The organism is Vibrio sp. 1401 (assembly GCF_033340295.1).
Window position 1 is genome coordinate 114,648 of record NZ_JAWOWF010000001.1, and the last position, 115,343, is coordinate 229,990.

Genomic DNA, 115,343 nt, shown 5'->3' on the forward strand with positions numbered 1-115,343 from the left:
TCTCAATGCCGAGAGGTTTTTTTATGCGTGAGAATAGTGACTATCGGCTAAGGACGCTCACCTGCTGCTAGGCGACGTTCGATATCTGCAACCACTTCTGGGAAGTCAGCAATGGTGTCGATGAGGTAATGCGGCGAGCTCTTTAGCAATTTTGCACGCGCTTTTTCACGAGCGGCATTAAGTGTTGCTTCGTCCGCGGCTTGGTATTCTTCAAACGTTAGACCTGCTTCGTTACCAGAAAGTAATAGACCAACGGTCCACATACCAGCGTTATGACCTTCATCGATGCCCGGTGCGGCGTCATCCACTTTGATGCACGTATTAACGTCCGTTACATTCAGCTCAATCACGTTTTTCAGTGCCATAAATGGTGCTGGGCGACCACCTTGCGGCAGGTCATCCGTTGCTACTACGTAATCCGGTTTGTAGCCGTAATCCGCTGCCACTGGAATCAGTACGTCCATCACTTCGCGAGGGTAACCAGAACAAGAACCGATCTTGATGCCTTTGTCTTTCAGACCGTTCACAACTTCAATCGCATTAAGGATTGGGTCTGCATGGTCAGCCACTTTTGCTTTTTGTAGAGGCATGAATGCTGCGTAGATAGCGTCGATGTCTTCGCTGGTCATTGAGCGACCAAACTTCTCATTCCAACGCTTATCAACCGCAGGGATGCGACCCACCGCTTGGATGTGATCCCACTTACCAAGCCCCATTGGTTCGCGCGCTTCTTCAAGGTCGATTTCGAAATCAAATCCTTGCTTGAACGCTTCCACAAAGATGCTGGTTGGCGCGAAAGAGCCGAAATCGACGATAGTGCCAGCCCAGTCAAAGATCACTGCTTGAATTGGTGAGTTGCTCATGTTCAATCCTTTTTCTTGCTTGCCAGAGCGCTTGCCTACACGTTGGAACTGCGCTCAGGATAAATTGGTTTTTGTTGAGGTTAGAAGTAGTTAAAGTCTTTGCATACTTTGGCGATGGCTTCTTCGAATATCGCCAACGCTTCTGTCAGTTGTTCGCGAGTAATGATCAGCGGTGGGCTGAGTTGAATCACGTTACCTTGCGATACTTTGAAGCTCACGCCGTTGTTGAGGCATTGGTACAGCACAGCTTCCGCTTCGTCATACGCGCGTGCTTTGCTTTCGTGGTCAGTGACCAGTTCAATGCCCCACAACATGCCGATGCCACGCACATCACCAATCACTGGGTATTTGGCTTTCATCTCTAGCAGCTTTTCACGCATGAACTGGCTGTCAGCTTTGGCTTTATCTAGCAAGCCGTCTTGCTCAATGGCTTCCATGGTTGCCAGTGCCGCAGCACAACCGATAGGGCTTTTCTCATGAGTGTAATGACCCATGGAGATTTGCTCGGCGGTGTTGTACTTGTCTTTGGTGACCATGGCTGCGATAGGTACTAAGCCACCACCCAAGCCTTTACCGATGCAGAGCATATCTGGCTCGATGTTGTAGGCTTGGTAGGTAAACCATTCTCCGCTGCGACCCATGCCATTCGGGATGTCGTCGATGATCAACATGACATTGTGTTTGTCACAGATTTCTCGAATGCGTTTCCAGTAGGCTTTACTCGGCACTTGAACATCCGTGTTGCGAACCGCTTCTGCGATAAATGCGCCCACGCCGCCTTCTTTCTCAATCACGTATTCGAGGTAATCGGCGTAATGCACGTCGCTGCCGTCCTCTACTGGGAAAGCACCACGGTAAGATACGGCTGGTGGGATGCGTTCAACACCTGCCATTAATGGTCCCATGCCTTGGCGGAAACACGCTTCGCCACCCACTGAGATGGCATCCAACGATGCACCGTGGAAGGAGTCCCACAACGACACCACCTTGTAGTTGCCCGTGATGTGGCGCGCTAGTTTAAGTGCCATGCCAACCGCAGATGTGCCACCTGGAGCAAACAGCACACGATTCAATTCACCGCCACAGATTTGGGTGAGCTTTTCGGCACATTCAATCGCGGTCTCGTTGGTAAAACGACGTGGTGAAAACGGCAGTTTGGCAATTTGCTCTTGCACGCGTTTCATCACATGCGGGTGACCGTAGCCCAACTGGTGGACGTTATTGCCATGGAAATCCATGTACTTTTTGCCGGTAGCATCTTGGATGTAGATGCCTTCTGCTGCTTCCAAGGTATCTAAGCAAGGCGTTGACATGGCTTGATGAAGAAAGACCTCCGAATCACGCTTCAACAAAGCTTGCGTGCGTTCGTCGTCCATCGATGCATTCCAAGCTTGGCGCGCTGGTGTCGTGTTGACATCACCTTCGCTGCGGAAATGGGTCGGTTTGATATTCTGAGTCATAACGCTCTCTCAATCAGAAGGCTGCTTTAAGCAACTTGCCAGTACATGGCTTTTTCAATCGCACCGATTAAGCGCTCGATATCTGCTGGGTAAACTTCGCCAATGTTGCCGATACGGAAGCAATCTGCGTTCGATACCTTACCCGGATAAATCACAAAACCTTGCTCTTTTAAACGTGTGTAGAACGCTTTGAACTGGTAATCACTGTGCGTCGGAGAGTAGAAAGAAGTGATGATTGGCGAATGAAGGTCATCACTCAGTAGTGGTTCGAACCCCAGAGAACGCATTCCTGCAACCAGTGTTTTCTGGTTAGTTTGGTAACGGTGATGACGAGCCTCAATGCCGCCTTCTTGTTCCAGTTCTAGCAATGCTTGATAGAAAGCGCGAACTGTGTGCGTTGGAGACGTGAAACGCCATTTGCCGTGGTTCACTTCCATACAGTGCCACTGGTCGTAAAGATCAAGGCTCAAAGAACGCGCCTGACCTTGGCACTTTTCTAGCTCAGTTTGTTTCGCAATCACAAAGCCAAAACCCGGTACGCCTTGAATACATTTGTTTGCAGAGCTGATCATAAAATCGATGCCTAGCTCTGCGATATCGATAGGAATGCCACCAAAGCTCGACATGGCATCGAGAATCACGACTTTACCGTGTGCTTTTGCCGCAGAAGCAAATGCCTCAATTGGATTCAGCATGCCAGTGGTTGTCTCACAGTGAACAATCGCCACGTGTGTGATCGCAGGATCCGATGCCAATGCAGTTTCCACCTCGTTCAAGTGTGGCTGTGATGTTTCGCCTGGGGAAACTACATGGCATGGAATATTTAGGTAATCAGCGATCTGAGCGATACGCGCACCGTAAGCACCGTTGTCGACAACCAACAATTTTCCATCTTTGCCAATGGCACTGCCAATCGTTGCTTCGACTGATGCGGTGCCGCTACCTTGCATTAGTACGCTGGTGTAGCCGTCTTGCTCCGTCGCCAGTTTTACAAGCTTAGTGCGGATCACTTCTACAATGTCTTTGTTGTATTCATCATCCCAAGTACACCAGTCTTTTAGCATGGCTTCACGTACTGTTTCAGAAGTAGATAGAGGACCTGGAGTCAGTAGTAGGTATTCGTTTTTCATCTCGATTTCCATCAGAATAGGCTAATTGGTCTACACCAAATTTCAAGTTCACTCTAGCGAGGAAGAAAAGGGCAGTAAATAGGCGAATCTCCAATTTCATAAAACTTTAATATCCAGAAAATGGCGGATCAATTGAACGATTATTCATCGATAATTTTCGTAAAACTGCCATTTAATGGTCATGAATTCGTCACAAAGGCTCAGTAGGGTGTATATCGTCAACTGGTACAGACCAAATGAAAACTTAGCCAAATTAACTGGAGAAAATGATGAAAAACCGTTTGATGAAAGGATCGCTGGCTGCACTTGTCTCTCTGCTAGCTACGAATGCAATGGCAGCACAGGAAGTCACGGTTTACACCGCTTTCGAAACTGACATTCTTGCGAAATACAAGTCTGCGTTTGAGAAAGATAACCCAGATATCAAGATTAAGTGGGTTCGCGATTCCACCGGTATCATGACGGCGAAATTGCTGGCAGAAAAGAACAACCCTCAAGCGGAAGTGGTTTGGGGTCTTGCTGGCTCGTCAATGGCACTGCTTAAAGATGAGGGTCTTCTTAAGCCTTACACACCAAAAGGTTTGGAAGAGCTGCACGCGAACCTAAACGACCCTCAATCAAACCAAGCTTGGTTCGGTAACGATGCGTTCTTTAACGCAGTTTGTTTCAACGAAGCGGTAGCGAAACAACTTAACCTACCGAAACCAACGTCTTGGGAAGACCTAACGAAGCCGGTTTACAAAGGTCACATTGCAATGCCGAACCCAGCGTCTTCAGGCACTGGCTACATGCAGGTTTCTGCTTGGCTACAAAACATGGGTGAAGATCAGGCATGGAACTACATGCGTGACCTAGATAAGAACATTGCACACTACACGCACTCTGGCTCTAAGCCATGTGTTCAAGCGGGTATGGGTGAAGTGGCTATCGGTATTTCGATGGCAAGCCGCGGCGCGAAGTTGAAAACACAAGGCGCGCCACTAGCGGTGATCACACCAAAAGGCATCGGTTGGGAATCAGAAGCCGTTGGTCTAGTAAAAGAGTCGGATGCAGCGAAACGTGTTGTCGACTGGTCAATCTCTAAAGCGGCAAACGAGCTTTACGTAGAAATGTACCCAGTGGTTGCACATAAAGAAGTGAAAGCTACTGTGTCTAACTTCCCTAATGTTCAAGAGAACATGGCGAAGATGGACTTTGCGCAAATGGGTAGTAAGCGTGCAGAGATTCTAACGGCATGGTCTGAGAAATTTGACGCGAAATCAGAGCCAAAATCATAAGGGTTACGACAAATCCGATTGTCAAAGGAGAGCGGTTGCTCTCCTTTTTTGCATCTTGCGAAAAGTAGAGGCACATTAGTGGCCGGATACTCAGGTAGAAAAGAGGAAGTGCATGGAAATCCAACGTATTAATGCGGAGCAGACACTGCCGCTTCGACAGCAGGTTTTATGGCCAAGCAAAAGCATTGAGTTTTGCAAGGTTGATGAAGATGAAACTGGCTATCATTACGGGAGTTATGTGAACGGAGAGCTGGTGGGTGTGGCGTCAGTCTTCTTCAACAATGGCGCAGCAAGACTAAGGAAGTTTGCGGTGTCTTCAAGTCAACAAGGGAAAGGGATCGGCTCTCGAATGTTGGAGACGATGATTGATGATGCTAAGGCGTTTAACGCAGAGGTATTCTGGTGCGATGCGCGTGAGTCGGCATTGAAAATTTATCAGAAGTTTGGATTACAGAAGGAGGGCGAGCGCTTTTATAAATCAGACATTCCGTATTTCAAGATGAGTTTAGATTTAAGCGTTTAATATCGAGGGCGTTCATCTATTTGTCATCTTCTGGCTATAAATTTGTCATTGGAACGTAATATTCCAAAACTAAAGTTGGTATATACCATTTGGAGCGTGTGTTATGTCAACTAACCAACATTACCTAAATATCGAAAATGTAGTGAAGCAATTCGGACAGTTCACTGCATTAAAGAAAATCTCGCTAGCGATTGAAAAGGGCGAGTTCGTTTGTTTTCTTGGCCCTTCTGGCTGCGGTAAAACCACTCTGCTACGTGCCATTGCCGGTTTAGACTTGCCAACGTCTGGTGCGATTTTTCAAAACGGTCAAGAGACCACATTCCTACCACCAGAGAAGCGCGATTTCGGCATCGTCTTCCAATCTTACGCTTTGTTTCCGAACCTAACTGTGCAAGAGAACATTGCGGTGGGTTTGAAGAACCAAGGTATGTCGACCAAAGAAGCGCTAGAGAAAGTGGATTACTGGTTAGAAACCATTGGTCTTTCAACCTCTGGCGAGAAATTCCCTAACCAACTTTCTGGTGGTCAGCAGCAGCGTGTTGCTTTGGCTCGTGCATTGGCGTTGTCACCGGGTCTACTGTTACTTGATGAGCCGCGGTCAGCGCTAGATGCAAAAGTACGTGTTCACTTACGTGACGAGATTTGTAAGCTGCAACGTAAGCTTGGCATCACCACCATTATGGTTACGCACGATCAGGACGAAGCGCTGTCGATGGCGGATCGCATTGTGGTGATGAACCATGGCGTGATTGAGCAAGTCGGTACACCTCAAGAGATCTACCAACAACCAGCAACGCGCTTTGTCGCTGAGTTTGTCGGCAGCATGAACTTTATTGAAACCTCAGTCGCAACGGACTCCCAAGTACGCATTGCCGAAACCTTGATGCCAGCGCCAAGCTTGACCAATCGTAAGATCCAACGTGGTGACCGCTTCGACCTTGCGGTGCGGCCTGAAAGCATCAAGTTCGTTGAAAACTACACCAACTCTTTACCTGTGCGAGTTACCGCTACCGAGTTTCTGGGTGCGTTTTTCCGCATTGATTGCGTATTGCAAAACGACAGCTCAACGAAAACCATCGTAGTGGATGTGCCTGTGGAAACGGTTCAAAAACTCAACATCAAGGCGGGCGATGTACGTTACATCCAGTTTGCTGAAGAAGGGCTGCATGGTTACGCCGTGCCCTCGGTTGATAAAGCGCTAGCAGCGTAGGTGTAAACATGGATGCGAAGACAATGACGATGAATAGCCTGACCACACAAGACAAAGCAAAATCCTTACTCGGACGTGTTAGCCGCGACAACCTTGTGTTGTTTGGTTTGCTTGCTGGCTTGTCGACCATGATGGTGCTGTTCATCTTAATGCCGCTTTGGGCAATGTTGACCAAGAGTGTGCAAAATGCCAATGGCGAATTCGTTGGTTTGGCCAACTTTGCGACGTACTTTTCTTCTTCAAGCTTGTGGGTGTCGGTGGGCAACACCTTCACTTTGGGCGTGATTGTGACCTCGGTAGTGGGTGTGCTTGCGTTTGGTTATGCCTACGCGCTGACTCGTTCATGCATGCCGTTTAAAGGTTTGTTCCAAATCTTAGGTACTGCGCCAATCCTTGCGCCTTCGTTGTTGCCGGCGATCAGTTTAATCTTCCTTTTCGGTAATCAAGGCATTGCGAAAGAGATGCTGTTAGGAAACTCGATTTATGGCGTGATTGGTATCTCGATGGGTTTGATCTTCTGGACCTTTCCTCATGCATTGATGATCTTAACCACTTCGTTGCGCACTTCTGATGCTCGCTTGTATGAAGCAGCCCGCGCACTGAAAACTTCACCCATCAAAACCTTCTTTATGGTGACGTTACCTGCGGCGAAATACGGTTTGATCAGTACGCTTATCGTGGTCTTTACGCTGGTTATCACGGACTTTGGTGTGCCGAAAGTGATTGGTGGAAGCTACAACGTCCTGGCGACTGACATCTTCAAGCAAGTAGTGGGACAGCAAAACTTTGCCATGGGGGCGGTGACCAGCATTATGTTGTTATTCCCTGCGGTAATGGCATTTGGTGCAGACCGCTGGGTACAGAAAAAGCAAAAGAGCTTATTTGACACTCGCTCGGTGCCTTATCAGCCAGAACCTAATAAAGCGCGCGACAGCATCTGTTTGGTCTACTGCAGCATCATTTCTATTGCAGTGCTGGCTGTGCTTGGCATGGCGGTGTATGGCTCGTTAGTTACGTTCTGGCCTTGGAACAAAGCGTTGACGCTAAACAATTACAACTTTGCCGAAATGAGCACTTACGGTTGGAGCCCATTCTTCAACTCACTAACGCTGGCAGGTTGGACGGCAGTTATTGGTACAGCCATCATCTTTGTCGGTGCTTACTGCATTGAGAAAGGGCGTGCGTTTGGTCCAATTCGTCAGGTGATGCAAATGCTTAGCGTGGTGCCAATGGCGGTACCGGGTATGGTGCTTGGCTTGGGTTACATATTTTACTTCAACGATGCGAACAATCCTCTGAATGTGCTTTATGGCACCATGGCATTCTTGGTAATTAACACGGTAGTGCATTACTACACCGTGGGTCACATGACAGCCCTGACAGCGCTAAAGCAGTTACCATCGGAGATTGAAGCCACGGCGGCATCGGTGAAGCTCCCTCAATACAAGTTGTTCTTTAAAGTGACATTACCTGTGTGCTTACCTGCGATTTTGGACATTGCGATTTACTTGTTTGTTAATGCATTGACCACCACTTCTGCGGTAGTATTCCTTTACTCAACCGATACGATTCCGGCTTCGGTCTCGATTCTGAATATGGATGATGCCGGTCAAACTGGCGCTGCAGCGGCAATGGCTGTGATGATCATGATGGCTGCCGCAATTGCGAAGATTGTTCAGATGACTTTGGGTAAATTGTTAGAGAATCGCACACAAGCTTGGCGCAAAAGATAAGGACACTTCGTGCAATACGTAAAAATTAAAGATTCGATTGTTGAACAGATTGAAGCGGGCATGCTATCGCCGCGTCAAAAACTGCCAGCAGAGCGTAAGTTGGCGGAGTCGTTCGATACTACACGCGTCACTCTGCGTGAAGCTTTATCACTGCTAGAAGCGGAAGGTCGAATCTATCGCGAAGATCGCCGAGGTTGGTTTATCTCACCTGAGCCATTGCGTTACGACCCAACCCAAACACTGAACTTCCCGAACATGGCGAAAGCGCAAAATCGCGTGCCAAAAACGGAGTTGGTCGCAGCAAAAGGGACGTTGGCAAACAAACAAGCCGCACGCTTGCTGGACTTGCAACCTTTCTCGGACGTGTATCGAGTCGACCGTGTGCGATACCTTGAAGATAGACCAGTGGTATTCGTAACAAACTACATTCGCCCAGAGCTGTTTCCGAACCTGTTGGACTACGATTTATCAAATTCACTGACGGACATTTACCGCGATCATTATGGCGTGACGTATCAAAAGATTCGCTACCGCATTTCAACGAGCACTTTGTTGGGTGAAATGGCTCAGGCACTGCGCGCGACAGCCGGTACGCCTGCGATGGTAGTGGAGCGCATCAACTACAACCAACACGGTGAGTTAATTGATTGCGATATCGAGTATTGGCGACACGATGCCATCAGCATTGAATCTCTGGCGGAACTCAATCGTTAAGTGGATTTTCTCATTATGTAAGGCTCCATCTCGGGGCCTTTATTTTATTCAGACAGGAACATTGAAATGGATTTGTTGGCGATTGGTCTCGTCGTTTTTTCTGCTGTTCTCCATGCGGGGTGGAATATCCTTGGTAAAAGCAACTCAGGTTCTGGACTCGCGTTTACCATGGCCGCCAGCTTCTCTGCATGTTTCATTCTTACCCCTTATTTGATTTGGTATTTGGCGACCATTGGCTGGACATCATTACCGAGCGAGTTTTGGGGATTGCTGTTCATTAGCGGCATTTCACAAATGGTCTATCTAGTCGGTTTGATTGTCGCTTATAAGCATGCAGACGTGGGTGTGGTTTATCCCATTGCTCGGGCGTTGCCTGTGATGATGGTCGGCGCAATCAGTGTGGCATTAGGGCATGAATTATCCAGTCAGCAGTGGCTTGGATTCTTGCTGATAACCCTTGGTTGTATGCTGGTACCACTGACGAACTTTCGTCAGATGACGCTGAGCTCTTATTTGAATGTCGGTGTGTTCTGGGCATTAATTGCCGCAATAGGCACAACGGGTTACTCGGTAGTCGATAAGGAAGCGCTGAGTTTACTCACAGGACAAGCATCAGAGATCTTGAATGATCAGTACAGTGCGATCTTTTACTTGGGCGTGCAGTTTTGGGCAATTGGTATCCCAGCCCTTGTGTGGTGCTTAGTTACGGGCAAGCTAGATGAGATTAAGACCGCGTGGCAGATCCGCAAAACAGCCAGCATGGCAGGGGTAATGATGGCATCCACCTACGGTTTGGTACTGTTTGCGATGACCATGACCGACAACGTCAGTTTGGTCGTGGCACTAAGGCAAATTAGCATTGTGTTTGGATTGTTTATGGGGATTTGGTTTCTGTCTGAGAAATGGTATCTCACCCGAGGGCTTGGCGTTACTTCTATCGTGGCGGGGATCATTCTCGCGCTTGCGTATTGACCTATATTCACGAAAAAAGGCAGCGAATGAGCCTCTCGCTGCCTTTTGTATTAACTTGTAAGCCTTGTTTAAAAACGCAATTGCGCACCAAACATCACACCGCTAGAGTCAAAATCGCTGTTTTTTGAGTACACATATTCTGCATTCAAACCAAAGTGTTTGTAGCTCCAGCCGATACCGCCAGCCGCTTCACCTCCGACACTTGAGTGTTCGATGTTCTTGCTCTGACCGTTCACTTTATAAGTGTATTCGAGAGTGTAGAGAGTAACACCTGCCTTGCCGTACAGTTCGAAACCTGAACCCAGAGGATAGCTAGCATAGCCACTCAAGCGAGGTCCGGAGAAGCTCGTATCGGTGACTTCTGAAATCGGACTCACGAGTATCGAGCCGATACCGTCAAACGCGCCTTTATAACCTGCTTCGATACCAAAGTTATGTGTTGGCATGTAGCGGTAATATATTTCACCTAAGAACATGTCGCCTGATTCTTTGCTTGTCGGAGCATCGTAGTTCACATCGCCATAGCCAATGTTTGTACCTATGATGTGCTCACTGATTTCTGCATTGGCTGACAAAGAAAAAGCCGACAACACTAAAGCAGTAATGAATGAATAACGCATGAACGCTTCTCCTTAGCTTTTAGCTTGCTCGCCTTTTAATATTTGTTCGAAAGTGATCTTGGTGTTGTCTAGCCATTCATAACGGCGACGATACATCGAACGCTTAGAGCGCGACATGCCTTCGATATCTCGACGGGGTGCATTTACATCAATTGAGTAAAAATGACGATTGTATTCGGTGCCGCCCAATTCTTGCCAGAGTGCATCGTAATCCGTTTTGATTCGCCCTTTGCTGTAGCGCTTAGCTGCGTAAGTATGGGACTGCGTTTTCACTGCTAGAATCGTGTTCACTTCCCAAATTTGTGCGAGCAAAGTGAGCAAGCTCACCATCAAGCTTTTTGGTCTCTGTCCGTAAAGCTTACGAGTTAGCTTTTTAATTTTCGCGTTGTTTTCTTCACTGCTTCGCGGTCCTTGTAAGCCGCCAATCATAATGCTGCGTCCAGATTCGATGTGACCGAGCGTAAAAGAGAGCGTGTAGAAGTTGCCATCTTCAGCGCTGTGCAGCACTAGGCTCATATCGCCTTCTTTTTGATAACGTGCTTCGTATACTAATCTCACCGAGTACAGGATTTCGTCAATTTCAAAAGAGGCTAATGTTAGGCCTTTCGAGTCTGTGTAGATTTCTTCGATTGTTTGTTTAGAAAACAGTTCTGAAATCGTTTTATAGTGATCAACCACCAAGTTAGAACGATCGAACGCTGAGTTGTTTTTGATGATATACGGACGAAACGGCTTCTCTAAAAATCGATGCGTACGTGTACAAAGCAACTCTAACAATGACGATTCAATATTGTCTGAAAGGTGCTTAAACGCACGTTTGTAATAAAGCGCACGTAAGATGAACTTAGCTCTGTAGGTCCAAATTGGCTTGTAGACATCAGCATAATCATCTGAGTAAATCGATTTGCTATGGTAAAAAATGGATTTGTTCGCGGTCATTTTCACTCCAGATTAACTTGTGCTCAATAGCGACAATTAAGAACCGACGGACGAGCAGCGAAGAACCCGAAAAGGAGGAATGCAAAGCACGACTGAAAAGAGGTGGTTTTTGCTGTGTCCGACGTTTGTGTAAGGTTTTGAACACTGTTCTTTTGCTGAAATTCTAAGAGAAAATTGACCTTAGGTATTGTATGGTTTGGTAAGGAAGTGTCAGGTTGAAACCCATTGTTCAAAAGAAAGAAAATGCGAATGTCGGCTGAATATGACGTTGAGTTGCTAAGTTAATGTGAAATAAGCTGAACGAAAATTGAACATTATTTGAAATTGTTTTGACGTGTTTTAGGTCTTTATACGTACCTTATAAGTATCGAGCCAATTTTGGCCCGATGTAAAGGTAAGTAAGGAGAGGTTTATGAAACGCTTAACAACTTTAGCAAGTACGATTGCTCTGATTGCTGCACCTTCTATGGCTCTTGCTGGTGGTTATCAGTGGACAAACGATACCGAAACTATCCATGGCGACGTAATGGATAGCAAACAAGCGGCTTATGAAATGGGCCGAGACATGATCCAAAGCTACCAAAATAAATCATCTGGACAACTCCGTGATGAGTTTACGAGCCTTACAACGTATGTTGATCGCCAATCGTTTTCTATCACTGACTCAAAAGTCATGGTAAATGAGTTCTTGCAAAGTGACGGGCAAGTTGTTTACCAGCCTATTCTCAATGTTCAATACGAGTACCGCATGCGTGATACCGGTAAATACTAACCAGTAAGACGGACTTGAATTGTTTACCACTAATATTTTTTGCTGTTTGTTTTTGGGGAGCCACGAGCTCCTCATTTTGTTTTTGTCGAAAGCGAAAATTTTCACACTCTCAGTGCAACATTTTCTATCGCTCAGCGTTAGATTTTCTTGCTCGTTGATTGTCATCATCGTTTGTAAAGTGTTTGCGGAAATGGATGTAACGCACTAACGAGGATACCCGATGACACATCATTCATATTGGTTCAAGCAGGCAATTGAAGCTGAGCAACCAGAAACGCCACAACCGTTACAGCAGAACATTAATACTGACGTTGCGATTGTTGGTGGCGGATACACCGGACTTTGGACCGCGATTATGATTAAGCAGCAATCTCCGGAAAAACAGGTGGTTGTTATCGAAAAGGGCTTATGTGGTAGTGGTGCATCGGGCGCAAACGGCGGTTGTATGCTGACTTGGTCTACCAAGTTTCCGACATTGAAACGGTTATTCGGTGAAGAACATGCTGCTTGGTTAGTAAAAGAGTCGGAACAAGCAGTGCTAGAGATTGACGACTTTTGTCAGCAGCACAACATCGATGCGCACTTATCGTTGAAAGGGGTTTATTACACTGCAACCAATCAGGCTCAAACTGGGGGAATGCAGCCAGTTGTGGACGAGTTAAAGCGATTAGAAGTGAACAGTTGGCGTCGTTGCTCGGTGGAGGAACTGCGTGCCAATGCGGGTTCACCTCGACATATAGAAGGCTATCACTCTCCGGTTGCTGCTAACGTGCAACCCGCCTTACTCGCGCGAGGGTTACGCCGTGTTGCTATTGATCTGGGTGTAGAAGTTTATGAGAACACGCCAATGACGCGTCTAGATTATGGAAAACCTGCCACCGTCTGTACACCTAAAGGAAATATTCAAGCGCAGCAGGTGGTGTTGGCATTAAATGCATGGATGGTAGAGCAGTTTAAACAGTTCAAAAACAGTATCGTGGTGGTCTCTTCCGACATGGTGATCACCAAGCCGCTTGGTGACGCACTACCTCTATCTGGTTGGCAGGCAGGTTCTAGTGTGTTGGATTCTCGTATTTTTGTGCACTATTACCGAGATACGCCAGATGGCCGTTTGATGTTGGGGAAAGGCGGCAATCAGTTCTCTTTCAACAACCAAGTCAACGCAATGTTCAACAAGCCAACGCGCTACCAAGGTCTACTGCGTAAGTCGTTCGATAAGTTGTTTCCTCGTTTGAGAGGCGAGGAGTTTGCTTATTCATGGACGGGGGGCTCTGATCGTTCTGCTACTGGTTTCCCTTTCTTCGGCGAGCTAGACAAACAGAGCAATATCTTTTACGGATTTGGTTATTCAGGCAATGGTGTAGCGCAGACTCGAATGGGCGGAAAGATCTTATCTTCATTGATATTGGGAATCGATAACGAGTGGACGAACAGTGGTTTAGCCAAAGGACCGTTGGGGTATTTCCCTCCAGACCCGCTTCGCTGGACTGGGGCTATGATAGTGCGCAACGCGGTACGTCGAAAAGAGGAAGCAGAAGATAACGAGAAAACGCCGTTTATCTGGGATAAGTGGCTAGCAAAACTTGCAGGACCAGCAGGCAAAGCGGATAAGCTTGACTAAACTGAAGACTTTAGCCACAAACGAGACAGTTTGCAGTGAAAGTCATTGGGGCGCGATGAAGCCTTGTGTTAGCCTCTGTCTTTCAAGCTCAGATTTAAAAGGTGAGTCATAAAATGAAAGTATTCAGCAACTTCGATAGCGGCAGCATTCACGTAGTGAAAGCGGACGACAAAAACGACATCCAACTCAAAATTCCTAACGACAATATGTCGGAATTCTACCAGTGGTTCCACTTCCGTCTTGAGACAGAAGCTGAGCAATCGCACACCATCAAATTGCTTGATTTGGCTAAATCGGCTTATCCAGAAGGATGGCAAGGTTACGATGTGGTTGCGTCTTACGATCGTGAAGAATGGTTCCGAGTACCGGCAGAGTTCGATGGCGACACGCTGACTTTCACTGTAATCCCTGAGCGCAGCTCAATTTACTTCGCGTACTTTGCGCCATACACGTACGATCGTCATTTAGACTTGTTACACATGGCACAAAGCGCGCACCACTGCCAACTTGAAACACTAGGCCACACATTAGACGGCAACGACATGAGCTTGCTTACTTTCGGTGAGCCAGAAGAAGGTAAAAAGAAAATCTGGATGATTGCACGTCAGCACCCAGGTGAGACAATGGCGGAATGGTTCATGGAAGGTATGATCCAACGTCTGTTAGATGAAAACGACACGGTTGCGCGTGCATTGCTTGAAAAAGCGGTGCTTTACGTCGTACCAAACATGAACCCAGACGGTGGTATTCGCGGTCACTTGCGTACCAACTCAGTAGGCGTAAACCTAAATCGTGAATGGCAAACGCCATCAATGGAAAAGAGCCCAGAAGTCTACCTTGTGCGTCAGCGCATGCTGGAAACGGGTGTTGACATGTTTTTAGATATTCATGGCGATGAAGCGATTCCGTATAACTTCGTCGCTGGCTCAGAAGGTATTCCTTCTTACGATGAAAATCTTGCCGCTTTAGAGACATCATTTAAGCAAGCGTTACTGACTATTACGCCAGAGTTCCAAGATGAGATTGGTTACGATAAAGATGAGCCTGGTAAAGCGAATTTGACGGTCGGTTCAAATTGGGTTGCAGAGCAGTTCAAATGCTTGTCTTACACAATCGAAATGCCATTTAAAGATAACAACAATCACCCAGATCCACTTTACGGTTGGTCTCCTGAGCGTAGTGTTTTGTTTGGGCAAGATGTATTAGCTGCAACGTTAACCGTAGCGGATAAAATTTAGCTCGACGAGTTAACGCTTTTTCATTATTTCGAAAACAGCTCATTTAAATGAGCTGTTTTTTTGTGCTCTCCAGATCCACGCTCCCCTGTAAAAATTTGTTGCCATTCACAAGCTTAAATGATGATTCTTAAATTTGAGAAAGTGGCTTTTTATGGTGATTTGCGTCACAGAAAGTTGGCTTCTTTGTGATATTCTCCGCAACGAATTGACTATGGCTAAACCAACGCAACGAACTTTATTTTTCGGTTGGGTATGCGGATGAAGCTCATGAATAGATGGTCTTGAGGTTACCTTTTTCCGTTTTACGTCATTGGCGTTTGAATATCATTTTTGATTCTTTCCTACGCTATTTAGCTATTTCTATTCGAAGAAAAGAGAAAGTTACGGCTTCATATTTTACGGCAGTATGCTGCCGCGATGTGTTGCTTTGTGTACAAGAAAAAGGAAAAGAATAATGAAAAAAATCGCTATAGCAGTGGCTACTGTACTTGCTGGTGGTGTGATCTCAAACGTTGCACTTGCTGACACTTACATGGGCGGTAAAGTAGGTTACAACTCTCTAAACGATGCGTGTTACCTGAACGAACCTTGTGACGACGACAGTTTTGCAGCATCTATGCACTTAGGCTACAGCTTCAACAAGTACGTTGCGGCAGAGTATGGTGTTGATTACCTTGGTGACTTCACTGCAAACTTTAAAAAGCCTGGCCTAAACACCGTTGATGGTGATCTTTGGGCATTGACGCTTGCTCCTAAATTTAACCTACCACTAACGGATTCTTGGAATCTATTCGCGAAAGTTGGTGCTGCATACATGATGGCTGGTGACGAGAAAGATTTCGTACCAACTGGCTCTCTGGGTGCTGAATACCAAATCAACTACAACTGGAGCCTACGTGCTGAATACCAACGCTACCAAGATATGTCTGATGATGTAATTGAAGACATGGATTCAGATTTCTTCGGTATCGGTTTCAACTACAAGTTTGGTTCTGAGCCAGTCGTTCAAGAAAAAGCCGTTGAAGAGGTGGTAGAAGCACGTCCTGCAACACGCATTGTAGATCACGTTTACCCTGCTCAAACAACAGCGACAGTACAATTCGACTTAGAAAGTGCAGAAGTGAAAGACGCGTCGAACCTTTCTGGTACCGTTGATTTGATGAATACTTACCCACAAGCTCAAGTTGAGATCACGGGTTACAGCGATACGACAGGTTCTGCTGCTTACAACAAGCAACTCACAGAAAAACGTGCGAAAGCCGTTGCTGACGAGTTCCAAGCAAAAGGTATTGCGGCTGAGCGTATGACAGTGAAAGGCATGGGTGAAGCTAACCCAGTGGCAAGCAACGAGACACGTCAAGGTCGTCAAATGAACCGTCGTGTTGAAGTGGTTGTTCCTGCGTTTGAATACCAAACAACTGAAAAAGCAGAATAATTCCTGCTTAAGATAAAGTTCCAAAAGCCAGCGTGTATCACGCTGGCTTTTTTGATCCCGCTTAACAAACTCAGCACTTTCATCAATTTGTCATCACCAGTTCATACCATGGCTGCCAAGTGTTTGGGAGAGTGTTATGCAAAGTTTACCGCCGCTTAATTTGCTCCGAGCTTTTGAAGCCACGGCGCGACTACAGAGTTTTACAAAAGCCGCAGAGGAGCTAAGTGTGACTCGTGCGGCCGTAAGCCAACAGGTGAAATCGCTAGAGTCACAGCTCAATGCGACGTTATTCGTGCGCAAGGGCACTCACCTTACGCTGACCTGCTCCGCACAAGAATACTGGCCTGTGGTTAATCATGTGCTTCAAACATTATCGACCACGACGCAGCATTTATTTACTCGTCCCAAGAATACGCAAGTTAACTTACATGTCGCTCACAGCTTTTGCTCTCAGTGGTTAATGCCAAGATTGGCTGATTTTCAGCGACAATTCCCAGACATTTCCTTTAAAGTCTCGACAACTGCTAATACAGTTCCAAACGCCAGTGCGATTGCGGATATCGAAATTATTAACGGAGATGGAGATTGGCAAGAGCAAGAAGCCATACGATTAACCCAAGAAAACTGGATTGTTGTCGCAAGCCCCGGCTTTATGCATTTAAACCCGATAAATGACCTCTCGCAGTTAGCTAAAGCGCCTAAAATCTGTACTAGCGGTTATCATGAATCTTGGCAAGAGTGGCTTACGCACCAAGGTTATCAAGGGAAGGTGAGCAAAGTCGTCGCCGAGTTTGAACACTCATTGCTTGCTATTCATGCTGCGATTAATCAGCTTGGCGTGTTGCTGGTAAGAGACTTTCTTGTTGAGGATGAGCTGCAACAGGGCGTATTAGTCCAGGTTGGAAATTGGCATATGCCAAGTTCTGGTGCACATTATATGATGGTTCGAGCATCCGAAAAATCACACGTAAACACCTTTGCTCAATGGTTAATACAGAGTCTTTAATGTTCGTTCAGCGAGTGAGTAGAGCGCATGTGTGGTTTGGCTATTATTAGCAGTAGCAAGTCATCAGTCTAGGACTGAGCGACATGCTTAATGACATCTAATAACCACTGATTTACCGGAGCTTGCTGTTGAGAGCGACGGCAGCTCATCACGTAGCGAACATCAAGCTCTAGCCCAGCAGGAAGCGCGATACTTCGGCAACCCTTAGGAACATGTCCACTCATCGTTATGCCAAAATGATTCGTTTGCAGAAGCACTTTTTGAATCATCGCTGGATGTTCAATTTCCACTTTAGGTGTGGTTCTAAAACCCATATGTTTGAGCCTTTCCAACACAGGGTATCGGTAGTCGTTCCATCCCGGCGTTTTAAAAAGTATAAAAGGGTATTCTTCTAGTTCTTGGGAGTTTTGAGCGGGATGATCTTCTCGAACAAAAAATACCGCTTTTCCTCGCCCTAGCTCGGTCTGAACAATTGACTGTGGCAGATCTTCATCAAAGTAATGAATCGCAATGGCGTTTTCACCGTCAATTAATCGTTTTTTTGCTTCGCTACCCCAGCGCAAACATGAGAATTTTGCTTCTGGAGCGTGCTTTAGTAACTCCAAGTAAAACTTGTCACCGAAGTACTCCCAAAACAATGTGTTGGCATAAATAGTGATTGAGCCGTCAAAATGAGCTGGTGAAAAATGCTGTGGTTTGATGGAATCAATGCTGTTGAGTATTTGCTCAAAATGTGTAATGTTCGCTTCCACAAAAGCTGTTGGTTCAAAGCCATTTTTAGTCTGAACGAATAGCGGATCATTGAGCTGAATTTTCATCTTAGTCAGATTTTTGCTGATTGCTCCTGACGTTTTACCGAGTGATTCTGCGACTAACCGGACGTTACGTAGCTCATACATCCGTTTTAATACCAAAATATTTTGAATATCCAGATTAACGCTCATACATTCTCTCGCTTGGCTTTTGTCGACAAATCATATCGCTGAATTTCTTAAGAAAAGACAACGCTCGGTCAATTTAAGTCGCTGCCTTATCCCTGATTTATTGAAGGTAACGATAAGTTATTCTTGGTTACATCAGTTTATTAGCATGGATTTCCATTTGGTAAATAATGGCTTTCCTCGTATGAGCGCGTTTCTGTTGTTACAGTTTTTCCACCGACAGAAAGTAAGAACGATAATAGAGGTGATGTATGAAAAAACTAATCGCACTTGTTTTGATGGTTTGCTCAACAAACGTAGCATTTGCTGGCGATGGGTCATACACGGGCACGATTGATATGACGATGGCAACGAAAAATCAGGTTGACGTAGAGCGTGCAGATTCTCAATTGACGCTGAAGGGTCGCAATGAAATGGCCTATGGCGGTGTAACAATCCATTCGGATGCTGCAACTCAAAAAATTGAACTTCGTGGTCGACGTGATTAATCGAATAGTTTCTTGTTAAGAAAATGCCGCGAAGAACGCGGCATTTCTATATGTAATATCATCAGATCATAATTACCAGATAAGCGTATGGTGAGAAGCTAAGCGCAATGACCACTTGCCATTATTCGCATGGCGGTGCCATATGAATGACAGCTAAGCCCCCCAAAGAGGTTTCACGGTATTTTTTATTCATATCTTTACCAGTCTGATACATGGTTTCGATTACTTTATCTAACGAAATTAAGCATTTACTTGTGCGCTTTAATGCCATACGCGATGCATTAATCGCTTTCATTGCTCCCATGGCATTTCTTTCAATACAAGGTACTTGAACCAAGCCGCCAATCGGGTCACAAGTCATACCCAATGAATGCTCCATCGCAATTTCCGCAGCAATACAAATCTGCTCGTTACTGCCCCCTCTTAGCGCTGTTAAGCCAGCGGCAGCCATGGATGAAGAAACCCCAACTTCTCCCTGACACCCCACTTCTGCACCAGAAATTGACGCGTTAGTTTTATATAAGATGCCGATAGCGCCGGCGACTGCGAGAAAGTCTTTTAGCTGTTTAACATCGAGCTCTTTGATGAAGCGATGGTAGTACATCAATACCGCCGGAATCACCCCTGCTGCACCATTCGTTGGAGAAGTGACGACTTGCCCTCCTGCTGCATTTTCTTCACTAACCGCAAAGGCGAAGAGATTGATCCAATCCATGATCTCCATCGGATCGTTTTCAACTGCAGCGTTGGCTTCGAGCTTTTTCAAAAGGTTTGGTGCTCGACGAGTGACATTTAGACCACCTTCCAAAATCCCTTCCGTGTCGAAGCCACGTTGCATGCAGAGCGACATCACTTTCCAAATTTGCTCTGCTCTTTGGTTGATTTCTTCGTCTGAGCGAAATGCGAGTTCGTTTTGGAGGATCATGCCTCCCAAGCTGAAACCGTTCGTCTCGGCTTTTTCCAGCATCTCATCTGCGGATGTAAACGGAAATGGTACTGCGACCTCATTTTGTTGCGTGCCGTTCTCTAGTTCGTCGGCGGTGGCGATGAATCCGCCCCCAATGGAGTAATAAATTTCAAACGCTACTTGATCTCCAGCTGCGTCTAATGCCGTAATCGTCATACCATTTTCATGCAGGGGAAGGTTGTCGCTATGAAAGACGATGTCATGGTCGTAGCTAAACTCAATCTGGTGTGTACCGGCGAGCATGAGCGTATTATTGTCTATGGTATTTTGTAGCGCACTTTTGGCACTGCTCATTCTGATGGTATCAGGTTTATTTCCCATCAAACCAAGGACCGTGGCTCGGTCTGTATGGTGCCCTCGACCTGTCAGTGACAATGAGCCATAAAGGTCCACTTGCACCCGATGCACTTTCGCCATAGAGTCGCTAACTAGCTGAGTGAAATGGAATCCGGCAAGCATAGGACCATTAGTGTGGGAGCTGGATGGCCCGACACCAATTTTAAATATATCGAAAATCGACAGCATAATTGACTTCCTTTAGCAGTGAACCTTTATAAAGGTCTCTAGAACAGTGTTGTTAACTAGATGTTAAAGCTTGTGGGTCGGGAGTGAAAGAAGATTTTTGTAACACTGCCAACTAAGCGCGAGATTTTAAAATGAAGTTAGACAACATCGTCATCGTTTTAGGTAAACGCCTCGTCAATAACAGGTTGACCTCTGAGGGCATAACAAGAGTCGAAGCTTTGTCTTGTAGGACTGCATCACTACCGACAGAGCAAACGGCGATTATTTTTTGTGGCGGAGTAACGCAAGGACAAAGTGTTTCTGAAGCAGAGGCGATGTACGCGTATTTTAGAACCCTAAACGCAGACTCTGTGAATCCGTTCCCTGAACGTCATATACTCTTAGAAACGGAGTCGTTGAACACGTTTCAAAACATGCGTTATGTTTCCCAAGTTTTGTGCAAAAGTGGGTTGTTCGAGTTATGGTTGGGGCATCCGGTTGAGGTTATCTTGCTGTCTAATGACTACCACCTCGAACGAATCATTGATATCCAGAATTTGATGGATGAGCAAGGCTTATTACGAGTACTTAAATCCGATTGCGAATCCATGGGGGTGACCCTCAATATTCCACTGGATATCAGCAAACATATTAGCGTGCCATACCCACATAAAGGGCTTATGGCGGAGACATTCTTGCTACTCGATGAACTCACAACCTACCGAGTTTATTTAGAAGGGGTCAAGCATGGCGTATTTTTCCGAGATTTATCAATTGTCCGAAAAAAGCCACTTATGATCGCAAGAGATACTATTCACAAATTGCTCTCTTTACCGCTCGATAAAGAGGCTTTGCAACATATTGAAGAAATGAAAAAGGCCGTCGAAATGACGGCCTTGGATGAATCTGTAGGTGCTGCGGAAAAGGCATTAAGTATCTTCCATCCGATACTGACGGCATTGAACCGTCGCTTTGACCCAGAGTCTATTCATTAAGCTCGCGTTTTGTGCGGACGGCGCTTAATGCGATCAAACAGTAGCAAAGCAGTTCTATACCTTCTTCTGAGATATTTTTAACATCACGGATGTAATTTTCGTCCATCACTTGTTGCCAAAAACTACCCATACCATACAAACGAGAGAAGACTAATAATAGCATTACAGCACCAACTAATAGCTTCATATGTGGCACCGTTAAAATAGTCGCCATTTCGTTCATGGTACCTTTACCACCTTGGTAAGCTTTGGCGCAAGCCAGTGCGGTGACAGCAAGTGCTGGGAAAACCCAAGAGCCATGATGAATCATGTCTGTCCAATAGTCCGTTTCGCGAATAATCAGTACTGCAAAAAATCCTGCGATCAAAATAGCCGCATGCTTTAGCTGAGGCTGTTGTTTCGATAAGCTGAAAAACGACCATGATGCAATAGCAAGCATCACAAGCTGGAGCGTTTCTGTAACGGAAAGCTCGCCAAGGCTTGAACCCAACACGACATAATCAAGACGAAGACTAAGGTTAACGAGAATACTTATAGCGACAATCATCAAGGCGTTTAAACTCGATTTATAAATAATGCGCTTTGATTTTTCAGTAACAACGTTGCTTGGGGCTGACTCGGCTTCTTTTACTATTTGTGTTTTCATCTTGCTCACCTGTCCCAGAAAATGTGGAAGAAATGTGAATTAGTGTGATCTGTGTTTGGAATTTTATTGTCCAAGTGGAAAGTTATGTCAGAGGAATGTCAAGAATAGAACACTGTTCGATATAGGGTCGATGTGCGGTAAAGTCAGAGATATGTAAAAACAACGTAAGAACACTTTGATAAATCAAATAAAAAAGGAGCCCAAAGGCTCCTAAGTGATAGAGGGAAGGTGACGTATCGACAAAAATAATTAGTAGTTGTCACCCTCATTTTCTTTGTGATTCTCGCGATAGTATTCCCATTGCTCGACGCGCTCATTGTCAGACAGCACACAGTAAGTGACACGTTCGCCGTTTTCCGACACGGTATCCAGCTCACCACCTTGCTGAACACAGTATACGGCTGCGGGATTTGCAACGGAGGTATACTCAGTTGAGCGGGTCGCTCCCTCGTAAGTTGAACAACCAGCCAGTACCAATGTTGCAGCCATAGCCATCATTAAATTTGTCTTTTTCATTCTTTATCTCCGCATGGGGTGGGCGAGTATTGTATTGATTATAGGCAACTTTAAGAGATTATTGTCTTATCGATGTTAAAAGTAAGAGGGACGTATAAGAATTTAGATATTCTCATTTATTGCTGATTAGCACGTCACACTTCTGTTCTTGGCGTATTGTTGTGAAGGTCATATCAATCACTTCCTGACAAGCGCTCGAACGTACTTGGCCTACAACAATGATTTAAAGTGTAAAATTCGGTAATATGCGCACAAAACATTGACCGTGGTATTTTCGATGAGACATTTAAAATCGACCGTTCATCCAGACATAGAGCATTTGGATGACAAAATTGTTTTTCAGCGCAATGCAGCGCGAGCCATTGTACTTGATGGTGAAGATGTGCTGTTGCTCTATACAGAACGTTACCATGACTACACGCTACCAGGCGGTGGTATTGATGATGGTGAAGATGTCATTGCTGGATTAGTCCGTGAATTAGAGGAAGAAACGGGCGCCCAAAATATACATGGTATTAAGCCTTTCGGAATCTTTGAGGAGTTTCGTCCGTGGTACAAGGATGACGCTGACGTGATGCACATGGTGTCGTATTGTTATACATGTAAAATCGAACGTGAGCTAGGCGAAACGGCGTATGAAGATTACGAAGTTAAAAATGGAATGCGCCCGGTATGGATGAACATTCACGAAGCAATTGCACACAATGAAAAAACGATGGCAGAAAGCCCGAAAAAAGGCATGAGCATTGAGCGCGAAACGTTTTTGCTTCAGTTGATTTCTAAAGAATTACTATAAACAGCTAGCTTGCATCATTACGACTTAGCTTCTGTTGGCGCTATTGTTGGTAAAGATTTTAGAGCAATAAAAAAGTCCGGACTCCCCCCCGGAACCCGGACTTATTCCAGACGCGCAAGCGAAGCGTCATCTTGATATGTTAGATTTGTTTCGAACTATGAAAACAATAGCTGTTTTACATTTAGTGTGTAAATAATTATTAGGTCTGACCATTGGTTTTCATGTTTTTTGCAAACGCAATGTGACGCATATCTACCCAATTGCCAAGCGCAATTGGGGCGCTTTTTAGTAAACCACTACTCTTTCTTATCTTTGAGATACCTTACCTCAACTTTTTTGCACACGTTTGCATAGAGATCACGAGTTTTCAAATTCGCCGAACAGGATCTTGTAATTTTACGTTTCTCTGACATTGAGCTCTGTCGTAGCTTTTATCACAAATTAACTAGCGGAGGCAGTCGGCTAAAGTCGACCAGCGGTTGTGAAATCATAGGAGCGTCTGGAGCAAACAAGAGTAAAGGTTGAAATGATGAGGATTGTAACTGACCGATATCTATCAACTTTTCCAATGCATAGAAGCGGCTGACGTATTGACGAGTCTCGTTAGGCAGCGTGAGTTGTTGGAAATCTCGACTTCCTGCTCGCTGAATAGCACGTGCAACACGTCCTTCTCCGGCATTGTATGCAGCTAAAGTGAGAGCCATATTTTGATCGAATTTGTTGTATAAAAACGCCAGGTACTTGAGCGCGGCCGTTGTGCTGGCTTCTGTGTCAAAGCGATCGTCTTGTTTTGTATTTATCGTTAATCCGAATCGTTTCGCTGTGGTTGGTATCAATTGCCAAAGTCCGGCGGCGTTAGCATGAGAAACGGCTTTGGGATTGTAAGAAGACTCTAACATTGGCACTAAGGCTAGGCTATTTGGTAATGAGTGGTTTTGAAGCTGTTTGAAAATGTGGTTAATTACCGGTTTGGATGAATCGAGACGCTTGGCAATTTGTGGCTTGTATGGGGCTAATACTTGATACTGCGTTTGAATATCGACAGCATTTGGTTTTGCCTGGCATGTGAATGGAAGGTAGGACAGAAAGGCAATAAAAATAAAAAGGCCTACAGTACTCAGCCGAGATGGCGACTGAATCTGTAGGCAAGACGAACATCGTTTAGAACGATTTATCTTCATAAGTGTGTTGCACAGGTTGTTTGAGTTGACTGACCAACTCATGGAACGCCGCAGAGCTGTGGCCATTGCTCTGATTGTATTGTTGGCACTGACTTACCAACGTTTCCAATAGCGCCCATTGTTTTCTAGCTTGCATACCTATTTGGGCAGGCAAAGCATTGAAAATTCGTTTTACGCTGGCGTCATTACACGCTAACCCCAGCGCTCGCATACACTGGCTTCTGTCATTGGCGGAGCGGCTGAGTTTATTGAGTATCGGCATTTGTTTTTGAACATTGTCGTTCAGTGCCTCTCCATCAAACTTTAAGTACAATACCTTTTGCTGCTGAAGCAAAGGAAGTAGTTGTTGATAAAGCTTAATATCCTCAGATATAGAGCGAACAAATTGTTGAATTCGCTGCGATACTGCGCTTGCCATGATGTCTTCCTAGCGTTTTATTACTCGTGACCTGTATGGAACTGCATGATTGCCTTGGATAGCACTTTTGTATCTAGGCTAAGTTCACCACGCGCTAATGCGTTGCGTACTTGTTCTACTTTTTCCATATCAACATCAGGTAGTGATGCCATTTCAGCTTGAGCGCGATCTATCGCTACGGTATTCGCTTGAAATGCAGGCTCGTGTACTTTGCTCTGTTCGACGACGTCGACAGGCTGTTTGCTTGCTTGCTGTAATTTTGTTTGTGGGACATGACCGCCCGCGACTTTGTCGATTTTCATGCTGTGGTCCTCATCATCATGTTCTAAATTAAGTAGGCGGTTAGAATGTGATAAACATTAAATATTTTTTTTGTACTCGAAGTTCAGTGTTACTGACGAGAGCCAAAATTAAAAAATGTTACCCCGAGTCAAAAAATCAAAATTGAGTATGAACCTGGTTTAATCCAGTTACGACTGCTCTTATGACCTTGCCCGAACTTGGGTTTTCCACGTCAATTTGTTGCCCTTTCGCTCCATCTTCTAAGGCGACTCCTTTTGTGCTGGCACTAAATCCATTTTTGCTCGCAATGACTATGACTTCATTGCCTTTCTCGATTAGAGGTGGGGCCGACAAATTGGATGGATTAACCACTTGTCCAGCCCGCAAACGACGAGAGGTTTCTAAGCCTACTGCTTGCTCGGGGCGAGTATAAAAATCGTCTTGGCGAGAGATGGTTCGGGTTTCAAGCTTTATGTGTTTAGCCGTTACGACTTCATTTCGGCCAACCGTGGTTGTCGCGACCAAAACAGGCAGAGTCAGCGAAGACTTTATCGTAACGTTAATTCGCCATGGTGATGCGATATTGTCGCAGCTGACTGAGCGCTTGAGGTTACCGACTGGCAACGTGTTGTTGTCACGACCTGTGATAACTAAAGGAGATTCACATTCTGGCAAGTGATTGGCTGAACCGGGCACCCACATGTCGAAGTCTAGTTTGTACTCCCCCCACTGATTGGAGAGCGCTACGCGATCCACCTCTTGTTCGAAATCCGTTGCTACAACGGACCTTATCTCTTCAACGCTTAGGGTTTTGTCATTGGTGTTGGCGAATGCTTGTTCTGATGTCAAAGCGAGTAACGTCAGCATTATTGTTGAGGAAGTGGACACTTTCCTCTTGTTTTTAATGCTTTCCGAGAACCGGAAGTTTGGCTTCCATCCTTGTTTGTAAATCATTGATATATATAGCTATTTTTTATGGCACGTATCTTGTTTGTATGTTGGCGTATTCGAGCCAACTGTAAGGAAGATGCATGGCGATCACATTTGAAAATGCTTTAGGAGTACATCCAGAGGCACTTAATTTTCGCGTTCAGCGTACCAAAGTCCTCGCCAGTAACCTAGCAAATGTTGACACCCCTGGGTATTTGGCGAAAGACCTAAGTTTCACCACCGTAATGAACCAAGTAACGGCAGGTGGTGTGAACAAACCGGTGCCAAAGTTCCAGGTTCAGGCCCAATACTCGGTGCCTTACCAGAATAGCAAAAATGGCAACACCGTAGAGCTTGGTGTTGAACAAGCAAAATTCACGCAAAACAACATGGACTTTCAAACTAGCCTGACGTTTCTCAACATGAAATTTAATGGCTTAGCGAAAGCGATTGAGGGACGTTAATTATGTCATTCACTGATATTTACTCGATCACTGGTTCCGCGATGACAGCACAAACTGTGCGTCTGAATACGGTAGCCAGTAACTTAGCAAACGCAGATGCAGTATCTGCAAATCCAGAAGATGCTTATAAAGCGCTTAAGCCAGTATTTGCGACTGTGTACCAAAAAACGCAAATGACAACAGAAAATGGAGCTTATCCCAATGCAGAAGTTCGCATTGTTGACGTTGTTAAAAATGCTGGAGATGCAGAGAAGCGTTTTGAGCCGAACAACCCACTGGCTAATGATGAAGGCTATGTGTTTTACCCAGATATTGATGTAGTTGCTGAAATGGCAGACATGATGTCCGCAACACGCAGCTTCGAAACGAATGTTGAAGTATTAGCCAATGTAAAAAGTATGCAGCAAGGTCTGCTTAGATTAGGGCAGGGCAGCTAATGAGTATTGCACAATACACCCCTTTATCGTCTGACGCTCCAGTAAATACAAAAGCAAAAGACAGCAACGGTATCTCACCAAACCCTAAAGACATGAACAGCGCTTCTTCATTGGAGAATGAGTTTATTTCTTTGATGGTGGCTCAAATTCAAAACCAAGACCCACTTAATCCCCTTGATGGTACGGAATACGTTGGTCAATTGGCTCAGTTCTCGCAGGTACAAAGTACCGAGAATATGTCTAAGACAATGCAACAGAGCATGGTGTTACTGGACAACATGCAAGTGCTATCAACAGCGGGCCTTGTTGGGCAAACGGTTTACGTCAATGCGGATGAATTTCAGCTTGGTGAAGACGTACAAAACGGAAAAATCGAACTCGCTCATAGCTCAAACCAAGTCACGTTAGTTGTTAAAGATGAATTTGGTCAATCAACTAAAGTGCCACTAGGTGCTCACGGCAAAGGTGACGTCGACTTTTCAATTAATCCTGAAGAACTTGGTCTTAAACCAGGCAAATACTCAGTGGCCGTAGAAGTGCAAGAAGGGCAAGCAAGTCCAAATGTGCTGATGGCAGGCACTGTTGAGCAAGTGCGCATTCCTAATACCGGTGGCGCAGCATTAGTCAATGTCCATGGCGTTGGCAACGTTCCTTTCTATCAAATCACTCAGTTTGGTGCTTAACCAAATACGGAAATCAGAGGTCTATTTATGAGTTTTAACATCGCACTAAGTGGTCTGGACGCGACCAACACAGAGCTAAACACAATCAGTCACAACATTGCCAACGCATCAACGTATGGTTTTAAAGGTGGCCGCACAGAATTCTCCGCTGTATATAACGGCATGCAACCTGGTGGTGTGGAAGTCGCGTCAATTTCACAGAACTTCGACAAAGACGGCAGTATCACAGGAACTGGCCGTGCGATGGACCTAGCTATTAATGGCGGTGGCTTTTTTGTTACTAAAGATAATATGGGTCAAATGTTGTACACACGTTCAGGTGTGTTCTCAACGGATAAGAACAACTTTGTTACGGCTAACAGCGGTGCAAAGCTTCAAGGTTACAGTGTCGATAGCAACAACAACCTAATGACAGGTTCTGTGGGTAATATTCAGGTATCGACTTCCTCACTGAATGCTAAAGCAACAGACAGCTTAGATTTTGTTGCGAACTTCGACGCAAGCGCGTCTGTTATTGATAAAGCCGTAACGCCATTCAATCCAAAAGATCCAAGCTCATTTAACTCGTCTTACACAACAAAAGTCTACGACTCACTGGGTAACTCGCACACGGTAACTCAGTACTTTACTAAGACTGCTTCTAACTCGTGGGAAGTGAACGTTCAAGTAGATGGCGGTACGACGCCAGTAGCAACTGTGCCTGTAACGTTTGGTAAAGACGGCTCGCTTTCAGCACCAACTGCGCCGTTTAATGTTTCATTCCCTGCTGCAGGCGCGAACGCGATGAGTGTAGACATTAACCTGAAAGGCAGCACGCAATTTGGTGCAGCTTTTGGCGTAAGTACTAATAGTCCTAACGGTTACACATCAGGTGAACTTGCAGGTGTACGCGTTGAAGGTAACGGCATGGTTTACGCGACTTACACTAACGGCCAATCACAGCTACAAGGTCAGGTTGTTCTTGCTGATTTTGCAAACACACAAGGCTTAGCGAAAGTGAGTGGAACATCATGGACTCAAAGCTTTAGCTCAGGTGCTCCAATTATGGGTGTTCCGGGTTCAGGTACGATGGGTGACCTAACTCCGGGTGCATTAGAAGGTTCTAACGTTGACTTAACCAGCGAGCTTGTTGCTCTAATGACTGCACAACGCAACTACCAAGCAAACGCAAAGACAATTTCTACCAGCGACAAGCTTACTCAAGCTTTGTTTAACGCGGTGTAATGGGAGTTTTGCATGGATAGTTTGTTATTTACGGCAACGTCGGGTGCCAGCCGAGTTCTTAAAGCGCAGCACGTTCGTTCAAACAACTTATCAAATGCTGATACTGCGGGTTTTCGAGCGGATATGGAGCGTGTGCGTAGTGTAGAGATGCAAGGCCCAGGTTTTGATGGTCGCACTATGGTTGTGACCAACTCTGCCTCAACACGTTTCGACGCTGGCGATATTGTGAAAACAGGACGTCCGTTGGACGTTGCGGTTATGGGGGAGGGATATCTCTCTGTAGAAACCCCAGCGGGTAACGAAGCTTACACCCGTGCAGGCAATATTCAGGTCGATACTTTTGGCGCTCTAACAATCAATGGGTTCCCTGTCCTCGGTGACAATGGTCCTTTGGTTGTGCCGGATTATCAAAAGATTGAAATCAGCGAGCGTGGTCAAGTCTCAGTGATCCCACCAGGTGGCGGCGCAGAAATTGTGGCAGGCACTTTGAAGTTGGTTAAACCGGAAATTAATCAACTGCAAAAAGAGAGCGATAGCTTGCTGCACAGCGTAGATGGCGTGCCATTCGCGGCAGATGAAACCGTGCAACTCTCTCCTGAGCACATTGAGGGCAGTAACGTATCTGCTATTGATGAATTGGTTAGTGTGATGTCGCTGACGCGCAACTTTGAAATGCAAGTTCGCATGATGAAAACGGCGGAAACTCTAGCAAAAGCTGGTAACAAATTAATGGCGGCGAGCTAAGTCTCGCCCCGCAAGGAGTAAAAAATGCATTCAGCATTATGGGTAAGTAAGACAGGCATGGCAGCGCAAGACACGAAGATGACTGCCATTTCTAACAACCTAGCAAACGTAAACACGGTTGGCTTTAAGCGTGACCGAGTCGTATTTGAAGATCTTTTCTACAGCATTCAGCGTCAACCAGGCGCACAAGTAGACCAAGTTAACGAACTACCAAGTGGTATTCAGCTAGGTAGCGGTGTTCGCGTTGTTGGCACACAAAAAGTGTTCACGCAAGGTAATACCCAAAACACAACGCAAGAGTTGGATCTTGCTGTAATGGGTCAGGGTTTCTTCCAAATAGAAAACTCGGACGGACAGATCATGTATACACGTAATGGTCAGTTCCATCGAAACTCAGAAGGCTTAATGGTGAACAGTCAGGGCCTGCCTTTAGAGCCTCAAATCCAGATCCCAGACAATGCGGTCTCTTTCTCTGTGGGTGTTGATGGCACAGTGACTACAACAACAGCAGACGATCCAACACCTCAGCAGCTTGGTCAAATTACACTTGCAAAATTCATCAATCCAGCCGGCTTAGAGGCCATGGGTGGCAACTTATTCCGTGAAACGGAAGCCAGCGGTCCAGCTGATGAGCTGATTGCAGGAGCTGATGGCGCCGGCATTATCAAGCAAGGTGCACTGGAAGGGTCAAACGTACAAGTAGTAGAAGAGATGGTCGACATGATCACCACTCAACGTGCGTATGAGATGAATGCGAAAGTGGTCTCTGCTGCAGATGACATGCTGAAGTTTGTTTCGCAATCAATGTAAGTATGAAATTGGTGATGATGAAGGAAAAAGCAATGAAATGGCTTTCTAAGAGTTGGGCAGTAGCCGCCGTGTTGCTGGTGGGATGTGCTGGCCGTCAGGAATTTATTCCGCCTGAGCCGAATGCTGAGGAATATGCACCACCAACGCTCGATTACACGCTGCCGGAAACCCAATCTGGTAGCCTTTATCGTCACCAATACACGATGACTCTGTTCCAGGATCGTCGTGCTTACCGAGTTGGCGATGTATTAACGGTTCAATTATCAGAAGAAACCTCATCGAGTAAAAATGCGGGTACTAAGTTCGGTAAAAGTTCAGCAATTAACTTTGTGGCGCCGACCATAGGCACGAAAACTATCGATGAGTTAGGGGTTAGCGTGGATGGCAAACGTAACTTCGATGGCAGTGCATCAAGTTCACAAGGCAACAAGCTTCAAGGTGCCATTACGGTAACGGTACACGAAGTATTACCTAATGGCGTATTGCGTATCAGCGGTGAAAAATGGCTTCGTCTGAATCAAGGCGACGAGTTTATTCGTCTAACCGGTATCGTCCGTGTGGATGATATTAACCGCAGTAACCAAGTTTCTTCTCAACGAATTGCTGATGCAAGAATTACCTACGCAGGTCGCGGAGCGCTAGCTGACAGCAACGCAGCCGGGTGGCTAACTCAGTTCTTCAACAGCCCATGGGTACCTTTCTAATGAAGACAATGCAATCTTTCTTTATGTCTCTCCTATTGGTGTTGACCTTGGGACTACCAGGCACTTCACGTGCTGAAGCGGAAATTCCGATCATGGACTTGGTCGATGTTCGCGGCATTCGAGAAAACCAACTGGTTGGTTATGGTTTGGTGGTTGGCTTAGCCGGCCAAGGTGACCGAAACCAAGTGAAATTTACCTCTCAATCTATTACCAACATGCTACGTCAGTTTGGGGTTCAAATTGATGACAGTATGAACCCTAAGCTACGAAATGTGGCTTCTGTGAGTGTGACAGCGTCCGTTGATCCAATGGCAGGCCCAGGACAAACGTTGGATGTGGTTGTGTCTTCAATCGGTGATGCAAAGAGCCTTCGCGGTGGTACGTTATTGCTAACGCCTTTACGTGGTATTGATGGCGAAGTGTACGCGATTGCGCAAGGCAACGTGGTTGTGGGGGGCTTATCTGCAGAGGGGCGAAGTGGCTCCAAAGTAGAAGTAAACACACCAACGGCGGGTCGCGTTCCGAATGGTGCGACTTTAGAGAGAGAAATCAAAACCGATTTCAACCAACGTGATGAAATCACCCTAAACCTGCGCAAGCCTAGCTTCACTACAGCAAAAAATATTGCGCGTGAAATTAACAACACTTTTGGGCCTAACGTTGCAGTTGCGATCAATAAAGCGCGCATTGATATGCGTGCACCAAAAGATACACAGCAGCGTGTCGTCATGATGTCGATGCTTGAAGAAATGAGCGTCGTTGAAGGCCGTAAACCTGCTCGTATTGTCTTTAACTCTCGCACTGGCACCGTAGTGATCGGTAAGAGTGTCAAAGTGAGTGAAGCAGCAGTAAGTCACGGTAACTTGACCGTGCGAATTTCTGAATCACAACAAGTTAGTCAGCCTAATGCGTTTGCAAATGGCGATACGAAAGTCGTTAACCAAACGGACCTTGATGTGAATGAAGATCTCGCTCAGATGGTGATTTGGCCTCCAGGCACGGAACTTAACACCATAGTTAATGCGGTAAATAGTTTAGGTGCCACGCCTACAGACTTGATGTCTATCCTGCAAGCTTTGAGTGAAGCAGGTGCATTGAACGCTGAATTGGTCGTGATATAAGGAGTTAAGGATGAAGCTAGACAGTACCAATGAACAAACTCAGTTAAATTCGATGCTTTATCACGACAATAGTGCATTGGCTAACATCAAGCATAGTCGTGATCAAGAAGGCGCACTTGAAGTCGTCGCAGGTCAATTTGAGGCAATGTTCCTACAAATGGTGTTACGCCAAATGCGCAGCAGTAGTGATGCTCTTGCTGATAAAGACAGCCCGTTCGCCAGTCAGCAACAAGGGGTATTCCGTGATATGTATGACGGTCAGCTGGCGATGGAACTAGCAAAGAAACAGAGCTCAGGCATTGCCAATATGCTCATCCAGCAGCTGAGCCCGTCTATGCGTGAGGTTGCTTTCGATGCTGCGCGCAACATCTCATCCGCTAACGATGGTAAAGCTTCGAATTCTGAATCTATCTCACAAGTAGATTCTAAAGAGGTGGAGAAGAATTCAAGCCTATTTAATACCGCTTCTCAAGGCGTCGCCTCTGTTAAACAGGTATTCGGTGAGGCCGGTATGACTACCGCGTTTTCTCAGCCGTTGATCAGAAAAATGGAGCTGTAAATGAACCTAGTTAATATTGCCCTTTCAGGTTTAGGCGCGAACCGTGTGGCCCTAGACGTAACCGCGCAAAACGTGGCAAACGTGAATACCGTGGGTTACAGTCGTCAACAAGCGTTGATGGCGTCTGTCGATGATGGTAAAGCCAATCGCTTAAGTCCAGGTTTAGGGGTAGAAGTCACTAGCATTCGCCGCGTTACTGATCAATTTCTGATTAAGCAAACGTGGTCGACTAACAGTATGGCGGCATACGCATCTGGATACACCAGTAACATGAGTCAGCTGGAGAATACGCTTGGTGCCGATGGTTTCAGTATATCGGCTGGCTTGGACTCACTAAACGCCGCGCTTAACGATGCGACCGTTAAGCCAGAATCCATACCCTACCGCCAGCAGATCATTAACGAATCTGAAGCTTTGGCCCGCCGTTTTAATACGCTTACCGAGTCTTTATACAATCAACATAAAGACATGAGCGACCAACGTAATGCAGCGCTTAACCACGCGAATAGCCTTATGGAAAATATCGCGAAGGTGAACAAGCAACTGGTAGAGATGCAAGGTACAGGTGGTAACCCATCACAGTTAATGGATGAACGAGATAGGTTAATCGGTGAGTTATCTCAAACCATTGAAATCAAAACAACACAGCAGCATGACGGCAGTGTTCAGGTCACACTAACCTCTGGTCAACCGCTTGTGATGGGTACGGACCATGGCAAACTGGAAGCCATTCCTGACCCGAGTGATCCTTACTTGGCGGACTTACACGTCACGTTCTCGAATCAAAGCTTTGCGATTGGTGACTCGCTTGGTGGCAAATTAGGTGCGATTAATGACTATCAAACCGAAGTGTTGAAACCAAACCAACTGGCTCTGAATGACATGGCGAAAGCTCTCGCGGATGAATACAACGCCGTGCTTGCGACTGGCAAAGACTTAAATGGCAACCCAGGTAAACCTTTGTTCAGCTATGACCCAGCAAACCCTGCAGCCAGTTTGGATATTACCAAGCTAACTCCAGATGAGCTTGCGTTCTCAAGTGATGGAACACCTGGTAACGCAGATGCGTTGCAATCATTGATCGAGTTAAGCAACAAGCCAGTGGCGGTATCAGGTTACGGCTCAGTAAGCTTGAACGATGCCTTTAGTTCAATGGTGGGTCAAACCGCAATTAAAGCACGCCAAGCTAATGCTGATTATCAAGCGAAGTTAGCCATGAACAAGCAAGCGCACGCAGCTCGCGATAATGTTAGTTCCGTAAACAGCGATGAAGAAGCGGCTAACCTAATGATGTTTGCTAATGCGCACAATGCCAACATGAAAGTGATCAGCACAGCAAATCAACTGCTCGATTCTATTCTGCAGTTATTCTAAGAGGAAAGTTTAGATGCGAATTAGTGACAATCAATTTAGTCAAATGATGTTGCACAGCTTGCAGAGCAATAGCGCGGGATTAGGCGAAGCTCTGCAACAGATGTCTACTGGCAAGCGCTTGACCAAGCTGTCTGACGATCCAATGGCTTCGATCAAGTTGCTTAACTTAGACCGAGAAACCAGTGCGATTGCTCAGTACAAAAACAACATTGAAAACGTAAAAACGACGCTATCGAGTCAAGAAACCCATTTAGATTCGATCAAAGAAAGCTTAAAAAGCATGCGAGACATCGCGCTTTGGGGTGCGAACGGCTCTCTTACTGACGAAAGTCGTGGCGGTATGATTACAGAGCTTAAGAGTTACCGTGACTCTATTGAGTCGTCTTTTAACGCGCAGGATGAAGAAGGGCACTACCTTTTCTCTGGTACTAAAACGGATACTGCGGCTGTAAGTAAAGCGAGCGGCAGCTACGTAATTGAAGGTAATAGTGACAAGCGCGTAGTAACAATTGCTAAAGGTGTCACGATGGATTCCAATATGACTGCAAAAGAAATATTGGACCTTGGGGGAGGCCATAACGTGCTTAACCAAATTGATGCGCTGATCAAAGAGTTTGAGAGCCCTACCGCCAACTTCAGAGCTGAAGTTGAGGCGAGTATCAGCGCTATCGACGATACTTTTTCAAACGTACTAGGGACCATGACTGAGATTGGTGGTCGACACAACAACTTAGATCTTGTTGGTGGCGCGCACAGTGAAAACAAGCTGTTCGTTGACAAAGTATCTGGAGACCTCTCTGCTCTGGACTATGGTGAAGCGTCGGTACGATTGAGTAATTACATGGCCGCTTTGCAAGCAACGCAAGCAAGCTATGTGAAGATCGATGGTTTGTCGCTGTTTGACCGTTTATAAGGTTAGGAAGTTCTTTTTATGGTAATGAGTACAGTAGAGGTTAGACCCCATAGCATACGCTTAGGTGGACAAGAACAAGCCTCTATCATGCCGACCCGTTCTGCAGACTCAAGTACGGCAATTAAACCGCGCCCGGCGCAAATTCAGGCTGACACTGCGTCAGCCTACTCTGTATCTGGTATTCAGCTTACGCAGGGTCAGCAGCAAGCCACGGCGGTTCAGATCGCGTCCAAATCGCTGCAGGTGATTGGCAAAGAGCTCACGCAAATTAAACGTGGTTTGACGCAAGCTGTGAATCAAGGCGTACAAAATGTTCCTAGTTTGCAGGATACATTGGTTCGCTCTAAAGCCACCATCCAAAAAGTCGTTGAGCAAGCACGTTTCGATGGCCAGAAAGTCCTAAATAACGAACTGCACTTAAAACTGGATAAAGCGGACATTCGTCGCTTTTCTATTCCAGGTTTGAATGTTCATCGCTTAAGCGACAAGGCCGAGCAAATCCGTTTGGATTTTCCTCAAGGTCAAGCGGTGATGATTCAGTTTGATGGACAATCAGACGGTGAGCGAACGGTCAAAATGCTGGATCGCAGCTTGATTGCGTTAGGAATGCGAGCCTCATTAGCCGATGATGGCAGCATTTTATTTGAAGCCAGAGACAACGCTTATCAACAAATGCAGCAAAAGGTGATGGTAACGGGGGAAGGGCACCGATTCCCTGCGGGGCAGCCTAACGTTTTGAACTTAAAGTCTGAGCCAGATGGTATTGCGGAGCTCGGGTTTGATTTAGGCTCACGCGACGGCATCAAGCAGACGATTGCCAAAGTAAATCAGCATCTGAAACAAGTTCAAACGAGCTTGCAGGAGGCGAAAGCTTTTCATGGTGAACTGAATACTCAAATGCGTTCTATCCAAACCAAAACCGCACAGCTTTCAGTCAATGAGGTGAATGCAAAACTGGATGGATTCATGCAAAAGTCTGGCGAGTTTACTTCGACTTTTCAGGCATTGAATGCGCAAGCAAACGTGCGTCGTCATACCGTGGTCGCTTTACTGAAGTAACGAACACTCCAATGATTCCCGGCTTTACACTGTTATCGTCCCCCAATAACGAAAACAGCGCACTGTCGGGAATCTCTCTTTGACTCGTCTAGGGCTCGAGTGCTTTTGCCACCGAACGATTCAATTTCTGGAATAGCCATCCAAGTGCTATCAAAGATGCACCTAAGCCTAAGAAGCTTATTGCTCGCCAGAACCCATCCAGAGAGCTCACATCCCATAAGAATACTTTCAGTGCGACACCGGCAAGGACCACTAGACCGACACGCTGCATCATCAGCCCCTGTTGGGTCACGCCGCGCCAAGTCAGCAATCCACCTACGAGCAAGCCAGCCACTGAATAACTGAACAACTCTGCCATGCTGGTTGGCTGATACAGCATCATCGATGTGGTTTGCCAGAATTGACGGATAGACATCCCCAACCAAATGGCTGCAAGTAAAAAGCCTAGACTAGCAATCGCAAATCGATGAACTTGCAACGTATTCCAGCGTTTAAAGGTTGCGATAAGCAGGATGCAAGCTGGTAACAGCCAGCCGATACTCAGCATGTTAAAGATGGGAAGTGCTTGTGCCGAGACGTTATCAGTCACCAACGGCGATTCTGCCGTATTAAGCAAAATAATCAATATAGCGAACGCGCACCAAAGCAAGTAACTATAGATTTCGTAGATACGGCTTAAGCGTTGCGCAAATTGGCTGCGGTAGCTGTATACCAAACCCATAACTAATGCTTGATTGGCAAAGACTGCCGCACTTGTGAAGTCGATGTTCCCCAAGTAACCATATTGCCCCGTTAACCAGTAGTTAGTTTGGGTGAACAATGCCATTAAGAATACATGTAAAAACGCCCCTTCAAACCAGTTGGTCAGTTCTCGGTCCACTTGTTTTAGTGTTGAACGAGCATAAGACAAGATGAAGAGAGAAGGCAGATAACTCACCAGAACCCAAGCCCAATGCCCAGCTTCTACCGGTTGCCATTCGGGTATGAAAGGTAGCAGCGTGAGTCGGATAACCAGTATTCCCATTGCCACTTTAATCGCCCAACTCGCAGGTCGAAATAACCCGACTTGAGCCTGTAAGGCCATTATCGCAACTTGTATTGAGATTGCTGTTGTTAACCAAGTATCACTCAACCAAACAAAAGCGATACCTACGATTAAAGCATGCATAACGGCAGAGCATTCTAATGCCAACGAACGTGCACGCTGACCAAGCACAACGTAGTAAGTGGCCATCAATGCGCAGAATGCAGTCCAATACCACAGGTAGCCTTGCATAAATTCGTCAATATAAAACAACGTAATTAAGCTCATCGCGGGAGCCAGTACCAGCAGAAGCAGCCCACTGAGTTGCGAACGGTCACTAAGTGATTGGCAATATGTTCGATAGCAGATCAGCGCAATACTCACCGCCAATGCGAATAGGATGCTAGCTTCTCGCTCTAACATATACAGCGCATTAAAAGCGATGGTAAGAACAATCAGCGCGGTTGCTGAGACGAGAATGGATGGCAAAAATACACGTAATGACCAGCCTGTACGAAGTGCTGGTAGCCAGATGATCGCAACAAGCAGCGTATAACAGTACGCCATTTGTAGAGTGTTCAGATCCGGCATTCTGGTGACGGCAGAAAAGGTCAATAAAGCAGTTGCGAGAGCGGTAGCGGTCGGCGAGTTTGTCCACTTGCTTTGATAGTGACGAAAGCGAGGATTGAGCATCCAACCCATTCTCGGAACCGCGAAAATGAGATACAAAGTGATGGAGAGATAAATCGCGAGCCACGAGAACAACAGTTCTGTTGGTGTACTCTCAATCAACAGCAACATCCAAATGACATGTGGAATCGCGATACTTGGCGTAATCCATGACCTACGCACTTTTTGCATCAATAAGGTCGCCGCGAACGAAATTGCGCAGATGTATCCGGCTAACAAAAAGTAGTTGGGTTCATTACCCCCAATCCACAGTGGTGCTGTGTAGCCACCAATTAAGCCAAGCACGGCCATTAACGGCCCTTGTCGCAATGATAATGCTAAACTGAAAAATGCCGCTGAAGCCAAGATGATCAACGAGATACTCGGCGTTAGCATTTGATAAACCACAAAGGCAAAAATGACGGTGCAGTAAATGCCCGTTAATCCCGTACCGGTAACAGCAGCAGGAACATACGTAAAGCCTTGGGCTCGTGCTGCCCGTTGCGGATTCTGTTGTTCTTTACGGTGAAACCACTCGCCAACAAGCACCATAAGTAATGAGATCACAAAGGCAAAGGACACTCGCATAAATGGCGAAAACTGGATGTGACTACCAATCACCTGTACGAGATAACCTCCACCGATCAGCATGGCCAATGCGCCTACCCAAACCAACCAATTTTCTTGAATGTTGCTAAGCAGGCTCTGAACTTTACTCTGAAGGAATGACTCATTTTCTTGACTAAAAACATCCAGTTGCACTTCTCTTGTCTGGGCGTACCCTTGATTCGCAGCGCTCTGGTCCAAGTCTAGGTTGGCAGCTGGATCATGTTCCCCAGAGGATGAGACATTTTTCTGTGGTGATTCTATGTGAGGTGACGTCGCTACAGATGGTGTGTCTTTTTCGATGCTGGATTGTTGGTGCGCTTGTGGGTTTGAGCCCCCATGGACACTGGCTCGTAGTGATGTGACTTCCTCACGAAGTTTGGTTAGTTCTTTTTCTAAAAGTGCAGCTCGGTTGGCGGCTTTCACTCCGATGAGGATGGCGAGACACGCCATGAACAGTGCTAGTATTACGTACAATCCATTTCTCCTTGCGTACGTCGCGTGACCCACGATTCTTAACTTTGAGCACTTACGCTAAAGCTTAGTTCATGCTCTATGCCTTAGCCTCATATAGTGCTAGGTTCCGCGCTTTCTTCAGAAATCATTCTACATAATGAAACTCAATGCGTAATGATGAATTCGACAAAGTCGCACACTTGTGTGCCACTTTAAGACCTGATGAACAAAAATGAGTCGTTAAGTCATTGGGGGTCAACTATATTCATAGTTCTGATGCGATCGCCAAAGGACTTCAAACATGTGCGTTTCGTAGCGATGTCATCGAAGGTCAGTCGTTTGATTTGCACGTTCGGTTGTTTCTATTTGACCGTAAGGCTGAATGTATTCGGGTATAGCGCATTCACGCGAAAAAAGACAAAAACAGGTAATTATTGATGCAAGTGGGTAATGAAGCGCTGGTGCTGTCAGCGGTTGGGGTTATTGGTTTAGGTTGCCAATGGTTAGCTTGGCGATTGCGTTTGCCAGCGATTTTATTTTTGTTGTTGGCAGGGCTGATCGTCGGGCCATTTATGCAGTGGTTAAATCCTGATGAGATATTAGGTAATTTGCTCTTTCCGTTGGTCTCTTTGGCGGTGGCAGTGATTTTATTTGAAGGCAGTTTGACCTTAAATTTTAAAGAAATTCGTGGCGTGAGTGGTTCGGTATGGAGCATTGTTTCCATCGGGGCGATCATTTCGTGGGCGGCGACCAGTATCGCAACACACTATTTCCTCGGCTTTACTTGGGAGCTTGCCATGTTGTTCGGCAGCTTAACCGTAGTAACAGGGCCGACGGTCATCGTGCCACTTCTACGAACCGTAAGACCTAACAGTACGCTTGCTAACATTTTGCGATGGGAAGGGATTTTGATTGACCCGCTCGGTGCGCTTTTTGTTGTGATGGTTTACGAGTTTATCGTATCTCACAGCGCGATAAATAGCGTCGAAGTGTTTGGGACGATCATTGCTGTCGGTGTCATGCTAGGTGCGGCCTCAGGCTATGCAGTTGCGACGATCATGCGTCGCTCTTGGCTACCGGAATATTTGCAGCCATTTGCGGTTTTGATGGTGGTTCTAGGTGTATTTTCGGTCTCTAACCACATTGAGTCTGAAGCTGGGTTACTAACCGTCACCGTAATGGGTATGTGGCTCGCAAACGCTAAAGACATCAATATTCAGCAAATTCTGCACTTTAAAGAGCATTTAACCATTTTACTGATCACCGGATTGTTCATCTTCCTTGCGGCTCGAATCAGTCTGGATGATTTTGCTGCGCTAGGTAGCGGTGCGTTATTGTTGTTTGTATTTATGCAGTTAGTGTCGCGTCCGTTATCGATTTTTCTTTCAACCTTCCGCAGCAACTTGCGTCTTAAAGATAAGCTGTTTTTGTCTTGGGTTGCACCGCGCGGTATTGTTGCTGCTTCGATTTCGTCTCTTTTCGCGATCAAATTGACCGAATACGGCATTGATGAAGCGATTTTACTGGTCCCTATGACCTTCATGGTGATTATAGGAACGGTCGTGTTACAAAGTGCGACGGCACGTCCTGTAGCGCTGACGTTGGGCGTTGCAGAGCCAGCACCACGCGGCTTCTTGTTGATTGGTGCTAACCGAGTAGCAAGAGAAATAGGGCAGGCGCTGGCGCGTTATGACCGCCGCGTATTAATGACTGACTCAAACTGGGAGTACATCAGTCAGGTTCGTATGTTGGGGTTGGATTACTATTACGGCAACCCTATTTCTAGTCACGCGGACGACAACTTGAACTTGATAGGAGTTGGACAAGTGGTTGCATTAACGCCCGATCAGCATTTCAACATTATGGCTTGCATGCAATTCGTCGACGAGTTTGGGGAAGATAAAGTTCACTGCTTACAAAAAGTGAAAACCAACGGCAATGGCAGCGAGAAGCACTCCGTGGCTCAGGAGTACCATGGTAAATTGCTGATGGGCGGCAATGTAAGCTATACCCAGCTAGCCAGTATGTTAAGTCGTGGTGCAGAGGTTAAACACACGAAATTGAGCGATAACTTCACGTATCAAGATTATTTATCGCATCACAAAGGTAGTTCAGTTGTACCGCTGTTCCATGTAGAAGAAAAAGGAAAAATTCAATTCTGTGATGATCCCGAACAGTTTGAACCAACGACGACAAGCACTGTTGTGTCGCTAATTCTGTCGGACAGCGTAAAGTAAACTACAGAGCAATGTGATCCATTTTCATCATGGGTATCGTACGCTGATTATCTCAATTTGAAGAGAAACTTGCCGGCTTGTTTAAAACGGAAAGCGAGTTTCTTTTCTTATAATGTCAGGGGCAGTCGAGATTCATTACTCGTTTCGGAAAAGTAATCCGGCAAATTCACAAAATTCGCATTGACGTTACTGATAAGGATCGCAATACTGCGCGACTGTTTTACTTTAGGGTGACATTATGGCTCCGCAAACTAACCGAAAAGATTTACACCTAGATGCTGTTTTACATCATGATATGAGCATGAAGCATAAAACGGCGGGTTTTGAGTCTGTCGAGTTTGAACACTGTGCGCTGCCAGAATGTGACTTTCACGCGATCGATTTATCGACAGAGTTTCTTGGTCATCAATTAGCGCTACCGTTTTTGATTAGCTCGATGACTGGCGGAGCAAAAGACGCAGAAACGATCAATTGTCGTTTAGCTGAAGCAGCAAGTGAATTAGGTATTGCCATGGGTGTGGGCTCGCAACGGATTAGCTTAGAAGAAAGTCAGCATTCGGGCTTGGGTAAAACCATTCGTGAGTTGGCGAAAGAAGTACCGTTGTATTCCAACCTTGGAGCCGCTCAATTGCTCGATAAAGGTAAACTCGATAATGCGCAACGTGCGGTTGAGGCGATTCAAGCCGATGCCTTGTTTGTGCACGTTAATCCAATGCAGGAAGCGTTTCAGAAAAATGGCGACCACAATTGGGTTGGTGTTTTCCAGGCAATTGAGATGCTTAAATCTCGCGTGAAGGTTCCTATCATTATCAAAGAAGTCGGTTTTGGTATTAGCGGACACGTTGCGCAGCGATTAATTGATGCTGGTGTGGATGCAATTGACGTTGCGGGCGCGGGTGGCACAAGCTGGAGTGCGGTTGAAGGGTATTGCCAAGATAATCCGAAAATGCAGCGTGCAGCCGAGCTTTTCCGCGATTGGGGTGTCCCTACAGCAACATGTTTGGCTCAAATCCGCGCACTGCATCCTACATTACCCTTGATCGCCTCGGGAGGTGTTCATAACGGACTTGAAGCGGCGAAAGCCATTCATTTGGGGGCTAATCTCATTGGGCAAGCTGGTGCGGTATTAAAAGCTGCGACGATCAGCACGCAGTCTGTCGTCGATCACTTTGAACAAATGGCATTAGAGCTGCGTTTAACGTGCTTTGGTACTGGCTCTTTTAAGGTTGGTGAGCTAACAAAAGCGCGCTGCCTATAGCTTTTAGAATGGCGCGCTTTACACAGAGTCGCTCAATAATTTTTCGATGTCTTAACACGTAGACTGATAATTTCGTTATAGTTGATACAAAAGTCACTTCAGCTAGTGACGCCTTTATTCAGACACTTGAATGGGCACGTGTTGAAGAGATTGAGTTTAATTTTACTATTGTTTGCAACTGGAACCTTAAATTTATGAAAAAACTAGTCATGCTGATGTTGGCGGCTTCTGCTTTGACCGCTTGTAGTGATGAAGTGGGCACTGAAGGCTGGTGTAACGACATGCGCGATAAGCCAAAAACAGAATGGACAGCAGACAACGCGGTAGACTTTGCAAAGCATTGTGTTCTGCAAGATGGTGTCGGCAGCGAGCAATGGTGTCAAAACCTGAAAGATAAGCCGAAAGGTGACTGGACTGCAAATGAAGCGAGCAGCTTTACTAAACACTGCATTTTTTAAGCACAGCGGAAAGCGCCTTTTCTGAGGCGACATTCTGTGAGGGAAGCACCAAGCGTTATAGCTTGGTGTTTTTGTATCTAAAATAGCTCGATTTTTCACGTGTCGAGCGCACTTCCCTCTGAATGGAATGTTTTACATTTTCGTTTCATTTTTGAAAACCTGTATTGCCTGTCTTTAATTTTTCGTATTGCAGTGGCATGGTGTCGAGATAGCCATCTAATTCAATTAGATTCATAACAAAAAGGAATTCAAATGGAAGTACTAAAAGGCTCATGTCTGTGCGGCAAGGTAAAGTTGGAAGTGGCAGATGAATTTAAGTACATGGGAAATTGCCATTGCTCTGAATGCCGCAAGTTCACAGGTTCTGACTATTCATCTGCCGGTGGTATTGCGTTGGATAAACTGCTTATTATCCAAGGGAAAGAAGATATTCAAACTTATCAGAAAAGCGAAAATACCATGCTATGCTTTTGTCGCCACTGCGGATCGAGCCTGTATTCGAAAAAGAACAATGGGATCGTCAATATTCGCCTTGGTATCTTGGATGACACACCTTCTCACAAGCCTGATTTCCATATTTTTGTCGCGTCGAAAGCGCCATGGCTCGAGATATCGGATAACCTGACTCAATTTGATGCAGGGCCCAGATAGTAGAGTTGTTGTAGATAAGTATTTAGAAACAGAGCGCGTTACAATACGCTTGCGACACGCTCTGTGCTTTTACTTTGTATATTAGAACGGAGACGACTATTTGGCGTCTTGTAGTTCTTCTAAGCCACCTGCATTGTGCAGATTCGTAAAGCCTTGTGATTGTAAGTATTGATACGCTTTGCCAGAGCGGTTACCACTGCGACAGTACAACACGATAGCTTGATCTTTATCGACGTCTTGAAAATGTTTATCAAGTTCAGATAAAGGGAAGTTGACGGCATTATCCAAATGCCCTTCAGAAAACTCTTGCGGCGTGCGCACATCGACAATCATCGCGCCCTTGTCAATCAATTGCCACCCTTGTTCAGCGCGTTCAGAAGCCGACACGTTGGGTGAGAGGAAGCCCACGCACAACGTTGCAAGAAATAGAGATACGGCCTTTTTCATTGTTTGATCATCCTTTTTAAGAGTACGTAACCACTCTAGATTTGATTGAGCACATTTTCCATCATAAAGAGATGCTAAGTGGTTGTGAATGAGATAATTCGATAGAAAATTTTATTTAATTTAATAAAAAATTTTTATCAAATTCACCTCTTGAACTCTCATTTTTCGACCTTATTATTTTCATCGAAAGCGAGCTGTCGACTCGCAAATCCATCTTGATGTTTATTTTGTCTTTTATTTTTGGTTCTAAGTAGGAGGCACTTAAAAATGAAAATTCGTCCTTTAAATGACAAGCTAATTGTTGAAAGACAAGAGGTGGAAAATAAGTCTGAAGGGGGAATCGTTTTAACTTCTCAGTCGGTGAAAAAATCAAACCGCGGGAAAGTCATTGCTGTTGGTTTGGGTAAACGCCTCGAAAATGGCGAACGCGCTGCGATGGAAGTCAAAGTGGGCGACCAAATCATTTTCAATGACGGTTACGGCGTGAAAACCGAGAAAATTGACGGCGCAGAATACTTAATTCTGTCCGAATCTGATGTGTTAGCAATCGTTGAGTAATTATTTTTGTAGTAGTTTTTTGAGGAGATAACCATGGCTGCAAAAGACGTATTATTTGCTAATGACGCACGTCAAAAAATGCTGAAAGGTGTGAACTTACTGGCGGACGCAGTAAAAGTGACACTAGGCCCGAAAGGCCGCAACGTTGTGCTTGATAAATCTTACGGTGCGCCAACCATCACCAAAGATGGCGTGTCTGTAGCGAAAGAAATCGAACTGAAAGACAAGTTCGAAAACATGGGCGCACAAATGGTGAAACAAGTGGCGTCCAAAGCGAATGATGAAGCGGGTGACGGTACAACGACGGCTACTGTACTGGCGCAATCTTTCATCAATGAAGGTCTTAAAGCGGTAGCCTCTGGCATGAACCCAATGGACCTAAAACGTGGTATCGACAAAGCCACTGAAGCGGCGGTTGAGAAACTACGTGAAATGTCTAAACCATGCAGCGACAAAGAATCCATCACCCAAGTGGGTAGCATTTCTGCAAACAGCGATCGCGCGATCGGTGAAATTATTGCAGAAGCGATGGAAAAAGTGGGTCGCAATGGCGTGATTACGGTGGAAGAAGGCCAAGGTCTAGACAACGAATTGTCTGTGGTTGAAGGTATGCAATTCGACCGCGGTTACTTGTCGCCATACTTCATCACTAACCAAGAAAATGGCAGCGTAGAGCTAGACAACCCTTACATCCTATTGGTGGACAAAAAAGTCAGCAGCATCCGCGAGCTATTGCCAGTGCTAGAAGAAGTGGCAAAATCTTCTCGCTCGCTATTGATCATTGCTGAAGACATCGAAGGTGAAGCGCTAGCGACATTGGTTGTGAACAACATGCGCGGCATCGTGCGTGCGACAGCGGTGAAAGCACCTGGTTTTGGTGACAACCGTAAAGCGATGATGGAAGACATTGCGGTACTGACCGCAGGTACGGTCATCTCTGAAGAAATCGGCCTAGAGCTTGAAAAAGCAACGCTAGAGCAACTAGGTAGTGCGAAGAAAGTGACCATCACCAAAGACACAACAACCATCGTGGGTGGTGCAGCAGAAGCAAGCGCGATTGCTGATCGTGTGGCTTCGATTGAAAAACAAATCGAAACAACCACCTCTCAATACGATAAAGACAAGCTTCAACAACGTGTTGCGAAGCTATCTGGCGGCGTAGCGGTGATCAAGATCGGCGCTGCAACCGAAGTTGAGATGAAAGAGAAGAAAGATCGCGTGGACGATGCGCTACACGCTACTCGCGCAGCGGTTGAAGAAGGTATTGTTGCTGGTGGTGGTGTTGCCCTAACTAAGATCGCGAAAGAATTGGCGGATCTAAAAGGCGACAATGATGACCAAAACGTGGGTATCCGAGTTGCGCTACGTGCAATGGAAGAGCCTCTTCGTCAAATCGCAACTAACGCAGGTGACGAAGCTTCTGTTGTGGCGAACGCTGTCAAAGCTGGTGATTCCGATTACGGTTACAACGCTGCAACAGGTGAATACGGCAACATGATCGAAATGGGCATCTTGGACCCTGCGAAAGTAACACGTTCAGCGCTTCAATTCGCAGCGTCTGTTGCTGGCTTGATGATCACCACTGAAGCGATGATCACCAACCACGTTGAAGACAAAGAACTTGATATCTAACGTCATCAATCGTTAGTGATTAAGTAAGCGTTAAAATAACAATAACATTGCAAAACCTAAGCGGGCTCGCTTGAGCCCGCTAATCAGTCATTTGAGGTAAGTGTTATGACCCGTTTACCTGCGTTTTCTTTCTCAATATCTGAGCCGGGCGGTAATGAAGCTTCGTCAACGTGGCCGACTGCTATTCACTTCCCCCTCGTTCCAGCTGGGCCAGAGTTTTCGATCGAAAATGCTCTGCCTAAACGTCCGACAGTGACGATATTCACTATCGATCTGTCTCAGTTATTTAAAGGGGACGCTCGGGTCATCCATTAACTGTATCGAAACAGCCAGCGCACGTTGGCTGTTTTTTCTAATTTAAGGTATTGATAATGCAGATTTTTATTTGATTACAGCCACTTGTTCAATGATCAATTTGAATTGGGGTAATCGGACCGCAAGCGTACTACACTTTTAAGCCCAGCATCGCGCCGAAAATGATTAATCCCGCCCCACATGCTTGATTGAGTCGATGCTTAATCTTCAACAAGAAAGCTTGTAGCTGGGGTGACGTGAATAAAACAGCAACGATAGAAAACCAAATACCATGCAGCGCAATCATATAAATCCCGTAGAACAAGGCGATGTGTTGCTGACTAGAGTCGGGAGAAATCACTTGGCTAAAAATACTCAGAAAAAACAGCATCGTCTTGGGATTGAGTAAATTACACAGAAACCCCTGCATGAAAAATCGCCACATTGAATACTCGCTCTGTTGAACGGTTTCTGAGTTTGATGCAGGTTGCGAGGAGAATATTCCTTTAATCCCAAGGTAGACAAGATAAGCGGCTCCAAGATAGCGCACGAGATTAAACAACCATTCATTTTGTGAAATTAAGTAACTGATCCCCAGCATGGAGTAAGCGGTGTGGATGCTTATCGCCATGCTGATACCAATCGCACTGTATACGCCTGCTTTTCGTCCTTGATTTAAGCTATTTCTTAATACCAAAACAAAGTCTGCGCCAGGGCTAATGACAATAAGCACACCTAATAACGCAAGAGTTACAAATTCCATATCGATTTCCTGTTTGAATGATGAAGTCTGGGATGTAGCGGAATTGTAGGTGTCTTTATTACTGACTATAATCGAAAAGTATTCCCATATTGGTGAGAAAAACTCACAGATGCGTCACCTGAAATCTTTTTATGTCTTCCACGTTGCGGCGAGTTCTTCAAGCTACACTGAAGCGGCTGACAAACTGAACATTACTCACGGAGCCGTGAGTAAGCAGATCAAGCAACTTGAGCAATATCTGTCTCAACCTTTGTTCTTCAAAGAGGGCAGGAAAGTCGTGTTGACGGCGGAAGGCGAATTACTCAAGACATACACAGAAACGGCATTCCAAACGCTAGAAACAGGCGTGAATACGCTTATTCAAGAGAAGCATCAGCATCTTGAAGTGTCTTGTGAACCGACATTAACCATGCGCTGGTTGATGCCAAGGTTGGCCGCGTTTAATGATGAACACCGTGCTGATGTTCGTTTGTCGACGGCTGGTGGCCCGGTAACATTAGGATCAACTGGGCTTTCGATGGCGATTCGTCGAGACGATTTTGCGCAGCATCACGATTACGACAAAACCATTCTTGTGGAAGAGTGGGTGGGGCCGGTATTTTCTCCTGAGTATTGGCAATCCATTAAAGACAATTTGAAAGCAGCTCGATTGTTGAATAGCCAAACCAGACCGAATGCTTGGGCGGATTGGCAGCAATCAACACGTTGTGAAACTTTCAACGGCAACACTCAGCAATCATTCGCGCATTTTTATTTTTGCATACAAGCCGCAGTGGATGGCTTAGGCGTCGCAATGGGATCGTATCCTTTTGTCATGGACGATATTAAGCGTGGTAATTTGGTCGCACCATTTGGGTTTTCTCCATCAAGTTGCAATTACGTTTTATTGAGTCAAGATAAAAAGCGTACAGAACTCGAACATAAATTTATCACGTGGTTACAAACGCAAATGGCAGAGTGTGTGCCACTGTCATCACAGCAGATTACGCAAGGCGAATAGAAGGCATAGAGCGAGATTACGTCAGTCAGTTTTATGGAAAAAGGCTTAGGAAATTGGAAATGGAAAACCTCAATATTGTTGAAATCAAATCATTTGTTCCGGCGAAAGATTACGCGCTATCAAAACGCTTTTATGAGGCGATTGGCTTTGAAATGGCGTCGGACTTCGGTGATGTAGCATACTTCTCTCAAGGTAGCTGCGCGTTTCTTTTACAGAATTTTTATGAGCCAGAACACGGCAATAACTTCATGATGCACTTGCTCGTAGAAGACGCAGAAAGTTGGCATCAGCACTTATCCAAAGTGGGTCATGAGGAATTTGGTTCGCGTTTGACAGAGCTAGTCGAGCAACCTTGGGGCATACGCGAATGTTGTTTGTTTGACCCTAGTGGCGTTTTATGGCGAATTGGCCAGAACATGAATACTGACTAAAGCCAGTCTTATTTTCACCGCATCTACGCGCAGGTATTGAGATCTCGATATCTGCGCGTTTTCTTTTTTACTTAGCCTTGCCAACGTTTGTAGCGCACTCACGCCTTTTTCGAGGTGGTGTGCGATGGGCTAACGCCAAAAAACTCCTCAAGCAGCATGGCTTTGAGTTCCGCTCTGACTTCTGCGCCACCGATTAACGCCAAAAGTGCGAGTCCTCCTGGAATAAGGATGACCATTAATATCGGTCTTAAAATATACGAAAAGCAGAAGATGGTCGGGAAGAAAATCAATCCTTGGCCTAGTTTGTTTAATACGTACATGAGCGATTCCTTTTGTTTTTATATAAGATGAGCATGCTCAATTTTATAAATGAGCGCGCTCAATTTGTCAATCTCAACCACGCAAGGTATGATCCTTTCAGGCTCATTAAGCAGACACATCAATGACGAAGCGACAACAAACCAGAGATAAAATTCTAAAAGCCGCATGGGCATCTTTTGCTCAAAATGGCTATGACATGACGACCACAAGGCAGATAGCGAGAGAAGCAGGAGTAGCCGATGGCACAGTGTTTAGCCATTTCCCGACTAAACTGTCGATTTTGCGCGAAGGGATGCTGGCGCAACTGCAACAGATCAGCCAAGAAACGCTAGTCAGTGTGGAAGGTAAAACCGATATCGACATTGGTTTGGCGCTGACGGAGAAATACTATCGCTACTATTTTGCGAACGTTGAGCTGAGCCGAGCTTTGTTGAAAGAAGTGATTTGGGATTTGGATTATTATCAGTCGTTTAACCAAGCTTTGTTTCAATCTGTAAACGGAAGCTCCGTCCTTGAGGGAAAAATACCGCTGATTTTTGACTGCTATTTTATGACGTTAATCTCGCACTTGAGCCGTGCAGAACCGGATGTTGAAGCGGCACTTGAAGAGCTTCATGCTAAGTTTCAGCAAATCATTGCGACTGCATAACATGGCCCCAACGCAGGATCTGAAAGAATAAACTGCCTGTCATCTTATTTGCTGGACTCCCATTTTCTCGTTTCAGTTGGTGTCTCACCAAATAGCCGCTTGTAGCTTTGACTGAACTGCCCGAGATGGAAAAAACCAAAGTCAAAAGCGATTTCTGCAATTGTTCGATTATCTTCAGGGCTTTGTAGCACTCTACGTACTTGATTCAAGCGCATTCGATGTATGAACTGCTTTGGGGAAGTATTACAGCAATGTTCAAAGGTGTACTGTAGTGTGCGACGACTGACGTGTACTGCATCACACAGTTCACTGACGGTTATCGGTGTACGGTAGTCTAGATCCTGTAGCTGTTGTTTTATACGGTGCATCACGTGTTGACGATGAGAGATTGATATCGGATGGCTCGTGTGCAGTGAACTGAGTGAGAACAACTCCAGCACAATATCTTTTAAGATTGCTTGATGTGTGGTTTCAGACCATCTTGGCTCGGCGGAACCAAGTAACATGCCTAAGTAGTATTTAAGTTGTTGAATGTGTTTTTCCGTCAACCCCGTTAAGTGCAATGTGTTGTTTTGGATGCTCCCAAGCTCAAGTTGATTTTCTATGATGTGAACGAAGTTTTTGTCGAGCACTATTCCATAGATAGAAAACTGCTCCGGTGTCATTAACTCAAAATCAGCGCCACCTTGCCTAAGCAAAAGCTGGCTTGAATTAAACTGACTGTGATTTAGGTGTAGCGGCTTATTTTCCGCACTCAAACCCAACCAAATACCTCCCTCTTCAACCCTGCATTGCTGTCTTAGCGAGCGGTTACTGTCTTCACGAAACACATGGAAATTGGGAAATCGTCGTTCTCGAATTTGACCTAAAAATCGACCATCGCTGAGTTGGTCATATTCCTGTTGCCAGTTTATCAGACTCGCAGCTTGTTGGTTTGCATCCTTAGTGTGATGGATGCACAGCATTGGTGCAGTTTGGGGCATTTGGTTACTCATCCTTGTGATGCTCATTCCTTTTTTGTGAGTCATGTTGGAGCAGTATTTACATAACTCATTGTTTATTAATGGTTTATAAATGTTGCCAGTTTTTGATAACGCTACGGAACACATTTGGCAATACTTTCTTAAAGCTTATTGATAGTTCAGCAAAAAGCGAACCAAATAGTGAAGAGGAAGAGCAATGACGGCAACTTATCGTCGGCAACAAGGAAGTAAAGTCTATACCTTTAAGTCATTAGCTGACTTGATGGCGAAAGCGACACCGGAGCGCTCAGGCGATGCGTTAGCCGGGGTTTGTGCTCAGTCAGCGGCAGAACGTGTAGTCGCACAAATGGCGCTGTCTGAGTTACCACTTAAAACGTTTCTTAACGAGGCGGTTATTCCATACGAAAGCGACGATATCACTCGCCTAATTATCGATACGCATGACCTTGAAGCCTTTAAGCCGATTGAGCACTTGACGGTCGGAGATTTTCGAAATTGGCTGCTGAGTGAAGAAGCCGATGGTGAAACGTTGGCTAAAATTCGTCAAGGTTTAACACCAGAAATGGTGGCCGCAGTCAGTAAGATTATGCGCAACCAGGACTTGATTCTCGTTGCTAAAAAATGCCAAGTTGTCACGGCTTTTCGGAATACGATTGGTTTGCCGAGTCGCCTGTCTACTCGCTTACAGCCGAATCATCCCACTGATTCTCTCAACGGTATCGCAGCGACCATTTTTGATGGTCTGATGTACGGAAATGGCGATGCGGTTATCGGTATCAATCCGGCAACAGATAATGTACCTCAAGCTATTAAGTTAATGAACTTAATGGATGAGGTGATTCAACACTATCAAATACCGACTCAGTCTTGTGTGTTAACTCATGTCACGAACACGATCGAAGCCATTGAAATGGGTGCACCAGTCGATCTCGTTTTTCAGTCGATAGGCGGCACGCAAGGGACGAATGATACCTTCGGAATCGACTTGTCGATTTTGAAAGAGGCCCATGAAGCCGCGTTGTCTTTGAATCGAGGTAGCGTAGGAAACAATGTGATGTATTTTGAAACCGGACAAGGTACAGCGCTGTCTGCGAATGCATTTCATGGGGTCGATCAGCAGACTTGTGAAGCCCGCGCTTATGCTGTCGCGAAACAGTTCGATCCTTTGTTGGTTAATACTGTCGTTGGGTTTATTGGCCCTGAGTATCTGTTTGATGGCAAGCAAATTATTCGTGCTGGGCTTGAAGATCATTTCTGTGGGAAGTTGCTTGGTTTACCTATGGGTTGCGATATCTGTTACACCAATCATGCCTATGCCGATCAGAATGACATGGATAACTTGCTGACACTATTAGGTGTGGCCGAGTGCTCGTTCATCATGGGTATTCCAGGGTCTGATGACATCATGCTCAATTATCAAACTACCTCATTTCACGATGCCCTTTACGCAAGAAAAGTACTCGGTTTGAAGCCAGCACCAGAGTTCGAACAATGGTTAATGGAGATGCAGATTTTCGAGAGCGTGCAAGACGTTCGGTTAAGTGAGCAAATCTCTCGCTCGTTTTCGGGAGCAATTAACCAACTGAATAAGGGGTATTCTCATGGGTAAAGTAATCACCATTGCTCAGTCCCCACAAGATGAGTCTGAAGTTGTCACATACAACCCGTGGGGCAAGTTACGTGACTTCACCTCTGCTCGGATCGCTCTGGGTCGTAGCGGGAACAGTGTACCAACCAACGAGTTACTCTCATTTCAGCTGGATCATGCCCAAGCTATGGATGCAGTGCATTGCAGTTTGAATATTGAGTCTCTCGTTGCTGGTTTGTCGGACTCTTACTCGATTCTTGAAAATACCTTAGAGCCTCCAGTGGTAGTGAGCAGCCGAGTAAGTGATCGGCTTATGTACCTGCAAAGGCCCGATTTAGGAAGGCAACTCGATGAATCTTCTTGGCAAACGCTCAACTTGATAGCAAATGAGCATAACACTGACATTGATCTTGCGATTGTTATTGCTGATGGACTTTCTTCCGTCGCAATTCAAAACCATGCCGTGCCTGTTGTTACTCGATTGATTTCTCTTTTAAGCGCTGATGATGAACATCAAGGGAAATTCGCACCTATCACAATCGTAAAGCAAGGAAGAGTAGCGGTAGGGGATGATGTTGGTGAATGTTTTAACGCCAAGGCCGTGCTGGTTTTAATTGGAGAGAGACCCGGTCTAACTTCTCCGGATAGCATGGGTATGTATCTCACTTGGGGGGCTAAACGAGGCTCTAAAGATTCCCAAAGAAACTGCATTTCCAATGTGCGTCCCCAAGGGCTCAACTATGACGATGCCTGTGAACGCGCATTTTACTTGCTCAAGGAGGCTCGAAAATTACAACTGTCAGGAGTGAACCTGAAAGATCGCTCCGATATCAATGAGCCAAGTGGCGCAAATGTTGAAGATAAACACAGCGACAACTTTTTAATTTCATCAAAGTAGAAGGATTTACTATGTCTAAACATCAGGAGTACTTGGCCAAAAGGCAGCTAAAAAGAGGCACCGCAGGTTGGATTTTACTTGCTGGCTTAGGTGTCTCGTATGTTATATCTGGTGACTTTGCTGGTTGGAACTTTGGCATCGCTCAAGCAGGATGGGGAGGCTTTCTTATTGCTGCTATCGCGATGGCAGTAATGTATTTCACGCTAGTATTGTCTTTAGCTGAAATGTCTGCGGCTATTCCTGCTGCAGGTGGTGGTTACAGCTTCGCAAGACAGGCGATGGGGCCGACAGGTGGCTTTTTCACTGGCTTATCAGTTTTGATTGAATATGCGCTCGCGCCTGCTGCGATAGTGATTTTTATTGGCTCGGCAGTGAATGAATTGGTTGGTATCGATGGTCCTGTTGTTTACGCACTTTTCTACGCCGTCTTTATCGCTATTCATATGGCAGGGGTTGGCGAAGCTCTCAAAGTAATGATGGTCATCAGCGGTTTGGCTGTGCTAGCTATTCTCATTACTGCTGCTGTGCTTATTGGTCACTTTGACGTTAATAACTTATTCGATATTGCTCCGGCGACGGCTCAGGCAACAGAAATCTTGCCGTTTGGGTGGTATGGCGTATGGGCTGCGTTGCCATTTGCAATGTGGTTGTTTCTTGCGGTTGAAGGTGTGCCTTTAGCGGCAGAGGAGGCAAAAAATCCGGCAAAAGATGTTCCCAAAGGCATCATTGGTGCGATGCTGTTTTTATTGCTAACCGCAACTCTCGTAGTCGTCCTTTTGGCTGGTGCGGTTGGCTCAAAGGTCATAGGCGATAGCGCGGTGCCATTAGTTGACGCCCTAAAGCTTACGGGCAATTCAACGGTAGCAATGGCCGTGAACTTACTTGGATTGGCTGGCCTTATCGCTTCTTTCTTTTCAATCATTTATGGTTACAGTCGCTTGGTGTTTGCGCTTTCCCGCGCGGGTTATTTACCGCAAACTTTGTCATTAACCAGTGACAAAAAAGTGCCTTCTCGTGCGCTTTTGGTTCCGGGCGTTTTTGGGTTCTTGGTTTCACTTACGGGTGAGGGGGACTTAATCTTGGCGATGGCTGTTGTCGGTGCGACTGTATCGTACGCATTAATGTCCTTGAGCCATATTTTATTGCGAATTAAACAGCCGGAATTAACTCGTCCATATAAAACGCCTGGTGGGATAATTACTTCGAGTATTTCTCTGGTGCTTTCTTTGATCGCAATGACAGGTGTTTATGCTTTTGATCCCTCAGCCTTTTTCATGACAATGGGATTGTTTCTTATCGGTGGTGTTTATTATGGGTTATACAGCCGCAACAAATTGGTGGCAGCAACCGCCGAGGAAGAGTTTGCCATGCTGTCTGTGGCAGAGCTAGAGCTTGAATCAGATGTCGTACGATAGTCACTTTGATTCTTTTTATTCAGCATATTAAGGGAGCCATAGGCTCCCTTTGTCATTTCTATCAAAAGTGCATAGCGCACAAATGCATCACTTTAACTTTATAAGCGGTTAATCATGTGAAAGTCTAGTCTGGATAACGATGGCGCAGATCCATCACAGGTAAAGGTTAAGTTTTCAAGGAAAGATCATGATAAACAAGGTATTTAATACACTTTTGGGAACAGAGTTACCGATTATTCAAGCGCCAATGGCCGGTGTGCAAGACAGCCAAATGACCATCGCCGTCAGTAATGTTGGCGGGCTTGGCTCGTTACCTTGTGGAATGCTGAACAAAGACGCCATCGTAAAAGAACTTCAACTTATCAAGCAGGCAACTAACCGACCGTTTAACCTCAATTTCTTTTGCCATGAAATGCCGGAGTATGACGCCAACAAGCACGAAAAGTGGCAAAAAACGCTGCAACCGTATTTTTCCGAGGTTGATGCAACCGTTCAGGTTCAGCCAAACGCTCCGACAAGGATGCCTTTCAATCATGATATTGCTGACGCGATTGAACCATTTGCACCGCCAGTGATAAGTTTCCACTTTGGTTTGCCAGACGATTATTTGTTAGCTCGAATTAGAGGGTGGGGAGGGAAGATCCTTTCGTCAGCGACCACGGTGGACGAAGCACTTTGGCTAGAAGCAAAAGGCGTTGACGGTATTATCGCCCAAGGCTTGGAGGCTGGTGGACACCGAGGTATGTTTTTATCGGATGATTTAACTACTCAATTAAGTTTGATGGCGTTATTACCACAAATCGCCAAACGGGTGAATTTGCCCGTTATTGCTGCAGGCGGAATCGCTGATAGAAGTGGGGTGGAAGCCGCGTTGAGATTAGGAGCGAGTGCCGTTCAAGTTGGCAGCGTCTATTTGTTGTGTGATGAGGCGAAAACATCGTCTTTACATCGATATGCCATTGCCAGTGAACGCGCGCAACATACCGCTGTGACCAATGTTTTCTCGGGCCGACCAGCGAGAGGCATTGTGAATCGCGCGATGTCGGAGCTAGGCTACATCAGTGAGTTTGCGCCGAAATTCCCATACGCCTCCATTGAAATGGCTCAACTAAGAGCGCTGATGGAAAAGCAAAACCGAGATGAATTCACTCCGTTGTGGTGCGGACAAAACTCGTCGGGTTGTAAAGAAATATCGGCGGCAGAAATGACATTGTCATTAGTGGAAGGCATCGATTTAAACTGATGTGCGTCTTGCCTTTTAAAGCGATGCTGACTGAATGGTTACGAGTTATCCCTGTATTTATGTAGTAAATCTAATGGGATGTGGCAGTAATCATTCGGAAAGTTTGTGAGTCTGTCTTGGTGCTCATCATCACTTGGCACATAATTTGTGAGTGGCAGTACTTCTACGGCGATCTTGTCGGCGTCCGGTCGTGCTGCGATAAACGCTTTCGCGATGGTGAGATGCTGTTCGTTTTGGCTATAAACACCAGTACGGTACTTCTCACCAACGTCTTCACCTTGCTTGTTAACGCTGTAAGGGTCGATTATCTCAAACAAATACCCCATTAAAGTTTCAACCGAAACTTGCTCAGGGTCGAACTGGGTTTTCACGCACTCTGCGTAGCCATCGTATTCGGATTGAGTGTTATCCGTTGTGCCATTTGCTCGCCCGGCTTCTGTGTTGATTACGCCCGGAAGGTGGCGCATAAATTCTTGCACGCCCCAAAGGCAACCGCCTGCGAAGTAAATTTCTTCCATTACTTTTATCCTAGTCTTTACCGTTGTTGGGATGTAGGGAGCTAACCCCTCTTCTTCCATCCCATTTTCGTTGCCCTATTATCTGTTGATGGGAGCGATATTCGCAAGGTGCAGCTTGGCTAATCAGACCACGCGTTTTTTCCTTTTTACTTTCAAGTTCTTTTCATATGAAACATCAGGTGAGTATACTGTAAGCTCATCAATAAGGAGCGAATCTGTGAACCCAAGACAAAATGAAATCCTGCAATTAGTGAACGACCGTAAACGCGTTCAAGTCACGGAGCTTTCTGACATCATTGGCGTGTCGGGCGTGACCATCAGACAGGATTTGAACTTTCTGGAGCAACAGGGCTACCTAAAGCGCGTTCACGGCGCAGCTACCGCGTTGCAAAGTGATGACATTGATGCCCGCCTAGAAGTACGTTTCGATATTAAACAATCGCTCGCAAACCAAGCTGCGGATTTGGTCGCACCGAATGAGACAGTGCTGATTGAAGGAGGCAGTGCCAATGCGTTGTTGGCTCGGACATTGGCTGAGCGCGGCGATGTGACCATTATTACGCCATCGGCGTATATCGCCCATCTCATCCGTAACACTTCTGCCAACATTATCTTGCTTGGTGGCGTGTATCAGCACCAAGGCGAGAGCTTGGTCGGACCGCTGACTAAGTTGTGTATTGAGAACATTCATTTCAGCACGGCCTTCTTGGGTATTGACGGCTTCCATCAAGACACTGGCTTTACTAGCCGCGACATGATGCGCGCTGAGATTGCAGAAACCATCATTGCGAAAAAAAGGCGCAATATTGTTCTAACGGATTCTAGTAAATTTGGGCAAATTTATCCCTCATCAATTGGTAAGACTGACGAAATATCAGTGCTGCTGACTGACAAAGCCGCTCCGAAAAGCGACCTTGAACAAATCAAAAAGCGAGGTGTGGAAGTTATATTAGGCTGATTAAGCCACGCTTCGTTTTCTCTTCGCGAGCATTGCTGTTGGGGAGAAACCGGTGACTAGCATAGTGCCGCTAAGCACTAGAATTGTTCCTATGATGGTGTTAGAGCCGACGGGCTCATCTAGCACCAAGTAGCCCCATAAGATACCAAAAACAGGAACAAGAAAAGTGACAGTCAGTGCTGACGCTGGGCCGATATCAGAAACTAAGCGGAAATAGAGCAAATAAGCGAACCCTGTGCATACAACGCCGAGCGTGACAACAGAGCTCCATTCGAAATGACTTGGCTCTGCACGCATTGGTAAGAATGGTAGCAGCGGCAGTACCCAAATAACCGCCGCCCACATACTGCCGTGAGCATTGTCAAAAGCAGGTACTTGTGGCGCATTTTTAGTGTAGTTGGTAGCAATGCCATAGCTGAAAGAAGCCATCAAACTGGCGGCAATAGGGAGCATGGCTTCTTCACCTATGGTTGAAGTATCTAAGCCGACCAAGACTGCAACGCCTCCTATGCCTATTAGCATACCGAGAACAGATTTCGCTGTGAGTGGGCTGCGGTACCAAACAAAGCCAACTAGTGCTCCCCATATTGGGGCGGTTGAGTTCAATATTGCTAAAGTTGATGCATTCAGTGTCTGGGCTGCGTACGCAAAGAGTAAAAATGGAACTGCGCTATTGAATAAGCCAATAATAAAGAAGTGTTTAGTATGCGCAGTTAACGTGAGTTTCTTCTTCAAATATACGGCGATCAATAACAAAGCGACGGCGGCAAATGTAACTCGAAATTCGATTAAGTAAGCCGGCCCGAATGTGTTGGCGGCGACTCGCATAAACAGAAACGAGCCACCCCAAATAGCAGCGAGGCAGAGTAAGCGAAAAAAACTGACGGCAGTCATTTGACATCCTTGGTCGAGGTCTAGCGCCTCATCGATTAATTGTTGCGCTAACAGTGAATTAAACCAAGGATGAGGTCAACCAGAAATGTAATGCCAGTTCCGGATCTGGCTAGCTTGGGCTCACGTTGATGGTGTGTTGTTGATTTGTGATGACTTAATGGCTCTCTGACCATACTGCGAATTCATTTCCACTCGGTTCAGTGAAGTGGAATCGACAGCCGCCGGGGAATTCGAAAATAGGGCGGATAACTTTTCCACCATGCAGCTCTACTTTTGTCTGAGTGGCCTGAATGTCTGAGCTATAAAATACTAAAAGTGCGCCACCATTTGCGGTTTGGTTTATAAACTCAGATTTGAAGAATCCGCCATCCAACCCTTGTCCTGAAAATGCAGAATATTCTGGACCATAATCGGTAAAGCTCCAGTCAAAAGCACGCTCAAAAAATTGTTTGGTCGCACTGACATTAGTGGAACCAAATTCAACGTAATTCAATTTTTCATGTTGATGCATGGTGAAATCCTTCTCGGTTACTATCGTTTCTAGGCGAACTTTTCTACGATGATGTCGTCCGCTTTTTCGACAAATAATGCGCCATTATCTCTGAGCTCTGTCAGCACATTCTCTACATTATCAGGCAGCACCGCACGAGTTGAAGCAAGATTAACTACCACATTGTAGCCAAGTTCCAGCGCTTGCATGACGGATTTTTTCACGCAAAAGTCTAAGGCAAGGCCACCGATAACTAAGGTATCAATCCCGTTGAACTTTAGAAATTCATGCGCGCCTGTCGTTTTGGTGTCGGCAATATCATGGAAAAAAATACCGTAAGGGTGTGCGTCAGGATCCATACCTTTATTAACTTGAAAATCATAGTCCAACACGGGTGGTAAGCCATCTAGCAGCTCAGAACCTGTTGTGCCAAGCACACAGTGACGGTTCCACTTTATATCCACATTCGGTAAACCAACGGGCTCAAGCATATTGGATGGCGATTCTGCATCCCACTTTGCTTTTGGTGGGTGTAAGTCACGACTGACCAGTTTTAATCGGCCTTTGGCATGATTGTTCAAAAGTTCCGGTACGATTTCCAACGCACCTGCAACGGGCAGTTCATCTGGACATAACTCACTAAAGCCTTTCTCTGGATCAACGTCGATCACTGCTGTAGTTTGATAGTTTACTCGAACAGTCATGGCAGACTCCTTGTCTGTCTGATTGTCTGCGTTTATCCACGCAAACAGTTTTGAAAAAAGGTTACTTCGTCGCTAGTCAGCGTATATACCATTGCGGGTTTTCCACCTTTGCCTTTGTTGGTTGAAGCGACTTTATTAGTGGGTTTTAGTACGCCTGAATCTATCAAGCGGCGCTTAATCGTCATTCGGCTGATATCAATACCAAACTCTTGATAAGCAGAAATGATGTCCGCAACCAAAAACTCTTTGTCTAATGCAAACAAAAGAACCGATGTGTATTCAATGGATGCACGAAGCTTTTGCCACGCTTTTTCAATGGTTTTTTGATGATCAAATGCGAGGGTTTCTTCTCCATTGAGAATAGCCTGTAGCGAAAACCATTTAAGTTGGCATTCCGGTACACCTGCATTATTTATTTGCTCTACATTGTTACGATCGACTAAGGCGTAGTGCGTAATGTTTAAGCTCCAGTCTTCTGGATCGCGCTTTGGATCACCGTCGATAAACGCTTCGCTAAAATGGCGAGGGTAGGTATGGATTTTCTCACGGCAAATTCGGCGACGCGCCGCTTCAAAGTTTTCATCGGCCGGGCGTCCGCCTTCACTGGTTAAGTCTTTATCAAAGACAAATCCGCCCGGTAGTGCCCAGACTCCATGGTATGGCCGATTTGGATTTGAACGTTTAATCAACAACACTTCCAATCCCTTATCGGCACAGCCAGATAGCCTGAATGGAATAATGTCGACAGATACGATCATGGTTGGGTCCTAATATTGATTTGTAAGTAATCTAGCGCATAACAAGTGGTCAATCAATGGGTAAGTAACGAGTTGTTAGAAACGTTTTCGGTAGTGTTCTTAATACGGTTTGAGCATAAATTTACGGATGACTCTGACTTATTCACAATGCTTGTTCGAATTCTAGACAAAAAAACCTTATAAAAATGAGTGGTTAGTAACAAAAGTTGACAAACTATAGATGGGTGTTTATTGTTTACGCAAATTAGTTAGTAACAAAAAGTTATATACCCAGGAAGGGCATGTAGAAGGGCACCTAATGACCACCAAACTATTTTCTTCCCGCATCATTCAAAGCGCTTTGGATTTCGATGTCTACAAAGTCAATATGATGAGTGCTGTAACAGCGCTTTACCCTGATGCGATGGTGTCATATAAGTTTATCGTGCGCAGTGAGGAAGACCTTTCTGAGCTTTTGCCTGAGGTAAAAGCCGAAGTCCTTAAACTGCAAGATATTCAATTTACGCAAGAAGAAATTGAATATATTAAGCGTGTCGCGCCTTACCTGAATCCTGACTTTGTTGATGCACTGCGCCATTTCCGTTTCAACCCACAAAGCGATGTCTCTTTCCATAACAAAGCCATGGCTGATGGCTCAAGCCAGTTAAGAATTACTATTAACGGTTTGTGGCGAGATACCATCTTGTACGAAACGATCATCATGAGCATCGTGTCTGAAGTTCGTAGCCGTCAGCGTTGGTCAGATATCCCTGTTGTGCAATTTACCACTGTTTTAGAAGAGAAAGTTCGGCACCTAAAGTCGGAACTAAAACGTCGTAACATCACTAACTTTAAATTTTCTGACATGTCGACGCGTCGACGTTTTTCCTTCCAAGCTCAGCGCACTATGCTGGAATATTTGTGCCAGGAAGTGCCGGAATGTTTGACAGGAACAAGCAACTATCACTTAGCAAAAGAGCTAAACTTGACGCCTATCGGCACCGTTGCTCATGAATGGTTTATGGGACACCAAGCTCTGGTGAATGTGCGAGATTCGCAAAAAGTGGCGTTGCAACGTTGGCAAAAAATGTTTAATGGTGCACTAGGCATTGCGTTAACCGATACGATTGGTATCGATGCTTTCCTTAAAGACTTTGATGAAGAACTAAGTAACGCGTACTTCGGTGTACGTCACGATAGTGGTTGCCCTTATAGCTGGGGTGAAAAAATGATTGCACACTACCAGTCACTGAATATAGACCCATTAACAAAAACACTGGTGTTTACCGACGGACTTAACTTCGAACAAGCGTTAGATATTTGCGAGTATTTCCAAGGACGTATTCAGGTGAGTTTTGGTATCGGTACTTTTCTTGCCAATGATATGGGTGATTATGTCAATAAAGATGGTGAAGCCTACCAGCCACTTTCTATCGTGATAAAAATGGTCACGTGCAATGGTTCACCGGTCGCCAAAATCAGTGACGAACCTGAGAAAGCCATGTGTGAAGATATCTTCTTTTTGATGAATCTCAAGCGCCGCTTTGAACAACCTCTTGATTTAAATGAGTGTCGTAAAATGATCGATCGTTTAGAAACTGAAGGTCAAAATTATCTCATTGACGCGTAGGCGTTATCCTCTCTCCTTGATAAGCACCCTCTATCGTTACGACAAATTTATATAGGTAAACGTGGAGGGTGATTTCGTTATAGTAATATACAGAAGTAACCAGATACAGCGCAGGAAAGCACTCAAAAGTTGATGTGTTATCTGCCTTTGATTAGTGTAAATCGATACGTTACAGCATCGTGGACGGTGTATCTCATCCGACACTAAACTCAGTCTAATCACGTAGTTTATTCCCACGTACCATGAGCTCACTCGGGTATAGACGTCTATCTGCTTTTATGACTTTGGGCTTCACGTAGTTGCTTGAATCAGGAGTCAAAATGAACCTAGTAGTACATTTGCAAAAGAAAGCGATCCGAAAATATGGCTATGAGATGGCCACTCGCCAAGCATGGAGGTGTGGTATCAAGGCAAATCTTGTAAAGCGCGTGATTGGCCTTTTTAAAGGACAAATTGTTTGTGTGGTTGAAGGTTGCCGAGCAGAGTTTTCTTCTCCTCTTAATAACCCCCTTCACGAAGATGACAAGCAGGGGCGATATGTGTTTGTTGGCGGTGTATGCTGGGAACCAAATAACATTATAGCGCCTGGTTTCCCTGATTTTATGTTTATGCACGTGCGTAATCTAAGCCACCGTCATAAGTATTTAACGGATGACGAACTATTTTTGAGCTTGGCTTAAAAATAAATCTCATAGACTAGTCCAGCCCAATCATAATCAGTAGTGATACAGTTTTAGCTCTGTTGACACGTTGCTGAGTGTTTCTTGACGTATCTTTTATAAAACAGTGTTTCTTTACTTGTTAATGACAGAGGGTTTGTTTTCGTCTGATGTGATTTCCCTTTTGCGATTTACCATAACGCTCATTAAAGCAAACCATACTGGGATGTAAATCATGAATATGAAATCTATCGCAATTGCAATGGCAGTTGTTGCTGTACTAGCAGGCTGTAAAGACAAAACGCCACCAGCTCCAACTCAAGCAAACATTACTTTGGTTGAAGCGGTGACTGAAACGGTGAAAAAGCCGCACCAAGTATGTAAAGACGTGGTAGTAACCGAGCAAGTTGCCCCTGCGGATGACAATAAAATTATTGGTACGGTTGGTGGCGCAGCAGCTGGAGCCGCGCTGGGCAACCAAATCGGTGGTGGCTCAGGTAAAGTGATTGCAACTGCAGCTGGTACGATTGCTGGTGCACTGACAGGTCGTAAGATCCAGGAGAATGTGCAAAAAGGTGATGTAGTAACAACGACGAAAAAACAGTGTCATACAGAATATACGACATCTGATAAAGTAGTGGGTTACGACGTCACTTACGAAGTTTCAGGTGCACCAACGACGGTTCGTTTGGCGAGCAAACCAGCGACAAAAACGTTCCCAATTCAAGATGGTAACGTTGTTCTACCACAATAGTTAGCGACTTAACCGAAGCGATTAACAAGCCCTTTTATCTTTGAGATGAAAGGGCTTTTTCACATACGCGGCGTTTTCATCTGTTTTCCTATTGGAATGTGCGGCCAGAAATACCCGTTAATTTCCGCGTCCGATACAATCACTTTTCTAAAAGTACGAACGGAAAAAACATGGAAGATTTTTACCTGACCGAGCACGGTCTGGCTGGTTATTTCGAAGCTCAATGGTTCGACAAGTTCATTGAGGAGCAACAGATTGAGATGATAACCAGTCGCTCAAAACAAGTCCCACTTTCTTTTTTGTCATCACCTCACTGCTCCCAAGTTGCTGATTTTATTGCGCAGGCGGTAATCGAAAGCAGCGTTCAGCCGTATTCCCTACTTGAGGTTGGGGCGGCGCTGGGAAGAAATTATTATGAGTTAGTGCAACGCTTACCTAACCTTAAAGAAGCGACGCTTGTGGAGCCTTCAAATAGGTTAATGGATGGCTTGAAGCAACTATTAATAGAAGAACAACGCGTCGAGCTTACTTACCTTCACGATGTGAACACCTTAAACACTTTAGAGGTAGAGAATAGAGATATCGTACAGAAATGTGCTCATGTTGATTTGACGCTAATTAACCAGCCTTTTGAGCTCGATACTCTCCAATCTCGCTTTGATTTAGTCGTATGTTTAAATGTGATTGATCAATGTGAGTCGCCACTTAGCGTGATCAATGCTCTAAAAAAAACCACCAAGGTGGGTGGGCTGATCGTTGTCTCTTGCACTTATCAGTGGAACGCGAAACACATCAAAAATAAAGAAGAGGCGGTTGATGATATCAAAGAATACTTTGCTGAAGGCTGGCGTCTAGTGTCGGAAGCCGAGCATGAATATCGCATCCGGTTTAATGATCGCTTTGCAAGGCAGTTTTTATCTCACGTAGTCGCTTACGTAAAAACCGATTAGAGCCACATAAAAAAACCGAGCACTTACGGCTCGGTTTTTTAGTCTTTGGGTTAGAGCACAACTTTAAGTAACGTGCGCTTCTTGTTGCTCTTGCAACTTTTTCTTACGACGTTCTCGTTTAGAAAGCCAAACCAGAGGCACAACAATCATAATGGTTCCTATTGCCATAAATATATCTGGCACTTCTCCAAACCAAATCAATCCCACAAACACGGCACCAATTAAGCCACTGTATTCAGCGCTGGCAATTTTGTTGCTATCGATCGAGCGGTAAGCGATGACACATGTTGCTGCATAAATCATGATGAACAGACTTGAGCCAGCAGCAACAGGGAAAGCACTCCAGTCCCAAGGTTCTGCTTCGATCAGAACAAGCAAGAAGGCTACTGGAATACCTGCCAAGTTTGTCATCAATAATGTTTGCATCACAGACTGATTTTTTGGCAGTTTTCTAATGAGCAAGTTATTGATTGCTAAAGTAATTGCAACAACTAAAGCTGAAATCGCTGCCCAATCGATTTGGTCTGGACGAATGATGACCAATACACCGGCAAAGCCCATTATCGCTGCGGCGACCGATTGCTTAGACAACTGTTCTCCAAAAAAGATTGCTGCAAGCGGCAACATGATTAATGGCGCGGCGTAAAAGATCGCGTTCGCAGTTGCGAGCGGTAAAGATGAGATCGCCAAAACCATGAATATTGCACCAAGTAACCATACGTGAGCGCGAACAGCATGCCACTTAAACCCTTCAAGAAAAGGCGCATTTTTTGTTAGCAAGTAGACTGGCAGCAGGAAAAGCACCGCTGAAATTTGTCGGAAAAAGACAAATTGAAAAATAGGCACTTCATTTCCGACACTTTTAATTAAAGAGTCCGAAAGCACCGCAATGAGATTTCCAACAATTAATAGCAGCATCGCTGCTCCGACCGATGTAACTTTCACTTTTTCCTCTCCTCTTTCTTTGCCAAAGAGTAGGTGATGTCATAGGATGAAGTGAAGTGATATTTATTAGTTTAAGTATGAGATTTTTAGATAATGAAATTGCCACCACTCAGAGCGGTTCACTGTTTTGAATCTGTTGCCAGAAACTCTAGCTTTTCGCTTGCTGCTGAAGAACTCAATGTGACGCAAAGTGCCGTTAGTCACCAGATACGACTATTAGAAGATTATTTGGGTGAATCATTATTTATCCGTCAAGGCAGAAAGCTCTCTTTGTCCGATACGGGCACCCGCTATTTAGAGGATATTAGCCCAGCAATTAGCTCAATTGCGATGGCCAGCCAAAAGGTGCGAGAAGGGGACAAAGGCAGCATACGGTTGGCGATTTATAGCTCGCTTGCCGTAAAGTGGCTTATTCCTCGTTTGTCTGATTTTAAGCGCTTACATCCAGAAATCGATCTGACACTCAATATGGTCGTTGGTGATCCTGAACAGACAGACAGCGTTGGCGATTGTTTTATCACGGTAGAAAAGCCAAAGCGAAACTACATGTCGGTAAAGTTATACGCGGAGACGCTGTATCCGGTCTGCAGCCATAAAATTTGGAAAGAGTTGCAAGATCAACCGATTCCAGAAGCGCTTTGGCGATACCCTATTTTGTCGACAGACTCAATTTATCGTGAGAGAGGAAAAGACTGGGCTGAGTGGTGCAGAGCGGGCGGTTACACCTTGCCGAAAGATGTCGATGTTCAACATTTTAGTCATATGTTGTTGGCAATTGAGGCGGCGCGTTATGACCAAGGCATCGCATTTGCGAATGATTTTATGCTTAATGAAAGAGATAAAGCGCACGATTTGGTGTATATCCCTTCTCATGGATTGGAAACCGGCGACAGCTTTTATTTTATTCATAAAAAGAGTCGAGCCAAGCAAGCGGAAATCATCAAACTCACTAACTGGTTGAAGCAGCAATGCTTGTGAAATGACTAAATTGTCAAAATTAAGAAAGAAAGTGGCAAAGTTGTGTCTAAATATTTCATGTTTTATTGAGTTTTTATTCATTAACATCCACTTGGTTTTGAAACCAAGTGAAATGGATAGCATGGCATGCTTAAGGATGGGCAAAACACAACCTCAATAATTAACAGGCAGTGAAATACAATGTTTAAAAAAACATGGCTAATGACAGCCCTTCTAGCAACATGTTCTGTTGCAAACGCAGCTCCTTACGTTGGTGCATCTGTAGGTCAAGCATCGTTTGGTGATGTTAATGGCTCTATCAATGGTGGTGGTACTAACGCTAGCACTAAACTTAAACTTGAAGATGACTCAAGCCTTTCAGGCAAAGTATTCGGTGGTTACAAATTCAACGAATACATTTCTCTAGAAGCAGCCATTGGTGGCTACGATGCTTTAGACGGCAAAGTTGTTACTGTTGGTGACATGAAGTATCTATCGATTCAGCCAAAAGCGACTCTACCGATTGGCGATCGTTTCAACCTTTTTGCAAAAGCTGGTCTTTCTTACTTCAATGCTGAATTCAAAATTAGCAACTCTGTGATTGACGGTAGCGCAGGCCATACCACCATTTCTGACAGCACTGTAACAGGCATGTACGGTTTAGGCGCAGAGTTCGCTATTACTGAAAACTTTGCTCTACAAGTTGAATGGGAATACATGATGCCTGAGCTAGACATTGCGAAATTTGGCAATGAAAAAGTAACGGTTGATGCAGACATCAATGTATTCTCTGTAGGTATGAGCTACCGTTTCTAAGAATACTTATTCAAGTTACCTCTTGGCTTAGTAAACGTTTTTGACTTCTGTTGGTCGAGCTGAGTCCAAGCTTTGAATTTGTTTAGATATAGCACAGGAAGTTTAGTTGCTAAGCGTCCTGTGCTATTTTTTTGCTTTGGAATAACTCTTAGGAATCTTTGTGAACGATGTCAATCTTAGGTATCTGGATCTACTGTTAAAGCACTTTGAACCTCACCAGTATCACCTTGTTACGCTTTCTGAGCTAGAAGCGGTGATTTGCACGTCGAGGCGCAATGTTTCTATTGTGATGAAAAAGCTTGCCACTTACGATTGGGTCGATTGGCAACCTGCGATTGGCCGAAGTAACGCTAGCCGTCTCAGTATTAATATTTCCCTCCAACAAGCGATGACCGAGTTTTTGGTTGAGGAGCTTGGCAGAGGAAGAATGAACTCAATAACGAAACTTATTGATTGGTTCGGTCAAACCGCGGTTAGAGCACTAACCATCGCTTCTGAAAAAGTGAATCGATTGAATGAATCAAATAACGCTATTTTGATTTCTTCTTACCCTTGGGTATCCAAAATCGACCCTGCGAATACTTACCGTCACACTGAATTACACGTCGCGAAAAGCGTTTATGACGTATTGCTGACCCAAAATTCCAATGGTGGTATCGAGCCATCGTTAGCACATGAATGGAAAATGGAAGGCAAGGTAATGACGTTATGGTTGCGGCCAGGCATATATCGCCATGATGGCGAGCCCCTTAACATACAGGATGTGGTTTGGAGTATAGAAAGACTCAGGGAGATAAAAGGACCAGTTCACGAGCTCTGGCAATGCATTGATAGCGTGGTTGCAGAAACATCTAACTGCTTAAAAATCATATTGAAGCATCCGAACAAGTTGTTTCCATACATGCTAGCAACTCCTCATGCGTCTATTCTGTGTCGAGATGTCGTCTCTTTCGGTTCTAGTTATTCCTACCACATAGGGACTGGACCATTTAAAATCAGCGGCTGGAACCAGGAGAGTATGACTCTTGAAGCGCACAAAGAGTATTTTTCAGCACGCGCATTGTTAGATCAAATAACGCTGTCTCATGGTGATGTTAAAACCTTAAATATGTTGAGCTTTAACCAAAGCTCCGATCACGTTGAAGTGGAAAAAATTAGCGCATTTTCATATTTGACCTACCGCGAACGCGTGGAATCCCAACTCACAAAAGAGACTTGGTATCAACTCGCTGATTACATCCATGTGCAAAAGCGAATTTATGATGCGCCAAGTGCCGTTGACAGCATTCAGTTAGAGACTCACGAGCAAGATTTATCAATAACAGATGGTGTTGTGATACCTAAACTGAAAGGTAAAGTGGTATTAGCTGAACCTGTCTGGACGATTCCGAGTTTAATTCGTCATTCCGAATGGTTGCACAGTGTGATTCGTGCAACGGGATTAGAGTTAGAGATCATTGTTATTGATGACATTAGTTTTCCTGAGGTAGTGTCTCACCAAGCAGATTTGCTCTTCATTGAGGAAGTCATGGAAGCACCATTTGAATATGGCATCTTCGAATGGCTGTCGATAGCAACTGGACTGCGTTTTAGTTTTGATCAAAGCCAGATGTTAAGCCATAGAGAAAAGGTTCGCAGGGCGATGGCAGATGATCACTCGCTACAGTCTTTATTAAACCTAGAGAAAGCGCTGCGCGATCAGTACCTATATTTGCCTTTGTTTGTTGGCTACGAAGAAGTGACAAAAATACAGCAAGTGCGAGGTGTGCAGGTGAAGAATACAGGCTATAGCGATTTACATAGGTTATGGATTGCTCATTCACACTAGAGTCGGTGTTCAAGATTATGCAAATGTCCAACGCATAAAGCCATCGAAATGATGGCTTTATAAGGGCGTATCGGATTAGAAGTTGTACGACACACTTGCGCCAACAACCCATTGGTTTGCGCTATCAACGATAGAAGAGTCGCTGATACCGCTGCCTAGGCGCGTGTATTGTGTCATTTGGCTTACTTGCCAGTTGTCGTTGATTGGCATAACAAGTTTGTAGCCCACACCATAGCTTACCGTTGAATCACCTTTGTATGCTTTGCGGTTTGCGTTTGCTTCGCGTTGTTTTACACCAAAGTAGTAATCTACGTAGTCTTCACTTTGATAAGTTAGGTTAGCAAAAGGAACAAAATCAACACTACCGAATTTCATGATGTGGAAGTAAGTCGCGCCCGCTAAGTAACCTTTGTAAGCACCACTGATATCGTGCTGAAGGTACGTAGAAATGACGTTGTTTTGATCCAGTGTAAAGTCTGCGTTTAAACCTAGATCGACGGCGAAACGGCGTTTATCTGTGCCTTTCAGGCTTTTCGCTGTATCACCGTCGCGCATTACACCACTACCTACAAGGTAGGCACTCATGTTGATTAACTCATTGGTGTTACCGAAGAAGCGGTAGTTAATGCCACTTAGGTCGGCATTAAAGTCGTCACCATGGTAACCACCGTTGAGAATTGGTGCTGTATTATGCTTTTGATCTTTGAAAAGATCGCTGCCTTGAGCCACACCAGCTTCTACGTTCCAACCGCCTTCGTTGTTGTAGATGTTACCGTTACGAATGTAAGTATCGCCAGCGAAAGCTGAGCCAGCAGCTGTCAGAGTAAGTAGTGCAATTAATGTTTTTTTCATCATTTTTCCGAGTTGTTCTGTTTTGTTTTGAACACTGTACAAAATGACGTTGTAAGCATCTATCGGCAAAGCGTATGGAAATGTAATGAACAATCAGGGTAAGAAGCAGAATGTTGCTTCAGAATAGAAAGGTTGCTGGAATAGCTTTCGTTAAAACAGCGAAAAAATCCGAGCTGGGGTGGCTCGGATTTGGGGTATTTATCAGGTATTGATACTAACTTCTTACTGTTTCGTTAAGTTGTATAGTGGTGCTAGGTCACCCGTTACTTTTTCGCCATTCATGTCTAGCTTCATAAGTACGTTTTCACCAACAAAGTATTGGTTTGGTGCATCTTCATTTGTCAACGTTACGATGCTGCCATTTGCGTCCCAAGTGAATTGACCTTCAGATTTTGATTGACCGTCTTCTTTGTCTTGGTAGCTTTCTTCAAGTACGTAAGTGCCATCTTGATTTAGTGTGATGGTCATATCGATACCAGCACAATCCGCGCAAGGTAGTGTTCCTTTGTAGGTGCCGTTCCAGTCCAGAGCACTTTGTGCGTTGTGTTCAGAGTCTACAAATGTCTCTTCAGTAATTACCTGTTCTTCTTCTACTGGTAACGTGTCAATTGTCTCAGTCGTAACGTCTGCACTGGTGGTGACTTCAGTTTCCGTTGCCTGAGGTACTTCAACTGCGCTTGTTTCGGCAGGTTTCTCATCTTGACAGCCTGCAAGAATGATTACCGCGCCTGTTAGTGCCAACATTGTCTTTTTCATTTTATCCCTCTTTAAATCAAGATTTTGTATGAGAGTAATAGTAGACATTTATCGAGGATTTGCGTCATCAAAAAGCAATAGAATGATCTAACTATGTCAATAAAACCGGATATGAGCATGAAATTGTCAGGAAAATCAGAACAATGTAAATGTTGCTTTGGGTATCAAGCTTGAGCCCACAGATAAATATCTAAAAAGGGGAGTGGGAGTGGGAGTGAGTTAATTGATAACAGCCCACATTGTTGTGAGCTGTATTATCAACATCATCTAAGAAACGTTATTGAAGCTTGAGCGTGAAGTGCCTCGTTTTGTGCTTCGTTGATCAGAAAACAGCTCCGCAATAACCTGACGATTTAATTCGCCTTTCAAATGGCCGTGCTCATCGATGACGGGCAGTGAATGTTCACACGACATGACTTCAGTCAGCACTTGCTCAATGGCTAAATGTGGAGAGATGATAGGCACCTCTTCATAGATATCATCACGCCAATCTGATATATGAGTTAACTTCGCTGCGTTTAGCAATCCTTGCTGTGTTATCACGCCTTGATAGCCTGCATTGGTCTCATGGTAGGCATAATCACGTTTAACACGTTTCATTTCACTTAGTGCATCTTCAATGGTTTCAGCGCGAACACAGTACGAAGGTGGCTGCATCAGCGTTTCGACTGTCAGTGCTCGCGCTCTATTGACGTCTTTTACAAAGGCTTCAACGTACTCATCGGCAGGATGCAGTAAAATTTCGTCTGGTGAACCTTGTTGGACAAGTTCACCGTCTTTAAGAATCGCGATGCGATCGCCAAGTCGAAGCGCTTCATCTAAATCATGAGTAATGAAAATAATGGTTTTGTGCAGCTTCTGTTGCAGCTCTACCAGCTGATCTTGCATTTCGCTCCGAATCAGAGGGTCCAATGCTGAAAAAGCCTCGTCCATCAACAGTATTTCGGCGTCGGTAGCCAGTGCCCGTGCAAGGCCCACACGCTGTTGCTGTCCACCCGATAGTTGAGCAGGATACTGGTGCTTATAACCCGTCAGTCCAACGGTTTCTAACCATTCATTTGCTTTTTCTAAGCGCGCCTCTTTATTCATTCCCTGAACTTCCAAACCATATGCGATGTTGTCGATAACAGTGCGATGAGGCAGCAAACCAAAGCGCTGGAACACCATAGACATCTTGTGACGGCGAAACTGTTCAAGCTCTTTGTTCGAAAGTTGCATGACATCCACCCCTTCTACCAAAATCTGCCCCATGGTTGGATCGATTAATCGGTTGAAGTGGCGAATCATGGTGGATTTTCCAGAACCGGATAATCCCATAATGACAAAAATTTCACCCTTTTGAATTTGCAGGTTGATGTCTTTTAGTCCGACCGTGTGGCCCGTTTCCGTTAAAACCTGCTCTTTACTATGTCCCAACTTAACGCGCTCAATCACGCTATTGGGCTTGGGGCCGAAGATTTTATACAGACCGCTGATTTCGATAAGTGGACTAGTCATGTTTTGAGTCTCCTAAATGAGCTTGAGTGCGTTTCGCATACGCTTGTGAAGCACGATCAAAAAGGATTGCTAGGGCGACAATTGCTAAACCATTGAGAAGACCAAGAGTGAAATATTGATTGGTAATAGACTTTAGAACAGGCTGACCTAAACCTTTTACCCCAATCATTGATGCGATGACCACCATTGACAGTGCCATCATGATCGTTTGGTTAATTCCCGCCATGATGGTTGGCATTGCAAGCGGAAGCTGAACCCCAAAAAGCCGTTGCCGAGTGCTGGCACCAAATGCGGTTGCGGCTTCCAATACTTCTTTATCAACTAGACGAATGCCCAAATTGGTTAAACGAATAACCGGTGGAATCGCGTAGATCACTACTGCGATAAGGCCAGGAATTTTCCCGATGCCCAATAACATCACAACTGGAATGAGATACACAAATGCCGGCATGGTTTGCATGACGTCGAGTAATGGTGTTACCACCGACTGAATGCGATTAGAGCGCGCCATAGCGATGCCGATAGGGATACCAAGTGCGATGGCAAGCATAGTACATACAGTGATGATACTGAGCGTGCGCATAGTATCTTCCCACATTCCAAAATAGCCAATCAGAATCAGCGAACCAAAACATGCAGCGGCCAGTTTCCAAGAGCGGCTAGCGGCATAAACGAGAGTGGTGCAGACACCTAAAATAATGAACCAAGGTGTAGAAATCAGAAGTTTTTCAAACCAGACAAGAAACGCCAGGAGCGGATCAAACAGAGACTCAATGAGTTCACCATACTCGCGAGAGAAATCTCTGTAGGCGCCGTCGAGTGTTTTGCGAATCGCCCTGAGATCAGAGGCATCCATTTCCGGGAATTCGCTGAGCCAATTTGAGTCAGACATATGTACTTCCTTTTTCTGATATACCTAAGCGCTTTCAAGAAACTTAATTTGGCAAGAAGAGTAGGGCACCTAGGCCAAGTAATGGTCGTTCGACAGGTTCTTTATCGAACGTATTACTCTTTAAGCTCAGGCGAATATCGTCAAACTTCTCTTTTTCGTTCCTTAGGTATACATCCTTTAAAATAAAACAATCATTAGTGTTCAAACTAATGATTTGCTTGGATTATAGTTTTTCTTCTTCAATAAAATGAACACATTAGCGTGTATTTGTATGAAAAATCTGCGCAAACTAACGTTTTTATTATCCGGTTAATTAGAATTGATCTTTTTGCTCGTTTGTCATCGAAATTTCTAAATTATTAGATGTCTAATTAATGCTGATGTATTACGTATTTGTCGTGTTGATTTTTGCAAACTTAGTTTATTGGCATATGCTAAAAATGTTATTGGCATATGCCAGTTTAAGGCGTAATTTGACTCTGTGTTTTTGAGGGACAATGATGGCAAGACCAAAGATAGAAAGACGAATATGCGGACGTGCGGCTCACCATTGCTTTAAGCCCAATGGCATTCCATTTAATCAGTTGGAGCAAGTCGCCATATTACCAGAAGAGTTAGAAGCGCTACGTTTAGCCGACTTAGAGGGGCTTAGCCAGCAGCAAGCTGCGGAGCAGATGGGCGTTTCCAGACAAACTTTTGGTAACACAGTAAAAAGTGCAAGATTGAAAGTCGCAAAAAGTTTAGTTGAAGGTCATGCATTAGTTTTTCCGAATGAGGAGTCAAACTTATGATTTATGCTATTCCTAATGATGGTGAGCGGGTGGCAAACCACTTTGTAAAAGCACCATACATTGCTATTTATTCTGATACTGACGGTATGCTAAAAAACTTAGCGAACATTGCTTCTATGCCACAAGCTGGTTGTAATGCGAAGTCTCAGTTGATTCAGTCTCTACAAGGGTACAATGTGGATGCTGTTCTTGTGCGAAATATCGGTGAACGTGCATTGGCAAAGCTACTTAGCAGTGGCACGCCAGTATTTAGGCTGTCTACTCGTAGTTCATTGGAAGATGTGCTTGCGGTTCCAAGAGAGCCTTTGATTGAGCCCTCTCAAGGACGCCCATCAAACAATCATAAGAAAAGTGTTCACAAACAAAAAGGCGGCTGCGGCTCCTGTGGTTGTGGTGGCCAAAAATCAAAACCCTCCTTGTTGGCAAGACCTAAAGCGCTACTCAAAGCAACATCTAGCCCTGCTATACTTAAGCTAGAGTCGATGGCTAATAAGGCAGGTTAATATGGTTTGGTTATTTACCTTTCTTGGTTTTCTCGCAATCATTTTGTTGATGTCACTTGGCGTCATTTTTCATAACAAGCGTATTCAAGGAAGTTGCGGCGGTTTAAACAACGTCGGTGTTGATAAAGTATGCAACTGCGAAACCTCATGCGCAGAACCTGAAAGGCGTTTATATCAAATCTCAGAGCCTAACTCATCACCTGAGCGCTAAGGCTTTTGGCCCATTGCGGCAAGGTTTGCCGAAACCAGTCCAAATACTTGCTGGTCTGCGGATTCTCTCTGGAGACCAGTATGTTGACTACCTCGACAACGATCCACGCTTTTGCTAGTCCGATATCGCGCGCCAATTCTGTTGTTTCACCTTTCTCGGCGCACTTTACATACTTGCCTGCCACCTTCAAGTAATCATCAAATGTGCCCATGCCCTCGATGAGCGGCGCTAAATCTATCGCGACATGCCCTGTAGAAAAGCGCTCCCAGTCGAACAGCACCAGCTCGCCATTTTGGCGCTGTCCCCAGTTTCCTGCATTGGTGTCTCCGGAGATCAAGTTCTGCCCATCGAAAAGGTGCGCCGATCGTTGTTGTAGCTGGTGGAAGAACTGTTCTGTCTCTGAGCCCAGTTTAAGTGTTGCGAGTGCTTGTTGAGTCGCTTGTGGTGTCCACTGGTGGCGGTGATAAACACCATCTGATGTTGGTGGAAGTCGGTGCAGTTTGAAGAGTTGTTCAATGACTCGATCATCTTCAAGTAAGAATGCTTGCTCGACTGCGTGGGGAACGTATTCAATGTACAGAACGTTTTTCTGGTCGTCGAGTTGAATCAAGCGCGGTACGTGTATTCCAAGCGCGTTAAACTGCTCGGCATGGCGTTGATAAAACGCCACTTCTATTTGAGTAGGGTTACGTTTTTCTATTACTTGGACGCCATCTTTTTCGATGAGAAAAACTTTGGCACTGCCCATTTGGTTGAGTTCTTGTTGCGACACCGGACTTCCTGTCTTCATGTAGAGAGAGCTCACCTTAATCGCTGCACTCACGTTTGCCAATAGCCACGACAAAGTGCCTCAAAAATATTAAATGCAACTGTTTAAATATGATTTTGCTGTGAGTGTCTAAATTTTACACAGTCTCGCCTGTACTCCGATAAATTCGTTCTACGCTTACTATTCGTTTTAATAAAGGAGAACCAAAATGGCTGTAATGAAGCAGGATATTCCAAATCGTGTAACGGTTTACCATGACAATATCGATCAAGAACAAGAGCTGAAAAATGCGATGCTGCCAGAGAAACCGCGCTACTTTAACGGTGCTCCGACTTACAAAGCGAACAGCATCGAAGAGTTTGAAAGCAAAATCAGTCAGATAGGTTTGTCTCTCGATAAATAATTTTTCTTTTACATAAAAGCGCCCTCAAAATGAGGGCGCTTTTTTGTTTATGTGATTGATTTGAATCTTAGGGAATTAACCTTGTTGTGTACTGCCTTGGCAGACCTGTTTTTGCACTGCTGGTGGCGCAGGCTCGTAATGACTTAAGGTCATACTAAAGCTGCCTTCACCACCAGTGATAGAGCGTAATCGACGAGCGTAATCTTGCAGCTCGTTTACAGGTGACTTGGCTCTGAGTAAGGTGAAGCTGCTGTCGATTGGCTCGGAGCCTTCGATTAAGCCTCGGTTGCCAGATAAATCACCAGAAACATCGCCAACATTCGCGGTTGGGATGTGCAGTTCCATCTGGACAATGGGTTCTAGCACAATAGGATCGGCGTTGTTAATCGCATTTAAAAACGCTTTCTTACCTGCGATGACAAACGCAATTTCTTTCGAATCGACGGAGTGATATTTACCGTCATAAACGGTGACTTCCACATCCTTAATTGGGTTGCCAGAAATCGCGCCTTCCTCTAACGCTTGCAAAATACCTTTTTCTACAGCAGGAATGAGCGCGGTTGGAATTGCGCCACCCACCACTTTGTTGATGAACTTAAATCCGGCGCCACGTTCGAGTGGACGAACCTTCAATTGCACTTCACCAAACTGACCTGCACCGCCACTTTGTTTTTTGTGTCGATAATGCCCTTCGGCAGGTTTGGTGATGGTTTCAAAGTATTCGACGCTTGGTTGGCAGGTTTCGACGTCCAGTTTGTACACGTTCGCCATCTTTTCTAATGCGACTTTGAGGTGAAACTCCCCTTGGCCGCTGATGATGGTTTCGTTGGTGCGAGCGCGATGTTCGATGCGCAGAGAAGGGTCTTCACTGGCAATTTTATTCAGCACATCTCCTAATTTTTGCTCATCTCCACGCTTAAGAGGCTTCAAGCACAAAGAATACATGGAGTCAGGAAGATCCAACGTTTTGAGTTGAACTCCATCTTCTTCGTGAGAGTCATGAACGATTGAATCGAATTCGAGATCATCCACTTTGGCTAAAACGCAGAAGTCGCCCGCAAGCGCGCGAGGGATCTCGGTTCTATCTTTGCCCTGCAGTTGATATAAGTGCCCAACTTTAAATGCCTTGTTGCTTTCGCCAATATAAAGCTGGCTGCCCGCATTGATTTCCCCCTGATACACACGTAAGTAGGCAAGTTTTCCCATATATGGGTCGACGCTGACTTTGTACACGTGTGCGACGGTGTGCTCTAAGGTTTCGCAATTTACTTTGATTTTTTTGCCGTTCTTTTCCAGTTGAGGAGGGTTACCCTCGTTTGGCATGGGCATGATCTCCGCCAAGGTGCGCAGCAGCAACTCGACGCCCGCGCCGGTTTGTGCTGAGACAAAACAGACCGGAATCACATGTCCAGTTCTCAGTGCTTCTTCAAACGGATCATGCAGTTGCTCTGCGGTGAGTTCGGAGCCTTGTTCCAGATACAGTTCCATCAGTTCTTCATCGACTTCGATGACTTGGTCAATTAAGGTCTCATGAGCTTCATCTACCGTTGCAAGTAAGGTTTCTCGTCCCAATTCTGGTTCGAAATAGCAGTCAACTACAGATTCCCCGTCAGCCGAAGGTAAGTTGATCGGCAAGCAGTGGTCACCAAAATGCTCAACGATGTTCTCCATCAATCTTTCTAACTGATTACCGTGGTTATCGAGCTTATTGATGATGATCATCTGACATTTTTGCTGCTCTTTAGCAAAGGTGAATAAGCGATCGGAAGTTTGGTTAAGTGGGGTTTGAGGGTCGATGACAAGGGCAGATGTTTCAACGGCAGGAAAAACGCTGATAGTACGGCCAAGTAACTCGTTTTGTCCCGGAGTGTCGATGATATTGAGCCGGTGTTTATTCCAGCGCAGTGCGACTGGCGTTGCTTCAATACTGTGTTGATATTGGATGGATTGAGGGTCGAAGTCGGTAACGGTATCGCCTTTTTCTACGCTGCCTAAATGGTGCGTGGCATCGCAGGTGAAGAGCAGTTTTTCTATCAGCGTGGTTTTACCGGTCCCGGTTTGGCCGACAAAAGCGATATTGCGTATTTTGTTGATAGGCATAGAGCCTCCTTGCAAGATGGCGTGAAAAACCTACGAATTGCTAGGAAGTGGGTTGTTATAGAAACCCACGCACTGCATTGGAGTAGGGCGGGATTACCGCCTATTCGTTTTCCACGTCATTTTCCGGATGACTCGATGCATAAGACCACCTTCTTGGACTACTGGAATCTTAGCATGCCTCAATAACCATATAATTTATGTGACTTATTTCATGATGGGGCTGATTGTTTTTTAATCGAGATCATAAACTCAGAGGTTCTGACTTTTGGAGCAAAACCTCTGGATTGTTTAGGCTATTTGGAAAGAACGATTTCGCCGTCGCAATAAACCAAGCTTGGCGTTACATCTTGTCCGAGCAGCACCGGGCCATCAAGATCGACAACGCTTGCCTGAGCAGCAATGGGTAAGGCAGCACGCATCGCAAGCGACGTCCCCAACATACAACCGGACATGAGGCTAAAACCGAGTTTTTGGGCGTCGTCGGATAATAATAGTGCTTCAGTGAGCCCGCCAGTTTTATCTAGCTTAATGTTCACCATTTCATATTTGCCAACCAACTGATGCAATTGCTCTCTGGTGTGACAACTTTCATCGGCGCAAAGTGGAATGGGGTGCGGAATGCTGGCGAGTACGTCGTCGCAGTCTTGTGGCAACGGTTGCTCGATCATGGTGATATTAAACGGTTCGAGTTGAGCAAATACCGTCGCGAGGTCGAGGTTTTGCCACGCTTCATTCGCATCTAAGACAATTTGTGCGTGCGGCGCGGCATCGCGTACTGCTGCAACGCGCTCAATCACGTTTTCACCATCCAGTTTTACCTTAAGCAGTTTTGCGCCTTGGCTAAGGTAAGCTTGTGCCTGTTTTGCCATCGCTTGCGGCTTGTCGATAGAAACCGTCATCGCCGTCACAATCGCCTCGGGTAACGTAAAGAGGTCGTGAACCTGCTGCTTTTGGCTCAAAAGCGCGTGAAGATGCCAAAGGGCGCAATCCAATGCATTTCTTGCCGCCCCTGCGGGTAATAACGATTGAAGCTGGCTTTTGAGAGCCATCACATCAGCATCACCTTTGGCATACAAACTTTGCAGTTCATGTGCGGCGTGAGAAATCGCCTTAATCACCGATTCAACCGATTCACCATAACGAGGGTATGGCGTGCATTCACCTTGGGCGGTCATGCCTCGATGTTCAATTGTCACGCGGACTACGTGGCACTCTGTCCGACTGCCGCGAGAGATGCGAAATGGTGTCGCCATGGCAAGCGTGACAGGTTCTACATGAATTTTCATCTCACTAGTTTCCCTAAACCGCAGTTATTTTCTAAACCGTAAATGTTTCTTAAATCGTAAGGAGCCTATCTGCAACCGCATCAACGCCAAAACGTACAGGGTCGGTGACGGGCACTTGGTATTTGTCGCTCCAACCCTGGCATAACTGGGCTGCATCTTCTTCGCTGAGCGCCGAAGTGTTTAAGCAAATACTCACTAATTGAGCGTTTGGATTTGTTAGGCGAGCAGCGGCCAGATTCGCTTCTATCGTTTGTTCAATGGTTGGCAAGCTCGCATGTGGTAAGTTGCGGATGTGCGGGCGACCAATCTCATGGCACAGTATCAGAGCGTCAGCTTGTGCGCCGTGAAGTAAGCCCAAACTTACGCCAGCAAACGAAGGGTTAAACAATGAACCTTGCCCTTCGATGATGTCCCAATCGTGATCGGTGAACTCAGGGCTGATCGCTTCTACTGCGCCGGAGATAAAATCGGCAACTACGGCATCAATCGAAATGCCACTGCCTGCGATGAGAATTCCGGTTTGACCCGTTGCTTTGAACTCTGCACGACAGTTTTTACGCTTCAATGCATGCTCAATGGCAAGGGCAGAGTACATTTTGCCAACGGAGCAATCTGTCCCTACAGTAAGTACTCGCTTGCCTGCGCGAGCTTTGCCATTGCCGACCTTGAGCGGGGCATCATAATGGCGAACATCATACAGTTTGGTTAATCCGCGTTGTTCTAGATCGGCAAGAGGAGAAAATTCCGCCAAACGTTGGTGCATGCCCGATGCAATTTCAAACCCCATCTCTGCCGCTTCAAGTAAGGTTGCTTGCCAAGCTTCGGGAATGACGCCTCCTGGATTTGCTGTGCCGAGCACCAGCGTTTTTGCTCCTTGCTGCTGCGCTTGTTGTAGTGTCATGTCGGTTAAACCAAGCGATACGGTTTCTGGCGTCAGGCGGATTTGGCCAAGACAAATCTCAGGTCGCCATTGATATATGCCACGCGCGGTTTTTGCTGCGAGTGGATCGGTTACATCGCCAAGAAAGAGTAGGTAAGGTTGAGCAATTTGCATGATGGTTCCCTTCGTCATCGTTATTGCTCATTAATGTAGCCAGACTGATTTAGGAAACCGAATGCTTATTTGTTAGGCGGGTATAACTTCAGGTTATACCTTTAAACCATCTGTTGTTTTAGGGCGGTGATAAATTGCTTTGTCGCAATGGATTGAGGTGTGTGCTCTGCGAATAAAATAGAGACAGAGAAGGACATATTTGGCTCCAAAGCATGCACGGAAACGGCATTATCTTGGCGATATTGTTTTGCAGTCCAAGGGTCTACAATCGCGAATCCTGCTTCGTTTTTCACCAGTTCAGCCGCCGCGGAGTAGCTGCGGACGGTGATGGCATGTTGATAATGCTCGTCACGCGCCGATAAGGTTTGATGCAGCAATAAGCCCAGAGGGTCTCGGCTATCTAAACCGATAATGGGTAAATCGTGACTGATGAGTTCTTCTAAAGTGACGGTTTTTTCTGTGGGTATCGCTGCGCTTTTAGGGGCAATTAGCGCCAAGTTTTCTTTTAATAACATGTGTCCCATGATCGCTGGTGGCGTTTCTTCACCGAACGCAATGGCGACATCCAATTCATGTTTCAGTAAACCTGAGCACAGCTCATCGCGATTAGCCGTTGAGAGCTCAAAGGAGATGCCGTGCTCTTTCGACAGCAACGCGACAGTCGGCGCTAACAAGTGTGCGGCCAAAACAGGCGGAGCACCGACTCGTAAATGTTGAGTTCCCTGTTTGACTTTGTTGGTCAGAGAGCGAAATTGTCCGAGTTGTTGATAGACTTTTTCAGCCTCTGGCAATAAGGCTTTGGCTTCTTGAGTGGGAACGAGACGGCCCTTTACACGCTCAAATAAAGCGAAGCTCAGTTGTTGTTCTGTATGGGCGAGAACTCGAGTGACATTAGGTTGGGAAACGTGCAGTAAGCGAGCCGCGCCTGACACCGTTCCTGCTTGCATAATGGCGTAAAAGACTTCTAATTGCCTTAAGTTCACTGCGATTTCCCTCTGCTCATGTTGCTCACCTCAGAATACCCAACCTTGCTGATGAGCGATAGAGGTAAAAGTGCTGGCGTAAAAAATAGGAAGACGATGTTGGTTGCCTTCCTATCTCGCTTTTTCAATTTCTCAACTTCTCAATTTCTATGCTTCACTTTGCTGCTGCATGAAGGGGCAGGTCGTTAAACGGCTCTACGTCTCGACTGAGTAATCCCATCAAAATCACTGCTAACACCATGACAGCAGCTGCGATTGCAAAACCGTATTGTGTTAGTTCGTAATGACTCAACATTGCAATCAGGACGTAACTGAGAGATTGAATGGTGGTGGCAAACATGCTGATGCCGCCATCGACGCGACCTCGTTGATGAACCGCTACGGTGTGATGCATCCAGTTGACTCTCGCAATGCGATTTAGCGCGTTAAATACGCCAAACAGCGCCGTAAACAATAAGATGGTCAGCGGGCTCATCGCAAAACTCATCCCGATAAGCGCAAAAGAGACCATAACCATCGAAGCGAACATAATGTGGCTATGGGAGGCACGGCTTAGCACTTTGGTGACAATAAAGCCGGTTAGCAACGAGCCGAGGCCAAAACTGATGTTGAACCCTGCAAACCAATCGCCAGAGATGCCTTGTTCAGAAAACCAAATCGGCACCAGTTTGCTCAAATACGTCAATGCAGGATAAGAGAGGCAAGAGAGCAGAATAAAGCCATAAAATCGGGGTTCGAGGCGGAATATTTGTTTGCTCTCTTTGAGTTGCGCGATGAAAGCAACGGATTTTGATGCCCTTAATTGTTGGGTATAAGGCGTCAGAATATAGAACATCGCTGCTAACGCAGAGGCGCTGGCCGCAAACAAAGCAAACTCTTTCATACCCCACATTTCAAGCAAAACAATACCCAACGCGCCAGCTCCGAGGGTTGTGGATTGCATTACAATTTCTTGCTGACCCGAAATTTTCGCATACTCATGGTGCTGATAATTTTCTTGGGTGAAAGCGTTGTTGGTCGTCCATGCAAAATTACTCGAAACCCAATACACCAATTGTGCAAAAGCCAGCAACCAGTGTGACTCGAACCCTAACCAATAAGCAATGAACACCACCAAAGCCATACCCGATTGAATCCATTGATTGAGCACGAGTAGTACTTTGCGTGAATGTCGGTCAATTAAAGTGGAAAAGAAAGGCGTTGCTAGAAAAGAAATCGCGGTGCAGCTCAGAGATACTAAAGCTACGAAAGTGCCCATGTTAGGTTCGGAAAGCATGACCCATGGCAGCGCCATCATGAATAAGCCAGAGGAGATACTGTCGAAGAAGCGGCCAGCTAAGTACGGCTGAGTTTTATTTTTCATTATGTTTGCCTCTAACTCCCGATGGATTTCAAAAGGTTGATGTCCAACTGTCTTGTGGTTAACAACCAAGTCGTTCGCGCTGAATACATTATCTTGAGATCGCCGGGGTTTAGCGTTAATTAAGATGGTGCAACTTTAAAACCTCAAGTAAACTTGAGGTAAAGCATTTTTTTAACAAAATTGATACGCAGGGAGTCAAGGATGGAAATCAGCGTAGGAGAAGTGGCAAAACGTTCTGGAGTGAAAGTATCTGCCCTACATTTTTACGAGCAAAAAGGACTGATTTCGAGCTGGAGAAATCAAGGTAATCAGCGTCGCTACCATCGCAGTGTGTTGCGCCGTGTTGCGGTGATCAAAGCAGCGCAGCAAGTTGGGTTGTCGTTAGAAGAAATTAAACATGCGTTAGATGAACTGCCGAAACACCAAGCCCCTAACAAAGCGCAATGGGAAGAAATGGCAAGCCATTGGCATGAACAGTTAGAACAAAAGATTCAAAAACTTAAAGCGTTGCAAAACGATTTAGGCGGATGCATTGGCTGCGGGTGCTTGTCGTTAGAAACCTGCGCACTTCGAAACCCAGAAGATATATTAGGGAAAGACCACTCGGGGTCGAACTTAACGTTAGAAGAAGAGTAGCGATTATCTCTATTCTTTGTCGAAACTGTCGACTACGATCGCGCCCATCGAAGCAGGCATTGTGATGACGATAACGCGTTTTATCGCAACCAAAGGCTCATTCATGAGTGGCAGTTTATCAAGACAGAAAAGAACTAACGCTACCACAACGGCCGCAATGAGGTACGCGATAACCACACGAAAAATAAAGATGGATACGCGATTCTTGATGTGGCTTTGAAACACGCTTTGATACGCGAAAAAACTGAGGAAAATGACAGAAAGACTTAACAGCATGAGCAAGTTTGCCATTGGTAGGCTCTCACCCAATCGCCACGCTTCCTCCGAAAATGAGATCGGGACTGCTAGGGCAAAAGCGCCAACCAATACTTGGCTAGCGTCTTCTAGATTAAAGTGGCTGCTCATGCTGTTTATTCCATTATTCGCTTGCTAGATGTAAGAGCTTTTCAAAACGCTCATTACCGTGCAGCAATTCGAGGTCTCGTTCTTCGGCAAGTAAATCACGAATGGATGGGCTGTATTCAATTGCGCGTTCCAAGTCTTCAATAGCTTGCTCTTCGATACCAAGGCGAGAGTATGCACACGCGCGTTGATACAGTGCAGGGCCGTTGGTGTAATCGACTTCAAGTACGCGGTTACAAATGCTAAGTGCCCAATGGTATTCGTTGATTTCCATCGCTGCGTCGGCTTTGTAAGTCAACGCTTCTAAATCACCTGGACGAATTAATAAGATTTCATCATAGATTTCAATACGTTGTTCTGGAGTTTGAGAGCTTTGTGCACGTAGCCATAAGTTATGGATCTCGTTGATTTTCTCAATCTCTTTGTTGTTTTCGCTGATAATGCGAGTTTTGCGTTTTAAATCTCGCTCAAGGGCGACAAACTTTTTCTCATATTCTTGGGCGATCTTCTCCAATCGTTTATCAGCCATCTCTTTGGTGTTGTGTTTAAACTCGCGCAGAGATTGCCATCCGACAAAGGCAATCAGCGATGCGACACCAGCAATGATGTAGAAGAAGTATGTAACGGTCACGTTGGCATAGTTCAACGATTTATCTGCGACCGTTAGCTCGCGATCGGTGATCTCTGTGATCATTCGCTTTTCTAGGCTTTGATAGTCCTGACGCAGCGCTTTTAGTTCATCTAAAATATAGCGTTCCATTAATGGTCTATCTAACAGATCCGATTCTGAATACTTTTCCTCCGATGCCATTGTTGGCAAGGCAAGTATCAGCGAGAAAAAAATACCAATAAATAAGCGCATATAACGTCCTTTCACGAGAAGAGTACAGATAGACCATGCAACAATAGCAAATAGCACAAACGTTTAGCAAAGTTATTACAAAAGAAATAACTGTCGTCTTCGTAGAAGTCATATTCTTGTTGTTTTTCAGTTTGTTCCTGGTGGTTATTTGTTGTGATATCTTTTATCCTCCTTGCGAATTTATGATTAATGGAGTGAGCATGGACGCGCGAGCTAAGGATTACTTAGAACAATTCCTAGAATTATTATCACCAGAACAAAGGGAAGCTGTACCATCAGTCAGTGCTGACTATTATTGTGCCGACGAATACAACGCGAATGTATGCGCAGATTTGGTTCGTATTGGACAGAAAACTGCATCGTGCAGTTTGGAGCTTTGGTATCGAGAACATGGTGAAACCATGCCCCAAGTCGGTCATTTACAAGTAGTGACGAATTGGGATGGGGACCCGGTTTGCGTGATACGAATTACTGACGTAAGTACATGCAAATATGAGGATGTAACCGCAGAATTTGCCTTCGCAGAAGGCGAAGGTGATAGAACCTTAAACTGGTGGCGTGATGCTCATACTGCATTTTTTAAAGCTGAATGCGATGAGTTGAACATCGATTGGCATGAGAAACGTACGCTGGTTTTAGAGCGTTTTGAAGTGGTGTATCCCGTCAATTAATCTCTGATAGCAGCACTGATTTGAAGTGCTGCTTTCTTTATTGAGAGACCATTTTTAGCGCTTTCGAGCGGTCACACTAAACATATGCCAATGTTTTTGGCTTCCTACTACAGTGGTCCCGTCTTCATCTCTTTCATGCAATGAAATGAGGTCGTAACCCTCGAATAAGCTTTCCACTTCCTTTTTTGTTAATGCGGTAATGTTTGGGTGCATTTCGGAGGTAACCCAGGAGTCTTTCACTCCCAAGAAATCGCCGCAGAAGATACCGCCCGGTTGTAATGCGCTGTCTATTTTTGTCCAGACTTGTTTGAAGCCTGTGTCAGGGCAAAAGAACAAACTGGCATTTGCGATAACCAAGCTGCACTGAGGGTAATTAAATTCAGTAAAACAGCACTGCGAAACCGAAAATCGCTTATTACCTTCAAAGCGTGTTAAACAAGTTTTTACTGCATCTTCATTGCTATCACATGCGTGAACCTTAAATCCCTGTTCGAGGAGAAAGTGGCTGTCTCGACCTATTCCGCAGCCAATATCGAGAGCGACTTTGCCTTCTATCTTAAGTAGGTTCAGGGCATTTTCCACGTTTGGGCGGTGAGGTTGGCTTAAAATCTTCTGATAGTATTCATTCCATTGCGCTGGCATTGAACTTCCTTATGTTGGTTGTGCCCCCCAGCCCCAAAACTAGCGTCCATTTTGTTTCGCTTGACTGGGTAGGTTTGCAGTATTGGCAACTGTTATAGCTGATCTTCAATTGGTAATATTCCGGAGAACCAAGCACCCATTTTTCGCCATACTCCTGCTTCTGGTTCGGAGTCGTATTCTTCGCCTGTTTTTACGTCGGTCCAGACAATGTCCCCGTCGCGCAGAGTTAAGGCATAGGCGTTACTCGACAGTTGATTCGGCAGTTGTTCTAGAAACATTTGCACATATTCTGGCTGTTCTATAACAACTGCCATTTCGGTATTCAAAGCTGCCGAACGTGGGTCCCAGTTCATTGAACCAACGAAAAGTGTTTTGTTATCAATCGTCATTGCTTTAGCGTGTAAACTTGCTCTGCTACTCCCCGTGATGCTCCACTTACTTTTGAGTTTTGCGCTCGCTTTTACTTCCCAAAGCTTGATTCCAGCTTCGAGTAGATCTTTTCGATATTTTGCGTACCAACCATGCACGGCAAACACATCGTTAGACGCGAGGCTATTGGTCACAATCGTGATATCAACGCCTCGCTTGGCCGCGTTACTTAATGCTTGAGTACCTGCTTCAGTTGGAACGAAATAGGGAGAAATGAGCACAAATGAATCCTCAACACTTTTAACCAGTTCCGACAAATTATCAATAAGTTGGCTCTCTCGGGTTGCGACTTTATCGGGCAGATCAAACCATACTTTCGCTTCTCCCCAGTAGAGCTTGAGTTTGCCTTGTTTTAGATCTTGGTACATATCCAGTTGGGTGAAGTCATAGCGGCCGGTTGAAAACTTTTCCTCTAACCGGAGTTTATTGACCTGCTTTTGAATCGCTTGGTCGGTAATTTGCTGTGAATTCGGTGTAATCCATTCCATTGGTATCGCATAGGCGCTATTCCAGTAGAGGTCGAACTGATCGGCAGTTTGTTGTACCGCCTCACCATAGAGCAGAAGATCAAAATCACCAAACTCAACTTGCGATTCAAAAGAGAAGTATTCATTGCCGATATTTCTACCTCCGACAATGGCGGAAACACTGTCTGCAATCAGAGACTTATTGTGCATACGACGATTAAGGCGTTCAAAATCGCTAGCAAGAGCGAACCAACGGGAGTCGCGATACTGATGCGGGTTAAATAAGCGGATTTCTATATTAGGATGTGCATTGAGGGCAGCCATCACATCGTCGTTTCGCTTTTGCATATCGTCAAGCAACAGCCTTACTCGAACACCACGCTTTGCCGCTTCATACAAGCGCCACGTTATTAGCTGACTCGTTTCGTCACCACGGTAAATATAGTATTGAAGATCAAGACTTTTCTGGGCGGACTCGATCAAAGAGGTTCGAGCAAGAAGGGCATCGTGTCCCTGATTTAACGGTGCAAAGCCAGTTATGGACTTAGGATCTCTCCCGTAAGCTTCAAAGTACTGCGCAAGAACAGAATCCTTTTGATAACCGAGCTGAAAGCTGGTGGACTTTTCACTGGCGTCATTCAACGATACGGATGAGCATGCCGATAAAATAGTGAGCAGCGAGGGGAAGAGCAACTTGGCGAGCGTTTGTAACAAAGCACATTTCCTTGTCTTACAGAGTGTTACCTACTCCAAATTATAGACTTAAGCTGACGCCACATGCACCCAGAACCGTTTGATAACGAGCGATTAATCAATGAATTGCCATAGAGCCTGCACCAAGTTCAACTTTTAGAGCGCAGATAATCATTTATTTTAATTATCATTATGGCCGTATTGGTCATAATCACTAATATCTGGTGATTATGACCAATAGCACACTGGATAAAATAATGGTTTTTATATAACCATATGATTTTTAATAAATAAATGCTTGGCATGTCATTTGCTGTTTAGAATAAAAGTTAAGTCAGAGCAACTTGCGCAGTTGGTTAATTTTTTGTTAATTTTATTAACTTTGAATTGGCAATAACTATCTAGTTCGCTGCTTAAAAGACTAGGCAAGTGCCGCTTTGATGTTTATTCAAATTCAATTCTCTCACCACCATGCTTACCGGGAGCAATGGACTGAATAAAAGTGTGGTGTTGAAAACAACAATAAAAAAGGATTTTCGATGTTAGCAAAACCCATATTACGTTGGCTTTTACCCTTCGTCGTCGTTGGAGGCTCTTATGCAGGATATGCTGCAATTGCCGCAACTGCGCCGGAAAAAGAGTCAACCAAAGATGCAATTACAGAACCTACTGTTCAGGCTTCTTCTCTTTTTCCTACTGATCACAAAGTGGTGATTACCAGTCACGGTGAATTAGTCCCTTTTGAAAAAACACACCTTTCCGCGCAAGTCAGTGGTGAAGTGATAAGTTGGCACCCGAATTTTGTAACGGGTGGCATCGTGAAACGAGGAGAGGTTCTTTTCACAATTGAAAGTGACAACTATGAAGCGTCGGTTTTACAAGCTGAAGCCGATTTAGCTAGTGCACGCGCAAACTTGATTGAGGAACAAGCGAAAGCCGAAGTTGCAAAACGTCAGGCAAAGAGACTGAGCGATAAGCAAGTGACGGATCTGTATTTACGCAAGCCTCACGTTTTGAGCGCACAAGCCCAAGTGAAGTCGGCTCAAGCGGCACTCAAACGAGCAAAAAGAGAGTTAGAAAATTGCAAAGTCGTTGCACCTTACGATGCGCTGGTTGTTGAGCGTGATATTGGTGTTGGTCAATTTGTTACATCTGGTTCTCGAGTTGCCACGTTAAACAACATCGAAGTGGCAGAGGTGCATGTACCCATTGCCGATTTTGATAGTGCATTTTTACCCGAATCCATTGGTGAACTCACTGCGACAGTGACGCAGCAAGGTGTATTTTCTACCACTAGAGAAGGTCGAGTAGTTCGTGATTTAGGCATGATTGATAGCGCTACCCGAATGATTAACATGGTCATTCAAATCGCGGACCCATACGGTGTCGATAACCAGCAGCCTCCAATTAAATTCGGCTCCTACGTTGAAGTGAGCTTCACTGGTAAGGAACTTAAGCATATCTACCGCTTACCACAGGAATTAGTAAAAAATCGTACCGTGTGGGTAGTGAATGGCGATAATCAACTTCAACCCAGAACTGTCACGGTTTTGAGAGCAGAAGGTGAGTTTTTGCTGGTGGGCGAAGGCTTAGAGCAAAGTGATAAGTTGGTACTGACCTTACCAGAGTACCCTCAAAAAGGCATGGCGGTACAAATCGCAAAAAAGAGTGACGACTCCGAAACCGTCGTACAGTAAGTAGGAGTTTGTCATGGAAGATACTAAACAAAAGGGCTTGATTGCCTATTTTGCGAATAACCCCGTCGCTGCCAACCTTTTGATGGTGTTCATCATTATCATGGGTGTGGTGAGCTTTCTCTTTATTCAAAGGCAGATGTTTCCGAATATTGAGGTGAACTACATTGATGTTCGTGCGACTTATCCTGGCGCTTCTCCTCAAGAGATAGAAGAGAGTATTCTCGTTAAGGTCGAGGAATCGATTAAAGACGTCACCGGGATTAAAAAAGCAGTCTCAACGGCCTCTAGAGGTAGCGCGTATGTTTCCATCGAGGTAGACGTTAATGCCGATATCAAGCGTGTCTTAGATGATGTAAACCAACGTATTGATACATTGTCTAACTTACCAACGGGTATGGAACCAATCAATGTTTACCAAGTTGAATGGCGCCAAGATGTAATCGAAATGGGATTAGTTGGGGACCGACCGCTCGAGGAGCTTAAACCGATCGCTAAGCAAATCGAAGATGAATTACTTCAGTTAGAAAACGTCATGCTGGTGTACCTGAGTGCGCCAGAAGAAGAAATAGCGATTGAAGTTGACCCACTTGTTCTTCGTAAATACGACCTGACGTTGAGCGATATCAGCAGCGCGATCAGCCGTTATTCAGCTAACTTTTCTGCGGGCGAAGTAAAAACAAATTCAGGGATGATTGCAGTAAGGATTGAAAACCAATACTACCGTGGTGATGAGTTTAGAAATATTCCTGTAAAGCTTGGCGCAAATGGTGCGAAGGTTTTACTGCAAGATATCGCCACGATCAAAGATGGTTTTACGGAAGAAGAGCGCTATTTTGAATACTCAGGGCAAAATGCGATCTACATGTCTGTTGAAGCAACTCGTGATCAGAACATTATCCCTGTTGCACAGTCCGTTCGTAATTATATTGAAGCAAAAAACAAGACATTACCGCAGGATGTTAAGCTCAAAGTCTTAGTTGATACGACTTATTATTTAAATGGGCGTCTCGACATGATGTTGAAAAACTTGCTGCAAGGCGCTGCATTAGTCGCGATTATGCTGACCATTTTCCTACGTTTCCGCTTGGCTATGTGGGTAATGATCGGCTTACCAGTGTGTTTCCTTGGTGCGGTGATGATGATGCCAGCTTTGGGTATTACAGTGAACATCGTCTCGCTGTTTGCTTTCATTATGGTGCTCGGAATTGTGGTGGATGACGCCATCGTCATGGGAGAAAGTGCGTACAGTGAAATCGAAGAAAAGGGCGGCGGTGTCGAGAACGTGGTACGCGGTGTCAAACGTGTTGCTACGCCAGCGACATTTGGTGTTCTGACAACGATTGCTGTATTCGCACCATTCTTGCTTTCGAGTGGTATTGATAGCGCTTTCTTTTATGGTATCGCGGGGGTTGTGATTCTTTGTTTGATCTTCAGTTTGATTGAATCAAAGTTGATCCTACCAGCGCACTTGGCGCATACCCATTTTAAACCAGTCAAGCCTGGTGGATGGCGAGATCGTTTCAACCAACGTTTCTTCGGCTTTGTAAACGGTCCGTATCGTAACTTTGTAACAACATGCACCCATTGGCGCTGGACAGTGTTTGCGGTGTTCTGTGGTTTACTGCTGATCAGCGCGGCTTTGATCAACGCGAATTATGTTCGGGTGATCCCTAACCCTAAAGTGCCGACCGACTATCCTGCGATCACTATTGAAATGAATGATACCGTTTCAAGTGAGCAGACAATCAGTGCACTCAAGACTATTGAACGTGTCATGCAAAAGATCGAATCTGAGACCATTGCAGAACATGGTCAAGGAATGATTCGTGATGTGCTGTCGTACAACAGAAGCCGCACCGAAGGTCGTGTATTAGTGCCTCTGGTTGATGAAGAGTTACGCCCGTTCAATACATTTGAACTGGCTCGACGTTGGCGTGAAGCTATGCCTGTTATCCCAGGTATGAAGAGCATCAAAATCCGCGAGCAGAGTGCGGGTGGTGGTGACAGAGATGAGTTTGGCTACTTGTTGTTTGGTTCTAACATCAGTGAGCTCAACGAGGCTGGGCGTTACTTGATAGAGCGTTTACAGCAGGAAGAAGGGTTATATGATATTTCATCTTCTATTGATTCTGGAAGCAAAGAAGTACTCCTGTCTCTTGCGCCTGTAGCGTACGATCTCGGTCTGGATCTCACCATGATCGCAGAGCAAGTTGGTGGCAGCTTTTATGGTGGCGAAGCACAGCGCATTATTCGTGATGGTGAAGAAATTAAAGTTATGGTGCGTTACCCGCAATTGACGCGTGAAGCATTCTCATCATTGCGTTACGCTGTGATTACCACACCAGCAGGTAAGAAGGTCATGCTAGGTGATGTGGTGAAGATCAACGAGCAGCCGGGCGTGAGTAGCATTCGACGTGAAGGCGGGTATCAAACCGTTTATGTTTATGGTTCCATAGACGAAGAATTGGTTGAGCCTCAAGAAATCGTTAAGGTCATTGACGACAATATCTTACCGGACATGAAGCAAGCCTTCCCAACTGTGAAAACAGAATTGGGCGGTGATATTGAAGAGCAGGCTGCGCAGCGTAATGAACAGATTTTGTTCTTTATTGCAGGCATGATCATCGTCTACATCTTGTTAGCTGTACCGTTAAAAAGTTATACCCAACCTTTGATTGTCATGTCCGTCATTCCGTTTAGTCTGACGGGGGCGATTTGGGGCCATTTCTGGCTAGGTTTAGACATAAGTATGATGTCGACATTTGGTTTGATCGCCGCTGCTGGCGTGGTTATTAACGACTCTCTGGTTATGACAGATTACGTAAACCAAGTGAGAGAAAAGGGTATGAACATCAAACAAGCGGTTGTTGAGGCGGGTTGTGCTCGTTTTCGAGCTATCACGCTCACCTCAATAACGACGTTTGCGGGTGTATTGCCGATAATGTTTGAAACGAGTTTGCAGGCGCGTTTTGTCATACCGATGGCTGTCGCTTTGGGCTTTGCGGTGTTGTACGCAACGGTTCTGACTTTAGTGTTGGTGCCTTGTTTGTATTTAATGCTTGAAGATATTAAAAATATTTTCAGATCGATTAAGAGGTTTATCCATCGTTTGATTAATCGTTTCAGAAAGTCGCCAGTGACGTCGAGCGTTGAAGCAAGCGTATCGAGTTAACAAGCTTGATGTTAACGATTAGGAGCAGCCTTCGGGCTGCTTTTTTGTTTCCGTATTTTGATTCAAAGCGATTTTTTAGTGGGCAGTTACGTAATTATCTGATGAGAAAACTGCCTGACAAAGCATTTCTAATATGTATGTTTCTAATGTTTTAAATTTGCATGGTTAATTTGACGCTTGGTTAGCGAAATTTACCAGACGAAGATAACGTTGAATATGAGGTTTTATTTAAGTTGTTGAAAAATAACAAAATAAAAGTTGGCATCGTATGTGCAATATATAAATTGTAATTAAAATTAACTGCTAATCCTCAAGGAGCTTATTATGAAAAGCGTATTTCTATCTACTCTAAGTCTTATTGCTGTAATGTCATCACCAATCGCTGCTGCTAACACTTTAGACAAAGAGGAGTGGAGCTCAGATTTACGTCAGGACTTTTCTGAAATGAAACATGAAGCTATAGCAGATATTCAGCAAATGAACATGGATGCCATTCGTGCACGTGATGAGCGTATCGTGAAAAACATTAAAGATGAGCAAGAACAGTTAGTAAAGGTAACGTGCCACAAAGAGAAAGCAAGCAAGTCATAAACGCCGATAAAAGAGACTAACAGACGAAAATGAATCCAATACGAGTTCGGTGTTAGTTAGCAGTAAGCACTGACCTTGTTGCTCTACTTGCCAGCCTTTTAAGGCTGGCTTTTTTGTTTCTCATTTCATGGGTGGAGATCAGATCCTCAAGCTTATTATCAATAGTTGGCGTGTTTGATGAGCTATTGCTGGATGGAGCGGATGTAACTTTCAAAAGTGTAGATTTCAGTAAAGTGGAGGTGATGTTAGATATTTAAAATTTAGAAAAGATCCGATCTCCTTTTTGATCTTCATAATACCTTAGTATGTGGCTTACCTTTACTTGAATTAGAGCTCATATTGCAGGCTCTCGTTTAAAGGTATTGATGCATATTTGAAGAGTAAGAGATAGACATATGAGTTTTATTAAAATGTGTAAAGATGGTTTTAGAGGAAAGCCGGATTTCTCTGACTTATTACATAATGCGTTCCAGATAGATGACTTAGTGCTGTCATTTAAGTGTCCGAACAACATATATGAAGGACATGTATACCAGGATCTTGTTAATTTAGAACAGTTCGATGTTGAATCAAAAATAGAGAGGCATGAAAGGTTTGTAAAGTTAGCTACGGTATATTTTTTGTTTCAGAAGAAAATATTAAACCCTTTGCTTCCTATTAACAAACAAGGTGGATTATATATTAGGCTACGGGTTAAATCTACTGGAGAAGATATTGATAATATTAGTCAATTGTCCTCATTTTTAGAGAGAGAATATTATGATTTTTATCATGCCCCGGAGCAAAGTGAAGGCTCTATGAGGGGGTATCATACAGACTTGATGAAAGAATTGACTAAGCGTGCGAATAAACAATGGGGAGAAATTCCAGAAAGTGAAGACCGAAAAAGAGAAAAAGAAGAATATTTAATTAGAGGTTTCTTAAGTGGTTATCCACCAATAAAGTGTGAGATAGTTGAAGTTGGAAAAAACAAATACTCAAAATACTCAGAAGGTAATCTTAAGTATAAGAGTGAATTACGAAGAGTATACAATTTACCCATAAAAAATGAATTCTACCTGAGCATCGAGTTTTGGTATAAGTACGAATCGATGTTTGCTAAGCAGAAGTTTTTAGATTGGGTGAGAAGTGCGGATGAAACCTTTGAAAAAAAAGTATTGGAATTACTGGATTTGTCTCCGCTCATCGACTCGTATACAGCCAAAGCAGTAAAGGGATTGAACGAAAAAACTAAGGCTGAGTAACACAGCGTCAGTGTCAAGAAAAGCTAGCAAAGTATGTAGCCATGAGAGAAAAATGAATCAAATTGGATGTCTATTTACCTTTGTACGCCATGGCGCATATAAAGCCAATGGATTTAGTATAGAGCTTATCACAAATATCAATACATATTTAAATAACAAGAGATATAAATATGAATTTTATCAAAATCTTTAAAGATGGGTTTAGAGGGAAACCAGATTTTGCACACTTGTTACATAATGTATTCCAGATAGATGACTTAGTACTATCATTTGAATGTCCGAACAATATATATGAAGGTCATGTATACCAAGATTTTATTGAATTACAACGATTCAATATTGATTCAAAAGTAGAGCGGCATGAAAAGTTTATAAACTTGGCCACGATTTATTTCTCTTTTCAAAATAAAATAATAAATCCACTATTACCAATCAATAAACAAGGTAGCTTATATATTCGGTTAAGGATTAAATCTTCAGATAAATATATTACTAGTGTTAATCAACTATCTTCATTTATAGAGAAAGAGTACGTGGATTTTTATCATGCTGTAGAGTCACCTGACGGTTCTCAAAAAGGTGATCATACAGAGTTGATGAATGATGCCATTGCGTATGCAAATCATCGTTGGGGAATGGACCCGATAAACGAAGAAAAAAAGAGAGCGAAAGAAGAGTTCCTTGTAGGAGAGTTTCTTCGTGGTTACCCTCCAATCAAATGCCAAGATATCAAGATTGGTGGAAATACATTTTCAAAATATGTAGAAGGAAATTTGGAGTATAAAAAAGACTATCGAAGAGTGTACAATTTGCCTATCAAAAATGAGTTTTACTTTAGTATTGAATTTTTATATGAAATCGAGCCTATGTTTGCTCAAAAAAAGTTTTTAGATTGGGTAAGACACGCGGATGAAATCTTTGAAAAAAATGTTTTAGAGTTGCTAGCACTGTCTCCGCTTATTGATTCGCATACTACCTCCAAATCCGAAAGGTTGGCAAAAAAAAGTTGATCCAGAGCGTTCATACTTAACTTAAAGAAAAAAGCCCGCGAAGAATGCTTTCACGGGCGAAAAAAGGGCACCAAATTGGGTGTCTATTCATTTTGGAGGTGGTCGAACGTCCATATAAAACTGACAATAGGCTTGGTGAGAGGCTTACCACCAGTGCGACCAACGAGGCTAAAGTTAACATTGTTGTAATGATTGTTAAAATGTTAATTCTTCAATCAATGTTTTCATTATCGTGAGTTTAAATTGTGAATGTGTTGCCTGCGTGTATTTTTACTCTGTGAAATGCCGTTTTTGACAATAAAACATATTATAAATCTTGTGTTGGTTATTTGATTTGGTTATATAAAACTCAACATACTTAATCCTTAACTGTTCATATTTACACTTAATGAGACACAATAACCCTCTGTTTGTTAACTGATTGTGTGTTTTTTAACGCGTTGGTATTGAACAAAAAGCGACCTAAGCCGCTCTTGTTCATTTTGATAAGTTTACTTATCAGTCGTTTTAGATTTCTTCGTGCTTATGGACTAGGCCGAAGTCAGCTAAAATGGCATACGCAGCAGGGATCATAAACAACACCAGCAGAGTGGATGCGAAAATACCAAACACGATGGAGATAACCAGTGGTTGGATAACCTGTGCTTGCAGGCTGGTTTCAGTCAGTAACGGAAGCAAACCTGCTGCAGTGGTCATTGATGTCAGGAATACTGCTCTAAAGCGTTCCCGACTGGCTTTGACGACCGAGTCGTGCACATTATCCCCTTCATCGACATGATGGTGTATGTACTGAACTAACAGAATCGAGTCATTCACCACAATCCCCGCTAATGAGACGAAGCCCATCATACTTGGCATACTCAATGAGTGACCGAGTAGGATGTGTCCCCATACCACGCCAATAAAGGCGAGGGGAATCGCAAGCATGACGACGAATGGTTCCAAATAACTGCGGAATTGGTAACTCAGAATCGCAAACACGCCAAACAAACCAAGCAAGAAGCCTTTACCCATTGATGCCCCAGTTTCAGCGGTATCTTTGGCTTCGCCTTCAAAATCAAAGCGAAGACCAGGATACTTTTGCATAAGCTTTGGTGCTTCATCTTGTTGGAACTGACGAATAATGGCGGTTGAGTTGGCTTTCGTATTGTCGATATCGCCGAATACGCTCACAGTCCTCAAGCCATCAATGCGCTGGATTCTTACGTAATTACGTTGGAAATCCAAAGTCGCAATGGTTGCGAGGGGGATTTGACTGCCATCGGACAAGATAATCGGAAAGTTTGCCAATTGCTGTAAGTCACCGGCTTGTGCTTTATCGAGGCGAACTTCGATGGAAATGTTTTCTACCCCAACTTGGATCTCGTCTGCGGTTTGGCCAAAGAAAGCCGCACGCAATTGATTGGCAATGAGCTGACCGTTAATACCATAAGCTTCCGCCCCAGGACGAAGTTTAACCAAGACTTCTTCTTTACCCATGCGCATGTCATCTAATACGCCATGGACACCGTCAAACTCATTTAAGTATTGCTGAATGTCGATAGAGGCCGCTTTGAGCGCATCCAGATCATCATGTTTCGCTCGAATTTCAATCGCTCGTCCACCTGGCCCCATGGTCGGTTGTTTAAATACCAGTGAGATAGGATCGGCAAGTTCACCAATGTCTTCACGCCATGCGTCGATAAATTCATCGATGAGTGTGTTACGGCTCTCGGCGCCCAGCAAATCCAGACGTACCGTGGCAATGTGAGGGCCAGATTCATTCGCGTCGGCGTTAGCATTGAATTGACTGGTGATGTGCAGAACCAATGGATTGCCGTCTTCCACTTTTTCTGTCCATTCTTTATCTAGCTTTTGAGCGGAAGCGACGATCTTATCGACGACAGCTTCCGTTTGAGACAGAGAAGAACCCGGAGGAAGAATAATGCGCGCTTCTGCAATGTCGCCATCCAACTCCGGGAAGGGTTGGAACTTGAGTAAACCACCTACTAACGTGGCAGCGGAGATAAGAAGCAAGGCAACCACGCCACCCATAAAGGCATAGCGATACTCGACCACTTTATCTACTGCGTTGACCAAGGTGGTGTTGCGGAAGTTTTCAAAAGAAGCGAGCAGCTTTTGTTTGAACTTCGGTGTTTTTCGCTCTTGCTTTTGTTTATGTAGCGAATGAGAAAGGTGGTTAGGTAGGATCAAGAAGGCTTCCACCAAACTCAAACTCAAAACGAGGATCAGAACTTGAGGAACTGCTTTAAGTACCGCACCCATTTCACCTTGCAGGAATAACAAGCTACCAAAAATACACACCGTAGTTAGGAAGGAAGAAATTACCCCTGGCAGTACCTTTTTCACTCCTTTGATAACGGCATCATCGATCTCTTCTCCTCGGTCGAGGTGAGCGGCAATCGATTCGGCAATAACGATGGCATCATCCATCATGATACCGATGGCCATGAGTAACCCGACCAAAGACATGATGTTGATGGACAGGCCAAGTTGCGCCATCAAAAATAACCCACCTAAGAAGGCTACGGGCAAACCAGCTGCGACCCAAAAAGAGTAGCGAAAACTAAAGAACAACCACATGGTGGCGAAGACCAGAATGATACCTTGCCAACCGTTTTTGACCATCATGGTCAGGCGATCCCAAAGCACGGATGAAAGGTCATTGGTCATTTGTAGCATCACACCGTCTGGCGCGATAGCTTGTTGTTCTTCGACAAATTGAGCAACCCGTTCCTTGATACGCAGTGCGTCATCTTCTTTGTTTTTGCTGACTTTTAGTAGGGCAGAAGGGTGACCATCGAAGAGGACTTTCTGTTCGTCCAATTCAAACCGGTCGGTAATCGTCGCAATATCTCTTAGACGGATGATTGAGCCATTTGTACCAGAGCCCACGACGATAGTCTCAAGCTCTTCCGGCGTCACGCGTCGTTCGTCAAAGCGGATCAGAAAGTTCTTATCTGGCGTTTCGACATTACCACTTGGCAACTTGACGTTTTGACGACCAATCTGGTCCGCAATATCACCAACACTCAAACCAAGTTGTCGGATAGCTTGAGTGTCTAACTCTACTCGGTATTGGTGGTCAGAGAAGCCAGCAACTTCAACCAAAGAGACATCGTAATCGATTTTTAACGTGCGTTTAAGCTGTTCGGCATACGCTTTTAGCTCTGGCCATGTGGTATCTGCGGTGATCGCGACATCCACAACTGGCTCGTTCCAATCGAGCTCTTGGACCACAGGAGATTCAATCTCTTGTGGGAAGTCGTTTATCGAGTTGATCTGGGTTTGAACATCAACCAACATGCGCCCAATGTCGGCTTCTTCATTCAGTTTTAAGATAAGACGCGCAGAACCCTCAATCGCTTCACACTGAGTTTCTTTAATGTTGGCAAGGCCATCGACAGCATCTTCCATTCGGATACAGATGCTCTCTTCTACCTCTTGAGGGGAAGCGCCGGGGTAAACCACACCAGCTAGGATGTAGGGCGGATCAAACTCAGGAAAAGTTTCACGCTTAATCGTGGAAAGTGAAGAAATCCCCAATATCAGCAGCGTTAGCATCAGCAAGTTGGCTGCTGTTGGATGCTTGGCGAAGAATCGGATCATGAATCAGACTCCTCAATAGCCGTTTCTGACTGTTCAGGTGACTCTTTCAATAGCATGCCGTTAATCGCAGGCAGCAAATCGTTGATGATCAGCTTCTGACCTTGCTCTAGTTCACCATCGATCACCACTTGGTTATTGCGACGATATAACACTTCAACCGTGACGACTTGCAGACGATTGTCATCGCCCATCAGGTAAATCTTATTGCCATGAAGCGCACGCTCTGGGATGACCCAACTCGGGTTCTCTTGTCCCTCAATCAAGGCACGCACAAACATGCCGTTCACCAATGGAGGCGCAGACGTTGGGTTTAATGCACGGTAGTCTTGTTCAATTTCCAGAATCACACCGGCAGTCGCTTGGCTTGGATCAACCGTTTCACTGATGCGTGCAACTTTCGCAGGCCAGCTTGCAGAGAGGTTACCGCTGCTGAGTTCAATGTTGGCATGAATCGCATTCATATCAGGTTGTGGAATACCAGATTCATCACGGACAAACTCACCGATGCTCGCCGCCAAAGTTTGCATGTCATGAATGGATAGTTGAGCTTCCACTTCCATGACATCAATACCATGTCCTGTCACCATGGTTTGTTGGAGGTTAACCACTTGCTTTTTCTCAATTTCTACGTCAGCAATACGCAAATCGTAAGGAAGCGTGATGATAGTTTTATCAAGCGAGCGTTCGGCCTCATCCACTTTTGATGCATTAACTTTAACTAGGGCTTCCGCGACTCGTTTCTCATCCGGCATCAAACCAATTTGATTTTCAATATCCAGTACTAACTTACGTTGAGAGAGCGCGCTTTGCTCTTGCTGATCTACATCCGATTGCGAGGTTAAGCCTTTCTTACGTAGGTTTTGTTTACGGTCTAACTCTTTGTTGGCGATAACCAGACGGTTGGCTTCTATCTTGAGTGTGCTTTTGAGATTCGCTTCTTCTTGGTTCAGCTTAGCCAGAGAGGTTTGAGCAGATTTGAGATCGGCTTGAGCTTGAACCAGTTTCAACTCGTAATCGAGTGGGTCGATTCGCAAGATTTCCGTTCCTGCTTGCAGCACTTGTCCTTTTTCCAGTTGCGGATGACGGTAAACCACTTTACCGGTCACTTCGGCTATCGCTTTCCATTCAACTTTCGGTGCGATTTTACCAAAGCCAATAGCAACAGGTGCAATCGCTTTCAGCTCAAGTGGAATCGTCTCGACCAACCGTGCACGATCTCCAGCGGGTTTTACGGGCAAATCTGGTTTGAGGCTAATCGCCAAAAACAGAATGACGACCCCCACCGCAAGAGCAGGAAAGAACAGCAGCTTTTTATTTATCTTCATATTGGTCGCCCGAGTCTAAAAATCCATGTTTCATCAGTTGTATGTTGTGTTCGAATAATCGGTTCAAGAAGGCTTCAGAAAGTTCAATGCCATGAATGGCGAGCAGTGCTGGTGGTGCCATAAAAGGAAACACCATCAAGCTGATGTAAGAGACGCGACAAAGTTGAGGGTCGGCGTCTTTTCGTAAAACGCCACTGTCAATCAACTTATCAAAGATCACGCCTTGCATTGGCTTGCTGATATCTGCGAAGACTTTTTCGAGCAGTTTGCGTTGGGTTTCCGATGGGGGCATATGCATAACTTGGGCAACTAAGCGTGGGAACTGTGGTACCTTGATCATTTCGCGGTAGTAGGTACGCATTAGATCGAGAAAGTTTTGCTCGTTACTGTTGGATACCAACGTCTGCATCTGCTTTTGCATCGGTGACAGTGTTTCGCGCAACATGGTCTCGAACAAGCCTTCTTTGTTGCCAAAGTAGTAACGAATCATCGCCACGTTCACGCCTGCTTTCTGCGCGACTAGGCGAGTAGAGACCTTGTCATAAGCCATAATGGTGAAGAGTTCGCGCGCATGGAAAATCAGTTTTTCCCTTGCGTCGATATTATCTGTGGGTCTTCCCGCCCTTCGATGCGCTTCCGTCACAATCTTCTCTCAAAATATTAAACATTTGATTAATTATAAGACGCTGATTTCTCATGTGACATGTGAAAAATTAATCAGTATTTAATCAAGTGATTAATTTGTGATGAAGAGAAGTAAAAAAGAGCAGAAAGAACTGCTCTTTGAACAAATAGAAAAGTATTTACTTAGGAAGAACGGTCTTGTGAGGCTAGATCACCCCCAACTTAACACACTCCAATTCGGTCTGTTGGCGTGTTCTTTTAGTTGTGGGCATGGATTTACCAGATAAGCGTAGTTCGCGTATTCACAAAGCGGTAAATCGTTGATTGAATCGGTATAGAAATGGATTTCGGAATAACGCTCAGGCTGATTTTCTAGCCACTGTTTTAATCGCGTGACTTTGCCTTCACGATAACTCGGGATACCGTCGATTTCAGCAGTATAACGGTTGTTTTTCTCGATTAAATCAATTCCGAGTGCGGTTGGAATATTAAGACGGCGACCAACGGCTTCCACCAAAAAAGTGACGCTGGCAGAGATGATAACCATATCTATACCATCACGAGACAGTTGCTCAATCAGGGTTTTGGCTTGAGGGAACTGTTTAGGCAAAATATGGCTTTCAACACATTCTTCAACCAAGGCATTTACCTCTTCAATCGGCATGTTTTCTAGTGGCTTCATGGAGAACGCTAGATAGTCTTCCATGTCCATTTTGCCTTCAGAGTACAAGGCCATTAGACGCTGATCTTCCTTAATAAATAAAGGATCAGTCGCGATGCCTCTCTCAACCATAAACTCGTTCCAAATCATTGCGCAGTCAGCGTTTATTAGGGTTTCATCCATATCAAAAACATACAAAGGTTTGGACATGTTTAGGCTCTCACTGGTTGAATTTCGTTTAGGTTAAAGAGTAGCTCTAGTTGGCTGCCATTCGCTAGTAAGCGTTCTGAAGAGCGGTTAAGCAAGTCAACAGTGAGCTCACACTCTTCAACGTTCACTTGATAGCGAATAACATTACCTAGAAGCTGGTGGTTGGTGATCGTACCTACTTGTGGCGCTGAGATGTGGCTATCATATTGACGACCTTGCTCTTTTACATATATAGACTCTGGGCGAATCGCTACTTTCCATTCGGTATCAATGTTGAAGAGTTGCTTGGCTTTATTGGCCTCTACAAGGTTGTAGTGCCCCATGAAACCGGCCACAAACTCGTTAGCAGGATGAGTATAAATTTCTTCAGGTGTTCCTGCTTGAACAATTTCCCCTTTACTCATTAGGAAGATACGATCAGACATAATCATCGCCTCTTCTTGGTCATGAGTTACGAAGATAGTGGTGAGATTCATCTCTTTCTGAATGTCTCGGATTTGCTGACGAAGGTGTTTGCGGATTTTGGCATCAAGCGCAGAAAGTGGCTCATCAAGCAATAATATGCGAGGTTTCACCACCAACGCTCGAGCGAGTGCGACACGCTGGCGCTGACCACCAGAAAGTTGATGCGGATAGTGTTTTTCTTTACCTGCCAGATCCACCAGTTTGATGACTTTAGCCACTTCACGTCGAATATCATCATTCGCAAGCTTTTTCATTTTTAAGCCAAATGCAATGTTGCCTTCGACGGTCATATTGGGAAACAGCGCATACGATTGAAAGACCATCCCAATACCACGCTCTTGCGGGACTTGATGCGTGATATCTTCTCCGTTTACCCAAATCTCGCCTCCATCGACAGGGTTAAGCCCAGCAAGGCTGCGAAGTAGTGTCGATTTACCACAACCGCTAGGGCCCAAAAGCGTAATGAATTCACCTTGCTCGATGTTAAAGTGAATGTCCTCAAATACGGTGTTATCACCAAAACGTTTAGTTAGATTTTTCGCTGTTACGTAGCTCATTGTTTGACTCCTCGGCTGAAACGACTTGCCAACCAAGTCAGTAAAAAAATAAATAGGAAGTAGGTCATCACTAAGGCAGACGTAAAGTGGCCGCTCGTCTGACGCATGTTATACAAGTAGATTTGCAGGGTTTCATAACGTGTGCCGACTAAAATATTGGCGAACACAAACTCTCCCAATAGAAATGAAAATGAAAGGAAAAGCGATGCCATCAGTCCTTTTTTGAGGTTAGGTAAAATGACCATCAAAAACGCTTTGGTTGTGCTTGCTCCTAGCAAGTGTGCAGCGTCCATTAAATCGTTAAGGTTAATTGCTTCGAAGCTATTAGAAATCGCACGATACATGAACGGTAACGCGATGGTGAAGTAAGTACCTACTAGAATCCAAGGAGTACCGATAAGGGAGATTTCACTGTCAGCATAAAGTTGAAGCAAGCCGACGGAGGACACCACTGGTGGTACAGCGAATGGTAGCAAAATCAATACGTTCATGAGCTTATCGAGCCTTGGAAAGTAGTAAAACACCACGAATATCGCTGGCAGAACTAGAATCACACTGAGGGTTAGCGAAGCAATACAAATAAACAGCGAACGCCCAAATGCTTGCAAAAAGCGTGGGTCGGTCAGCAATTTAACGTACCAATCAAAAGTGAAACCATCTGGAAGCACCGTGGCGCCCCAGCGTGATGAAAGCGAATAGACAAAGGTCGCTAAAATCGGGATGAGCATGATCCCAACAATGGAATAAACCACCGTTTTATGGAATCGATTATTAACGTTGTGCATGACTACTTCCTACCTGCATAGCTTTTCGAAATGAGCCATTGGTTAATCACTGTGATAAAGGCAAGTAACGCCATTAGAATCACCGAAATTGCAGCGGCGAGATTAGGTTCAAGGAACAGGTCTCCCGATACCAGACTCGCAATTCGAATTGTGATGACGTTATAGTTACCGGAGGTCAACGCATAAACACTCGCATATGCGCCAATTGCGTTGGCTATTAAGATAATAAAGGTACCGAATAAGGCTGGTGAGAGCACTGGCAGAGCGATTTTCGCCCAATACTGTGATGTTTTGGCTCCCAGTAGCGCAGCAGCTGCTTGCCAATCATCGCTCAACGCGTCGAACGCAGGGTAGAGCAACAATACCGCCAGCGGGATTTGGAAGTAGATGTAAATGGCCAGCAGGCCCCATTTACCATAAAGGTCGAAATCACCGAGTAAGCCATACTGCTTGAGCAAAAGGGTAATCGCCCCATTGGTGCCCAAAATAATAATAAAAGCGAATGACAGAGGTACGCCTGCAAAGTTGCTGCTCATGTTCGTAAACGCAATCACACCGTCGCGGACTTTAGAATCGACTCTGCGCAGAGAAGAGACCAACAGAGTCGCAATGGCTAAGCCAAAAATGCTCGACCATACAGCTAACCACAAACTGTTGCCAAACGCCTGCATCATAAAGGCGGAGTCGAGCACTTCAATGTAGTTATCGAAGGCAAACTCGCCATCGTAGATAAAGCTGTTTAACAGTACCCAAATCATCGGTGCGAGTTGAAATAGATAGAAAAACAGTGCGAAAGGCGCCAACCAAATGGCTGGCTTAAAGCGCTTTAACCAAGTACTTGCCAAATTTGAACGTGATTCGCTAGAGCTTGGGGAGAGGACTGAACTGCTCATAGTGCTAACAATTCCTGAGTGTATGGCTTCGTGTGGTCAAGGTTTAGCAATTGACAAACGGTGCCACAAATATCAGTTTGCTTAATATGACAATCTTGATGGGTAAACTTATCACCAATGACAAACAGGGGAACTTCTCGCTCTTCAGGTAAAATCCCACCGTGAGAAAGATCGTTGTTCATGCCATGATCGCTGGTCACAATGATTTGATACCCATCAGCAAGCCATTGATCGATGTAGTTGGAAAGAATAATGTCTGCACCTCGCGCACAATTGCGGTATTGGCGAGAGTCTAGGCCAAACTTATGTCCTGTATCGTCGATATTCATCGGATGGATCAGTAAGAAATCAGGTTGATAGTTGCGGCGTAAATACTCTGCGTCCAGGAACAAGGCTTCATCAGGATAATGATCCCAATGGTAAAAGCAGCCGTGCTGGATATTCAGGGTTTCATCATGCGTGAAACGATCGCGAACAGGTTCAAATGGCGCGCGATTATAAAGCTCACTTACCCAGTGGTAGGCAGCCGCAGCGGTCACTTTTCCTTGGGCTTTTGCCAAACTGAAAATGGAATCGTGTTTGGATAGACGAACGATATTGTTGTTTACGATGCCGCTTTCTACAGGGCGAACGCCCGTTAAAATGCACTCATAAAGTGGGCGAGACATAGAGGGCAGCTCACACTGCACAGGATAAAGCGTTGCGCGAGTTTCTTGTTGGGAACGACTTTGTTCTAGAAGACCATTGAGGTAGCCCATGCAATCACGGGCTACCTGATAGTTCAGTCCATCTAGAACAACAAGGATGACCTTATTGCTCATAACGACTTACTCTTATTGCTGGTGGATTAAGACACTTTCTTGCCATTGACGTGGCAGCTTACGTGCGGACTTTTCCCAAGCTGAGAAGTCAGTCACTGGGTGAACATTGCTGTATTGGTCATTAGCAATTAGCTTGTCTTGCACTGCTTGAGGCAGTGTGATGTTGGTGCGGATTGGACGCGCATAACCTTCTGCTAAGTTGATTTGCCCTTGATCGCTGAAGATGTATTCACGAGCAAGCTTTGCTGCATTAGGGTTCTTCGCGTATTTATTGATTATGGTTGTATAACCAGAAATCACAGAGCCATCTTGAGGAATGCTCACTGTAAAGCGGTCGCGGTCAATTTTGTCGCGGTAGTTCAATGCATTGAAGTCCCACATGATCGCCACTTCCACTTCGCCTTTTTCTAGGTTGGCGATGTTCGGATCGGTAAATGAAAGACGACCTTGCTTCGCGAGTTCAGAAAAGAATTTGAGCGCAGGCTTGAGGTTGGATTCGTCCCCACCGTTGGCGAACGCTGCGGCGAGAACCGCGTTGTTTGCCTGTGCTGCTACGCCTACGTCACCTACGGTCACTTTGTAGTCGCCTTTTAATAGGTCATCCCACGTTTTTGGCGCGTCTTTTACGAGGTTATTGTTGGAGATAAAAGAAATAGTGCCAGTGTAAGCAAGTGCCCAATGACCATCTTCGTCTTTTGCCCAATCTGGGATGTCATTCCAAGTTGTTGGTTTATATGGCTGAGTGACGCCTTTTTTTACCGCTACACGTGCGAAGGCAAAGCCTACGTCACCAATGTCTGCGGTCGCGTTTTTCTTCTCAGCTTCGAATTTTGCGATTTCTTGAGCCGAGCTCATATCCGTGTCTTGGTGCTTAAGGTTGTAATTTGACTTTAAATCAGCCCAAGTGTCTTTCCAGTTTGCCCAACTGTCAGGCATACCCACACTGTAAACCGCCCCTTCTTTTTGTGCTGCTGCTACCAAAGATTCAATATCGGCTTCTTTCGCTACTGTTGGCGTAGCGAGCGTTACCGCAATGATTGCCGCTGGTGCGGTAATTGAACGACTTAGCAAAGTTTTCATTGTCTCCATCCTTCTGGACTAGGTCAGTAAGTTCGCTTTGTATGCTATGGATGGAATGTGACGATTTAGCGCAAGTAATTTGACAGTTTTGCTGATTTTATATGGCACTTATATTTCATACGTTCAGTATGTGTTCTGTTGATTAATGTCATATTTTTGTTACGTAAACGCCTTATGTTATTCGTCAAATTATCCTTGGACTAGATCAGAATGAGAGCGACAGGCACCGGACAATTTGGTACCCAATTAGGAAAAATTAGAAGCAGCTTAAAACAGCAGATTCTTTCCGGCATCATGTCGGAAGGACAAAAACTGCCGTCAGAGAGAGAGCTCAGTGAGCTGTTTTCTACAACTCGAATCACTATCAAAGATGCGTTGGTATCTTTAGAAACTGAAGGTCTTATTTATCGAGAAGAGCGCCGGGGTTGGTATGTATCTCCTGAGCGTATCTGTTACAACCCGTTGTCTCGTTCTCACTTCCATCAGATGATTCGAGAGCAGCATCGTATTGCAGAAACTAAGTTACTCAACGTGCGAAGTGAAATGGCCGCAGGTGAGTATGCCAAATCGTTAGAGGTGGAGCGAATTACCCCAATTTATGTAATTGAACGGTTACGTTTTATTGATGGGCGAGCGGTATTGTTTGTTGAGAACGTGCTCAAAGCGGCACTGTTTGAGGGTATATTGTTTGAGAACCTCACCATGTCCCTGACGGGCATTTATCGTGAGAAGTATGGTTACGAGACAAAGCGCTCTCGTTTTGATGTGATTCCCACGTCAGCGCCTGCTCATGTCGCTAAGGCGTTGAACCTAGCTGAAGGACAACCCGTTCTGAAAATTCGGCGGGTAAACTACAAACAAGATGGGCATTTAATGGACTGCGAATTCGAGTATTGGCGTCCAGACGCCGTGATGATTCGCATTGATAGCGTAGGATAAAGCGCAGAATTAAAAAGAGCCCAATGAAGGGCTCTTTTTCGCATATTGGTTAGAGAGGCGGTTTAAACGAGGCCTTGCTCTTTTGCCATTCTGCTTGCAATGCCGGGTGCTTTCCAAATGCTTGGCAGCAAAATGAAAGACACAGGCACGGCAGTAATTACAATGAAAGACTGCAATGCAGAAATACCACCAGAGCCCATTGAGATAAGCGCAATAGCGACAATACCCATAATCAGACCCCAGAACGAGCGAATCACTGCGTTTGGTTCTGTTGAGCCCGTCATCACTACACTGATTGTGTAAGTCATCGAGTCACCCGTCGTCACGATAAATGTTGTCGTTAAGATCAGGAAAAGAACCGAAATGATCATTGGGTAAGGTAATTCACCAGTAATCGCTAGCAGTGCTGCAGGCAAGTTAAAGCCTTCAAACGCAGATGAAATCAAACCAGGGTTATCAAGTTCAAACGCAAGGCCACTGCCACCAACGATACTAAACCAGAAGCAAGTAATCAGCGGTGCCGCGATGCTAATAGACATGATTAATTGGCGAATTGTACGACCACGAGAGATACGAGCAATAAAGATCGCCATCATTGGGCCATAACCGATAAACCAACCCCAGAAGAATACTGTCCACCAACTTAGCCAGCCTGTATCACCACGGTAAAGTGCCATAGGGAAGAAGTTATCCACCATACGACCAACGCCTTGCACGTAGCCATCAACGATAAAGCTTGTCGGCCCGAAGAACAGGATGTAACCAATTAATAGTACAGACAAAATGATGTTGTAACGACTGACGATTTGAATACCCTTGCTCAAACCGCTCAGTGCGGAAAGGGTATACATCAGGATCGCCGCCATAATAACCATACTTTGCGTTACGAACGTATCTGGCAGGCCAAACAATGAGTTTAGCGCGTAGCTAATTTGTAAACCTAAGAAGCCGATAGGACCGATGGTTCCTGCTGCTACTGCAATGATGCTACATGCGTCAGCAACATCACCAATCCAGCCTTTAATGGCTTTATCACCAAACACAGGGTAAAGCAGAGTACGCGGCTTAAGAGGCAGGCCTTTATCGTAATGCAAGTGCATTAAGACAATGGAAGATAGACCACCAAGGATCGCCCAAGCTAAGAAGCCCCAGTGCATAAAAGACTGAGATAGGGCATTGATTGCGGCAGTTTTCGGTGAGGCTTCCCCGTATAGAGGCGGAGCAGTCACAAAGTGCGCGATAGGCTCAGCTGCGGCCCAGAACACACCACCACCTGCAAGTAGAGTACAGAGTACGATTGACAACCACTTAAAGTTATCAATATCAGGTTTCGCTAGACCACCTAGGCGCACATAACCAGTGCGACCAAACGCAAGAGCCAAACCAATTAGGAAATTCAGAAGAAGCAGTACTTGCCAGTAAGCTCCGAAATATTTAGTAGCAAAGCCGAAGCCGGTGTTAACCATTGCGGTTAGAGAGTCGGTATTCGTTAGAGCAAGTAAAACGAATAGAGTGAGGAAGCTACCACTTAACCAAAAGACAGGATTGGTGAGTTCGAGGCGCTTGAGTAAAGATGGGGGATGAATAGCAGAATAGTCAGCATCCTGAATAGGCGCTGTGTGGGAGGCGGCATTCGTCATATTTGACATAATTACTTCGCTTTTTAGGGCTATGAAGCCGTGCATTTCCCCTCACATCGTTTCAACGAAAAGTGTGAGGATGTTCAAAAAGCCGATGATGTTAACATGTCGAAGTTGCAAATATAACCTTAGATTTCGATTAATTTTTAACAGGTTAGCCAAGTTGCTGATTTTTGGGTAGAGATCAAAAGAAAGAGTTTTTACGTGAAATGCACCGCATTTCGTATGTAATTAACATTTCCCTTGTTTTTGCATGGGTTTATCAGGATTACATTGAGAAAACATGTTTTTCCCAAGCTAAGGTTTAACTCGATGGCTCACTTCGAACTAAATGGGCAGTGGATGCTTACCTCGCCACAGCGCCCCAATCTTGAAATTCCAATGTTTATTCCGGGCGATAATGTGTCGGCGCTTTTACAAGCAGAGCAGATTCCAGATCCTTATTTTGCCGATAATGAAAACAAAGTTCGATGGATTGAAGAGTGTGAGTGGCATATCTCACGTGAGTTTGACGTCGACGCGTTTACGTTGTCTGCCAAGCAAATTTGGATGACGCTAACTCGTGTAGATACCTTGGCAACCTTCTATGTTAATGGTGAGTTAGCACTAACTTGCAGCAACATGTTTACCCAGCAACGTGTGGATATTAAACCGCATTTAAAGCAAGGTACTAACACGATTCGGGTTGAGTTTGCTCGGGTGGATTTAGAAGGTATCGCAAGAGCAAAAAAATTGCCATTTCCTATTCCATCGGCAATGGGCAACAACCAAATTCCACACATGAACTTGATCCGCAAAACACAATGCCATTCCGGATGGGACTGGGGCATTTGTTTGATGGTGTCGGGTATTTACGACCCCATTCAAATCGACATTGTGAATGAGCTTTGGCTCAAAGGTTTCTCGACAGAGCAGCAATGGCAAGTCGATGGGAGTGTGTTTCTTGATGTAGTAGTTGAAGTGGAAACGGACAGTCAACGCCATGAAATGATGATTGAATTTAATGGTGAGCGTCAACGTATTCAAACAAAAGGAAGTGGTCACTATCATTGCCAGTTCCACATTTTGGAGCCTCAACGCTGGTGGCCATCGGGTTATGGCGAAGCGTATCTCTATCCCATTACCATTTCTTGCAGAGAGCAAAAGTTAACGCACAACATTGGTTTGCGTCAGTTAACCCTAAATAACCAAGCTGATGAGCACGGCTCTGCAATGGAATTTATCGTCAATGGCGTACCGATTAATGCTAAAGGTGCCAACTGGATCCCTATTGACGCAATGCCGGGGCGAGAGTACGAAACACGTTATCGCAACCTTTTGCAAAGTGCGGTTGACGCCAACATGAACATGATTCGCGTATGGGGCGGTGGTCAGTACGAGAGTGAAACCTTTTATAACCTTTGTGATGAACTTGGCTTGTTGGTGTGGCAAGACATGATGTTCGCCTGCTCGTTGTACCCATCAAACGACGAGTTTTTAAAAGACGTAGAAGAAGAACTTAGATTCCAAATCCCGAGGCTTAAGAAGCACCCATCAATCGCACTTTGGTGTGGTGATAATGAAGTGATTGGAGCTATTGGTTGGTATGACGAATCTAAGCGCAGTAAAGTCAAATACACGGTTAACTACGATCGCCTCAATCGCATGATTGAGAAGGAGATTACCGAGCAAGATAGCACTCGCCGTTTCTGGCCAAGTTCCCCGTGTAATGGTGAATTGGATTTCGGTGATGCGTGGCATGATGATAGTAAAGGCGATATGCACTTTTGGGACGTTTGGCATTCAGGAAAATCATTCAATGCCTACCTTGACGTGAATCCTCGTTTTTGCTCTGAGTTTGGTTTTCAATCTTGGCCATCTTTTGCTGAAGTTAAGCGGTTTGTCCCTGAGCAAGACTGGAATATTACATCCCCAACTTTCGAACAACATCAGAAGAACCCTCGAGGTAATAGTATTATCACAGAGATGTTCACGCGCTATTTTCGTTTTCCCTCTGGATTCGAGAGCATGCTGTATTTAAGTCAAGTTCAGCAGGCAATCGCGATCAAAACTGCATGCGATCATTGGCGTGCCATTTCTCCAGTTTGTCGCGGCATGCTGTACTGGCAACTCAACGACAATTGGCCTGTCAGTTCTTGGTCTAGTTTGGAATACAGTGGTCGATGGAAGCAGTTGCACTACCATGCGAAGCGATTTTTTGCGCCACAGTATTTGGTATTTTCCGAGCATACAGGCAAGTTGAGCCTACATTTGCTCAATGATGCCAAAGAGTCCGCAAGCGTCAACGCACTGCTTAAGTGGGTAGATTGGCAAGGGGAAGAAAAGCAATGTTGGAGCTTAGAACAAACAGTCATAGCAGACAGCAATACGATTTTGTGGCAATTGGATGAATCGATCGAGAAGGACGAACTTACGCCAGGCTTCTTCTATGTTGAAGCGCAAATCGGTCAAGACAAAATAAGCAACAAATGGTTTAGTACTCACGAGCTAAAAACCTTGCCGATAGCGAAAGCCAATATTGGTGTCTCTATTGAAGGGAGGCAAATTACATTGATTGCGGATAAGCCTGCGTTTTTTGTTCATTTGGAAAGTGATGTTGATGGAAGGTTCAGTGACTCCAGTTTTACTCTACTGACCAACGTTCCAATGACGGTTGAGTATTTAGGTGATGATGTTTCAGGTATGCAGCAGTCGTTGAGGGTATACCACCTTAATGATTAAAGCGGGTATAGAACATCTATATGCTGATAACTAAAAAGGGAGCAGTTGCTCCCTTTTTAGTTATTAAGTATCCGTTATTAAGCTCAGGTTGAGACAGAAGTTTATTTAAGTTTCTGATGGACCCGATAGCTAACGACAAAGCCAATGTAGAATAGTGCAGCAAGAGTAATCACTGCCGTCGCGTACGCCAGCAGGCTGTTTAACCCTAAACCAAAAGCCAAAGTGAAGGCGATACCATGAATGGCTTCCGCAGGGATTCGGTACCAAGCAGCGTGGACGGAAGATCCGAATAGGATAAAGGTACTAAGTAAGACAATCGTGCCGCCTATAAAGCCGACCCATCTGCTGTTGTTCATGTTGCAGTCTCAGGGGTTACCGAGGTAACGTAACAAAATATTTCAGAATCGTATTATACAACCGATCATCGCGAAAAGCGCTAGAGAAATTTCGCGGATAAAACAGAGTGTTTTAATTCGAACAAAAGAATACGACATAGCCAACTTAATACAGGAATAACAAAACATGTTGAGATTTATACAACGTCGCCGCATTAAGAAAGTGATTAAACTAATGAGTACCAGATTGGTGGTGGGATACGGCAGTCGTGACTACTTTTCGGTTGGTCAGGTAAAGACGAGCACCAGCGAGTTAAGCGCGTGCCAACAAAAAATTGCGTTGGCATTATATGCGGATCCGCAAGATCTTGATTTGGAAAACCAACCAGAGTTGCAAGCAATACGCTCAGACGTGGCGCATGACTTCTTCGCTGGTGTCGATTATACCGCTCAAGATGTGCTTAATTTACTCGGTTCTGGTGGCTGGAAAGGTGGCCGAATGGAAGATGGAATGTCTCATCATTTTGGTATGCACAGTCGCTATTAAAAACATGCGTTAATTTTATAAATTCGATAAATATTTTTGCTGTTAAAGATTAATTAAATTTTCTTTCAATTGGGTAACAATTACCTAATTATGCACCCGAATCCCAGCGCGTCGCTGGACTGGTTGGATTGCATACCATGAAATTAATCATCAAAGGATTGGGGCTGAGTGCTCTTGTGCTCAGCATGTTTGCTCATGCAGATAGCAAAACGTTGAACGTTTATGCATGGGGTGGCTATTTGCCGGAAGCATCGTTAAAAGCGTTTGAAAAACAAGAAGGTATTACGATTAATTATTCGACTTTTGAGAATAATGAATCAATGTACACCAAGCTAAAATTGCTAAAAGGTTCTGGCTACGATGTGGTTTTTGCTTCTGCGTACTTCATTGAAAAAATGGGGCGAGAAGGGCTGCTTTCGAAAATAGATCACGCTCAAGTGCCAAACATGCAAGACACAATGGACGGTTTACTTGGCCAAGCGCACGATCCTAAAAATGATTACTCGCTGCCTTATATTTGGGGCATTACCGGGATCAGCTACAACGAATCCATGGTTGAGCAACCAGTGACCAAATGGGCAGACTTATGGGAGTCTCAATACGAACAACAAGTCATGCTGATTGATGACGTTCGCGATGTGTTCGGTATGGCGCTGAAGAAAAATGGCCATAGCGTGAATACAAAAGACGAAGCTGAAATCGAGCAGGCTTTTGATTCTCTAGTAGCGCTGAAAAACAACGTATTACTGTACAACTCAGATGCGCCGCAAGTCCCTTACGTGTCCGGTGAAACATCGGTCGGCATGCAATGGAACGGCAACGCATTCCAAGGACAGGTTGAAATGCCTGAGCTGAAGTTCGTGATGCCGGAAGAGGGCGCGGTATTGTGGATGGACAACTTCACTATTCCGTCTGGCAGTAAAAACAAAGCATTGGCGCATAAATTTATTAACTTCATGTACCAATCAGAGAACCAAGCGGAAATCGTGACCAGTTTGGGTTATGCCTCGGCAACGAACGCTGGGCGTGACAAATTGCCAGAAGAGTTGAAAAATAACCGTACTATTTTCCCTTCATCAGAAGACATGAAAAAAGGCGAGTTTATTAATGATGTTGGCGCAGAAACGTTAGCGATTTACGAAAAGTACTGGCAACGTTTAAGAACGCAATAAGCAACGTCTTTGCCTATTGTTAGGCTTAAAATCGTTCAAATTTGGATTCCCCTCATCACGAAAGTGGTGAGGGGAATTTTTTATAGGCTTTGTACTGCGAGTGTTGCTACGCGGCACGCTTTACGAGGCAGAAGTGCTTTTTACCGCGTTGCAGTAACCAATATTGATCAAACAGTGGGAAGCTTAAACTCGGGTTATCAGCCGCCACTTTTTCACCGTTTACACTGATGGCGTTGTTGCTGATGTGTTCGCGTGCAACACGCTTCGAACTTGCTAAGCCCGACTCAATCAACAGCTCAACCAAATCTTGTTGTGTGCTCTCAATGCTTGGTAAACCATCCAACTCCAACTGTTTTAATTCACCCAAACTCAGTTGTTGCACATTACCGCTGAATAAAGCTTGAGTGATACGCTCGGCACTGGCTAGGCCTTCTTCGCCATGAACAAATCGCGTCATTTCTTCAGCGAGAATACGTTGTGCTTGTGGCTTACCTTGGCTTGCTTGGTCTTGCGCTTCAATGCTGGCAATTTCTTCGCAGCTCAAGAATGTGTAGTAACGCAAGAAGTGGTAAACGTCGGCGTCTTCTGCGCCAAGCCAGAACTGGTAGAACGCGTAAGGAGAGGTCTTGCTAGGATCTAGCCACACTGCGCCGCCTTCGGTTTTGCCAAATTTGGTACCATCGGATTTGGTGATCAGCGGCAGAGTTAAGCCAAATACTTGCTCACCATTTTGACGGCGAGTTAAATCGATCCCGCTGACGATGTTTCCCCATTGGTCATTGCCACCGATTTGCAAACGGCAACCGTATCGACGGTTTAGCTCGGCAAAATCGTACGATTGCAGTAGGGCGTAGCTAAATTCGGTGAAGGAGATACCTTGGTCAGGTCGTTGCAGGCGTTGTTTTACCGATTCTCGGTTGACCATAGTATTGATTGAGAAGTGCTTACCCACATCGCGGAAGAAGTCGATCACATTGATCGCTTTCATCCAGTCAGCGTTGTTTACCATGATCATCGGCTTGGCCAGTTGGTGATTCATCAACTGCTGAATTTGATTAGAAAGATCGTTAACCCAGCCTGAGACGATTTCCTCTGAGTTCAGACTGCGCTCAGTCGCTTTAAAGCTTGGGTCGCCAATCATGCCCGTTGCACCGCCAATCAAGGCAACAGCTTGGTGTCCGGCATCTTGAAAGCGCTTAAGCATAATCAAAGGCACGAGGTGGCCGATATGTAAGCTGCCAGCTGTAGGATCGAAGCCGCAGTAAACGGTTTGTGGCTGTGAGAGAAGTGTCTGAATTTCTTCCAAATCGCTGGCTTGTGCAATCAAGCCGCGATCTTGTAAATCTTGCAGTAATGGTGTCGTCATTCTTTTTGTCTGCTTTAGTGGTTGTTACATTCAGACTAAAACGCGACACCTTTTCTCGATATATCCCTTAAGGGACAGTTTTTTATCTTGAATGGAGAATGAGGTGATTGAGGAAAAGCTGGAATAACTCACTCAATGAAGACACATTTAATTGCGAGTAAATTCGCTTTCGATGATTTTTGACCGTGCCTTGAACTAAGTGTAACCGCGCGGCAATTTCTTTGGTGTCAAACCCTTGAGCGAGAAGCGAAGCCACCTCTTGTTCGCGACGGGTGAGTGATTCTACGCCAAACGTTGCTAAAGCTTGCTCAATGGCTAATCGCATACTGCCAGAATAAGCACTCTGTGCAAAAACAGGCTCAGAAAAGGTAAATTCCGTTTGTTTCCAATGCTGCTGACAAAGCGACTGAATTATCGGGAAATAGGGCTTTAGCTTATTGATTTGTGGCTGAGAAAAGTATTTTCCATCAGTCATATATCCGAAGTACAGCATGACCCAACGGCCAGATTCAACTTCGACTAGCATGCTAAGCTCGTCTTTCCACCCTGTTTGATGATAGAACTGCTCGCAGTATGAGGTGAAGTCAACGCCTTTACGCGCCACGTCTTTGAGCGTAAATACGCCTTGTTGCTTTGTCTCGTTTAGTTTGAGAAAAAAAGGGTCATTTTGAAATGAGTCAGTAAGGTAGCGTTGAAAAAGTAACTCTCGCTCGTTCTCAATTGAGTCGTAGAGATAAATAGGATGTTTACCTTCTCGGTAACCTAAAATAACTGCGCAATCAAAATGAAAAAGAGTGCGAATGACACGCATAAGTTTAGGAGTAAAGTTAGGCGTGTTAAGAGCAGAAATTGCTTCTGCTAGCAGATTATTAAAGTTATTGTCAGGCATGGGATACCGAATTGCAGGTGGTTTTGCGCAAGCATAAC

General features: G+C 45.0%; 114 protein-coding genes. 63 read left to right on the forward strand and 51 right to left on the reverse strand.

What is annotated here, in order from left to right:
* Positions 1-47 precede the first annotated feature (47 nt).
* The 3 genes from phnX to phnW form a co-directional block, all read right to left on the reverse strand.
* Complete coding sequence (phnX, locus tag R7Z77_RS00530; RefSeq protein WP_213967473.1) at positions 48-863, reverse strand: phosphonoacetaldehyde hydrolase; 816 nt, start codon at positions 861-863, stop codon at positions 48-50.
* 80 nt (positions 864-943) lie between these two features.
* Positions 944-2,323 (reverse strand): aspartate aminotransferase family protein, encoded by a 1,380-nt coding sequence (locus R7Z77_RS00535; protein WP_213895815.1) that lies wholly within the window; start codon positions 2,321-2,323, stop codon positions 944-946.
* Positions 2,324-2,349: 26 nt separating this feature from the next.
* Positions 2,350-3,453 (reverse strand): 2-aminoethylphosphonate--pyruvate transaminase, encoded by a 1,104-nt coding sequence (gene phnW, locus R7Z77_RS00540; protein ID WP_045457715.1) that lies wholly within the window; start codon positions 3,451-3,453, stop codon positions 2,350-2,352.
* 266 nt (positions 3,454-3,719) lie between these two features.
* Between phnW and R7Z77_RS00545 the strand changes: the two genes are divergently transcribed.
* The 6 genes from R7Z77_RS00545 to R7Z77_RS00570 all read left to right on the forward strand — a co-directional run bounded on the left by R7Z77_RS00545 (position 3,720) and on the right by R7Z77_RS00570 (position 9,882).
* Positions 3,720-4,730 (forward strand): putative 2-aminoethylphosphonate ABC transporter substrate-binding protein, encoded by a 1,011-nt coding sequence (locus R7Z77_RS00545; RefSeq protein WP_171342663.1) that lies wholly within the window; start codon positions 3,720-3,722, stop codon positions 4,728-4,730.
* A gap of 112 nt (positions 4,731-4,842) precedes the next feature.
* On the forward strand, positions 4,843-5,253 hold the full coding sequence (locus R7Z77_RS00550) for a GNAT family N-acetyltransferase (protein WP_025499398.1): 411 nt from the start codon (positions 4,843-4,845) through the stop codon (positions 5,251-5,253).
* Positions 5,254-5,356: 103 nt separating this feature from the next.
* Positions 5,357-6,463 (forward strand): putative 2-aminoethylphosphonate ABC transporter ATP-binding protein, encoded by a 1,107-nt coding sequence (locus R7Z77_RS00555; protein ID WP_318136578.1) that lies wholly within the window; start codon positions 5,357-5,359, stop codon positions 6,461-6,463.
* 8 nt (positions 6,464-6,471) lie between these two features.
* The gene (locus R7Z77_RS00560) at positions 6,472-8,196 is read left to right on the forward strand and encodes a putative 2-aminoethylphosphonate ABC transporter permease subunit (protein ID WP_213967471.1); all 1,725 of its coding nucleotides are present in this window, start codon (positions 6,472-6,474) and stop codon (positions 8,194-8,196) included.
* A gap of 9 nt (positions 8,197-8,205) precedes the next feature.
* The gene (phnR, locus tag R7Z77_RS00565; RefSeq protein ID WP_005442366.1) at positions 8,206-8,910 is read left to right on the forward strand and encodes a phosphonate utilization transcriptional regulator PhnR; all 705 of its coding nucleotides are present in this window, start codon (positions 8,206-8,208) and stop codon (positions 8,908-8,910) included.
* A 66-nt stretch (positions 8,911-8,976) separates the two neighbouring features.
* Positions 8,977-9,882: an EamA family transporter gene (locus tag R7Z77_RS00570; RefSeq protein ID WP_213967470.1), complete on the forward strand. Its 906-nt coding sequence runs from the start codon at positions 8,977-8,979 to the stop codon at positions 9,880-9,882.
* A gap of 68 nt (positions 9,883-9,950) precedes the next feature.
* On the opposite strand, the gene R7Z77_RS00575 is transcribed toward R7Z77_RS00570, so the two are convergent.
* Together R7Z77_RS00575 and R7Z77_RS00580 are read right to left on the reverse strand one after the other, a co-directional pair.
* Positions 9,951-10,502, reverse strand: a complete 552-nt coding sequence (locus tag R7Z77_RS00575) for an outer membrane beta-barrel protein (protein WP_213967469.1) — start codon at positions 10,500-10,502, stop codon at positions 9,951-9,953.
* A 12-nt stretch (positions 10,503-10,514) separates the two neighbouring features.
* Positions 10,515-11,441: a VirK/YbjX family protein gene (locus R7Z77_RS00580; RefSeq protein WP_005384371.1), complete on the reverse strand. Its 927-nt coding sequence runs from the start codon at positions 11,439-11,441 to the stop codon at positions 10,515-10,517.
* Between the two features lie 412 nt (positions 11,442-11,853).
* Here R7Z77_RS00580 and R7Z77_RS00585 point away from each other — a divergent pair, with 412 nt between their 5' ends.
* The 5 genes from R7Z77_RS00585 (at position 11,854) to R7Z77_RS00605 (ending at position 17,513) form a co-directional block, all read left to right on the forward strand.
* On the forward strand, positions 11,854-12,213 hold the full coding sequence (locus R7Z77_RS00585) for a DUF3316 domain-containing protein (RefSeq protein ID WP_017819758.1): 360 nt from the start codon (positions 11,854-11,856) through the stop codon (positions 12,211-12,213).
* A 220-nt stretch (positions 12,214-12,433) separates the two neighbouring features.
* A complete protein-coding gene (locus R7Z77_RS00590) occupies positions 12,434-13,834 on the forward strand; it encodes an FAD-dependent oxidoreductase (RefSeq protein WP_064354504.1) in 1,401 nt (466 codons plus the stop codon).
* 113 nt (positions 13,835-13,947) lie between these two features.
* A complete protein-coding gene (locus R7Z77_RS00595) occupies positions 13,948-15,072 on the forward strand; it encodes a M14-type cytosolic carboxypeptidase (protein ID WP_213967468.1) in 1,125 nt (374 codons plus the stop codon).
* Between the two features lie 454 nt (positions 15,073-15,526).
* A complete protein-coding gene (locus tag R7Z77_RS00600; RefSeq protein WP_005374035.1) occupies positions 15,527-16,507 on the forward strand; it encodes an OmpA family protein in 981 nt (326 codons plus the stop codon).
* A gap of 136 nt (positions 16,508-16,643) precedes the next feature.
* Complete coding sequence (locus tag R7Z77_RS00605; protein ID WP_213967467.1) at positions 16,644-17,513, forward strand: LysR substrate-binding domain-containing protein; 870 nt, start codon at positions 16,644-16,646, stop codon at positions 17,511-17,513.
* A 68-nt stretch (positions 17,514-17,581) separates the two neighbouring features.
* Here R7Z77_RS00605 and R7Z77_RS00610 read toward each other — a convergent pair whose 3' ends face one another.
* Positions 17,582-18,457 (reverse strand): LysR family transcriptional regulator, encoded by an 876-nt coding sequence (locus tag R7Z77_RS00610; protein ID WP_064354506.1) that lies wholly within the window; start codon positions 18,455-18,457, stop codon positions 17,582-17,584.
* A 248-nt stretch (positions 18,458-18,705) separates the two neighbouring features.
* Here R7Z77_RS00610 and R7Z77_RS00615 point away from each other — a divergent pair, with 248 nt between their 5' ends.
* On the forward strand, positions 18,706-18,942 hold the full coding sequence (locus R7Z77_RS00615; RefSeq protein WP_005374030.1) for a hypothetical protein: 237 nt from the start codon (positions 18,706-18,708) through the stop codon (positions 18,940-18,942).
* 121 nt (positions 18,943-19,063) lie between these two features.
* Here R7Z77_RS00615 and R7Z77_RS00620 read toward each other — a convergent pair whose 3' ends face one another.
* On the reverse strand, positions 19,064-20,434 hold the full coding sequence (locus R7Z77_RS00620; protein WP_053349354.1) for an L-serine ammonia-lyase: 1,371 nt from the start codon (positions 20,432-20,434) through the stop codon (positions 19,064-19,066).
* 131 nt (positions 20,435-20,565) lie between these two features.
* Here R7Z77_RS00620 and R7Z77_RS00625 point away from each other — a divergent pair, with 131 nt between their 5' ends.
* The gene (locus R7Z77_RS00625) at positions 20,566-21,408 is read left to right on the forward strand and encodes a YdcF family protein (RefSeq protein WP_064354507.1); all 843 of its coding nucleotides are present in this window, start codon (positions 20,566-20,568) and stop codon (positions 21,406-21,408) included.
* Here the strand turns inward: R7Z77_RS00625 and R7Z77_RS00630 are convergent.
* Together R7Z77_RS00630 and R7Z77_RS00635 are read right to left on the reverse strand one after the other, a co-directional pair.
* Positions 21,398-22,054: a hypothetical protein gene (locus tag R7Z77_RS00630; protein WP_005374025.1), complete on the reverse strand. Its 657-nt coding sequence runs from the start codon at positions 22,052-22,054 to the stop codon at positions 21,398-21,400. The two genes, R7Z77_RS00625 and R7Z77_RS00630, sit on opposite strands and share 11 nt — an antisense overlap.
* Positions 22,055-22,303: 249 nt before the next feature.
* Positions 22,304-22,570, reverse strand: a complete 267-nt coding sequence (locus tag R7Z77_RS00635; RefSeq protein ID WP_005374023.1) for a DUF333 domain-containing protein — start codon at positions 22,568-22,570, stop codon at positions 22,304-22,306.
* 277 nt (positions 22,571-22,847) lie between these two features.
* Here R7Z77_RS00635 and R7Z77_RS00640 point away from each other — a divergent pair, with 277 nt between their 5' ends.
* A complete protein-coding gene (locus R7Z77_RS00640; RefSeq protein ID WP_005374021.1) occupies positions 22,848-23,366 on the forward strand; it encodes an NUDIX hydrolase in 519 nt (172 codons plus the stop codon).
* 434 nt (positions 23,367-23,800) lie between these two features.
* Here the strand turns inward: R7Z77_RS00640 and R7Z77_RS00645 are convergent, their stop codons facing one another.
* The 4 genes from R7Z77_RS00645 to flgA form a co-directional block, all read right to left on the reverse strand.
* Positions 23,801-24,547 carry a lytic transglycosylase domain-containing protein gene (locus R7Z77_RS00645; protein WP_054579235.1) on the reverse strand — a complete coding sequence of 249 codons (747 nt, stop codon included), beginning with the start codon at positions 24,545-24,547 and terminating at the stop codon, positions 23,801-23,803.
* Positions 24,528-24,965: a flagellar export chaperone FlgN gene (gene flgN, locus R7Z77_RS00650; RefSeq protein ID WP_005374018.1), complete on the reverse strand. Its 438-nt coding sequence runs from the start codon at positions 24,963-24,965 to the stop codon at positions 24,528-24,530. Before flgN ends, R7Z77_RS00645 begins: the two co-directional genes overlap by 20 nt.
* 20 nt (positions 24,966-24,985) lie before the next feature.
* Positions 24,986-25,267: a flagellar biosynthesis anti-sigma factor FlgM gene (gene flgM, locus R7Z77_RS00655; protein ID WP_005374016.1), complete on the reverse strand. Its 282-nt coding sequence runs from the start codon at positions 25,265-25,267 to the stop codon at positions 24,986-24,988.
* 136 nt (positions 25,268-25,403) lie between these two features.
* Entirely contained in the window at positions 25,404-26,201 is a 798-nt protein-coding gene (flgA, locus tag R7Z77_RS00660; protein WP_047102793.1) for a flagellar basal body P-ring formation chaperone FlgA, read from the reverse strand.
* 77 nt (positions 26,202-26,278) lie between these two features.
* Here flgA and flgB point away from each other — a divergent pair, with 77 nt between their 5' ends.
* Genes flgB through R7Z77_RS00720 form a run of 12 tightly spaced genes read left to right on the forward strand, consistent with a single transcriptional unit; the run spans position 26,279 to position 36,269 of the window.
* Positions 26,279-26,641, forward strand: a complete 363-nt coding sequence (flgB, locus tag R7Z77_RS00665) for a flagellar basal body rod protein FlgB (RefSeq protein ID WP_005374013.1) — start codon at positions 26,279-26,281, stop codon at positions 26,639-26,641.
* Positions 26,642-26,643: 2 nt separating this feature from the next.
* Positions 26,644-27,078, forward strand: coding sequence for a flagellar basal body rod protein FlgC (gene flgC, locus R7Z77_RS00670; RefSeq protein WP_005374012.1), 435 nt, complete (start codon positions 26,644-26,646; stop codon positions 27,076-27,078).
* The gene (gene flgD / locus R7Z77_RS00675) at positions 27,078-27,761 is read left to right on the forward strand and encodes a flagellar hook assembly protein FlgD (RefSeq protein ID WP_005384410.1); all 684 of its coding nucleotides are present in this window, start codon (positions 27,078-27,080) and stop codon (positions 27,759-27,761) included. The genes flgC and flgD overlap by 1 nt, the downstream gene beginning before the upstream one ends.
* A 27-nt stretch (positions 27,762-27,788) precedes the next feature.
* Positions 27,789-28,985, forward strand: coding sequence for a flagellar hook protein FlgE (gene flgE / locus R7Z77_RS00680; RefSeq protein WP_005374010.1), 1,197 nt, complete (start codon positions 27,789-27,791; stop codon positions 28,983-28,985).
* Positions 28,986-28,997: 12 nt separating this feature from the next.
* Positions 28,998-29,729 carry a flagellar basal-body rod protein FlgF gene (gene flgF, locus R7Z77_RS00685; protein WP_005374009.1) on the forward strand — a complete coding sequence of 244 codons (732 nt, stop codon included), beginning with the start codon at positions 28,998-29,000 and terminating at the stop codon, positions 29,727-29,729.
* A gap of 24 nt (positions 29,730-29,753) precedes the next feature.
* Positions 29,754-30,539, forward strand: a complete 786-nt coding sequence (gene flgG, locus R7Z77_RS00690) for a flagellar basal-body rod protein FlgG (RefSeq protein WP_005374008.1) — start codon at positions 29,754-29,756, stop codon at positions 30,537-30,539.
* Positions 30,540-30,571: 32 nt separating this feature from the next.
* Complete coding sequence (gene flgH, locus R7Z77_RS00695) at positions 30,572-31,243, forward strand: flagellar basal body L-ring protein FlgH (protein WP_017635111.1); 672 nt, start codon at positions 30,572-30,574, stop codon at positions 31,241-31,243.
* The gene (locus R7Z77_RS00700; RefSeq protein WP_086026720.1) at positions 31,228-32,364 is read left to right on the forward strand and encodes a flagellar basal body P-ring protein FlgI; all 1,137 of its coding nucleotides are present in this window, start codon (positions 31,228-31,230) and stop codon (positions 32,362-32,364) included. The genes flgH and R7Z77_RS00700 overlap by 16 nt, the downstream gene beginning before the upstream one ends.
* Before the next feature lie 10 nt (positions 32,365-32,374).
* Positions 32,375-32,923: a rod-binding protein gene (locus tag R7Z77_RS00705; protein ID WP_064354508.1), complete on the forward strand. Its 549-nt coding sequence runs from the start codon at positions 32,375-32,377 to the stop codon at positions 32,921-32,923.
* Entirely contained in the window at positions 32,924-34,297 is a 1,374-nt protein-coding gene (gene flgK / locus R7Z77_RS00710; RefSeq protein WP_005374000.1) for a flagellar hook-associated protein FlgK, read from the forward strand.
* A gap of 13 nt (positions 34,298-34,310) precedes the next feature.
* On the forward strand, positions 34,311-35,210 hold the full coding sequence (gene flgL / locus R7Z77_RS00715; protein ID WP_005373998.1) for a flagellar hook-associated protein FlgL: 900 nt from the start codon (positions 34,311-34,313) through the stop codon (positions 35,208-35,210).
* Between the two features lie 18 nt (positions 35,211-35,228).
* A complete protein-coding gene (locus R7Z77_RS00720) occupies positions 35,229-36,269 on the forward strand; it encodes a flagellin (protein ID WP_042523339.1) in 1,041 nt (346 codons plus the stop codon).
* 88 nt (positions 36,270-36,357) lie between these two features.
* On the opposite strand, the gene R7Z77_RS00725 is transcribed toward R7Z77_RS00720, so the two are convergent.
* Positions 36,358-39,021 carry a DUF2339 domain-containing protein gene (locus tag R7Z77_RS00725; RefSeq protein WP_054576171.1) on the reverse strand — a complete coding sequence of 888 codons (2,664 nt, stop codon included), beginning with the start codon at positions 39,019-39,021 and terminating at the stop codon, positions 36,358-36,360.
* A 440-nt stretch (positions 39,022-39,461) separates the two neighbouring features.
* Between R7Z77_RS00725 and R7Z77_RS00730 the strand changes: the two genes are divergently transcribed.
* From R7Z77_RS00730 to R7Z77_RS00745, 4 genes are all read left to right on the forward strand, one after another.
* A complete protein-coding gene (locus R7Z77_RS00730) occupies positions 39,462-41,261 on the forward strand; it encodes a cation:proton antiporter (protein ID WP_213967465.1) in 1,800 nt (599 codons plus the stop codon).
* A gap of 238 nt (positions 41,262-41,499) precedes the next feature.
* Entirely contained in the window at positions 41,500-42,519 is a 1,020-nt protein-coding gene (fni, locus tag R7Z77_RS00735; protein ID WP_005373993.1) for a type 2 isopentenyl-diphosphate Delta-isomerase, read from the forward strand.
* 194 nt (positions 42,520-42,713) lie between these two features.
* Positions 42,714-42,977 (forward strand): DUF3012 domain-containing protein, encoded by a 264-nt coding sequence (locus R7Z77_RS00740; RefSeq protein WP_213967464.1) that lies wholly within the window; start codon positions 42,714-42,716, stop codon positions 42,975-42,977.
* Between the two features lie 252 nt (positions 42,978-43,229).
* A complete protein-coding gene (locus R7Z77_RS00745) occupies positions 43,230-43,628 on the forward strand; it encodes a GFA family protein (protein WP_213967463.1) in 399 nt (132 codons plus the stop codon).
* A gap of 96 nt (positions 43,629-43,724) precedes the next feature.
* Here the strand turns inward: R7Z77_RS00745 and R7Z77_RS00750 are convergent, their stop codons facing one another.
* A complete protein-coding gene (locus R7Z77_RS00750) occupies positions 43,725-44,075 on the reverse strand; it encodes a rhodanese-like domain-containing protein (RefSeq protein WP_130546452.1) in 351 nt (116 codons plus the stop codon).
* Positions 44,076-44,342: 267 nt separating this feature from the next.
* Here R7Z77_RS00750 and R7Z77_RS00755 point away from each other — a divergent pair, with 267 nt between their 5' ends.
* The 3 genes from R7Z77_RS00755 to R7Z77_RS00765 all read left to right on the forward strand — a co-directional run bounded on the left by R7Z77_RS00755 (position 44,343) and on the right by R7Z77_RS00765 (position 46,580).
* Entirely contained in the window at positions 44,343-44,633 is a 291-nt protein-coding gene (locus tag R7Z77_RS00755) for a co-chaperone GroES (protein WP_005373989.1), read from the forward strand.
* Positions 44,634-44,666: 33 nt separating this feature from the next.
* Complete coding sequence (gene groL / locus R7Z77_RS00760) at positions 44,667-46,265, forward strand: chaperonin GroEL (protein WP_021452407.1); 1,599 nt, start codon at positions 44,667-44,669, stop codon at positions 46,263-46,265.
* Positions 46,266-46,370: 105 nt separating this feature from the next.
* The gene (locus R7Z77_RS00765; RefSeq protein WP_005373984.1) at positions 46,371-46,580 is read left to right on the forward strand and encodes a hypothetical protein; all 210 of its coding nucleotides are present in this window, start codon (positions 46,371-46,373) and stop codon (positions 46,578-46,580) included.
* Positions 46,581-46,710: 130 nt separating this feature from the next.
* On the opposite strand, the gene R7Z77_RS00770 is transcribed toward R7Z77_RS00765, so the two are convergent.
* Positions 46,711-47,322 carry a LysE family translocator gene (locus R7Z77_RS00770; RefSeq protein WP_047102790.1) on the reverse strand — a complete coding sequence of 204 codons (612 nt, stop codon included), beginning with the start codon at positions 47,320-47,322 and terminating at the stop codon, positions 46,711-46,713.
* A gap of 109 nt (positions 47,323-47,431) precedes the next feature.
* On the opposite strand from R7Z77_RS00770, the gene R7Z77_RS00775 reads away from it, so the two are divergent.
* The gene (locus R7Z77_RS00775) at positions 47,432-48,322 is read left to right on the forward strand and encodes a LysR family transcriptional regulator (RefSeq protein ID WP_005388706.1); all 891 of its coding nucleotides are present in this window, start codon (positions 47,432-47,434) and stop codon (positions 48,320-48,322) included.
* A gap of 59 nt (positions 48,323-48,381) precedes the next feature.
* Complete coding sequence (locus tag R7Z77_RS00780; protein WP_053304622.1) at positions 48,382-48,753, forward strand: VOC family protein; 372 nt, start codon at positions 48,382-48,384, stop codon at positions 48,751-48,753.
* Positions 48,754-48,851: 98 nt separating this feature from the next.
* Here R7Z77_RS00780 and R7Z77_RS00785 read toward each other — a convergent pair whose 3' ends face one another.
* Positions 48,852-49,073, reverse strand: a complete 222-nt coding sequence (locus R7Z77_RS00785) for a hypothetical protein (protein WP_017635120.1) — start codon at positions 49,071-49,073, stop codon at positions 48,852-48,854.
* Positions 49,074-49,195: 122 nt separating this feature from the next.
* Here R7Z77_RS00785 and R7Z77_RS00790 point away from each other — a divergent pair, with 122 nt between their 5' ends.
* Positions 49,196-49,723 carry a TetR/AcrR family transcriptional regulator gene (locus R7Z77_RS00790; RefSeq protein ID WP_005373975.1) on the forward strand — a complete coding sequence of 176 codons (528 nt, stop codon included), beginning with the start codon at positions 49,196-49,198 and terminating at the stop codon, positions 49,721-49,723.
* A 44-nt stretch (positions 49,724-49,767) separates the two neighbouring features.
* On the opposite strand, the gene R7Z77_RS00795 is transcribed toward R7Z77_RS00790, so the two are convergent.
* Entirely contained in the window at positions 49,768-50,718 is a 951-nt protein-coding gene (locus R7Z77_RS00795; RefSeq protein WP_104976286.1) for a helix-turn-helix domain-containing protein, read from the reverse strand.
* 184 nt (positions 50,719-50,902) lie between these two features.
* On the opposite strand from R7Z77_RS00795, the gene R7Z77_RS00800 reads away from it, so the two are divergent.
* The 4 genes from R7Z77_RS00800 to R7Z77_RS00815 all read left to right on the forward strand — a co-directional run bounded on the left by R7Z77_RS00800 (position 50,903) and on the right by R7Z77_RS00815 (position 55,850).
* On the forward strand, positions 50,903-52,315 hold the full coding sequence (locus tag R7Z77_RS00800) for an ethanolamine ammonia-lyase subunit EutB (protein ID WP_005388715.1): 1,413 nt from the start codon (positions 50,903-50,905) through the stop codon (positions 52,313-52,315).
* A complete protein-coding gene (gene eutC / locus R7Z77_RS00805) occupies positions 52,308-53,192 on the forward strand; it encodes an ethanolamine ammonia-lyase subunit EutC (RefSeq protein ID WP_213967461.1) in 885 nt (294 codons plus the stop codon). The genes R7Z77_RS00800 and eutC overlap by 8 nt, the downstream gene beginning before the upstream one ends.
* Before the next feature lie 11 nt (positions 53,193-53,203).
* On the forward strand, positions 53,204-54,607 hold the full coding sequence (eat, locus tag R7Z77_RS00810; protein WP_005373969.1) for an ethanolamine permease: 1,404 nt from the start codon (positions 53,204-53,206) through the stop codon (positions 54,605-54,607).
* Between the two features lie 187 nt (positions 54,608-54,794).
* On the forward strand, positions 54,795-55,850 hold the full coding sequence (locus R7Z77_RS00815) for an NAD(P)H-dependent flavin oxidoreductase (RefSeq protein WP_213967460.1): 1,056 nt from the start codon (positions 54,795-54,797) through the stop codon (positions 55,848-55,850).
* Between the two features lie 38 nt (positions 55,851-55,888).
* Here R7Z77_RS00815 and R7Z77_RS00820 read toward each other — a convergent pair whose 3' ends face one another.
* Entirely contained in the window at positions 55,889-56,368 is a 480-nt protein-coding gene (locus tag R7Z77_RS00820; RefSeq protein ID WP_054701515.1) for a peptide-methionine (S)-S-oxide reductase, read from the reverse strand.
* A gap of 217 nt (positions 56,369-56,585) precedes the next feature.
* Here R7Z77_RS00820 and R7Z77_RS00825 point away from each other — a divergent pair, with 217 nt between their 5' ends.
* Entirely contained in the window at positions 56,586-57,326 is a 741-nt protein-coding gene (locus R7Z77_RS00825; RefSeq protein WP_017635127.1) for a DNA-binding transcriptional regulator YciT, read from the forward strand.
* On the opposite strand, the gene R7Z77_RS00830 is transcribed toward R7Z77_RS00825, so the two are convergent.
* The 4 genes from R7Z77_RS00830 to R7Z77_RS00845 all read right to left on the reverse strand — a co-directional run bounded on the left by R7Z77_RS00830 (position 57,327) and on the right by R7Z77_RS00845 (position 60,172).
* A complete protein-coding gene (locus R7Z77_RS00830) occupies positions 57,327-58,220 on the reverse strand; it encodes a DMT family transporter (protein ID WP_005373960.1) in 894 nt (297 codons plus the stop codon).
* A 154-nt stretch (positions 58,221-58,374) separates the two neighbouring features.
* On the reverse strand, positions 58,375-58,731 hold the full coding sequence (locus R7Z77_RS00835) for a VOC family protein (protein WP_025768007.1): 357 nt from the start codon (positions 58,729-58,731) through the stop codon (positions 58,375-58,377).
* 29 nt (positions 58,732-58,760) lie between these two features.
* Positions 58,761-59,414: an isochorismatase family protein gene (locus R7Z77_RS00840; RefSeq protein WP_053307171.1), complete on the reverse strand. Its 654-nt coding sequence runs from the start codon at positions 59,412-59,414 to the stop codon at positions 58,761-58,763.
* A gap of 32 nt (positions 59,415-59,446) precedes the next feature.
* Positions 59,447-60,172 (reverse strand): NUDIX domain-containing protein, encoded by a 726-nt coding sequence (locus R7Z77_RS00845; RefSeq protein ID WP_005373953.1) that lies wholly within the window; start codon positions 60,170-60,172, stop codon positions 59,447-59,449.
* Positions 60,173-60,470: 298 nt separating this feature from the next.
* Here R7Z77_RS00845 and pncB point away from each other — a divergent pair, with 298 nt between their 5' ends.
* The 4 genes from pncB (at position 60,471) to R7Z77_RS00865 (ending at position 64,144) form a co-directional block, all read left to right on the forward strand.
* On the forward strand, positions 60,471-61,781 hold the full coding sequence (gene pncB, locus R7Z77_RS00850) for a nicotinate phosphoribosyltransferase (RefSeq protein WP_021035923.1): 1,311 nt from the start codon (positions 60,471-60,473) through the stop codon (positions 61,779-61,781).
* A gap of 320 nt (positions 61,782-62,101) precedes the next feature.
* Complete coding sequence (locus tag R7Z77_RS00855; protein WP_017819785.1) at positions 62,102-62,461, forward strand: hypothetical protein; 360 nt, start codon at positions 62,102-62,104, stop codon at positions 62,459-62,461.
* Between the two features lie 214 nt (positions 62,462-62,675).
* Positions 62,676-63,194 (forward strand): glycine zipper 2TM domain-containing protein, encoded by a 519-nt coding sequence (locus tag R7Z77_RS00860; RefSeq protein WP_053307172.1) that lies wholly within the window; start codon positions 62,676-62,678, stop codon positions 63,192-63,194.
* Between the two features lie 170 nt (positions 63,195-63,364).
* Positions 63,365-64,144, forward strand: coding sequence for a methyltransferase domain-containing protein (locus R7Z77_RS00865; protein WP_033906303.1), 780 nt, complete (start codon positions 63,365-63,367; stop codon positions 64,142-64,144).
* Positions 64,145-64,207: 63 nt separating this feature from the next.
* Here the strand turns inward: R7Z77_RS00865 and R7Z77_RS00870 are convergent, their stop codons facing one another.
* Complete coding sequence (locus R7Z77_RS00870) at positions 64,208-65,089, reverse strand: DMT family transporter (RefSeq protein ID WP_005373940.1); 882 nt, start codon at positions 65,087-65,089, stop codon at positions 64,208-64,210.
* Between the two features lie 93 nt (positions 65,090-65,182).
* Between R7Z77_RS00870 and R7Z77_RS00875 the strand changes: the two genes are divergently transcribed.
* From R7Z77_RS00875 to R7Z77_RS00885, 3 genes are all read left to right on the forward strand, one after another.
* Entirely contained in the window at positions 65,183-66,067 is an 885-nt protein-coding gene (locus tag R7Z77_RS00875) for a LysR family transcriptional regulator (protein ID WP_005387224.1), read from the forward strand.
* Between the two features lie 180 nt (positions 66,068-66,247).
* Positions 66,248-66,862: an outer membrane beta-barrel protein gene (locus tag R7Z77_RS00880; protein WP_005373936.1), complete on the forward strand. Its 615-nt coding sequence runs from the start codon at positions 66,248-66,250 to the stop codon at positions 66,860-66,862.
* Positions 66,863-67,022: 160 nt separating this feature from the next.
* Positions 67,023-68,690, forward strand: coding sequence for an ABC transporter substrate-binding protein (locus R7Z77_RS00885; RefSeq protein ID WP_213967459.1), 1,668 nt, complete (start codon positions 67,023-67,025; stop codon positions 68,688-68,690).
* 75 nt (positions 68,691-68,765) lie between these two features.
* On the opposite strand, the gene ompV is transcribed toward R7Z77_RS00885, so the two are convergent.
* The 4 genes from ompV to R7Z77_RS00905 form a co-directional block, all read right to left on the reverse strand.
* Entirely contained in the window at positions 68,766-69,542 is a 777-nt protein-coding gene (ompV, locus tag R7Z77_RS00890; RefSeq protein ID WP_017635134.1) for an outer membrane protein OmpV, read from the reverse strand.
* Between the two features lie 222 nt (positions 69,543-69,764).
* Entirely contained in the window at positions 69,765-70,298 is a 534-nt protein-coding gene (locus R7Z77_RS00895; RefSeq protein ID WP_005373930.1) for a copper resistance protein NlpE, read from the reverse strand.
* Between the two features lie 267 nt (positions 70,299-70,565).
* Positions 70,566-71,795, reverse strand: coding sequence for a glycine betaine/L-proline ABC transporter ATP-binding protein (locus R7Z77_RS00900; RefSeq protein ID WP_005373928.1), 1,230 nt, complete (start codon positions 71,793-71,795; stop codon positions 70,566-70,568).
* Positions 71,788-72,687: an ABC transporter permease gene (locus tag R7Z77_RS00905; protein WP_005373926.1), complete on the reverse strand. Its 900-nt coding sequence runs from the start codon at positions 72,685-72,687 to the stop codon at positions 71,788-71,790. The genes R7Z77_RS00900 and R7Z77_RS00905 overlap by 8 nt, the downstream gene beginning before the upstream one ends.
* A gap of 500 nt (positions 72,688-73,187) precedes the next feature.
* Here R7Z77_RS00905 and R7Z77_RS00910 point away from each other — a divergent pair, with 500 nt between their 5' ends.
* The 3 genes from R7Z77_RS00910 to nqrM are packed head-to-tail and all read left to right on the forward strand — an operon-like array spanning position 73,188 to position 74,192.
* Entirely contained in the window at positions 73,188-73,478 is a 291-nt protein-coding gene (locus tag R7Z77_RS00910; protein ID WP_005373924.1) for a DUF134 domain-containing protein, read from the forward strand.
* Positions 73,475-73,981, forward strand: a complete 507-nt coding sequence (locus R7Z77_RS00915) for a NifB/NifX family molybdenum-iron cluster-binding protein (RefSeq protein ID WP_064354519.1) — start codon at positions 73,475-73,477, stop codon at positions 73,979-73,981. Before R7Z77_RS00910 ends, R7Z77_RS00915 begins: the two co-directional genes overlap by 4 nt.
* Before the next feature lies 1 nt (position 73,982).
* The gene (nqrM, locus tag R7Z77_RS00920) at positions 73,983-74,192 is read left to right on the forward strand and encodes a (Na+)-NQR maturation NqrM (protein WP_017635136.1); all 210 of its coding nucleotides are present in this window, start codon (positions 73,983-73,985) and stop codon (positions 74,190-74,192) included.
* On the opposite strand, the gene R7Z77_RS00925 is transcribed toward nqrM, so the two are convergent.
* Positions 74,170-74,982, reverse strand: a complete 813-nt coding sequence (locus R7Z77_RS00925) for a phosphotransferase (RefSeq protein WP_064354520.1) — start codon at positions 74,980-74,982, stop codon at positions 74,170-74,172. The genes nqrM and R7Z77_RS00925 overlap by 23 nt on opposite strands.
* 187 nt (positions 74,983-75,169) lie before the next feature.
* On the opposite strand from R7Z77_RS00925, the gene R7Z77_RS00930 reads away from it, so the two are divergent.
* A complete protein-coding gene (locus tag R7Z77_RS00930) occupies positions 75,170-75,364 on the forward strand; it encodes a hypothetical protein (protein WP_005373920.1) in 195 nt (64 codons plus the stop codon).
* Positions 75,365-75,439: 75 nt separating this feature from the next.
* Here R7Z77_RS00930 and fusA read toward each other — a convergent pair whose 3' ends face one another.
* From fusA to R7Z77_RS00955, 5 genes are all read right to left on the reverse strand, one after another.
* Positions 75,440-77,464, reverse strand: coding sequence for an elongation factor G (gene fusA, locus R7Z77_RS00935; RefSeq protein ID WP_064354521.1), 2,025 nt, complete (start codon positions 77,462-77,464; stop codon positions 75,440-75,442).
* Between the two features lie 293 nt (positions 77,465-77,757).
* The gene (gene dgcA, locus R7Z77_RS00940; RefSeq protein ID WP_064354522.1) at positions 77,758-78,750 is read right to left on the reverse strand and encodes an N-acetyl-D-Glu racemase DgcA; all 993 of its coding nucleotides are present in this window, start codon (positions 78,748-78,750) and stop codon (positions 77,758-77,760) included.
* Between the two features lie 49 nt (positions 78,751-78,799).
* Entirely contained in the window at positions 78,800-79,804 is a 1,005-nt protein-coding gene (dgcN, locus tag R7Z77_RS00945; RefSeq protein WP_064354551.1) for an N-acetyltransferase DgcN, read from the reverse strand.
* Positions 79,805-79,905: 101 nt separating this feature from the next.
* Positions 79,906-80,787: a LysR family transcriptional regulator gene (locus R7Z77_RS00950; protein WP_047102778.1), complete on the reverse strand. Its 882-nt coding sequence runs from the start codon at positions 80,785-80,787 to the stop codon at positions 79,906-79,908.
* Positions 80,788-80,941: 154 nt separating this feature from the next.
* Positions 80,942-82,150 (reverse strand): MFS transporter, encoded by a 1,209-nt coding sequence (locus tag R7Z77_RS00955; protein ID WP_017635140.1) that lies wholly within the window; start codon positions 82,148-82,150, stop codon positions 80,942-80,944.
* Positions 82,151-82,351: 201 nt separating this feature from the next.
* On the opposite strand from R7Z77_RS00955, the gene soxR reads away from it, so the two are divergent.
* On the forward strand, positions 82,352-82,786 hold the full coding sequence (soxR, locus tag R7Z77_RS00960) for a redox-sensitive transcriptional activator SoxR (RefSeq protein ID WP_064354523.1): 435 nt from the start codon (positions 82,352-82,354) through the stop codon (positions 82,784-82,786).
* Between the two features lie 9 nt (positions 82,787-82,795).
* Here soxR and R7Z77_RS00965 read toward each other — a convergent pair whose 3' ends face one another.
* Both R7Z77_RS00965 and R7Z77_RS00970 read right to left on the reverse strand, forming a co-directional pair.
* On the reverse strand, positions 82,796-83,191 hold the full coding sequence (locus R7Z77_RS00965) for a DUF2391 family protein (RefSeq protein WP_005373896.1): 396 nt from the start codon (positions 83,189-83,191) through the stop codon (positions 82,796-82,798).
* Between the two features lie 13 nt (positions 83,192-83,204).
* Positions 83,205-84,050, reverse strand: coding sequence for a tetratricopeptide repeat protein (locus R7Z77_RS00970; RefSeq protein WP_005373890.1), 846 nt, complete (start codon positions 84,048-84,050; stop codon positions 83,205-83,207).
* Between the two features lie 200 nt (positions 84,051-84,250).
* On the opposite strand from R7Z77_RS00970, the gene R7Z77_RS00975 reads away from it, so the two are divergent.
* Positions 84,251-84,721: an ASCH domain-containing protein gene (locus tag R7Z77_RS00975; RefSeq protein WP_005373887.1), complete on the forward strand. Its 471-nt coding sequence runs from the start codon at positions 84,251-84,253 to the stop codon at positions 84,719-84,721.
* A 54-nt stretch (positions 84,722-84,775) separates the two neighbouring features.
* On the opposite strand, the gene R7Z77_RS00980 is transcribed toward R7Z77_RS00975, so the two are convergent.
* Both R7Z77_RS00980 and R7Z77_RS00985 read right to left on the reverse strand, forming a co-directional pair.
* Positions 84,776-85,363 (reverse strand): class I SAM-dependent methyltransferase, encoded by a 588-nt coding sequence (locus R7Z77_RS00980; protein WP_064354524.1) that lies wholly within the window; start codon positions 85,361-85,363, stop codon positions 84,776-84,778.
* Positions 85,364-85,455: 92 nt separating this feature from the next.
* Positions 85,456-86,973, reverse strand: coding sequence for a phospholipase D family protein (locus R7Z77_RS00985; protein ID WP_213895803.1), 1,518 nt, complete (start codon positions 86,971-86,973; stop codon positions 85,456-85,458).
* A gap of 518 nt (positions 86,974-87,491) precedes the next feature.
* Between R7Z77_RS00985 and R7Z77_RS00990 the strand changes: the two genes are divergently transcribed.
* From R7Z77_RS00990 to R7Z77_RS01010, 5 genes are all read left to right on the forward strand, one after another.
* Positions 87,492-88,649: an efflux RND transporter periplasmic adaptor subunit gene (locus R7Z77_RS00990; protein ID WP_318136579.1), complete on the forward strand. Its 1,158-nt coding sequence runs from the start codon at positions 87,492-87,494 to the stop codon at positions 88,647-88,649.
* 13 nt (positions 88,650-88,662) lie between these two features.
* A complete protein-coding gene (locus R7Z77_RS00995; RefSeq protein ID WP_064354526.1) occupies positions 88,663-91,821 on the forward strand; it encodes an efflux RND transporter permease subunit in 3,159 nt (1,052 codons plus the stop codon).
* 324 nt (positions 91,822-92,145) lie between these two features.
* A complete protein-coding gene (locus R7Z77_RS01000) occupies positions 92,146-92,412 on the forward strand; it encodes a hypothetical protein (protein ID WP_064354527.1) in 267 nt (88 codons plus the stop codon).
* Between the two features lie 395 nt (positions 92,413-92,807).
* A complete protein-coding gene (locus R7Z77_RS01005) occupies positions 92,808-93,656 on the forward strand; it encodes a DNAase (RefSeq protein WP_213967455.1) in 849 nt (282 codons plus the stop codon).
* A gap of 170 nt (positions 93,657-93,826) precedes the next feature.
* On the forward strand, positions 93,827-94,666 hold the full coding sequence (locus tag R7Z77_RS01010; RefSeq protein ID WP_064354529.1) for a hypothetical protein: 840 nt from the start codon (positions 93,827-93,829) through the stop codon (positions 94,664-94,666).
* A gap of 507 nt (positions 94,667-95,173) precedes the next feature.
* Here R7Z77_RS01010 and R7Z77_RS01015 read toward each other — a convergent pair.
* From R7Z77_RS01015 to R7Z77_RS01055, 9 genes are all read right to left on the reverse strand, one after another.
* Positions 95,174-98,275: an efflux RND transporter permease subunit gene (locus tag R7Z77_RS01015; protein ID WP_318136580.1), complete on the reverse strand. Its 3,102-nt coding sequence runs from the start codon at positions 98,273-98,275 to the stop codon at positions 95,174-95,176.
* Entirely contained in the window at positions 98,272-99,600 is a 1,329-nt protein-coding gene (locus R7Z77_RS01020) for an efflux RND transporter periplasmic adaptor subunit (protein ID WP_025767987.1), read from the reverse strand. The genes R7Z77_RS01015 and R7Z77_RS01020 overlap by 4 nt, the downstream gene beginning before the upstream one ends.
* Positions 99,587-100,243 carry a TetR/AcrR family transcriptional regulator gene (locus R7Z77_RS01025; RefSeq protein WP_025767986.1) on the reverse strand — a complete coding sequence of 219 codons (657 nt, stop codon included), beginning with the start codon at positions 100,241-100,243 and terminating at the stop codon, positions 99,587-99,589. Before R7Z77_RS01025 ends, R7Z77_RS01020 begins: the two co-directional genes overlap by 14 nt.
* Positions 100,244-100,435: 192 nt before the next feature.
* Positions 100,436-101,095: an HAD family hydrolase gene (locus R7Z77_RS01030; protein WP_064354532.1), complete on the reverse strand. Its 660-nt coding sequence runs from the start codon at positions 101,093-101,095 to the stop codon at positions 100,436-100,438.
* A 2-nt stretch (positions 101,096-101,097) separates the two neighbouring features.
* Complete coding sequence (locus tag R7Z77_RS01035; protein WP_005373862.1) at positions 101,098-102,117, reverse strand: ABC transporter ATP-binding protein; 1,020 nt, start codon at positions 102,115-102,117, stop codon at positions 101,098-101,100.
* The gene (locus R7Z77_RS01040) at positions 102,114-102,902 is read right to left on the reverse strand and encodes an ABC transporter permease (RefSeq protein ID WP_064354533.1); all 789 of its coding nucleotides are present in this window, start codon (positions 102,900-102,902) and stop codon (positions 102,114-102,116) included. The genes R7Z77_RS01035 and R7Z77_RS01040 overlap by 4 nt, the downstream gene beginning before the upstream one ends.
* 2 nt (positions 102,903-102,904) lie before the next feature.
* Complete coding sequence (locus R7Z77_RS01045; RefSeq protein WP_017633568.1) at positions 102,905-103,795, reverse strand: ABC transporter permease; 891 nt, start codon at positions 103,793-103,795, stop codon at positions 102,905-102,907.
* Positions 103,792-104,616, reverse strand: a complete 825-nt coding sequence (locus R7Z77_RS01050; protein WP_005373854.1) for an alkaline phosphatase family protein — start codon at positions 104,614-104,616, stop codon at positions 103,792-103,794. The genes R7Z77_RS01045 and R7Z77_RS01050 overlap by 4 nt, the downstream gene beginning before the upstream one ends.
* Before the next feature lie 12 nt (positions 104,617-104,628).
* A complete protein-coding gene (locus tag R7Z77_RS01055; protein WP_005373851.1) occupies positions 104,629-105,696 on the reverse strand; it encodes an ABC transporter substrate-binding protein in 1,068 nt (355 codons plus the stop codon).
* Between the two features lie 210 nt (positions 105,697-105,906).
* On the opposite strand from R7Z77_RS01055, the gene R7Z77_RS01060 reads away from it, so the two are divergent.
* A complete protein-coding gene (locus tag R7Z77_RS01060) occupies positions 105,907-106,635 on the forward strand; it encodes a UTRA domain-containing protein (protein WP_064354534.1) in 729 nt (242 codons plus the stop codon).
* Positions 106,636-106,697: 62 nt separating this feature from the next.
* Here the strand turns inward: R7Z77_RS01060 and R7Z77_RS01065 are convergent, their stop codons facing one another.
* Positions 106,698-108,284, reverse strand: a complete 1,587-nt coding sequence (locus R7Z77_RS01065; protein WP_005373846.1) for a BCCT family transporter — start codon at positions 108,282-108,284, stop codon at positions 106,698-106,700.
* 303 nt (positions 108,285-108,587) lie between these two features.
* Between R7Z77_RS01065 and R7Z77_RS01070 the strand changes: the two genes are divergently transcribed.
* On the forward strand, positions 108,588-110,996 hold the full coding sequence (locus tag R7Z77_RS01070; protein ID WP_318136581.1) for a beta-mannosidase: 2,409 nt from the start codon (positions 108,588-108,590) through the stop codon (positions 110,994-110,996).
* A 101-nt stretch (positions 110,997-111,097) separates the two neighbouring features.
* Here the strand turns inward: R7Z77_RS01070 and R7Z77_RS01075 are convergent, their stop codons facing one another.
* The gene (locus R7Z77_RS01075) at positions 111,098-111,352 is read right to left on the reverse strand and encodes a hypothetical protein (protein WP_005387084.1); all 255 of its coding nucleotides are present in this window, start codon (positions 111,350-111,352) and stop codon (positions 111,098-111,100) included.
* Positions 111,353-111,518: 166 nt separating this feature from the next.
* Between R7Z77_RS01075 and R7Z77_RS01080 the strand changes: the two genes are divergently transcribed.
* Positions 111,519-111,878 carry a DUF6559 family protein gene (locus tag R7Z77_RS01080; RefSeq protein WP_054865478.1) on the forward strand — a complete coding sequence of 120 codons (360 nt, stop codon included), beginning with the start codon at positions 111,519-111,521 and terminating at the stop codon, positions 111,876-111,878.
* A 137-nt stretch (positions 111,879-112,015) separates the two neighbouring features.
* The gene (locus R7Z77_RS01085; protein WP_042523267.1) at positions 112,016-113,050 is read left to right on the forward strand and encodes a PotD/PotF family extracellular solute-binding protein; all 1,035 of its coding nucleotides are present in this window, start codon (positions 112,016-112,018) and stop codon (positions 113,048-113,050) included.
* 106 nt (positions 113,051-113,156) lie between these two features.
* Here R7Z77_RS01085 and tyrS read toward each other — a convergent pair whose 3' ends face one another.
* Positions 113,157-114,416: a tyrosine--tRNA ligase gene (tyrS, locus tag R7Z77_RS01090; protein ID WP_025767979.1), complete on the reverse strand. Its 1,260-nt coding sequence runs from the start codon at positions 114,414-114,416 to the stop codon at positions 113,157-113,159.
* A gap of 82 nt (positions 114,417-114,498) precedes the next feature.
* On the reverse strand, positions 114,499-115,305 hold the full coding sequence (locus R7Z77_RS01095; RefSeq protein WP_031778843.1) for a response regulator transcription factor: 807 nt from the start codon (positions 115,303-115,305) through the stop codon (positions 114,499-114,501).
* Between the last annotated feature and the right edge of the window lie 38 nt (positions 115,306-115,343).

Coding starts and splice junctions, on each gene's coding strand:
- groL (WP_021452407.1), top strand. CDS start 44,667: ATGGCTGCAAAAGACGTATTATTTGCTAATGACGCACGTCAAAAAATG.
- R7Z77_RS00815 (WP_213967460.1), top strand. CDS start 54,795: ATGATAAACAAGGTATTTAATACACTTTTGGGAACAGAGTTACCGATT.
- R7Z77_RS00790 (WP_005373975.1), top strand. CDS start 49,196: ATGACGAAGCGACAACAAACCAGAGATAAAATTCTAAAAGCCGCATGG.
- R7Z77_RS00830 (WP_005373960.1), bottom strand. CDS start 58,220: ATGACTGCCGTCAGTTTTTTTCGCTTACTCTGCCTCGCTGCTATTTGG.
- flgE (WP_005374010.1), top strand. CDS start 27,789: ATGAGTTTTAACATCGCACTAAGTGGTCTGGACGCGACCAACACAGAG.
- R7Z77_RS00955 (WP_017635140.1), bottom strand. CDS start 82,150: ATGAAAAATAAAACTCAGCCGTACTTAGCTGGCCGCTTCTTCGACAGT.
- R7Z77_RS00585 (WP_017819758.1), top strand. CDS start 11,854: ATGAAACGCTTAACAACTTTAGCAAGTACGATTGCTCTGATTGCTGCA.
- R7Z77_RS01040 (WP_064354533.1), bottom strand. CDS start 102,902: ATGCACAACGTTAATAATCGATTCCATAAAACGGTGGTTTATTCCATT.
- R7Z77_RS01020 (WP_025767987.1), bottom strand. CDS start 99,600: ATGAAGATAAATAAAAAGCTGCTGTTCTTTCCTGCTCTTGCGGTGGGG.
- R7Z77_RS00590 (WP_064354504.1), top strand. CDS start 12,434: ATGACACATCATTCATATTGGTTCAAGCAGGCAATTGAAGCTGAGCAA.
- R7Z77_RS00640 (WP_005374021.1), top strand. CDS start 22,848: ATGAGACATTTAAAATCGACCGTTCATCCAGACATAGAGCATTTGGAT.
- flgD (WP_005384410.1), top strand. CDS start 27,078: ATGAGTATTGCACAATACACCCCTTTATCGTCTGACGCTCCAGTAAAT.
- flgK (WP_005374000.1), top strand. CDS start 32,924: ATGAACCTAGTTAATATTGCCCTTTCAGGTTTAGGCGCGAACCGTGTG.
- R7Z77_RS00900 (WP_005373928.1), bottom strand. CDS start 71,795: ATGACTAGTCCACTTATCGAAATCAGCGGTCTGTATAAAATCTTCGGC.
- tyrS (WP_025767979.1), bottom strand. CDS start 114,416: ATGACGACACCATTACTGCAAGATTTACAAGATCGCGGCTTGATTGCA.
- R7Z77_RS00795 (WP_104976286.1), bottom strand. CDS start 50,718: ATGAGTAACCAAATGCCCCAAACTGCACCAATGCTGTGCATCCATCAC.
- dgcN (WP_064354551.1), bottom strand. CDS start 79,804: ATGCAAATTGCTCAACCTTACCTACTCTTTCTTGGCGATGTAACCGAT.
- R7Z77_RS00880 (WP_005373936.1), top strand. CDS start 66,248: ATGTTTAAAAAAACATGGCTAATGACAGCCCTTCTAGCAACATGTTCT.
- R7Z77_RS01045 (WP_017633568.1), bottom strand. CDS start 103,795: ATGAGCAGTTCAGTCCTCTCCCCAAGCTCTAGCGAATCACGTTCAAAT.
- eutC (WP_213967461.1), top strand. CDS start 52,308: ATGGGTAAAGTAATCACCATTGCTCAGTCCCCACAAGATGAGTCTGAA.
- R7Z77_RS00570 (WP_213967470.1), top strand. CDS start 8,977: ATGGATTTGTTGGCGATTGGTCTCGTCGTTTTTTCTGCTGTTCTCCAT.
- R7Z77_RS00755 (WP_005373989.1), top strand. CDS start 44,343: ATGAAAATTCGTCCTTTAAATGACAAGCTAATTGTTGAAAGACAAGAG.
- R7Z77_RS00855 (WP_017819785.1), top strand. CDS start 62,102: ATGAACCTAGTAGTACATTTGCAAAAGAAAGCGATCCGAAAATATGGC.
- R7Z77_RS00725 (WP_054576171.1), bottom strand. CDS start 39,021: ATGGCGTGTCTCGCCATCCTCATCGGAGTGAAAGCCGCCAACCGAGCT.
- R7Z77_RS00915 (WP_064354519.1), top strand. CDS start 73,475: ATGATTTATGCTATTCCTAATGATGGTGAGCGGGTGGCAAACCACTTT.
- R7Z77_RS00775 (WP_005388706.1), top strand. CDS start 47,432: ATGCGTCACCTGAAATCTTTTTATGTCTTCCACGTTGCGGCGAGTTCT.
- nqrM (WP_017635136.1), top strand. CDS start 73,983: ATGGTTTGGTTATTTACCTTTCTTGGTTTTCTCGCAATCATTTTGTTG.
- R7Z77_RS00705 (WP_064354508.1), top strand. CDS start 32,375: ATGAAGCTAGACAGTACCAATGAACAAACTCAGTTAAATTCGATGCTT.
- R7Z77_RS00930 (WP_005373920.1), top strand. CDS start 75,170: ATGGCTGTAATGAAGCAGGATATTCCAAATCGTGTAACGGTTTACCAT.
- R7Z77_RS00635 (WP_005374023.1), bottom strand. CDS start 22,570: ATGAAAAAGACAAATTTAATGATGGCTATGGCTGCAACATTGGTACTG.
- R7Z77_RS00580 (WP_005384371.1), bottom strand. CDS start 11,441: ATGACCGCGAACAAATCCATTTTTTACCATAGCAAATCGATTTACTCA.
- R7Z77_RS01095 (WP_031778843.1), bottom strand. CDS start 115,305: ATGCCTGACAATAACTTTAATAATCTGCTAGCAGAAGCAATTTCTGCT.
- R7Z77_RS00535 (WP_213895815.1), bottom strand. CDS start 2,323: ATGACTCAGAATATCAAACCGACCCATTTCCGCAGCGAAGGTGATGTC.
- R7Z77_RS01030 (WP_064354532.1), bottom strand. CDS start 101,095: ATGTCCAAACCTTTGTATGTTTTTGATATGGATGAAACCCTAATAAAC.
- R7Z77_RS00770 (WP_047102790.1), bottom strand. CDS start 47,322: ATGGAATTTGTAACTCTTGCGTTATTAGGTGTGCTTATTGTCATTAGC.
- R7Z77_RS00895 (WP_005373930.1), bottom strand. CDS start 70,298: ATGAAAAAGACAATGTTGGCACTAACAGGCGCGGTAATCATTCTTGCA.
- R7Z77_RS00730 (WP_213967465.1), top strand. CDS start 39,462: ATGCAAGTGGGTAATGAAGCGCTGGTGCTGTCAGCGGTTGGGGTTATT.
- R7Z77_RS00700 (WP_086026720.1), top strand. CDS start 31,228: ATGGGTACCTTTCTAATGAAGACAATGCAATCTTTCTTTATGTCTCTC.
- eat (WP_005373969.1), top strand. CDS start 53,204: ATGTCTAAACATCAGGAGTACTTGGCCAAAAGGCAGCTAAAAAGAGGC.
- R7Z77_RS01080 (WP_054865478.1), top strand. CDS start 111,519: ATGTTGAGATTTATACAACGTCGCCGCATTAAGAAAGTGATTAAACTA.
- R7Z77_RS01050 (WP_005373854.1), bottom strand. CDS start 104,616: ATGAGCAATAAGGTCATCCTTGTTGTTCTAGATGGACTGAACTATCAG.
- R7Z77_RS00740 (WP_213967464.1), top strand. CDS start 42,714: ATGAAAAAACTAGTCATGCTGATGTTGGCGGCTTCTGCTTTGACCGCT.
- pncB (WP_021035923.1), top strand. CDS start 60,471: ATGACCACCAAACTATTTTCTTCCCGCATCATTCAAAGCGCTTTGGAT.
- soxR (WP_064354523.1), top strand. CDS start 82,352: ATGGAAATCAGCGTAGGAGAAGTGGCAAAACGTTCTGGAGTGAAAGTA.
- R7Z77_RS00550 (WP_025499398.1), top strand. CDS start 4,843: ATGGAAATCCAACGTATTAATGCGGAGCAGACACTGCCGCTTCGACAG.
- R7Z77_RS00975 (WP_005373887.1), top strand. CDS start 84,251: ATGGACGCGCGAGCTAAGGATTACTTAGAACAATTCCTAGAATTATTA.
- R7Z77_RS00845 (WP_005373953.1), bottom strand. CDS start 60,172: ATGATCGTATCTGTCGACATTATTCCATTCAGGCTATCTGGCTGTGCC.
- R7Z77_RS00780 (WP_053304622.1), top strand. CDS start 48,382: ATGGAAAACCTCAATATTGTTGAAATCAAATCATTTGTTCCGGCGAAA.
- flgC (WP_005374012.1), top strand. CDS start 26,644: ATGTCATTCACTGATATTTACTCGATCACTGGTTCCGCGATGACAGCA.
- R7Z77_RS00785 (WP_017635120.1), bottom strand. CDS start 49,073: ATGTACGTATTAAACAAACTAGGCCAAGGATTGATTTTCTTCCCGACC.
- phnX (WP_213967473.1), bottom strand. CDS start 863: ATGAGCAACTCACCAATTCAAGCAGTGATCTTTGACTGGGCTGGCACT.
- R7Z77_RS00560 (WP_213967471.1), top strand. CDS start 6,472: ATGGATGCGAAGACAATGACGATGAATAGCCTGACCACACAAGACAAA.
- R7Z77_RS00840 (WP_053307171.1), bottom strand. CDS start 59,414: ATGACTGTTCGAGTAAACTATCAAACTACAGCAGTGATCGACGTTGAT.
- R7Z77_RS01085 (WP_042523267.1), top strand. CDS start 112,016: ATGAAATTAATCATCAAAGGATTGGGGCTGAGTGCTCTTGTGCTCAGC.
- R7Z77_RS00595 (WP_213967468.1), top strand. CDS start 13,948: ATGAAAGTATTCAGCAACTTCGATAGCGGCAGCATTCACGTAGTGAAA.
- R7Z77_RS00555 (WP_318136578.1), top strand. CDS start 5,357: ATGTCAACTAACCAACATTACCTAAATATCGAAAATGTAGTGAAGCAA.
- R7Z77_RS01065 (WP_005373846.1), bottom strand. CDS start 108,284: ATGTCAAATATGACGAATGCCGCCTCCCACACAGCGCCTATTCAGGAT.
- R7Z77_RS01015 (WP_318136580.1), bottom strand. CDS start 98,275: ATGATCCGATTCTTCGCCAAGCATCCAACAGCAGCCAACTTGCTGATG.
- fusA (WP_064354521.1), bottom strand. CDS start 77,464: ATGCCTATCAACAAAATACGCAATATCGCTTTTGTCGGCCAAACCGGG.
- R7Z77_RS00820 (WP_054701515.1), bottom strand. CDS start 56,368: ATGGAAGAAATTTACTTCGCAGGCGGTTGCCTTTGGGGCGTGCAAGAA.
- R7Z77_RS00605 (WP_213967467.1), top strand. CDS start 16,644: ATGCAAAGTTTACCGCCGCTTAATTTGCTCCGAGCTTTTGAAGCCACG.
- R7Z77_RS00545 (WP_171342663.1), top strand. CDS start 3,720: ATGATGAAAAACCGTTTGATGAAAGGATCGCTGGCTGCACTTGTCTCT.
- R7Z77_RS00625 (WP_064354507.1), top strand. CDS start 20,566: ATGAAGTTAGACAACATCGTCATCGTTTTAGGTAAACGCCTCGTCAAT.
- R7Z77_RS00720 (WP_042523339.1), top strand. CDS start 35,229: ATGGTAATGAGTACAGTAGAGGTTAGACCCCATAGCATACGCTTAGGT.
- R7Z77_RS00995 (WP_064354526.1), top strand. CDS start 88,663: ATGGAAGATACTAAACAAAAGGGCTTGATTGCCTATTTTGCGAATAAC.
- R7Z77_RS00765 (WP_005373984.1), top strand. CDS start 46,371: ATGACCCGTTTACCTGCGTTTTCTTTCTCAATATCTGAGCCGGGCGGT.
- R7Z77_RS00910 (WP_005373924.1), top strand. CDS start 73,188: ATGGCAAGACCAAAGATAGAAAGACGAATATGCGGACGTGCGGCTCAC.
- R7Z77_RS00615 (WP_005374030.1), top strand. CDS start 18,706: ATGAAAAAACTAATCGCACTTGTTTTGATGGTTTGCTCAACAAACGTA.
- R7Z77_RS01070 (WP_318136581.1), top strand. CDS start 108,588: ATGGCTCACTTCGAACTAAATGGGCAGTGGATGCTTACCTCGCCACAG.
- flgH (WP_017635111.1), top strand. CDS start 30,572: ATGAAATGGCTTTCTAAGAGTTGGGCAGTAGCCGCCGTGTTGCTGGTG.
- R7Z77_RS01060 (WP_064354534.1), top strand. CDS start 105,907: ATGAGAGCGACAGGCACCGGACAATTTGGTACCCAATTAGGAAAAATT.
- R7Z77_RS01000 (WP_064354527.1), top strand. CDS start 92,146: ATGAAAAGCGTATTTCTATCTACTCTAAGTCTTATTGCTGTAATGTCA.
- R7Z77_RS00965 (WP_005373896.1), bottom strand. CDS start 83,191: ATGAGCAGCCACTTTAATCTAGAAGACGCTAGCCAAGTATTGGTTGGC.
- R7Z77_RS00600 (WP_005374035.1), top strand. CDS start 15,527: ATGAAAAAAATCGCTATAGCAGTGGCTACTGTACTTGCTGGTGGTGTG.
- R7Z77_RS00835 (WP_025768007.1), bottom strand. CDS start 58,731: ATGCATCAACATGAAAAATTGAATTACGTTGAATTTGGTTCCACTAAT.
- R7Z77_RS00860 (WP_053307172.1), top strand. CDS start 62,676: ATGAATATGAAATCTATCGCAATTGCAATGGCAGTTGTTGCTGTACTA.
- R7Z77_RS00750 (WP_130546452.1), bottom strand. CDS start 44,075: ATGAAAAAGGCCGTATCTCTATTTCTTGCAACGTTGTGCGTGGGCTTC.
- flgA (WP_047102793.1), bottom strand. CDS start 26,201: ATGATTTACAAACAAGGATGGAAGCCAAACTTCCGGTTCTCGGAAAGC.
- dgcA (WP_064354522.1), bottom strand. CDS start 78,750: ATGAAAATTCATGTAGAACCTGTCACGCTTGCCATGGCGACACCATTT.
- fni (WP_005373993.1), top strand. CDS start 41,500: ATGGCTCCGCAAACTAACCGAAAAGATTTACACCTAGATGCTGTTTTA.
- R7Z77_RS00980 (WP_064354524.1), bottom strand. CDS start 85,363: ATGCCAGCGCAATGGAATGAATACTATCAGAAGATTTTAAGCCAACCT.
- R7Z77_RS00970 (WP_005373890.1), bottom strand. CDS start 84,050: ATGCGCTTATTTATTGGTATTTTTTTCTCGCTGATACTTGCCTTGCCA.
- R7Z77_RS01010 (WP_064354529.1), top strand. CDS start 93,827: ATGAATTTTATCAAAATCTTTAAAGATGGGTTTAGAGGGAAACCAGAT.
- flgB (WP_005374013.1), top strand. CDS start 26,279: ATGGCGATCACATTTGAAAATGCTTTAGGAGTACATCCAGAGGCACTT.
- flgM (WP_005374016.1), bottom strand. CDS start 25,267: ATGAAAATCGACAAAGTCGCGGGCGGTCATGTCCCACAAACAAAATTA.
- R7Z77_RS00905 (WP_005373926.1), bottom strand. CDS start 72,687: ATGTCTGACTCAAATTGGCTCAGCGAATTCCCGGAAATGGATGCCTCT.
- flgF (WP_005374009.1), top strand. CDS start 28,998: ATGGATAGTTTGTTATTTACGGCAACGTCGGGTGCCAGCCGAGTTCTT.
- R7Z77_RS01075 (WP_005387084.1), bottom strand. CDS start 111,352: ATGAACAACAGCAGATGGGTCGGCTTTATAGGCGGCACGATTGTCTTA.
- ompV (WP_017635134.1), bottom strand. CDS start 69,542: ATGAAAAAAACATTAATTGCACTACTTACTCTGACAGCTGCTGGCTCA.
- flgN (WP_005374018.1), bottom strand. CDS start 24,965: ATGGCAAGCGCAGTATCGCAGCGAATTCAACAATTTGTTCGCTCTATA.
- R7Z77_RS00800 (WP_005388715.1), top strand. CDS start 50,903: ATGACGGCAACTTATCGTCGGCAACAAGGAAGTAAAGTCTATACCTTT.
- flgL (WP_005373998.1), top strand. CDS start 34,311: ATGCGAATTAGTGACAATCAATTTAGTCAAATGATGTTGCACAGCTTG.
- R7Z77_RS01035 (WP_005373862.1), bottom strand. CDS start 102,117: ATGAGCTACGTAACAGCGAAAAATCTAACTAAACGTTTTGGTGATAAC.
- R7Z77_RS00925 (WP_064354520.1), bottom strand. CDS start 74,982: ATGAAGACAGGAAGTCCGGTGTCGCAACAAGAACTCAACCAAATGGGC.
- R7Z77_RS00610 (WP_064354506.1), bottom strand. CDS start 18,457: ATGAGCGTTAATCTGGATATTCAAAATATTTTGGTATTAAAACGGATG.
- phnW (WP_045457715.1), bottom strand. CDS start 3,453: ATGAAAAACGAATACCTACTACTGACTCCAGGTCCTCTATCTACTTCT.
- R7Z77_RS00745 (WP_213967463.1), top strand. CDS start 43,230: ATGGAAGTACTAAAAGGCTCATGTCTGTGCGGCAAGGTAAAGTTGGAA.
- R7Z77_RS00630 (WP_005374025.1), bottom strand. CDS start 22,054: ATGAAAACACAAATAGTAAAAGAAGCCGAGTCAGCCCCAAGCAACGTT.
- flgG (WP_005374008.1), top strand. CDS start 29,754: ATGCATTCAGCATTATGGGTAAGTAAGACAGGCATGGCAGCGCAAGAC.
- R7Z77_RS00990 (WP_318136579.1), top strand. CDS start 87,492: ATGTTAGCAAAACCCATATTACGTTGGCTTTTACCCTTCGTCGTCGTT.
- R7Z77_RS00645 (WP_054579235.1), bottom strand. CDS start 24,547: ATGAAGATAAATCGTTCTAAACGATGTTCGTCTTGCCTACAGATTCAG.
- R7Z77_RS00865 (WP_033906303.1), top strand. CDS start 63,365: ATGGAAGATTTTTACCTGACCGAGCACGGTCTGGCTGGTTATTTCGAA.
- R7Z77_RS00875 (WP_005387224.1), top strand. CDS start 65,183: ATGAAATTGCCACCACTCAGAGCGGTTCACTGTTTTGAATCTGTTGCC.
- R7Z77_RS01005 (WP_213967455.1), top strand. CDS start 92,808: ATGAGTTTTATTAAAATGTGTAAAGATGGTTTTAGAGGAAAGCCGGAT.
- R7Z77_RS01055 (WP_005373851.1), bottom strand. CDS start 105,696: ATGAAAACTTTGCTAAGTCGTTCAATTACCGCACCAGCGGCAATCATT.
- R7Z77_RS00620 (WP_053349354.1), bottom strand. CDS start 20,434: ATGCTGTCGATTTTCGATATATTTAAAATTGGTGTCGGGCCATCCAGC.
- R7Z77_RS00575 (WP_213967469.1), bottom strand. CDS start 10,502: ATGCGTTATTCATTCATTACTGCTTTAGTGTTGTCGGCTTTTTCTTTG.